This window comes from Parvibaculum sp. (assembly GCF_039680535.1).
GTDB lineage: Bacteria > Pseudomonadota > Alphaproteobacteria > Parvibaculales > Parvibaculaceae > Parvibaculum.
Genome location: NZ_JBDKSS010000025.1, coordinates 1 through 115,343, shown reverse-complemented (window position 1 = coordinate 115,343; position 115,343 = coordinate 1). Strand labels below are relative to the sequence as shown.

99 protein-coding genes and 1 riboswitch (1 of these 100 running past the window's edge) are annotated in these 115,343 nt (G+C 62.4%); of the genes, 23 read left to right on the top strand and 76 right to left on the bottom strand.

Going from position 1 to position 115,343, the window contains the following annotated elements; all coding sequences use genetic code 11:
* Both ABFC66_RS15860 and ABFC66_RS15855 read right to left on the bottom strand, forming a co-directional pair.
* Positions 1 to 35, bottom strand: the start of a protein-coding gene (locus ABFC66_RS15860; RefSeq protein WP_346741942.1) for a cation-translocating P-type ATPase. The gene continues 2,470 nt to the left of window position 1, outside the view; 35 of the gene's 2,505 nt are visible here — the first part of the coding sequence; its start codon is at positions 33 to 35; its stop codon lies beyond the left edge, outside the window.
* A gap of 92 nt (positions 36 to 127) precedes the next feature.
* Positions 128 to 814 (bottom strand): glutathione S-transferase N-terminal domain-containing protein, encoded by a 687-nt coding sequence (locus ABFC66_RS15855; RefSeq protein WP_346741941.1) that lies wholly within the window; start codon positions 812 to 814, stop codon positions 128 to 130.
* Between the two features lie 282 nt (positions 815 to 1,096).
* Between ABFC66_RS15855 and ABFC66_RS15850 the strand changes: the two genes are divergently transcribed.
* Positions 1,097 to 2,128 (top strand): ABC transporter ATP-binding protein, encoded by a 1,032-nt coding sequence (locus ABFC66_RS15850; RefSeq protein ID WP_346742067.1) that lies wholly within the window; start codon positions 1,097 to 1,099, stop codon positions 2,126 to 2,128.
* Between the two features lie 15 nt (positions 2,129 to 2,143).
* Here ABFC66_RS15850 and ABFC66_RS15845 read toward each other — a convergent pair whose 3' ends face one another.
* The 14 genes from ABFC66_RS15845 to ABFC66_RS15780 form a co-directional block, all read right to left on the bottom strand.
* Complete coding sequence (locus ABFC66_RS15845) at positions 2,144 to 2,872, bottom strand: MerR family transcriptional regulator (RefSeq protein ID WP_346741940.1); 729 nt, start codon at positions 2,870 to 2,872, stop codon at positions 2,144 to 2,146.
* Between the two features lie 163 nt (positions 2,873 to 3,035).
* Complete coding sequence (locus ABFC66_RS15840; protein ID WP_346741939.1) at positions 3,036 to 4,208, bottom strand: acetyl-CoA C-acetyltransferase; 1,173 nt, start codon at positions 4,206 to 4,208, stop codon at positions 3,036 to 3,038.
* A gap of 359 nt (positions 4,209 to 4,567) precedes the next feature.
* A complete protein-coding gene (locus tag ABFC66_RS15835) occupies positions 4,568 to 5,620 on the bottom strand; it encodes a sulfate/molybdate ABC transporter ATP-binding protein (RefSeq protein WP_346742066.1) in 1,053 nt (350 codons plus the stop codon).
* Positions 5,621 to 5,681: 61 nt separating this feature from the next.
* Positions 5,682 to 6,545, bottom strand: a complete 864-nt coding sequence (gene cysW, locus ABFC66_RS15830; protein ID WP_346741938.1) for a sulfate ABC transporter permease subunit CysW — start codon at positions 6,543 to 6,545, stop codon at positions 5,682 to 5,684.
* A 9-nt stretch (positions 6,546 to 6,554) separates the two neighbouring features.
* Positions 6,555 to 7,415, bottom strand: a complete 861-nt coding sequence (gene cysT, locus ABFC66_RS15825; protein WP_346741937.1) for a sulfate ABC transporter permease subunit CysT — start codon at positions 7,413 to 7,415, stop codon at positions 6,555 to 6,557.
* Between the two features lie 39 nt (positions 7,416 to 7,454).
* Positions 7,455 to 8,843: a porin gene (locus ABFC66_RS15820; protein WP_346741936.1), complete on the bottom strand. Its 1,389-nt coding sequence runs from the start codon at positions 8,841 to 8,843 to the stop codon at positions 7,455 to 7,457.
* A 114-nt stretch (positions 8,844 to 8,957) separates the two neighbouring features.
* On the bottom strand, positions 8,958 to 9,977 hold the full coding sequence (locus tag ABFC66_RS15815) for a sulfate ABC transporter substrate-binding protein (RefSeq protein ID WP_346741935.1): 1,020 nt from the start codon (positions 9,975 to 9,977) through the stop codon (positions 8,958 to 8,960).
* A 35-nt stretch (positions 9,978 to 10,012) separates the two neighbouring features.
* The gene (locus ABFC66_RS15810) at positions 10,013 to 11,032 is read right to left on the bottom strand and encodes a sulfate ABC transporter substrate-binding protein (protein WP_346741934.1); all 1,020 of its coding nucleotides are present in this window, start codon (positions 11,030 to 11,032) and stop codon (positions 10,013 to 10,015) included.
* A 61-nt stretch (positions 11,033 to 11,093) separates the two neighbouring features.
* Positions 11,094 to 11,531, bottom strand: coding sequence for an Rrf2 family transcriptional regulator (locus ABFC66_RS15805; protein WP_346741933.1), 438 nt, complete (start codon positions 11,529 to 11,531; stop codon positions 11,094 to 11,096).
* A gap of 225 nt (positions 11,532 to 11,756) precedes the next feature.
* Complete coding sequence (locus ABFC66_RS15800; protein ID WP_346741932.1) at positions 11,757 to 13,259, bottom strand: bifunctional 3-(3-hydroxy-phenyl)propionate/3-hydroxycinnamic acid hydroxylase; 1,503 nt, start codon at positions 13,257 to 13,259, stop codon at positions 11,757 to 11,759.
* 23 nt (positions 13,260 to 13,282) lie between these two features.
* Entirely contained in the window at positions 13,283 to 14,155 is an 873-nt protein-coding gene (locus tag ABFC66_RS15795) for a fumarylacetoacetate hydrolase family protein (RefSeq protein WP_346741931.1), read from the bottom strand.
* 34 nt (positions 14,156 to 14,189) lie between these two features.
* Entirely contained in the window at positions 14,190 to 15,110 is a 921-nt protein-coding gene (locus ABFC66_RS15790; protein WP_346741930.1) for a VOC family protein, read from the bottom strand.
* Complete coding sequence (locus ABFC66_RS15785) at positions 15,107 to 15,796, bottom strand: helix-turn-helix domain-containing protein (protein WP_346741928.1); 690 nt, start codon at positions 15,794 to 15,796, stop codon at positions 15,107 to 15,109. Before ABFC66_RS15785 ends, ABFC66_RS15790 begins: the two co-directional genes overlap by 4 nt.
* A gap of 131 nt (positions 15,797 to 15,927) precedes the next feature.
* Positions 15,928 to 16,203 (bottom strand): hypothetical protein, encoded by a 276-nt coding sequence (locus ABFC66_RS15780; protein ID WP_346741927.1) that lies wholly within the window; start codon positions 16,201 to 16,203, stop codon positions 15,928 to 15,930.
* Positions 16,204 to 16,472: 269 nt separating this feature from the next.
* Between ABFC66_RS15780 and ABFC66_RS15775 the strand changes: the two genes are divergently transcribed.
* A complete protein-coding gene (locus tag ABFC66_RS15775) occupies positions 16,473 to 17,264 on the top strand; it encodes a class III extradiol ring-cleavage dioxygenase (protein ID WP_346741926.1) in 792 nt (263 codons plus the stop codon).
* Here ABFC66_RS15775 and ABFC66_RS15770 read toward each other — a convergent pair.
* A complete protein-coding gene (locus tag ABFC66_RS15770; protein WP_346741925.1) occupies positions 17,240 to 17,968 on the bottom strand; it encodes a TetR/AcrR family transcriptional regulator in 729 nt (242 codons plus the stop codon). The two genes, ABFC66_RS15775 and ABFC66_RS15770, sit on opposite strands and share 25 nt — an antisense overlap.
* A gap of 93 nt (positions 17,969 to 18,061) precedes the next feature.
* Here ABFC66_RS15770 and ABFC66_RS15765 point away from each other — a divergent pair, with 93 nt between their 5' ends.
* From ABFC66_RS15765 to ABFC66_RS15755, 3 genes are all read left to right on the top strand, one after another.
* Positions 18,062 to 19,174, top strand: a complete 1,113-nt coding sequence (locus ABFC66_RS15765; RefSeq protein WP_346741924.1) for an efflux RND transporter periplasmic adaptor subunit — start codon at positions 18,062 to 18,064, stop codon at positions 19,172 to 19,174.
* Positions 19,171 to 22,263, top strand: coding sequence for an efflux RND transporter permease subunit (locus tag ABFC66_RS15760; protein ID WP_346741923.1), 3,093 nt, complete (start codon positions 19,171 to 19,173; stop codon positions 22,261 to 22,263). The genes ABFC66_RS15765 and ABFC66_RS15760 overlap by 4 nt, the downstream gene beginning before the upstream one ends.
* Positions 22,264 to 22,422: 159 nt before the next feature.
* Positions 22,423 to 22,806 carry a nuclear transport factor 2 family protein gene (locus ABFC66_RS15755; protein ID WP_346741922.1) on the top strand — a complete coding sequence of 128 codons (384 nt, stop codon included), beginning with the start codon at positions 22,423 to 22,425 and terminating at the stop codon, positions 22,804 to 22,806.
* Positions 22,807 to 22,882: 76 nt separating this feature from the next.
* Here the strand turns inward: ABFC66_RS15755 and ABFC66_RS15750 are convergent, their stop codons facing one another.
* Complete coding sequence (locus tag ABFC66_RS15750) at positions 22,883 to 25,243, bottom strand: efflux RND transporter permease subunit (protein WP_346741921.1); 2,361 nt, start codon at positions 25,241 to 25,243, stop codon at positions 22,883 to 22,885.
* A 753-nt stretch (positions 25,244 to 25,996) separates the two neighbouring features.
* Positions 25,997 to 29,278, bottom strand: a complete 3,282-nt coding sequence (locus ABFC66_RS15745; protein ID WP_346741920.1) for a carboxyl transferase domain-containing protein — start codon at positions 29,276 to 29,278, stop codon at positions 25,997 to 25,999.
* A 99-nt stretch (positions 29,279 to 29,377) separates the two neighbouring features.
* On the opposite strand from ABFC66_RS15745, the gene ABFC66_RS15740 reads away from it, so the two are divergent.
* Together ABFC66_RS15740 and ABFC66_RS15735 are read left to right on the top strand one after the other, a co-directional pair.
* Positions 29,378 to 30,601 (top strand): TIGR03862 family flavoprotein, encoded by a 1,224-nt coding sequence (locus ABFC66_RS15740; protein WP_346741919.1) that lies wholly within the window; start codon positions 29,378 to 29,380, stop codon positions 30,599 to 30,601.
* Between the two features lie 35 nt (positions 30,602 to 30,636).
* Complete coding sequence (locus ABFC66_RS15735) at positions 30,637 to 31,317, top strand: lysoplasmalogenase (protein WP_346741918.1); 681 nt, start codon at positions 30,637 to 30,639, stop codon at positions 31,315 to 31,317.
* 50 nt (positions 31,318 to 31,367) lie between these two features.
* Here ABFC66_RS15735 and ABFC66_RS15730 read toward each other — a convergent pair whose 3' ends face one another.
* The 12 genes from ABFC66_RS15730 to ABFC66_RS15675 form a co-directional block, all read right to left on the bottom strand.
* Complete coding sequence (locus ABFC66_RS15730; RefSeq protein ID WP_346741917.1) at positions 31,368 to 32,471, bottom strand: branched-chain amino acid ABC transporter substrate-binding protein; 1,104 nt, start codon at positions 32,469 to 32,471, stop codon at positions 31,368 to 31,370.
* Between the two features lie 57 nt (positions 32,472 to 32,528).
* On the bottom strand, positions 32,529 to 32,894 hold the full coding sequence (locus ABFC66_RS15725) for a DUF6867 family protein (protein ID WP_346741916.1): 366 nt from the start codon (positions 32,892 to 32,894) through the stop codon (positions 32,529 to 32,531).
* A complete protein-coding gene (locus ABFC66_RS15720; RefSeq protein WP_346742065.1) occupies positions 32,891 to 33,622 on the bottom strand; it encodes an ABC transporter ATP-binding protein in 732 nt (243 codons plus the stop codon). Before ABFC66_RS15720 ends, ABFC66_RS15725 begins: the two co-directional genes overlap by 4 nt.
* On the bottom strand, positions 33,622 to 34,458 hold the full coding sequence (locus ABFC66_RS15715; RefSeq protein ID WP_346742064.1) for an ABC transporter ATP-binding protein: 837 nt from the start codon (positions 34,456 to 34,458) through the stop codon (positions 33,622 to 33,624). The genes ABFC66_RS15720 and ABFC66_RS15715 overlap by 1 nt, the downstream gene beginning before the upstream one ends.
* Positions 34,458 to 35,756, bottom strand: coding sequence for a high-affinity branched-chain amino acid ABC transporter permease LivM (gene livM, locus ABFC66_RS15710; RefSeq protein ID WP_346741915.1), 1,299 nt, complete (start codon positions 35,754 to 35,756; stop codon positions 34,458 to 34,460). The genes ABFC66_RS15715 and livM overlap by 1 nt, the downstream gene beginning before the upstream one ends.
* 4 nt (positions 35,757 to 35,760) lie before the next feature.
* On the bottom strand, positions 35,761 to 36,675 hold the full coding sequence (locus tag ABFC66_RS15705; RefSeq protein WP_346741914.1) for a branched-chain amino acid ABC transporter permease LivH: 915 nt from the start codon (positions 36,673 to 36,675) through the stop codon (positions 35,761 to 35,763).
* A gap of 139 nt (positions 36,676 to 36,814) precedes the next feature.
* Positions 36,815 to 37,711: a CheR family methyltransferase gene (locus tag ABFC66_RS15700; RefSeq protein ID WP_346741913.1), complete on the bottom strand. Its 897-nt coding sequence runs from the start codon at positions 37,709 to 37,711 to the stop codon at positions 36,815 to 36,817.
* Positions 37,708 to 38,775, bottom strand: coding sequence for a chemotaxis response regulator protein-glutamate methylesterase (locus ABFC66_RS15695; RefSeq protein ID WP_346742063.1), 1,068 nt, complete (start codon positions 38,773 to 38,775; stop codon positions 37,708 to 37,710). Before ABFC66_RS15695 ends, ABFC66_RS15700 begins: the two co-directional genes overlap by 4 nt.
* A gap of 143 nt (positions 38,776 to 38,918) precedes the next feature.
* Positions 38,919 to 39,437: a hypothetical protein gene (locus tag ABFC66_RS15690; protein ID WP_346741912.1), complete on the bottom strand. Its 519-nt coding sequence runs from the start codon at positions 39,435 to 39,437 to the stop codon at positions 38,919 to 38,921.
* Positions 39,437 to 39,820 (bottom strand): response regulator, encoded by a 384-nt coding sequence (locus tag ABFC66_RS15685; protein ID WP_346741911.1) that lies wholly within the window; start codon positions 39,818 to 39,820, stop codon positions 39,437 to 39,439. Before ABFC66_RS15685 ends, ABFC66_RS15690 begins: the two co-directional genes overlap by 1 nt.
* A gap of 35 nt (positions 39,821 to 39,855) precedes the next feature.
* The gene (locus ABFC66_RS15680) at positions 39,856 to 40,329 is read right to left on the bottom strand and encodes a chemotaxis protein CheW (protein ID WP_346741910.1); all 474 of its coding nucleotides are present in this window, start codon (positions 40,327 to 40,329) and stop codon (positions 39,856 to 39,858) included.
* Positions 40,326 to 43,310, bottom strand: coding sequence for a hybrid sensor histidine kinase/response regulator (locus ABFC66_RS15675; protein WP_346741909.1), 2,985 nt, complete (start codon positions 43,308 to 43,310; stop codon positions 40,326 to 40,328). Before ABFC66_RS15675 ends, ABFC66_RS15680 begins: the two co-directional genes overlap by 4 nt.
* A 295-nt stretch (positions 43,311 to 43,605) precedes the next feature.
* Between ABFC66_RS15675 and ABFC66_RS15670 the strand changes: the two genes are divergently transcribed.
* A complete protein-coding gene (locus ABFC66_RS15670; protein ID WP_346741908.1) occupies positions 43,606 to 43,947 on the top strand; it encodes a general stress protein in 342 nt (113 codons plus the stop codon).
* A gap of 50 nt (positions 43,948 to 43,997) precedes the next feature.
* Here the strand turns inward: ABFC66_RS15670 and ABFC66_RS15665 are convergent, their stop codons facing one another.
* The 6 genes from ABFC66_RS15665 to ABFC66_RS15640 form a co-directional block, all read right to left on the bottom strand.
* A complete protein-coding gene (locus ABFC66_RS15665) occupies positions 43,998 to 44,480 on the bottom strand; it encodes a carboxymuconolactone decarboxylase family protein (RefSeq protein ID WP_346741907.1) in 483 nt (160 codons plus the stop codon).
* A gap of 151 nt (positions 44,481 to 44,631) precedes the next feature.
* Complete coding sequence (locus ABFC66_RS15660; protein WP_346741906.1) at positions 44,632 to 45,954, bottom strand: carbohydrate porin; 1,323 nt, start codon at positions 45,952 to 45,954, stop codon at positions 44,632 to 44,634.
* Between the two features lie 168 nt (positions 45,955 to 46,122).
* Positions 46,123 to 47,409: a 4-aminobutyrate--2-oxoglutarate transaminase gene (gabT, locus tag ABFC66_RS15655; protein ID WP_346741905.1), complete on the bottom strand. Its 1,287-nt coding sequence runs from the start codon at positions 47,407 to 47,409 to the stop codon at positions 46,123 to 46,125.
* 162 nt (positions 47,410 to 47,571) lie between these two features.
* Positions 47,572 to 48,816 (bottom strand): acyl-CoA dehydrogenase, encoded by a 1,245-nt coding sequence (locus ABFC66_RS15650; RefSeq protein ID WP_346741904.1) that lies wholly within the window; start codon positions 48,814 to 48,816, stop codon positions 47,572 to 47,574.
* A gap of 30 nt (positions 48,817 to 48,846) precedes the next feature.
* The gene (locus ABFC66_RS15645; RefSeq protein ID WP_346741903.1) at positions 48,847 to 49,974 is read right to left on the bottom strand and encodes an acyl-CoA dehydrogenase family protein; all 1,128 of its coding nucleotides are present in this window, start codon (positions 49,972 to 49,974) and stop codon (positions 48,847 to 48,849) included.
* Positions 49,975 to 50,198: 224 nt separating this feature from the next.
* The gene (locus tag ABFC66_RS15640) at positions 50,199 to 50,783 is read right to left on the bottom strand and encodes a polymer-forming cytoskeletal protein (protein ID WP_346741902.1); all 585 of its coding nucleotides are present in this window, start codon (positions 50,781 to 50,783) and stop codon (positions 50,199 to 50,201) included.
* A 292-nt stretch (positions 50,784 to 51,075) separates the two neighbouring features.
* Here ABFC66_RS15640 and ABFC66_RS15635 point away from each other — a divergent pair, with 292 nt between their 5' ends.
* Positions 51,076 to 51,927: a sterol desaturase family protein gene (locus tag ABFC66_RS15635; RefSeq protein ID WP_346741901.1), complete on the top strand. Its 852-nt coding sequence runs from the start codon at positions 51,076 to 51,078 to the stop codon at positions 51,925 to 51,927.
* 21 nt (positions 51,928 to 51,948) lie between these two features.
* Here the strand turns inward: ABFC66_RS15635 and atzF are convergent, their stop codons facing one another.
* The 15 genes from atzF to ABFC66_RS15560 all read right to left on the bottom strand — a co-directional run bounded on the left by atzF (position 51,949) and on the right by ABFC66_RS15560 (position 70,593).
* Entirely contained in the window at positions 51,949 to 53,742 is a 1,794-nt protein-coding gene (gene atzF / locus ABFC66_RS15630; protein WP_346741900.1) for an allophanate hydrolase, read from the bottom strand.
* A complete protein-coding gene (gene uca, locus ABFC66_RS15625) occupies positions 53,739 to 57,350 on the bottom strand; it encodes an urea carboxylase (RefSeq protein ID WP_346741899.1) in 3,612 nt (1,203 codons plus the stop codon). Before uca ends, atzF begins: the two co-directional genes overlap by 4 nt.
* A gap of 17 nt (positions 57,351 to 57,367) precedes the next feature.
* A complete protein-coding gene (locus ABFC66_RS15620) occupies positions 57,368 to 57,994 on the bottom strand; it encodes an urea amidolyase associated protein UAAP2 (protein WP_346741898.1) in 627 nt (208 codons plus the stop codon).
* 11 nt (positions 57,995 to 58,005) lie between these two features.
* On the bottom strand, positions 58,006 to 58,830 hold the full coding sequence (locus ABFC66_RS15615; RefSeq protein WP_346741897.1) for an urea amidolyase associated protein UAAP1: 825 nt from the start codon (positions 58,828 to 58,830) through the stop codon (positions 58,006 to 58,008).
* Between the two features lie 100 nt (positions 58,831 to 58,930).
* On the bottom strand, positions 58,931 to 59,728 hold the full coding sequence (locus ABFC66_RS15610) for an ABC transporter ATP-binding protein (protein WP_346741896.1): 798 nt from the start codon (positions 59,726 to 59,728) through the stop codon (positions 58,931 to 58,933).
* A gap of 10 nt (positions 59,729 to 59,738) precedes the next feature.
* Entirely contained in the window at positions 59,739 to 60,557 is an 819-nt protein-coding gene (locus tag ABFC66_RS15605) for an ABC transporter permease subunit (RefSeq protein ID WP_346742062.1), read from the bottom strand.
* 143 nt (positions 60,558 to 60,700) lie between these two features.
* Positions 60,701 to 60,817, bottom strand: a riboswitch (guanidine-I (ykkC/yxkD leader).
* A 199-nt stretch (positions 60,818 to 61,016) separates the two neighbouring features.
* The gene (locus ABFC66_RS15600; protein ID WP_346741895.1) at positions 61,017 to 62,099 is read right to left on the bottom strand and encodes a putative urea ABC transporter substrate-binding protein; all 1,083 of its coding nucleotides are present in this window, start codon (positions 62,097 to 62,099) and stop codon (positions 61,017 to 61,019) included.
* An 84-nt stretch (positions 62,100 to 62,183) separates the two neighbouring features.
* Positions 62,184 to 63,269 carry a 2-oxoglutarate and iron-dependent oxygenase domain-containing protein gene (locus ABFC66_RS15595; protein ID WP_346741894.1) on the bottom strand — a complete coding sequence of 362 codons (1,086 nt, stop codon included), beginning with the start codon at positions 63,267 to 63,269 and terminating at the stop codon, positions 62,184 to 62,186.
* On the bottom strand, positions 63,266 to 64,111 hold the full coding sequence (locus tag ABFC66_RS15590) for a hypothetical protein (RefSeq protein ID WP_346741893.1): 846 nt from the start codon (positions 64,109 to 64,111) through the stop codon (positions 63,266 to 63,268). The genes ABFC66_RS15595 and ABFC66_RS15590 overlap by 4 nt, the downstream gene beginning before the upstream one ends.
* 112 nt (positions 64,112 to 64,223) lie before the next feature.
* Entirely contained in the window at positions 64,224 to 65,162 is a 939-nt protein-coding gene (locus ABFC66_RS15585) for a LysR family transcriptional regulator (RefSeq protein ID WP_346741892.1), read from the bottom strand.
* 74 nt (positions 65,163 to 65,236) lie between these two features.
* Positions 65,237 to 65,980 carry a peptidase gene (locus ABFC66_RS15580; protein ID WP_346741891.1) on the bottom strand — a complete coding sequence of 248 codons (744 nt, stop codon included), beginning with the start codon at positions 65,978 to 65,980 and terminating at the stop codon, positions 65,237 to 65,239.
* Positions 65,981 to 66,002: 22 nt separating this feature from the next.
* Positions 66,003 to 66,818: a transglutaminase family protein gene (locus ABFC66_RS15575; protein ID WP_346741890.1), complete on the bottom strand. Its 816-nt coding sequence runs from the start codon at positions 66,816 to 66,818 to the stop codon at positions 66,003 to 66,005.
* 8 nt (positions 66,819 to 66,826) lie between these two features.
* Positions 66,827 to 67,768, bottom strand: coding sequence for an alpha-E domain-containing protein (locus ABFC66_RS15570; RefSeq protein WP_346741889.1), 942 nt, complete (start codon positions 67,766 to 67,768; stop codon positions 66,827 to 66,829).
* A 26-nt stretch (positions 67,769 to 67,794) separates the two neighbouring features.
* A complete protein-coding gene (locus ABFC66_RS15565; protein ID WP_346741888.1) occupies positions 67,795 to 69,213 on the bottom strand; it encodes a circularly permuted type 2 ATP-grasp protein in 1,419 nt (472 codons plus the stop codon).
* A 180-nt stretch (positions 69,214 to 69,393) separates the two neighbouring features.
* The gene (locus ABFC66_RS15560; protein WP_346741887.1) at positions 69,394 to 70,593 is read right to left on the bottom strand and encodes an ATP-binding protein; all 1,200 of its coding nucleotides are present in this window, start codon (positions 70,591 to 70,593) and stop codon (positions 69,394 to 69,396) included.
* 259 nt (positions 70,594 to 70,852) lie between these two features.
* Here ABFC66_RS15560 and ABFC66_RS15555 point away from each other — a divergent pair, with 259 nt between their 5' ends.
* The 4 genes from ABFC66_RS15555 to ABFC66_RS15540 are packed head-to-tail and all read left to right on the top strand — an operon-like array spanning position 70,853 to position 76,078.
* Complete coding sequence (locus ABFC66_RS15555) at positions 70,853 to 73,213, top strand: heavy metal translocating P-type ATPase (RefSeq protein WP_346741886.1); 2,361 nt, start codon at positions 70,853 to 70,855, stop codon at positions 73,211 to 73,213.
* Positions 73,210 to 74,853, top strand: coding sequence for a copper resistance system multicopper oxidase (locus ABFC66_RS15550; protein WP_346741885.1), 1,644 nt, complete (start codon positions 73,210 to 73,212; stop codon positions 74,851 to 74,853). The genes ABFC66_RS15555 and ABFC66_RS15550 overlap by 4 nt, the downstream gene beginning before the upstream one ends.
* A complete protein-coding gene (locus tag ABFC66_RS15545; protein WP_346741884.1) occupies positions 74,850 to 75,569 on the top strand; it encodes a copper resistance protein B in 720 nt (239 codons plus the stop codon). The genes ABFC66_RS15550 and ABFC66_RS15545 overlap by 4 nt, the downstream gene beginning before the upstream one ends.
* Before the next feature lie 29 nt (positions 75,570 to 75,598).
* Positions 75,599 to 76,078 carry a cupredoxin family protein gene (locus ABFC66_RS15540; protein WP_346741883.1) on the top strand — a complete coding sequence of 160 codons (480 nt, stop codon included), beginning with the start codon at positions 75,599 to 75,601 and terminating at the stop codon, positions 76,076 to 76,078.
* A gap of 54 nt (positions 76,079 to 76,132) precedes the next feature.
* On the opposite strand, the gene ABFC66_RS15535 is transcribed toward ABFC66_RS15540, so the two are convergent.
* Positions 76,133 to 76,786 carry an NAD(P)-binding domain-containing protein gene (locus ABFC66_RS15535; RefSeq protein ID WP_346741882.1) on the bottom strand — a complete coding sequence of 218 codons (654 nt, stop codon included), beginning with the start codon at positions 76,784 to 76,786 and terminating at the stop codon, positions 76,133 to 76,135.
* 112 nt (positions 76,787 to 76,898) lie between these two features.
* On the opposite strand from ABFC66_RS15535, the gene ABFC66_RS15530 reads away from it, so the two are divergent.
* Positions 76,899 to 77,786 (top strand): LysR family transcriptional regulator, encoded by an 888-nt coding sequence (locus ABFC66_RS15530; protein ID WP_346741881.1) that lies wholly within the window; start codon positions 76,899 to 76,901, stop codon positions 77,784 to 77,786.
* A 9-nt stretch (positions 77,787 to 77,795) separates the two neighbouring features.
* Here the strand turns inward: ABFC66_RS15530 and arcC are convergent, their stop codons facing one another.
* The 4 genes from arcC to ptcA are packed head-to-tail and all read right to left on the bottom strand — an operon-like array spanning position 77,796 to position 82,278.
* A complete protein-coding gene (arcC, locus tag ABFC66_RS15525; RefSeq protein WP_346741880.1) occupies positions 77,796 to 78,698 on the bottom strand; it encodes a carbamate kinase in 903 nt (300 codons plus the stop codon).
* 3 nt (positions 78,699 to 78,701) lie between these two features.
* Entirely contained in the window at positions 78,702 to 79,799 is a 1,098-nt protein-coding gene (gene aguA, locus ABFC66_RS15520) for an agmatine deiminase (protein ID WP_346741879.1), read from the bottom strand.
* Positions 79,800 to 79,816: 17 nt separating this feature from the next.
* Positions 79,817 to 81,220: an APC family permease gene (locus ABFC66_RS15515; protein WP_346741878.1), complete on the bottom strand. Its 1,404-nt coding sequence runs from the start codon at positions 81,218 to 81,220 to the stop codon at positions 79,817 to 79,819.
* Between the two features lie 29 nt (positions 81,221 to 81,249).
* Entirely contained in the window at positions 81,250 to 82,278 is a 1,029-nt protein-coding gene (gene ptcA, locus ABFC66_RS15510) for a putrescine carbamoyltransferase (RefSeq protein ID WP_346741877.1), read from the bottom strand.
* 123 nt (positions 82,279 to 82,401) lie between these two features.
* Here ptcA and aguB point away from each other — a divergent pair, with 123 nt between their 5' ends.
* Positions 82,402 to 83,289 carry an N-carbamoylputrescine amidase gene (gene aguB / locus ABFC66_RS15505; RefSeq protein ID WP_346741876.1) on the top strand — a complete coding sequence of 296 codons (888 nt, stop codon included), beginning with the start codon at positions 82,402 to 82,404 and terminating at the stop codon, positions 83,287 to 83,289.
* A 206-nt stretch (positions 83,290 to 83,495) separates the two neighbouring features.
* Entirely contained in the window at positions 83,496 to 85,520 is a 2,025-nt protein-coding gene (locus ABFC66_RS15500; protein WP_346742061.1) for a YgiQ family radical SAM protein, read from the top strand.
* A 58-nt stretch (positions 85,521 to 85,578) separates the two neighbouring features.
* Here ABFC66_RS15500 and ABFC66_RS15495 read toward each other — a convergent pair whose 3' ends face one another.
* Entirely contained in the window at positions 85,579 to 87,060 is a 1,482-nt protein-coding gene (locus ABFC66_RS15495; RefSeq protein ID WP_346741875.1) for an NAD(P)/FAD-dependent oxidoreductase, read from the bottom strand.
* 123 nt (positions 87,061 to 87,183) lie between these two features.
* Positions 87,184 to 88,002 (bottom strand): crotonase/enoyl-CoA hydratase family protein, encoded by an 819-nt coding sequence (locus tag ABFC66_RS15490; RefSeq protein WP_346741874.1) that lies wholly within the window; start codon positions 88,000 to 88,002, stop codon positions 87,184 to 87,186.
* A gap of 160 nt (positions 88,003 to 88,162) precedes the next feature.
* Here ABFC66_RS15490 and ABFC66_RS15485 point away from each other — a divergent pair, with 160 nt between their 5' ends.
* Positions 88,163 to 89,962, top strand: coding sequence for an amidohydrolase family protein (locus tag ABFC66_RS15485; RefSeq protein ID WP_346741873.1), 1,800 nt, complete (start codon positions 88,163 to 88,165; stop codon positions 89,960 to 89,962).
* 34 nt (positions 89,963 to 89,996) lie between these two features.
* On the opposite strand, the gene ABFC66_RS15480 is transcribed toward ABFC66_RS15485, so the two are convergent.
* From ABFC66_RS15480 to ABFC66_RS15445, 8 genes are all read right to left on the bottom strand, one after another.
* Positions 89,997 to 91,127 (bottom strand): acyl-CoA dehydrogenase family protein, encoded by a 1,131-nt coding sequence (locus ABFC66_RS15480; protein ID WP_346741872.1) that lies wholly within the window; start codon positions 91,125 to 91,127, stop codon positions 89,997 to 89,999.
* Between the two features lie 13 nt (positions 91,128 to 91,140).
* Positions 91,141 to 92,346, bottom strand: coding sequence for an acyl-CoA dehydrogenase family protein (locus tag ABFC66_RS15475; RefSeq protein WP_346741871.1), 1,206 nt, complete (start codon positions 92,344 to 92,346; stop codon positions 91,141 to 91,143).
* A gap of 31 nt (positions 92,347 to 92,377) precedes the next feature.
* The gene (locus tag ABFC66_RS15470; RefSeq protein WP_346742060.1) at positions 92,378 to 93,514 is read right to left on the bottom strand and encodes an acyl-CoA dehydrogenase family protein; all 1,137 of its coding nucleotides are present in this window, start codon (positions 93,512 to 93,514) and stop codon (positions 92,378 to 92,380) included.
* A gap of 68 nt (positions 93,515 to 93,582) precedes the next feature.
* A complete protein-coding gene (locus tag ABFC66_RS15465; protein WP_346741870.1) occupies positions 93,583 to 94,194 on the bottom strand; it encodes a glutathione S-transferase family protein in 612 nt (203 codons plus the stop codon).
* Between the two features lie 166 nt (positions 94,195 to 94,360).
* Positions 94,361 to 95,725, bottom strand: coding sequence for a glutamine synthetase family protein (locus tag ABFC66_RS15460; RefSeq protein WP_346741869.1), 1,365 nt, complete (start codon positions 95,723 to 95,725; stop codon positions 94,361 to 94,363).
* Positions 95,726 to 95,727: 2 nt separating this feature from the next.
* Positions 95,728 to 97,098 carry an aspartate aminotransferase family protein gene (locus ABFC66_RS15455; RefSeq protein ID WP_346741868.1) on the bottom strand — a complete coding sequence of 457 codons (1,371 nt, stop codon included), beginning with the start codon at positions 97,096 to 97,098 and terminating at the stop codon, positions 95,728 to 95,730.
* A 124-nt stretch (positions 97,099 to 97,222) separates the two neighbouring features.
* Entirely contained in the window at positions 97,223 to 97,912 is a 690-nt protein-coding gene (locus tag ABFC66_RS15450) for a VOC family protein (RefSeq protein ID WP_346741867.1), read from the bottom strand.
* Between the two features lie 29 nt (positions 97,913 to 97,941).
* On the bottom strand, positions 97,942 to 98,592 hold the full coding sequence (locus ABFC66_RS15445) for a TetR/AcrR family transcriptional regulator (protein ID WP_346741866.1): 651 nt from the start codon (positions 98,590 to 98,592) through the stop codon (positions 97,942 to 97,944).
* A gap of 93 nt (positions 98,593 to 98,685) precedes the next feature.
* Between ABFC66_RS15445 and ABFC66_RS15440 the strand changes: the two genes are divergently transcribed.
* Positions 98,686 to 99,837: an alpha/beta hydrolase gene (locus tag ABFC66_RS15440; protein ID WP_346741865.1), complete on the top strand. Its 1,152-nt coding sequence runs from the start codon at positions 98,686 to 98,688 to the stop codon at positions 99,835 to 99,837.
* Positions 99,838 to 100,051: 214 nt separating this feature from the next.
* Complete coding sequence (locus ABFC66_RS15435; protein WP_346741864.1) at positions 100,052 to 101,299, top strand: hypothetical protein; 1,248 nt, start codon at positions 100,052 to 100,054, stop codon at positions 101,297 to 101,299.
* Here ABFC66_RS15435 and ABFC66_RS15430 read toward each other — a convergent pair.
* Positions 101,288 to 101,770 carry a helix-turn-helix domain-containing protein gene (locus tag ABFC66_RS15430; protein ID WP_346741863.1) on the bottom strand — a complete coding sequence of 161 codons (483 nt, stop codon included), beginning with the start codon at positions 101,768 to 101,770 and terminating at the stop codon, positions 101,288 to 101,290. The two genes, ABFC66_RS15435 and ABFC66_RS15430, sit on opposite strands and share 12 nt — an antisense overlap.
* 228 nt (positions 101,771 to 101,998) lie before the next feature.
* Here ABFC66_RS15430 and ABFC66_RS15425 point away from each other — a divergent pair, with 228 nt between their 5' ends.
* Complete coding sequence (locus tag ABFC66_RS15425) at positions 101,999 to 102,649, top strand: class I SAM-dependent methyltransferase (protein WP_346741862.1); 651 nt, start codon at positions 101,999 to 102,001, stop codon at positions 102,647 to 102,649.
* On the opposite strand, the gene ABFC66_RS15420 is transcribed toward ABFC66_RS15425, so the two are convergent.
* A complete protein-coding gene (locus tag ABFC66_RS15420) occupies positions 102,646 to 103,800 on the bottom strand; it encodes a hypothetical protein (protein WP_346741861.1) in 1,155 nt (384 codons plus the stop codon). The two genes, ABFC66_RS15425 and ABFC66_RS15420, sit on opposite strands and share 4 nt — an antisense overlap.
* A 174-nt stretch (positions 103,801 to 103,974) precedes the next feature.
* On the opposite strand from ABFC66_RS15420, the gene ABFC66_RS15415 reads away from it, so the two are divergent.
* Entirely contained in the window at positions 103,975 to 104,712 is a 738-nt protein-coding gene (locus ABFC66_RS15415; protein ID WP_346741860.1) for a DUF707 domain-containing protein, read from the top strand.
* Between the two features lie 85 nt (positions 104,713 to 104,797).
* Here ABFC66_RS15415 and galE read toward each other — a convergent pair whose 3' ends face one another.
* The 4 genes from galE to ABFC66_RS15395 form a co-directional block, all read right to left on the bottom strand.
* Complete coding sequence (galE, locus tag ABFC66_RS15410; protein WP_346741859.1) at positions 104,798 to 105,850, bottom strand: UDP-glucose 4-epimerase GalE; 1,053 nt, start codon at positions 105,848 to 105,850, stop codon at positions 104,798 to 104,800.
* Positions 105,847 to 106,950 (bottom strand): FAD-dependent oxidoreductase, encoded by a 1,104-nt coding sequence (locus ABFC66_RS15405; protein ID WP_346741858.1) that lies wholly within the window; start codon positions 106,948 to 106,950, stop codon positions 105,847 to 105,849. The genes galE and ABFC66_RS15405 overlap by 4 nt, the downstream gene beginning before the upstream one ends.
* A gap of 61 nt (positions 106,951 to 107,011) precedes the next feature.
* Entirely contained in the window at positions 107,012 to 108,064 is a 1,053-nt protein-coding gene (locus ABFC66_RS15400; protein ID WP_346741857.1) for a hypothetical protein, read from the bottom strand.
* A gap of 219 nt (positions 108,065 to 108,283) precedes the next feature.
* A complete protein-coding gene (locus ABFC66_RS15395) occupies positions 108,284 to 109,567 on the bottom strand; it encodes a cytochrome P450 (protein ID WP_346741856.1) in 1,284 nt (427 codons plus the stop codon).
* A 151-nt stretch (positions 109,568 to 109,718) separates the two neighbouring features.
* Here ABFC66_RS15395 and ABFC66_RS15390 point away from each other — a divergent pair, with 151 nt between their 5' ends.
* Both ABFC66_RS15390 and ABFC66_RS15385 read left to right on the top strand, forming a co-directional pair.
* The gene (locus tag ABFC66_RS15390) at positions 109,719 to 110,450 is read left to right on the top strand and encodes a MerR family transcriptional regulator (RefSeq protein WP_346741855.1); all 732 of its coding nucleotides are present in this window, start codon (positions 109,719 to 109,721) and stop codon (positions 110,448 to 110,450) included.
* 456 nt (positions 110,451 to 110,906) lie between these two features.
* Complete coding sequence (locus ABFC66_RS15385; RefSeq protein ID WP_346741854.1) at positions 110,907 to 111,524, top strand: transglutaminase-like cysteine peptidase; 618 nt, start codon at positions 110,907 to 110,909, stop codon at positions 111,522 to 111,524.
* Positions 111,525 to 111,557: 33 nt separating this feature from the next.
* Here the strand turns inward: ABFC66_RS15385 and ABFC66_RS15380 are convergent, their stop codons facing one another.
* The 3 genes from ABFC66_RS15380 to ABFC66_RS15370 all read right to left on the bottom strand — a co-directional run.
* Complete coding sequence (locus ABFC66_RS15380) at positions 111,558 to 112,139, bottom strand: invasion associated locus B family protein (protein ID WP_346741853.1); 582 nt, start codon at positions 112,137 to 112,139, stop codon at positions 111,558 to 111,560.
* Between the two features lie 47 nt (positions 112,140 to 112,186).
* Entirely contained in the window at positions 112,187 to 113,941 is a 1,755-nt protein-coding gene (locus tag ABFC66_RS15375; RefSeq protein WP_346741852.1) for a ShlB/FhaC/HecB family hemolysin secretion/activation protein, read from the bottom strand.
* 80 nt (positions 113,942 to 114,021) lie between these two features.
* A partial coding sequence (locus ABFC66_RS15370) for an MBG domain-containing protein (RefSeq protein ID WP_346741851.1) occupies positions 114,022 to 115,343 on the bottom strand: 1,322 nt, incomplete at its 5' end.

The window sequence follows — 115,343 nt, the reverse complement described above, 5'->3', positions numbered from 1 at the left end:
TCCGAAAGCCCCTGAGGCCCCTTCACGTCCTGCATCCGCCTCATCCTCACTTGCCGAATATGGATCGGAAGTCTGCACGTCCGATCCATAGTCCACAATCTTTGTGACCGGCTTTGTGACCGGCGCGCTAGCGCTGCACCATCTTGCGCGCTTCTTCGGCAAATTTCTTTGCGTCCTGCCCGTCATTCTCCTGGAGCACCTTGAGATCGACCGGAATCGTGATGCCCTTCCGGGCCGCCGGCCGTGCGCCGATCGCCTCCACCCATCGGGTCAGATGCGGCAGATCGTCGATCTCGACGCCCGACCACTTGTGCGTCCGCACCCAGGACCAATTGGCGATGTCGGCAATCGAGTAATCGCCCGCGAGAAATTCGTGTTCCTTCAGGCGCCCGTCCAGCACCGTGAAGAGACGCCTGGTCTCGTTCTGGTAGCGATCGATCGCGGCCTGAATCTTTTCAGGGAAGTAGCGGAAAAAGACATTGGCCTGCCCCATCATGGGGCCGATGCCGCCCATCTGGAACATCAGCCACTGAATGACCAGAGACCGGCCCTTGGCATCGGCGGGCATCAGCCTGCCGGTTTTTTCAGCAAGATAGGTCAGGATGGCGCCCGATTCGAACACCGCGAAATTGTCCGCGTCGCGGTCGACGATGGCCGGGATGCGGCCATTGGGGCAGATTTTCAGATACCACTCTTCCTTCTGCTCGTTCCTGGCGAGGTTGATCGGGTGGACTTCATAAGGAAGCTCCAGTTCCTCGAGCGCAATCGAGGCCTTCCAGCCATTCGGCGTCGTGGCGGTATAGAGATCAATCACTGGCATCCTCCCGGTTTGCGATGTCGCAGCATATCTCGTGCAGCGCCCGCCGGGCGACAAGGGCTTTTCTGCGCCCCAGCCTTGCCTTGATCCGAAAACCATTGAAGACTGATCCAGCTCCCGGCACGCAGCTTGCTGGGTCTGCTTCGATACCAACAGCTCGCGGGACGACACAGCATCATGCCCTTAACGGAACAAACCAAGTCCGCACCCATCACTGATGCCGGAATTGGAAAACCGATCATCGAGATCAAGAATGTCTCGAAAATCTTCCCGGGGGGCATGAAGGCGGTCGACGATGTGAACCTGACGGTCGGACGCGGCGAGTTCTTCGCCCTGCTCGGGCCATCGGGTTGCGGCAAGACGACCCTTCTGCGGATGCTCGCAGGCTTCGAGACACCTACCAGCGGGCAGGTTCTGATCGACGGCCACGACATGTCGACCGTCGCGCCGAACAAGCGGCCTGTGAACATGGTCTTCCAGTCCTATGCGGTGTTCCCGCATATGTCGGTCGAGAAGAATGTCGGCTATGGCCTGCGTATGGACGGGCGGCCGAGCTCCGAAATCAGGCAGCGCGTCGAGGAAGCGCTGGAACTCGTCAAGCTCGGCGGCTTCGGAAAGCGCATGCCCAATGAAATGTCGGGCGGTCAGCGCCAGCGCGTCGCGCTGGCCCGCGCGCTCGTCAAGCGTCCTTCGGTGCTGCTGCTCGACGAACCGCTCTCCGCGCTCGATGCCAAACTGCGCGAGGCGATGCAGATGGAGCTGGTGCATCTGCAGGCGACCGTGGGCATCACCTTCGTCATCGTCACGCACGACCAATCGGAAGCGCTATCGATGGCGAACCGCATTGCCGTCATGAATGCGGGCAAGGTGCGCCAGGTCGCGAGCCCCGCCCAGCTTTATGAATATCCCAACAGCCGCTTCGTCGCGGACTTCATCGGAAAGATCAATCTCATCGCCGCCAAGGCCACGCGTTCGGGAGAAAACCGCGTGAAGGTGGCCGTTCCCCATATCGGCGAGGTCGAGCTGACAGGCAATGCCGCAGGCGATGTGGCGCTCGCGATCCGCCCCGAAAAGATCTTCGTCTCCGAGACGAAGCCCGAAGGTCAGGATCTCGTCGTCGTGCGCGGCGAGGTAGGCGAAGTCGCCTATTACGGCAGCTTCAGCAATGTCTTCTTCCATATAGGACATGGGACGACGCTTCTCGCCGATATCGGCAACGTCTCCCGCGACATCGAGGAGTTCACCTTCAAGAAGGGCGAGGAATACTGGCTCTACTGGAAGAAGGGCGACACGCTGGTGCTGGGCGACTGAACGCCCTGCACCGCCTCAATCTTCGCCACTACCAGCGCCCAGCGATCCGCTCGCGCTGACCTGCATCATTTCACGGATAAGTTTCTCTGTACGGAGGATCGGCAACATCTCATTGATGATGCGAATGCCACGGGCAGCAAGTTCCGCCGCTTCCTGCGAACCAATGCGGCTCGCAAGGCTGTGATAGAAGAGCGACACCTCGTATTTGGTGACGATATCCATCATCTGCGCATAGATGCGATAATGCTCCGGCCGATACGAGGCTTCTTCATCAAAGCCGGCGGCGCGTGACTCGGCCAGAAGCTCGACGATGCGGACGTTGCGCCGCGATAGCCAATCGCCATCTTCGCGCCCATCGATCACGATCAGGCCGAAGCTCTCAAACTCGTGAATATCATCCACGCTGATATTTGTCTGCGCGGAAACCTCTTCCAGCTTTTGCGGAGCGTGACTTAGCGATTCGCTGAGAAGCGGGCCGACGCTGTTTTCGAGCCCGATAAAGGCTTCAAGGCCGCGGGGCTGGCCCTCCGCCTGGGCCTCCACGATCGTCTTGATGATGCTGAGCGGCAGAAAGCGATCCTGCTGCAGCCGGCGGATGAGCTTAAGCCGCTCGACATGCACCTGGCCGTATGTCGCAACGTTCCGCTTCGGTCTCTCCGGCTCGGGCAACAGCCCTTCGCGGATATAATAGCGAATGGTCTCACGCCCCACGCCGGTTTCCCGTTCAAGCTCCTTCATCTTCATTCGCAAACTGGCCCCCCCTCCATCGACATCTTGCGAACAGCTTACCAAAAATTATCTCAGATTAATCTTTCTTATAAGTAAGAAAACAAAACGGACAGTGTTCCGACAAACAAAAAGGGCGGAGCAATCAGCTCCGCCCTTCCGTATGCATACAATTTGCCGCTTAGAGACGTTCGACGATCGTCACATTGGCGAGGCCGCCGCCTTCGCACATGGTCTGGAGACCATAGCGCTTGCCGCGCGCATGGAGCGCGTGGATGAGCGTCGCCATGAGCTTTGCGCCCGAACCGCCGAGCGGGTGACCGAGGGCGATCGCGCCGCCATTGACGTTCAGCTTCTCGGGGTCAGCGCCCGTCTGCTGCAGCCATGCGACCGGAACCGACGCGAAGGCTTCATTGACTTCGTAAAGATCGATATCCTCGATCTTCATGCCGGCCTTCTTGAGCGCCTGCAGCGTGCCGGGGATTGGCGCCTCGAGCATGATGATCGGATCGCCGCCAACCACCGTCATGTGGTGGATGCGCGCGAGCGGCTTCACGCCGAGCTGCTTCAGGCCCTTTTCGTTGACGACGAGGACGCCGGACGCGCCGTCGCAGATCTGGCTCGAGGTGGCCGCCGTCAGCGCGCCGCCTTCGACGAGGAGCTTCACGCCCTTGATCGCCTCGAGGCTCGCGTCGTAGCGAATGCCTTCGTCCGTCTTGTGGATTTCCTTGCCGCCTTCAGCGGTGGTGATTTCGAGCGGCACGATCTCGTTGTCGAAAGCGCCCGCCTTCGTCGCGGCAATCGCCTTCTGGTGGCTCTTGAAGCCGAACTCGTCGAGCACGTCCTTCGTCAGGCCATACTTCTTCGCCATCATCTCGGCGCCGGCGAACTGGTTGAACTGGACGCCGGGATACTTGTGCTGAAGCTCGGGGCTCATATAGATGCCGAAGCCGTTCTTCGCCGGGAGCGAGATCGGCAGGCCCATCGGAACGCGCGTCATGCTCTCGACGCCGCCCGCGACGACGATATCCATCGCACCCGACATCACGGCCTGCGCGGCGAAGTGGATCGCCTGCTGCGAGGAGCCGCACTGACGGTCGACCGACGTGCCCGGAACGCTTTCGGGAAGCTTCGACGCCATGACGACGTTGCGCGCGATGTTCATGCCCTGCTCGCCGGCCTGACCGACGCAACCCCAGATCGCGTCCTCGACGAGCGCCGGATCGATGCCCGTGCGGTCGATGAGCGCATTGACGACCTGCGCGCCGAGATCGACGGGGTGCCAATCCTTCAGTTTGCCACCCTTGCGGCCGCCGGCGGTGCGGGCCGCCGCTACGATATAGGCTTCAGCCATAATGAGTCTCCCTATGAGGACCGATCGGCGCCTCAAAATGGCTTTCGATCGGATGTTACGAAATGCGGTTTCGCCTGGCTGCCAGACCGGGCATGCGGGAACGGCTGTTCACCGCGCGGCGTCTGCGCCGCCACTCCTCATTCCCATATCGTGCCGAAAAGCCAATATCCAAGCCATTTTTATGGCGGGCCGACCTTGACGTAGGGGAATTGCGGCTGCGTCAACTCGCCTCCCACTGCTCAAATATGAGCAGACCAAAACGAAGCACCGGCGCTTGTGCGGAACAAATGAGAACACACGAATGAAAACGGGGACCATCGGCCCCCGTCACAGCTCATTTACGAACAAGGAAGTGGATTTCAGTCGCGCCTGAAAATGCGCGCCGCAATCGCGCGGACGCGCACCTGCCGCCCTTCACGCACCTCGCCAACCTCAAACAGCTCGCGAGGAACTTCCGCTTCGATGGGTTCCGCGCGGCCTTTGACATCGAGCTCGATCGTCACCGATGCGCCAAAGGGCCGAACCGCGCGAACGGTCGCAGGCGTACCGCCCGGCTGATCGCTCGAAACGATCTCGAGCTCATGGCCGCGCACATAGGCAACCGCCGGACCGTCTCGGTAGGTCTCGCTGTCCGGTACGGGGAGCAGGCTGCCCAGCACATCCGCTTCCCCGTCCTTGAGAACCGTATCGACGCGCGTAACGTTGCCGAGGAATTCGCAGACGAAGGGCGTTGCCGGATCGTCGTAGATTTCGCTCGGCGTTCCGATCTGATCGATCTGGCCGCGGCTCATGATCACCACGCGGTCGGCGAGTTCCAGCGCCTCTTCCTGATCGTGAGTCACAAAGATCGTCGTGAGGCCGGTTTCATGATGAATCTGGCGAAGCCAGCGGCGCAGATCCTTTCGAACCTTCGCGTCGAGCGCGCCGAAGGGCTCGTCGAGCAGCAGAACTGTGGGCTCGATGGCGAGCGCGCGAGCAAGCGCCACGCGCTGACGCTGGCCGCCCGAAAGCTGGCTCGGAAACCGCTTGTCGAGTCCCTGAAGCTGAACGAGTTCGAGAAGGCGACGCACACGCCGCGCGATCTCACGCTCGCGCGGACGCTCGGCACGTGGCCGCACGCGCAAACCGAAGGCGATATTGTCGAACACGGTCATGTGCCGGAACAGCGCATATTGCTGAAAGACAAATCCGACGCGGCGCTCGCGCAGGCTGAGATTTGTCGCATCAACGCCATGAAAGTAGATGCGGCCCTCATCCGGCGTCGAAAGCCCCGCGATCGCGCGCAGCAGCGTCGTCTTGCCTGAGCCCGAAGGCCCCAGCAGCGCCAGCAGCTCGCCCGGTTGCACGGTCAACGACACGCCGTTGAGCGCAGCGAATGTACCGAAGCTCTTGTGCAGATCCTCGACGTCGATGCGAACGGGCGCCTGGTTCGGGCGCGCATCGTCGCGCGTATCGTGTTGCGTCGTCACAGGATCAGTGCCCGCCCGCTGCGGCAAGCTCACGACCGTAGCGCCATTCGAGAACGGTTTTGAGAAGGAGGGTGACGAGCGCGAGGAGAGCCAGAAGCGAGGCAACCGCAAAGGCTGCAACGAAATTGTACTCATTGTAGAGAATCTCCACATGTAGCGGCATGGTGTTCGTGAGGCCGCGAATATGTCCGGATACAACCGAGACGGCGCCGAATTCGCCCATGGCGCGTGCGTTGCAAAGCAGTACGCCGTAGAGCAGCGCCCATTTCACATTTGGAAGCGTGACGCTCCAGAAGGTGCGAAACCCTCCTGCGCCGAGCGACAGCGCCGCCTCTTCGTCATCATTGCCCTGGGCCTGCATGATCGGAATGAGCTGGCGCGCGACGAAGGGAAAGGTGACGAAGATCGTCGCAAGCACGATGCCCGGTACGGCAAAGATGATCTGAATGTGGTGCGCGGCGAGCCAGGGCCCGAAGAAACCCTGCGCGCCGAAAAGCAGCACATAGACGAGACCGGAAATAACGGGCGAGACCGAGAAGGGAAGGTCGATCAGGGTGATGAGAAAACTCTTTGCCGGGAATTCAAACTTTGCGATGGCCCATGATGCGGCCAGCCCGAAGACGATATTGGCCGGAACCGCGATCGCCGAAACGATGAGCGTCAGTCTTATCGCGGAAAGCGCGTCGGGCTCGAAAAGCGCCGAGGCATAGGCTTCGAGTCCGTGGCGCAGCGCCTCCACGAAAACGACGACGAGCGGCAGGACAAGAAACGCCGCCAGATAGCCGATCGCAAGCGAGATGAGCACCCACTTGGCCAGCGGGCCTTCGCTTATCGGCGATCCGGCTTCTCTCTGTATGTTGTCGGCCATGATCTTTTCTCAGCTCGCGAAGCCGGTGCGCCGCCTGCTCCACGCCTGCAGTAGATTGACGAGCAGCAGAATGGCGAAGGAGAGCAGCAACATGACCGTCGCAACCGCGGTCGCGGCGGAATAGTTGAACTCTTCGAGGCGAATGATGATGAGCAGCGGCGCGATCTCCGACTTGTAGGGAAGATTGCCCGCGATGAAGATGATCGAACCGTATTCGCCCACCGCGCGCGCAAAGGCGAGCGCAAAGCCGGTCAGCAGCGGCGGCAGCAGCGCCGGGAAAATCACGCGCGAAACGGTTTGAAGGCGCGTTGCGCCAAGTGTGGCGGCCGCCTCTTCGAGTTCCGGCTCGAGATCGCTGAGCACGGGCTGCAATGTTCGCACGACGAACGGAAGACCGATGAACACGCAGGCGACGACGACGCCAAGCGGCGTGAAGGCGACCTTGATTCCGATATCCGCGAGAAGCGAACCGATCCATCCGTTTGGCGCATAAAGCGCCGCAAGCGCCAGACCGGAGACGGCTGTCGGCAATGCAAATGGCAAATCGATTGCGGCATCGACGATGCGCCGGCCCGGAAAGCTGTAACGCACCAGCACCCACGCAACGAGAAGGCCTGCAACCGCGTTGACGGCGCCACCGGCAAGCGCCGCTCCGAAGCTGAGCTTCAGAGCGGCGAGTGTCCGTTCGTCAGTGGCAAGCTGCCAGAAGCCCGACCAGCCAAGTCCGGCCGAGCGGATGAATACGCCGGTAAGCGGAATGAGAACGATGAGCCCGAGATAGGCCATCGAGAAGCCGAGCGTCAGCCCGAAGCCCGGCAATACCGAAGGCACCCTTCGTGGCAGCCGCTCTGTCAAAACGCTCAAGCTCATTCCCACTCACTCGCGCAATCATCCCGATTGCCGATAGCATTACCAGATAATGCCGACGCGAGTAATAATCGCGTCGCCGGCATTCTTGACGGCGATCGCCGTCTTTCCGGAATTCGGCGTATCCGCATCGAAATGGACGTAATCCACAAGCAGACGCAGGTAATTGTTCGGGTACCAGTTCAGGCCAAGGCTGTAATTGTTCTCCTTGCCGCCCTTGAACGCACCGTCATTGAGATCAAGCGTGCTGTAGCGGCCCGCAACTTCCCACGCGCCCCAGCCACCCTTGGACAGGGAGAATGGGCTCTTCGGCTTGATGCGCGCGAAAGCACCGTCTTTGTATTCACGGTTTTCGCCTGTGATAACCCAGGACGCGCCAACATAGCCGCCGTCGAAATCGAGGTCCGTGTTGGTATAGCGATCGACGCTGACCTTGCCATATTCCGACTGAAGATAAACCGGACCGTACTGGCCGGCGAGTTCGAGGCCGCCGAACCAGTAGCTCTTCGCGTCGAGCGCACCGGTATCGATGAGGCGTGTGCCGTCGACCGACACTTCCGGACCGCTACGGAACTGGACGCCGGAGTTTGACGAGGTGCCGTGCCGCGCACCCGTATCGCGCCAATAGCCCGAAACGCCAAGGTGCAGCGTCTCGGTGACGCCATTGACGGGCGCCCAGGTCAGACGAGCCGCAGGACCCCAGCCTTCGTCTTGGTAGGTCGGTGTCGCCGTGCCGCTGGTGCCGTTGGTGCCGCCGCCGCCATTGATGGCGTAGTTTTCGCCGAAGACACCGGCCGTCGCCGTCCAGTTGACGTCGGCATATTTCACCGACACGCCCGCCTTGTAGTCGCCGCCCGCCGTGGTGCGGTTGGTAAAGGCCTCGACGTAGAGCGGAATTTCCGTGAAGAGCGTGTCGGAGCTCGAAATCGCCTGCTCCAGTGTGTTCGGCGTCTTGTGCTGGCCGAGCGTGACGGTCGTCTTTTCGTTGAGACCCTTGTACTGGACATAGGCGTCCTTCACGTCGATTTCCTGGTTCGAATTGTCGTCGCGCGAAGCATTGCCGACATCGACCTCGAGACGATAGGCCCAGTCCTTCTGATAGGTGCCCTCGATGCCGAGACGGGCGCGGCGGAGTTGCGTGCCGTCCTTGTAGTCGTTGGCGCCCTTGCGCGTATCGAACGCGGCAGCATCAGCGGCAATCTGGCCGCGGAACTTGAACGAGGTATCGCCCTTCGAATTCTGGAAGACGGGTACCGGCTTGAATTCCGGCTGCTTGCGGATGTCGGCGATTTCCGACCGCAATGCATCGACCGTCGCTTCGAGGTCGTCGACGCGCTGCTGAAGTTCCTGGGCGGACGACGCAGCAAATGCCGGCCCCGTCAGGCTCAATGCCAGAAGGCTGGCGCTTAGGAAAAGAGAAGTTTTTTGCATGAGTACCCCCATTTGCGACCACCGTTTTCCGGCGGTCGCATTGCTGAATGGATTTTTGAAGAAGAGCGGTGCCGTCGGCCCCTTGAGGCCCTTCCTGTCGTTACGGCCTGACTGTTACGGCTTGTAAATCTGGTCGAATACGCCACCGTCACCGAAATAGAGCTTCTGCGCCTTGCGCCAGCCGCCGAACTTCTCGTCGATCGTCACGAGTTCGAGCTTCGGGAAGCGCTTCAGATCCGCCGGATCGGCCGCAGCCGTGTCGCGCGGACGATAGAAATTTGCGGCGATAAGCTTCTGCGCTTCAGGCGTGTAGAGAAACTTGAGGTAGGCCTCCGCCACCTTGCGCGTGCCGTTGTTGTCGGCATTGCCGTCAACGACAGCGACAGGCGGCTCAGTCAGGATCGAGACCGAGGGATAGACAACCTCGAAATCGTTCGGGAACTGCTTGAGGATCAGATAGGACTCGTTTTCCCAGTTGATGAGCACATCGCCAAGGCCGCGCTGCGCGAAGGAGGTCGTCGAACCGCGGGCACCCGTGTCGAGCACAGGAACGTTCTTGTAGAGCGCCGTGACGAACTCACGCACCTTGGCCTGATCGCCGCCGAACTTCTTGTCCGCGAAAGCCCAGGCTGCGAGGAAGTTCCACCGCGCGCCGCCCGAAGTCTTGGGATTGGGCGTGATGACGGCGACACCCGGTTTGACGAGATCGTCCCAATCCTTGATGCCCTTGGGGTTGCCCTTGCGAACGACAAAGTTGATCGTCGAGGTGTAAGGAGAGCTGTTGTCGGCCAGGCGCTTCTGCCAGCCGATGGGCAGCTTGCCGGAAAGCGCCGCGATCTGGTCGATGTCGGCCGCAAGCGCCAGCGTGACCACATCGGCGGAAAGGCCATCGATGACGGCGCGCGCCTGTTTGCCGGAACCGCCATGCGACTGGCGAACGGTGATGGTCTCACCCGTCTTGGCCTTCCAGTCGGCGATAAAGGCCTTGTTCACCGCTTCATAAAGCTCGCGGGTGGGGTCATAGGACACGTTGAGTAACGTCGTGTCGGCACGCACTTCGAAGGCCGACGCGATGAACAGGAACAAGGCGCCGAGCAGTAGCGCTGTCCTTTTGGTCAGTACAGAGATGGTCATTACATTCGCCTTTCCAGGAATGAACTGAGCGCTACTCAGGGTTTGTAGATCTGGTCGAAGATGGCGCCGTCGGCAAAGAACTTCTTCTGAGCCGCGCGCCAGCCGCCGAACTTTTCATCGATCGTTACGAGACTGACCTTCGTGAAGCGGGTGACGTCTTTCGGGTCTGCCGCCGCGGGATTGCGCGGACGATAGAAATTCGCCGCGATGATCTTCTGGGCCGCCGGCGTGAACAGGAACCCGAGATAAGCCTCGGCGACCTTGCGTGTGCCGTTGGCATCGACATTCTGGTCGACAACTGCAACCGGCGGCTCAGCGAGGATGGAGATCGACGGAACCACGATTTCGAACTCGCCGGGGAACTGCTTCAGGATCAGATAGGCTTCATTTTCCCAGCTGATGAACGCATCGCCGATGCCGCGCTGCGCGAATGTCGTTGTCGAACCGCGCGCGCCCGAGTCCAGCACGGCCACGTTCTTGTAAAGCTTGCCGACAAACTCGCGGGACTTGTCCTCGTCGTCACCGAATTTCTGGTCGGCATACGCCCAGGCGGCGAGAAAGTTCCACCGCGCGCCGCCACCCGTCTTGGGATTGGGCGTCACGACCGACACGTCGGGCTTAACGAGATCGCCCCAATCCTTGATCCCCTTGGGATTGCCCTTGCGAACAACGAGAACGATCGTCGAGGTATAGGGCGTGCTGTTATAGGGCAGCCGCTTCTGCCAGCTGATCGGCAGCTTGCCGGTGAGCGCGGCGATCTGATCGATGTCATTGGAAAGCGCCAGCGTGACGACATCCGCATTGAGACCGTCGATGACTGAACGCGCCTGCTTGCCCGAACCGCCATGCGACTGGCGGATGGTGACGGTCTCCCCGGTCTTCGCCTTCCACTCGGCCGCGAAGGCCGCGTTGACCTGCTCATAAAGCTCGCGAGTCGGATCGTAGGACACGTTAAGCAGGGTAATGTCCGCATGGGCAGCGGCGCTCGATCCGGCCAGCAATATCACGCCGCCCAAAGCGGCCCTGGCGCGCGTCACGAAATTTCCGAAAACCATCTGCTCCCAGCCTCTATCTCGATCAAATAACTATAATTAATTGTCAAATTTTTTTGCTCAGCTAGGTGAGCAACTCCGCATGCGCCGAACCACGACAGGCTTGCTCCAGCGTCAGACCGTCGAGAATCTCGGCGGCGGAATCGCGCACCTGGCGCATCGCGCGGCGGATGGCGCAGGACTTCTCGTCTTCGCAATCGACGCAGCGGCGATAGCGGGTGAGGCTCGCGCAAGGAATGGGCGCGAGCGGGCCGTCCATGATCCGAACGATCTGCCCGAAGGTGATCGTGTCCGCAGGCTTCGCCAAGGTGTAGCCGCCGTGCTTGCCGCGATGGCTATGCACCAGCCCCTGCTTGCGCAGTTCGAGCAGGATCAGCTCGAGGAACTTGCGAGGCACGTTCTGCCGCTCGGCGATATCGCCGGCCTGCAGCAGTTCCCCGTTTTCCTGGTTGGCGAGAGCGAGCATGGCTTTGAGAGCGTACTTGGCTTTTTGCGAGAGCATTTTGTCTATCTGTCTTATAGGTAATTAGAGGCGAGCCACGGTGTCAATCGTATTTTTACACCAAAATCCGAGATTCGCGCACTAACTACAGTTATATTTTGTGATTTGATGAAGCTCTTCTGTCCCTATCGATACGCTTGATTATGCCAAAAGCAACGGCATTCCGGAACAGGCGAACGCGCGCCAATCTCCGGAATGTCAGAGTTCGACGATGTTTGGGGACCTTCAGGCAGCCGAAACGCCGGACCTGAGATAGGCGGCCCACGCCGCGACAAGGCCGCCAGCGTCCCCGCGGCCGAAAATATAGCGGTCCGGGCGGACAAGAACGGCATCGGCCTCCGCCAGCATGGACTTGACCCGATTGCCCTCGTCCAGAAGCTCAGGGTCGGAGAGCGCCATGGCAAAGCCGCCCGAGGCGCGAAAGGATTCCGCCGCCGCCTCATCGCCGGCGCGGTAGAAAAGGAGGGGCTGAAGGCCCGCGACGTCGTCGAGCCTTCTGCGGCCTTCGCCGGTCCGGAGCCAGGGCTCCGGAAAGATGGAGCCCGCCAGTTCGTCGCCGGGCATTACGCCGCTCTTCAGGCCGACCGTATCGACCATCGGTGCAATTCGCTCGCTCTCCGGCTTCGAGAGCATGTCGCGGTCGCGCGCAGCCGCCTCATCCTCATTCTGTGTACAGACCACCTTGCCCATGAAGACGGCCATTTCCGTGATGGCGCGCACATGGGGCTCGCGTTCTGCCTGATAGCTGTCGAGCAGCGCCTCTCCCGCGCGGCCCTGAAGAACGGCGGCAAGCTTCCAGGCGAGGTTGGCGGCATCCCGCGCGCCGGAGCAAAGCCCCTGCCCCAGGAAAGGCGGCATCTGGTGCGCCGCGTCGCCCGCAAGCAGGATACGCCCCCTGCGCCACTCTTTCGCAATCACGGCATGGAAGCGATAGACGGCACGCCGGTCTATCTCCACCGAGGCCGGATCGATAAAGGGCCGAAGCAATTCATCGATGAATGAATCGGCGACAACCTCCTCGGGCCTTTCGCCCGGACGCAACATGAACTCCCAGCGATGCCGGCCCGGCGACATGGGAACCGACGTAACGGGCCGGCGCGGATCGCAATGCTGCAATCCGATTGTGGTGAGGCGCTCGCGCCCATCCTTGAGCTTCGCATCGATCACGAGCCACGGCTCATCGAAACCCATATCGTCGAGCGCGATGTCCACGTTGCGCCGCACCGCGCTTTGCCCGCCATCGCATCCAACGAGAAATTTGGCCGCGACGTTGTATGTGCCGTCCGGCCCAACGATTTCGACGGTAACCCCGTCGTCATGCGAGACGCAGGATTTCAAGGCATGGCCGAGGCGGACCGAGACGCCCGGAATCCCGGCGAGCCGCGCGCGCAACGCATGTTCGAGCGTCGGCTGATGAAACATGGAGCTTTGCGGAAAGCCCGTCGCGGTCAGCACTTCGCCAGGCCGAAAGCCGATCAACAGAGATCCGTCGCGCGAGCGGAACTCATAGGCCGAGAGCGGCTGGCTCGCCTGCGACACGGCTTCGGCGCCGCCGGCGAGGTGGAGGAGACGCATGGTTTCGTGGTCGATATGTGCCGCGCGGGGCATTGGGTAGACGCCTGTATCGCGGTCTATCGCAATCGCCGAAATGCCAAGGCGTCCGAGATAGACCGCCAACGCCGCACCGACAGGTCCGAGCCCCGAGACGAGCACATCCGTCTTTTCCATTCCTGTCTCCTCCCCGAAACGCGTCAGACGATGACCGTCTCGCCCTTCTCAGGCACGACGCGGTTCTCGATGTAGCCGAGCTTTTCGATCTCGACCTTCACGCTGTCTCCGGCCTTGAGGAACACGGGCGGCTTCATCGCCATGCCCACGCCACCCGACGTTCCGCTGAAAATCACGTCGCCGGGCTCGAGGGTGAAGGCCTGCGTGAGATGCGCGACCTGGGCAAAGCAGTTGAAGATCAGATATTTCGTGTTGGAGTTCTGGCGCAACTCGCCATTGACCCAGCACTTGATGTCGAGCGCATGCGGATCGCCCACTTCGTCAGGCGTGACGATGTAGGGGCCCATGGGCCCATGCGTATCGAAGCTCTTGCCGATCTGCCACGTATTGGTGCGGAGCTGCCAGTCGCGCACGCTGACGTCGTTGCCGACGAAATAGCCTGCGATCACCTCATGCGCGCGTTCCAGCGGCACATGGCGGCAGCGCTTTCCTATGACGAAGCACATCTCGGCTTCGTAATCGAGCATGGTGGAGACGACCGGCAGATCGATCGCGCCGTAGGGGTCCTGCGCGCAATTATGCTGCTTGTTGAACCAGACCTGATTTTCCGGCAGCGGCATGCCGCTTTCCTCGACATGGTCGCGATAATTGAGACCGATCGCGAGTATCTTGCCGGGCTTCAGCACCGGCGCGCGCAGCACGACCTCGGTGAGCGGAATCGTCGGCGCCGATGCGGGCACCTCGCGCGCTGCCTTCATCGCGGCGTCGCCCGTTTCAAGAAACGCCGTCATCTCCTGCGGCAGGGAAGGCGCGGCAACCGAGAGATCGACGATCCCCCGATCGCGAACGAGGCCGATGCGCGTGCGCCCCTGATACGTGAAGGTTGCAAGTTTCATAGGCTTGGTCCTCTTGCGAAAGTGAATATGGAGATCAGCTACCCATGGTGGGCGGCGCGTCGGGCCCCCACTGCGCGGCCATCAATTCGGCGAGCCCCGCCTTGTTCGGCGGCGTTTCATCGTTGAAGAGGTCGCCATCGGTCCAGTGCTCGACCGTGTGGCCCCAGGGATCGCGCCAGTAATCGAAGATCTGGCTGCCCAGCAGATGCCGCCCGACGCCCCATTCGTGGCGGCGGCCCGCCTTCGCCAGATGATCGTGACCGGCCATCAGATCGTCGAAATTCGCGACCTCGAAAGCGGCGTGATTGAAACCCGGCTGACCAGTGCCGACGAGAAAGAGCGTGTGATGATCGACATGCATCCTGCCGCGATCGCAGCGCAGGAAGGCGCCCAGCGCCAGACCGGGCGCAAGTTCGATTTCATCGGACGTCACCAGACCGAAGCGGCTCTTGTACCAGTCCTCGCTCTCGCGGAAGTCGGTGACGTTGATCACGCAATGTCCGAGCCTCTTCACCTGCGAAGGACCGCCGGCAATGCGCTGCGCCACGCCCACGCGGCGATGCGCTTCACCCTCGTTGAGAAGGGGGTGCCGCAGGATGGAGAGCGGCGCAGGCCGGTCTTCGCCCGCGACAAGCTCGACGAGAAACCCGTCCGGATCGCGCAGCCGGACGACCTTGCCGCCTCCCAGCGCATCGTGATCCTCGACTGCGACACCCTCCGCGTCGGCGAGACGGTGCAGATCGTCCACGCTTTCAGCCTGGAATGCGAGACCGTCGAAACCCGGCTCACCCTTCGCCGTCACATGGACGAAGGGCCGTGTGTCGCTGCCACGCATGTAAAGCAGCTCGCCGTCGAGACCGGCGCGTGCCATTCCGAATTCGCCGAGGAACGTCTCCATCTGGTCGAGGTCGGGCGCACGAAAACGAACATACGCAATGTCGGTTACGCGGATCATAGCCGTTCTCCCCTGTCTGGTAGCGTGAGATGCGAGGCATCGAAGGGCCGCGCGAGAATGCGAGCAATATCGGCCTTGCGCAGGCCCAGACCTTGCAGAAGCACAGTTGCGACTTCATGGGCATAGCCTTCGCCGCGCAGGATTTCCGGGCCTGCGCCCTTGTCGAGCAGGTGGCGCATGCCGGCTGTGCCCAGCGCGACGACGAGATGGAGCGCAACCTCGAGACTGGGAACGTGAATGCGGCCGAGCTCTACACCCTCGCGCAGATCGCCGAGCAGATGCTGATTGCCCGATTTGGCAATATCGACGCCGCCCTCATAGATGCGCGAAAGCAGCCGGGCGCGCACGGGGTCCCGGGCGACGAGATAGAGAAACAGTCTGACACCGCGCGAAACGCGTTCCGCCGGATCGGCAATACCTTCATTGAGTTCCGCGACAGCCTGATTGAACTCGCGCCTGATCGTGGAGGCGACGGCGACGGCTATGTCCGCGCGGTCGGTGAAGTAATTGTAGAAGGTGCCCTTGGCTACGCCTGCGAGGTCGACGATTTCATCGATCGTCGTGGCGTCCACGCCCTGCGCCGCGAAAAGCTGGGTCGCCGCTTCGACAAGCACGGCGCGCATGCGCTCGCGTCGGCGCGAGCCATGTTCCACGGGCTTTTCCTCGGGCGATCGTCTTCCGGCCATATGGGTCCACCTTCAATCTGTGACTAAATAGTCATTAAATGACTGTTTAGTCAAGTTGTGAACCGGACACCGCGAGGCGCTGTCCGCGCCTCGCCAATTCTGGACGTGAAGGGAGCCCAGAGGCGCCGCGCTTATTCGCTGACGGAGCCGCCCTGGCTGTTGCTGCCACCCGTCCACGTGTTCGGGTTGGTCATGTTGTTCCACTTGTCCTTGGCCGCGTTCCACTGATCGGAAAGAGAGCTGCTGCTTCCCGAGGAATCCTCACTCGGGCAAGGAACCCAGTTTCCGCTTGCATCGTATCCATTGCAGGAAACGGTATTCCCGTCGCCGGTCGTGTACTCGTCGGCCAGCGCCACCGTGGGCGCCGCCAGCAACAGCGATAGCGCCGCAACATTCAACAACTTCATGAAACCCCCGCCTGCATTTGGTCCGCATACGCCGTCCGCCTGATGCGGACATGAGACAGCGAAATGCTAGAGCGGCCGCGAATGGCGGCGCTACCGCGCCCGGGATGAATTCTTTGTCATCTTTGCCTCGCCGGCGATTGACGCAGGCGGAGATTGGCGCAGGCGGCGCAACAGTCCGTTGCCCGGGACCTGTCTGGCGCCCGGCCCGCGAAAAGCCCATATTCCGCTCATCGGCCAATCGTTTGACGGCCTGACCCCGGATCGAAACCATGTCACGTACACCAGCGCTCTTCCTTTCCCACGGTTCGCCCATGATCGCCTTCGAGGACGTGCCGGCCCGGCAATTCCTCCTCGACCTCGCGCCAAAGCTGCGTGAGCCGAAGGCCTTTCTGGTCGTCTCGGCCCATTACGAAGAGGATCGGCCGACGCTGACCACGGGCGCGGCCCCCGAAACAATCCATGATTTCTACGGCTTTCCGCAGGCGCTCTACCGGTTGACCTATCCGGCGCCGGGCGCGCCGGCGCTGGCATCGCGCGTCGCCGATCTCCTTGCCGCGCAGGGCTTCGCACCCGCAGGCGATCCGCAGCGCGGCTTCGACCATGGCGCATGGATGCCGCTGATCCTGATGAACCCGCGCGCCGATATTCCGCTGGTGCAGCTGTCGCTCGCGGCGCATCAAGGCCCCGAATGGCACTACAGGCTTGGGCAAGCGCTGCGCCCCTTGCGCGACGAGGGCGTGATGATCATCGGCTCCGGCTCGATCACGCATAACCTGCGCGATATCACGCGGCCGGAACCGGATGCCGCCCCTGCGGAATGGGCGTCCGCCTTCACGGAATGGATTCACGGCAAGGTGGAAGCCCATGCCATCGACGAGCTTCTGAATTACCGCGAACTCGCGCCCAACGCGGTTCGCGCCCACCCGACGGACGAGCATTTCCTGCCCTTCTTCGTCGCGCTCGGCGCAGGCCTGCCCGGCGAAGCTGCGACCCGCGTCCACCACAGTTTTACCTACGGTTCTCTAGGAATGGATGCCTATGCCTTCGGCGACCTTGCCTGAGGAGCCTTCCGGCGCGCGGGGCTGTCATCCGGCAGGATGCCCCTGAAGATCATTTCGATCTGCGCATCGATGAGCCTTTCAGGGGCCCAGAGAAAGCCGACATGGGTGATGAGCAGCGACACCACGCCATGTCCCGCCGCCCATATGGCCTCTGCCGTCAGCTCGGCATCGCCGGGCCTGATGAGGCCGGCCTTCAGCAATGTCCTCACCTGTTCTTCCAGAAACCCGAAGGCGAGCTGGCCGGTGGTCGGTTCGGCTTCGTTGCCCGGCTCCGCGCGCAGGCCGCCTTCGCGCCTGAAACCCGGAATATTGGTCATGAATACGAGCTTGTATTCCTCCGGCCGCGCGAGCCCGGCCTCGATATAGCCTCGCATCATGCCCCGGAGCCGGTCCAGCGGCGGCAAGTCGTCCGACAGCCGCTCCCGCATCCGCTCGATCAACTGCGCGAAATAACCATCCGCAATCGCGTAGAGGATCGCCTCCTTGTCGTCGAAGTGCTGGTAGATCGCCGCCTGCGTGATGCCGACATGGCGGGCGATATTGCGCATCGTGACCTGCGCGAGCCCGCCCTCGCCGAATAGCGCCCTCGCCGCGTCAATGATCTGCAGGCGCCTTTCCGCAGGCGACAGACGACGCCGGATGCGCCGCGACGGGGCATCGCTGGCCGCTTTCCCGGCGGACGCTACGGTTTTGGCACGCTTCATCGGCATAAGCCTACCTAACACTGTTCAGGAGGGGTTGACCAGCCGCTAAAGCCCACTAAATAAACACCGTTCAGTATCAATGAGGGGTTGGCTATGTCGTTTTCACGGATAGCGCTCGGCGCGATCGCCGCGCTGAGTCTGGCTGCGGCGCTCGGTGCCTGCGGCAAGAAGGAAGACAAGGCGGCCACCCAGACCGAGAGCGGCGTTCCCGTTCTGGTCGCCACCGCGCGCACGGCGCCGGAAAGCCAGGACGTCGTCGCCTATGGCCAGCTGCGCTCCGACAAGGAGGCGGCGCTCTCCTTCAAGATCGGCGGCCTCATCAAGACGCTGAAGGTCGATACCGGCGACCGCGTGACCAAGGGCCAGCTTCTCGCGGAGCTCGACCAGCGCGAAATCAACGCAGAGGCATCCCGCGCAGCCTATGCGGCCGAGAAGGCCAGGCGCGACCTCGCCCGCATCGAACCGCTGCTCGCCAAGGGTTTCGTCAGTCAGCAAAAGGTTCAGGATGCGAAGAGCGCCTATGACATGGCGGTCGCCGATCGGCAGCGCGTCGAATTCGACCGCAGCCTCGCCAGCATCACCGCCCCCGCCGATGGCATCGTGCTGACGCGCCACGCCGACATCAACGAGATCGTCGCGCCCGGCGCGCCCGTTCTTACCGTCAGTCAGGGCTCGGCCGGTTACATCCTGAAGGCCGGCCTCAGCGACCGCGACGTCGCGCGCCTCGCCATCGGCGACAGGGCGCAGGTGACGCTCGATGCGTTCCCGCAAAGGCCGGTAGCCGGAACCGTGCGGCGTCTCTCCGCAATGAGCGACGCGCGCACCGGCACATTCGAAGTCGAAATCGCGCTTGAAGGTGTGCCCTCGGGCGCAGAAAGCGGCTTCATGGGCGAGGCCCGCATTGCTCCGGCGTCCAAAGCCGGAAATGGCGATCGCTCAAAGCATCTCGCCATCCCCGCCTCCGCCATCCTCGAAGGCCATGGCTCGACCGCAACCATCTATGTCTATGACCCTGCCAAATCCGCCGTGCGCCTCGCCCGCGTATCTGTCGGCACCATTTCCGGCGATGAGGTCATTGTCACTGACGGCCTCTCGGCGGGTGATCAGGTTGTCAGCGCGGGCGCGCCCTATCTGCGCGATGGCGTGAAGGTGAAGGTCGTGACCGACCTCGCCGCCGAACAGCCGGTGGCGAGGCCGCGCACATGATCCTCGGCAAGATCAGCGGCTTCTTCGTCCGCAACTGGCAATTCACGCTCGTCCTTTTCGGCCTTCTGGCCATGATGGGCGTCAACACCTTCAACAGCATTCCTCGCGCGGAAGACCCGGACTTTCCCATTCCCTATGCGGTCGTGACCGTGGTGATGCCGGGCGCCGATCCGGCCGATATGGAAAAGCTGATCGTGCGGCCCATCGAGGACGCGGTGAACGGGCTCGACGATCTTGAGAATATCGTCAGCCGCGCCGAAGACGGCGTAGCCAGCATCAGCGTGCAGTTCAACTGGTCGACGCCCGATCCCGACAAGCGCTATGACGACGTGGTCCGGGAAATCAACGCGCTACGCAGCAGCCTGCCTTCGGGCATTCAGATTCTTCAGGTCGACAAGTTCCGCTCCTCGCTCACCAACATGGTGCAGGTGGCGCTGGTCAGCGACGCGGCGCCCGCACGCGAACTCGAAGACGTGGCCAAGGATCTGCGCGACGAGATCGATCGCGCGCCCGGCGTGCGCGAAACGAAGATCTGGGGTCTTCCTGCCTCCGAGGTACGTGTCGCCGTCAATTTCGGCCGGCTGGCCAGCCTGAAGATTCCCGTGACGGCGGTCGCGAACGCCATTGGCGCGGAAAGCAGCGATATTCCCGGCGGCCCCATCCATGCCGGCGCGCGGCGCTTCAACATCAAGACGACCGGCGGCTTCAAGAGCCTCGACCAGATTCGAGACACCGTCGTCGGCGCCTATGGCGGACGCATCGTCAAGGTCGGCGACGTCGCCGATGTCTCATGGGCGCAGGAGGAAGCGGGCCATCTCGCTTGGTACAACGGCAAGCGGGCCGTCTTCGTCACGGCGAACCAGAAGGAAAACCAGAACGTCTTCGAGGTGCGCAACGGCATCTACAAGGCGCTCGACCGTTTCGAACCGCGCCTGCCCAAGGACATCGAGCTCAAGCGGGCCTTCGACCAGTCGGTCTCGGTGCATGAGCGGCTGAACCATCTCTATCGCGACTTCGCCATTGCGGTCGGCCTCGTCCTCATCACGCTCTTGCCGCTCGGCATTCGCGCCGCCGTGGTGGTCATGGTCTCGATCCCGCTCTCGCTGGCAATCGGCCTGTCGATGATGGAATTCGGCGGCTACTCGCTGAACCAGTTGTCGATCGCGGGCTTCGTTCTGGCGCTCGGCCTTCTTGTCGACGACTCCATCGTGGTGGTCGAAAACATCGAGCGCCATTTGCGGCAAGGCAAGAAACGCCTTGAGGCTGCCGTCGCTGCGACCTCGCAAATTTCGGTCGCCGTCGTCGGCTGCACGGCAGCGCTGCTCTTTGCCTTCCTGCCGCTTCTTTCCCTTCCCGAGGGTGCCGGCAAGTTCACGCGTTCGTTGCCCGTCGCGGTCACGGTCACGATCATCGCCTCGCTCTTCGTTTCGCTGACGATCATCCCCTTCCTGTCGAGCCGACTTCTCAGCGACAAGGCGCACCCGGAGGGAAACATCTTCCTGCGCGCCGTGATGGGCGGCATCCACCGCTTCTATCGCCCGCTCCTCCATCGGGCGCTCGCCAATCCGAAGACAACCGTGATCGGTGCGTTGGCCGTCTGCCTCGCCAGCCTTTCGCTCGTTCCCGTCATCGGTTTCAGCCTCTTCCCCGCTGCGGACAGCCGCCAGTTCCTCGTTCAGATCGAGACGCCGCAGGGGACAGGACAGGAAGAAACGAAGCGCGCGCTTCTCTTTGCCGAAAATGTTCTGAAGAAACGCCCCGAGATTCTCTGGACCATGTCCAACCTCGGCCACGCCAATCCGCAGATCTATTACAACGTGCGGTCGATGGAGACCCGCGCCAACATGGCGGAGATATTCGCGGAGATCAGGCAGTTCGACGAGGTCAAGACGCCTCGCATGTATGACGAGCTGCGAGCCGAATTCGCACGCTATCCGGGCGCACAGATCATCCTGCGCGTCTTCCAGAACGGGCCGCCCATCGAAGCGCCGGTCGCGGTTCGCATCGTCGGTCCGAACCTCAAGGTGCTCAAGGAAATCGCTGCTCAGGTTTCGCGGATCATTGAAGATACGCCGGGCACGCGCGACATTTTCAATCCGATGCAGCTCGACCGCACGGACCTCAATCTCGGCATCAACACCGAGAAAGCCGCGATGATGAATGTGCCTGCGGGACAGATCGACCGCACGGTGCGGCTTGCCATCGTCGGCGAGACGGCAGGTTGGTATCGCGAGTCGAACGGCGAGCAATACAAGATCACAGTGCGCCTGCCGCTCGGCAAACATCACGCGCTCGATGCTCTGGACAAGGTCTATGTCCCGACCGCCGACGGCAGCTCCGTGCCGCTTGGCCTGCTCACCGCGCCGCATCTCGATTCCAGCCCAAGCCGCATCGACCGTTACAATCGCGAGCGCCTGGTCACCATCACCGCCTATACCCAGACGGGATACAACACCGCCAAGGTCACGGCTGATATTTTCAAACGGCTGAAATCGGTGCCGATCCCACCGGGCTATGACTTCCGCAAGGGCGGCGAGGCGGAAGCGGCGAGCAAGAGCTTCAGCGGACTTCTCACCGCTATCCTGATCGCGATTTGCGGCATTCTTGCCGTGCTCATCCTCGAGTTCCACTCGTTCCGCGCGACGCTGGTCGTGGCAGGCGTCATCCCGCTCGGCATTTTCGGCGGCATCATGTCCCTGCTCGCATCGGGCTACTCGCTCTCCTTTACCGCCGTCATCGGCTTCATCGCCCTCATCGGTATCGAGATCAAGAATTCGATCCTGCTGGTGGACTTCACCAACCAGTTGCGCAAGGCGGGAACGCCGCTTGCAGATGCCATCGAACAGGCCGGCGAAATCCGCTTCCTGCCCGTTCTGCTGACATCGGCTACGGCGGTCGGCGGTCTTCTCCCGCTGGCGCTGCAGGGCTCCGGCCTCTATTCGCCGCTCGCCTGGGTCATCATCGGCGGCCTGCTCTCCTCGACCTTCCTCTCCCGTCTGGTGACGCCCGCCATGTATCTGCTGCTGGCACCCACCAATCTCGGCGACGAGAGCGAAGCGGCGGTGGACGGTGTGACCGAACAAGTCTGAAATTTCGTCCGATGGTCGTGATGAAGAAGGGGCTGCCTTGAGGGCGGCCCCTTTGCTTTGGTGCGCCCCTTTCCCTCGAAGGCTCCTGACATCATGCTGTCAGGACGAGCGCACTAGGCTCGGGGGAACTTCCGGCATCACCGAAGAGGAGAGAGCCCCATGGACATGAATGTGAATATTCAGGACAGCACGAAGGTCATCGCCGAAGATTTCGTCAGCCTCTGCAAAGCGGGCAAAGCGGACGAAGCGGGCGACCGATACTGGGCTGACGATGTGCTGAGCATCGAACCCACCGGCAGCATGCCTCCGGCGCGCGGCAAGGAAGCCCTGCGCAAGAAAGGCGAGTGGTGGGAAGGCGCCCACGAGATCCACCGCATGGATATCGACGGGCCCTATGTGAACGGCAATCAATTCATCGTCCGTTTCACGATCGACGTGACGGAGAAGCAGAGCGGCACGCGCATGAAGATGGACGAGACCGGCCTCTACACGCTGAAGGACGGGAAGATCGCGGAGGAGCGGTTCTTCTATTCTCGCGGCTGATCCACGAGAAGCGTCGGACAAAGAAAAAGGGCGGCTCCCTCGCGGAAGCCGCCCTTCTCTTTGACTTGTCCGGAGATCAGTGCGCGTGACGGATCGCGCGCGCTTCCTCTTCCGTGAGCGGCTTGCGCTTCAGCGGCCAGATGTATTCGAGCGCCGCGACCAGCGCCGGCAGGAGCGTCACCGCACCGATCATGTTGACGATGAACATGAAGGTGAGGAGAAGGCCCATGTCGGCCTGGAACTTCAGAGCGGAGAAGCTCCAGGTCGAGACGCCGATGGCGAGCGTGCCGCCGGTGAACATCGTCGCCGAGCCCACATCGTTCAGCGCCTGGAGATAGGCATGGTACGGCGAGACGCCCATGCGCATGTAGCGCTGAATACGATTGTACTCGTAGATGCCATAGTCGACGCCGATACCGACGGCAATCGCGAGCACCGGCAGCGTCGAGATCTTGAGGCCGATGCCGGCCGCCATCAGGAACCAGTTACCGATGATCGTCGACAGGATCAGCGGAAGCACGCAGCAGAGCGCGCCACGCCATTCGCGGTAGACGAAGATCACGAGGATCATGACCACGGCATAGACGTAGAGGAGCATCGGAAGTTCGGCATGCTCGACCACGGTATTCGTCGCCGAAGTGATGGTGACGTTACCCGTACCGATGCGGAGCTTCAGATCGTCGCGCTGATGCTGGGGATCGTTGATCCAGGCTTCAGCCGCGCCGACGACGCGCTTCACGGTTTCGGCCTTCGTGTCCGCGATATAGATCTGGACACCCAGCGTCTTGCATTCCGTGTCGACGAGCATGGTCGAGCTCGAAACACTCGACGTCGCCTGAGCGAGAGCTGTCGGGTCACGCGGAAGCGCGGCCCATTTCGGATTGCCTTCCTGCCACATGCTGTTGATGGTCTTGCCGACGATCGGGAGGCTCACCACCGTCTGCACGCCTTCGACGTTGCGCATGTCCCAGCTGAAGGTATCGAGGAAGTGCAGCTTGCTGTAATCGACGCAAGCCACGTCTTTGGACTCGACGATCACGTTCATCACGTTCACGCCGAGCTTGAAGTGTTCAGCAATGTATTCGCTATCGAGGTTGTAGCGCGCCTGCGGCCACAGCTCGCCGGCACCCGCATGAACGTCGCCGATCTGGCGGTTCTTGCCCTCATAGAAACCGACAATGCCGAGGATCACGCAGAAGCCGATGAAGATGAAGGCCTGCGTCGGCTTGGCGATGGACGCGAGGAACGGCCAGAATCTGGCACGGCTCGCCATCGCATTGCGCACCTTCTCACCATATTCCTGGCCAGGAGCGACGTAGGAAACGATGAGCGGGAGCATGATGAGGTTCGAGACGATCTTGAACATGACACCGATGGAGGCGGTGACCGCAAGTTCGCGGATCATGCCGATCGGGATGATGTAGAGCGTGGCGAAGCCGGCGAGACAGGTCGCGAGAGCGACCGAGCCCGGACGAAGCAGGAAGGTGAAGGTCGCGCGCGCGGCCGCATTCTTGTCGAGGCCGGCGGCGATTTCAGCGCCCACCATGTTGATCTGCTGCACGCCATGGCTGACGCCGATGGCGAAAACGAGGAAGGGCACGAGCACGGCCAGCGGATCGAGACCGTAGCCCATGAGTTGCAGCGTACCGAATTGCCAGATCAGCGAGCAGAGCGAGCAGCTCACCGTCACGATCGTCAGGATCCACGACCGGCAATACAGCCAGAGCATGAGGCAGGTGAGGATGAAAGCGACCGTGAAGAAGAGAACTACCGAACGGGCGCCGTCGGCGATATCGCCGATGAGCTTCGCGAAGCCGACGATCTTAACGTCCGTATCGGCAGTCACGTATTTGTCGCGGATGTTCTTTTCGAGGAGGTTCGCAACCTTGAAGTAGTCGAGCTTCTGCTGCGTCTCCGGATCGACTTCGAGAAGTTCGGCGGCGATCATGGCCGAGCGGAAGTCGGTGGAAACGAGGCGGCCGACGAGATTGGCGCGCAGCGTGTTCTGCATCACCGTCTTGATGCCCGCATCCGTCGGCTGGAAGTTCGCCGGGATGACGTCGCCGGCCTCGAGGCCCTGCTCGGTCACGGCGATGAAGCGCGTGTTCGGCGTCCACAGGGAGGTCACGCGGTGACGCGCGATACCGGGGATATAGAAGACGTCGTCGGTCGCATTCTTGAGCGTCTTGAGGAATTCGGGCTGGAAGATGTCGCCCTTCTTGTTCTCAAGCACCACGATGATGCGATTGCCGCCGCCAAACCCGTCCGCATACTGGAAATAGGTCTGGATGAAGGAATTGCCGACCGGAAGCATCTTCAGGAAGCCGGCATCCATACGAAGCTGCACGGCGAAGAAAAGCATAGTTATCGTGATGGCAGCCAGGACCGCGAGGATCACGGCACGCAAGCCGAACACGATATTTTCGATACGCTGCAAGGTAACCTCCCCTAGGGACGTGCAGCCTCCACGCGACGGACTGCATCGGGATTCTCAGAATTTCCGGAGCTTTCGCTCTTCTTGGACTTATTGATCGAGCCGAAGGCCTTTTTGGCCGCCCCCTCTATACCCGTCCAGAGCGGGAGGCCACAAGGCTATCCTTCGAATTGAGACAGATGGTTATAAAATGCCATTAGTTGGCGGGGCGCGGGCGGCCTGGCCCGCGCTGCCTGCCGAAGCGGCAGACTCCATCGCCATTGGCTGAAAAAACCGGGAAATGGCGCCCGTTTGCGCGGACACTGTCGGTGCCAGGGCTGCCGGCGCCTCGACTTGCTGCACGAGAACCCGCAGACGGGGGCCGCGGTTCAGAAGTTTGGCCTGGGGCGCGGTCTGAACCGGCGCTTCAAGGACCGCTGAATGGCGGGAGAATGAGTGCTCGGCCCTGGGAGCCTCCGCCGCCACGGGCGTCACGCGCCCAAACGAGACGAGGCAAAGCGCGAACAGGAGCCAGACGAACGGCGCAAGCCAGCCGAAACGCGCAGACGCGCCCGCTACTCCCGCGCTCGGGGTGCTGCTATCGACGCTCTTTTGCGAAAACCCCACTACACGCCTCTCGCGAGTACTCGCCGCGACCAAATTGGAACAATGGCTGATTATGACCAAGCGGCACGACTTTGCCACAATTCATTATACGCAGCGGAACGAAGGGTTTCCCCTGCGGACTATGTGGCAAAGCGGCAACAGCATTCCCTGTCACCAGGTATCGACGAAGGAGCGGCGCTTGCCTTCGGTGGGTGTCAGCCGGGGCAGCGAAGCAAGCCCCCGGATGATCCAGCGGCGCGTTTCCAGCGGGTCGATCACCTCGTCGATTTCGAGGAAGGAGGCCATGTTGATCGCCTTTCCGTGCTCGTAGGAACGGGCAACCATCTTGTCGAAGAACTCCTTCTGCTCGACGGGGTCCTTGATCGCTTCCATTTCCTTGCGATAGCCGAGCCTCACCGCGCCTTCGAGACCCATGCCGCCAAATTCGCCGGTCGGCCATGAGACGATGAAGAAGGGCGCATGGAAGCTGCCGCCCGCCATGGCCTGCGCGCCGAGACCGTAGCCTTTGCGCAGCACGACCGTGAAGACGGGAACGCTGAGACTTCCCGCCGTCACGAACATGCGGCTGACGCGTCGGACCAGCGCGGTCTTTTCCGCCTCAGGCCCGACCATGAAGCCGGGCGTATCGCAAAGCGACAGGATCGGCAGACCGAACGCGTCGCATAGCTGCATGAAGCGCGCGGCCTTGTCCGCGCCGTCGGCGTCGATCGCGCCGGCAAGATGCGTCGGATTGTTGGCGATGAGGCCCATGGGGCGCCCCTCGACACGCACCAGTGCCGTCACCATGCCATGTGCGAAATCGCGGCGAAGCTCCAGCACCGAGCCCGTGTCGCAAAGCGCATCGATCACCGCGCGGATGTCATAGATGCGCAGGCGGTTCTCCGGGATCAGGTGCCGCAGCTTGCGCTGGTCCGTGCAATCCCATTGCGCGACCGGCCCCTGGAAATAGGAGAGATACTTCTTGGCGGCGGCGACCGCCTCCGCCTCGTCCTCGACCAGCACGTCGATGACGCCGTTAGGCGCCTGCACTTCGACAGGCCCGACCTCATCGGGCAGGAAGACCCCGAGGCCGCCGCCTTCGATCATGGCCGGTCCGCCCATGCCGATGGCAGAGTTCTTCGTCGCGATAATGACGTCAGATGTGCCGAGGATCGCCGCATTGCCCGCGAAGCAGCGACCGGAATTGATGCCGACGCGGGGCACGAGGCCGGAGAGCTGCGCATAGGCAAGGAAGCTCGGTGTATCGAGGCCAGCGACACCCATCGAATCCGTGTCGCCGGGCCGGCCGCCGCCGCCTTCGGTGAAGAAGACGACGGGAAGCCGCCACTGTTCGGCGAGCTTGAACATGCGGTCCTTCTTCTTGTGGTTCATCGCACCCTGCGTGCCCGCGAAGACCGTGTAGTCATAGGAGAGGACCATGGTGCGCGCCTTGTCCTCGTCGAACAGCGCGCCGTTGACCGAACCGATGCCGGCGATCATGCCGTCGGCCGGGCTCATCTTGATGAGTTCGTCCATCGATCTGCGGCGACGCTGCGCGGCAAGCGCCAGCGAGCCATACTCGATGAAGCTTCCCTCGTCGCAAAGATCGTCGATATTCTCGCGCGCGGTGCGCTGGTTGGTCTTGCGCCGCCGCGCCACCGCATCTGGACGGCCTTCGTCGAGGCCGATGAAATGCCGCTCGCGGACCGAAGCGAGATCGGGACGGATGTAATCGAGATCGACTGCCGTCTCCTCGCTCGCCGCCACCGCGCCGACATCGCCCGGCTCGATGAAGACGATGGGCTGGCCGTCGAGAAGAACCTCGCCTGCGGCGGCAGCCACGAGGCGCACGATGCCGCTTCCCGCCGCATGGACGAGATGCTCCATCTTCATCGCTTCGAGCACGGCGATCTGCTGGCCTGCGTGAACCCTGTCGCCTTCCTTCACGTCGACGCTGACGACCTTGCCCTGCATCGGTGCACCGACAGGCTCGCTGCCATCCGGGCCCTTGATCGCCGTCGCCGCGGCGACGCCTTGCGTAGCCACTCCCGCGAAATAGCGCTCGCGCGCCACGAGTGGCTTCACCAGCTCCGCCACATGTTCCTCGACGAAGCGCGTGGTCACGTCGTTGGCGGCGAAAGCCGGATGCGCCACGAGCGACCGCAGGAAGGAAATGTTGGTGGCAACCCCTTCGAGACGAAACTCGCTGAGGGCGCGGGCCGCGCGGCGCACCGCATCGCGATAATCGACCGAGGGCGCATGAACAATGAGTTTTGCCAGCAGCGAGTCGAAATTCGGGCTTGTGCGATAGCCCGCATATCCGAATGTATCGACGCGGATGCCGGGGCCGGACGGCGGCTCGAACACGGAGATGACGCCGCCCGCCGGCTTCGCATTGCCGCTCTCGTCCATCGTTTCCATGTTGATGCGGAGCTGGATCGCGTGGCCACGCGGATAAGGAACCTCGCCTTGCGTGAGACCGAGTTCCTTCAGCATCTTGCCCGAGGCAATCTTCAGCTGCGTCTGCACCAGGTCGACGCCGGTCACTTCCTCGGTGACGGTATGCTCGACCTGCAGGCGGGGATTTGCCTCGATGAAGGCGAAGGTCTTCATGTCGGCGGCATCGACGAGGAATTCGAATGTGCCGAGATTGTCATATGCCGCCGCCCGCGCGAGCGTGACAGCCGCCGCGCAAAGCTCACCGCGCAATTCCTCGCTCAAGGAAGGGCTCGGCGCGATCTCGACAATCTTCTGGTTGCGTCGCTGGATCGAACATTCGCGCTCGAAGAGATGCGCGACGCCGCCCACACGGTCGGCCACGATCTGCACCTCGACATGCCGCGCTCTTTCGATGAGCTTCTCGACATAGACATCGCCATTGCCGAAGGCCGCCTTCGCTTCGGACTGGCAGCGCTTGTAAGCTTCCTCGATTTCCGCCTCTGCCCTTACCGGACGCATGCCGCGCCCGCCGCCCCCGGCAACGGCCTTGATCATCATGGGTCCATGCGCCTTGAAGAAGGCGCGCGCGTCGTCGAGGCTCGTCGCCCCCTGGGTGCCCGCGAGAAGCGGCACGCCGGAGGCGAGCGCCAGTGCCTTCGCCTTGATCTTGTCGCCGAAGAGTTCGAGCGCCTCCGGGTTGGGGCCGACGAACACGATCCCCGCCTCGGCGCAGGCCCGCGCGAAGGCCGCATTCTCGGAGAGGAACCCATAGCCCGGATGGATGGCGTCGCACTTCGTCTCCTTTGCCGCCGCGACGATGCCCGTAATGTCGAGATAGGCGGCGGCTCCCTCGCCTTTCAGCGCGACGGCCTCGTCCGCAGCCTTCACATGCAGCGACAGAGCATCGTCGGCGGAATGGACGGCTGTGGTCCTGAGGCCGAGTTCGGCGGCGGCCCGCGCGATACGGATGGCGATTTCGCCCCTATTGGCGATCAGGAGATGGGTGATAGTCATAGGGCTCCCCGGGGATTTCTTATTGGCGAGTTTCTGTTGGGCACAGGTTACCCCAGCAAAGCCCGCATACCAGCCCCCGATGGGCGGATAGGACGAAGATTGACGCAAAGCATTCCAAAGGTCGCGATCGTTGGCGGCGGCCCCGCAGGGCTGATGGCGGCCGAGGCGCTGCTGTCATCGGCGGTCGAAGTCCATCTTTTCGACGCCATGCCTTCGCTCGGGCGCAAATTCCTGATGGCGGGGAAAAGCGGGCTCAACCTCACCCATTCGGAGGCACTTGACCCGTTCCTCACCCGCTTCGGCGATAGCGCGACGCCGCTCGCGCGCGCCATCCGCGCGCTGCCGCCGCAAGCCCTGCGCGACTGGGCGGCATCGCTCGGCGTCGAGACTTTCGTCGGTTCGTCGGGCCGTGTCTTTCCGAAAGACTTCAAGGCGGCGCCGCTGCTGCGCGCATGGCTGAAGCGCCTGCGGGGAGCGGGCCTCGTCACCCATGTGCGCCATCGCTGGCTCGGCTGGACGGAGAGTGGCGCGCTGGTCTTCGAAACACCCACAGGCACAATCGAGATCGAGCCGGCTGCAACCATACTTGCGCTTGGCGGCGCGAGCTGGCCCGCGCTCGGCTCGGATGCCCGCTGGACGGAATGGCTCAAGGCGCACGGTGTCTCCATTGCGCCGTTCCGGCCTGCGAATTGCGGCTTCGACGTCGCATGGAGCGAGCACATGCGCTCGCGTTTTGCCGGTGCGCCGGTGAAATCCGTCGTCCTCTCCTTCGGCAGTGAAACGCATCGCGGCGAGTTCGTGATTTCCGAAAGCGGGATCGAGGGCAGCGCGGTCTATGTGCTGTCGGCCCTGCTGCGAGACGCATTAACCGAACGAGGCGCCGCCACATTGACGCTCGACCTCGCGCCGGACCGCAGCCTCGAACGCCTGACCGCCGATCTTTCACGGCCCCGCAAGGGACAGAGCATGGCGAATTTCCTGCGCAAAGCGGCGGGCATCGAAGGCGTGAAGGCCGCGCTGCTGCGCGAATGCCTCTCCGCCGACGCTTTCTCCGATCCGGCTGCGCTGGCGCGTGGCATCAAGGCGTTGCCGCTGAAGCTCGAAGCCGCACGGCCGATCGCCGAGGCGATCTCAAGCGCGGGCGGCATTCCCTTCACCGAAATCGACGAGCACTTCATGCTGAAGAAGCTTCCCGGCACTTTCTGCGCCGGCGAAATGCTCGACTGGGAAGCCCCGACCGGCGGCTATCTTCTCACGGCCTGTTTCGCCACGGGCCGCATGGCGGGCCTCGGCGCGCAGGCCTGGCTTGAGCAGGCGCACTGATCCGCTATCATCCGTCTACAAATCTGGGGGAAACAATGTTCAATGCGGCACTGACATTCGCCGATGGGCTGGACACGATCAGATGGGGGCTCGCAGCCGTCTCCCTGCTGACGTCTCTTGCCTATCTTGTGGTCGTTGACAAGCCGGCCTCGACGCTGCGCACGACGCTCAAGACTGCCGCCATCGGCGCCTTTGTTCCGTTGCCGCTGCTCGATCTCGGCGGGGATGTCGAAAACCTTTCCCTGGTCGCGCTGGCGGCGGCCTTCCTTCTTTGCAGCTTCGGGGATTATTTTCTGGCGCTTGATGATGAGGAAAAGAATTTCCCGCGCGGGCTCGGCTCCTTTCTCCTCGCCCATGTCTTCTATCTGGTCGTGCTCGTTCCGCACGCCACGACGCCGCAGGGCTTCTATCTGGCAGGTATTGCGCTGCTGGCGGTCCTTTCCGCCGGAACGCTTGCCTGGCTCTGGCCTGTTCTCGGAAAGCTGCGGCTGCCGGTGCTCGCCTATATGGCGGTGATTTCAGCGATGGCCGTTGCCGCGTTTTCGGTGCCGCTGCCCTGGCTCGGCGTCGGCGCGCTGCTCTTTGTTTTCTCGGATGCGGTCATCGCCGTGAGCAAGTTCCGCTATCCCGTTCCCTTCCGGGGCGCGATCGTCTGGATCACATATTATGTGGGACAGGCGCTCATCGCGCTCAGCCTGCTCGCAGCCCTGCGCTGAAATGAAAACGGCGGGTGACATCGCGTCACCCGCCGCAGGATCAGGGCCGATTACCCGGCATAGGCATATTTGCCGTTCTTCCACACATAGAAGACATAGCCGGGCGCATCCATATCGCCCTTGGCGTTGAAGCCGATCTGTCCGAGCACTGTGTCGAACTTGTTCGACTTGAGCGCCGCTTCAACCTTGGCCGCATCGGTCGAACCCGCCTTTTCCACCGCCTGTGCCCAGGCCTGAACGGCGGCATAGGTATAGAGCGTGTAGGCCTCGGGCTCGTACTTGTCGGCGCGGAAGGCCGCGACAAGCTCGGCATTCTTCGGATCGAGGCGCGGATCGGGGCCAAAGGTCATCAGCGTGCCTTCGCCCGCCGGGCCGGTGATCGACCAGAACTCATCGGTCACCAGCGCATCGCCGCCGACGAGAATGGTCTTCAGCCCCTGCTCGCGCATCTGGCGCGTGATGAGGCCGCCTTCGGTCTTGTAGCCGCCGAAATAGAGAACATCGGCCTGAGCCTGCTTCAGCTTCGAAACGAGCGGGGTGTAATCCTTTTCACCCGCCGAGATCGACTCGTGCAGCACCTCGGTTATGCCCTTCGCGTTCATTGCCTTTTTGAACTCGTCGGCAAGGCCCTTGCCATAGGTCGATTTGTCGTCGACCACGGCGATCCGCTTGCCTGCGAAATGCGCCGCAACATAGGCCGCCGCCGTCGGGCCCTGCGCGTCGTCGCGACCGCAGACGCGGAACACGTTCGGCAGTCCGCGATCCGTGTAATCGGGGCTCGTGGAGGCGGGCGATATCTGGACGATGCCGCTCTCGTTATAGACGTCGGATGCCGGGATCGACGTGCCCGAGCAATAATGCCCGGCGACGAAGACCGCGCCCTTCGAGGCCATGTCGTTGGCGACGCTCACCGCCTGCTTCGGATCGCAGGCGTCGTCGCCAATCACCAGATTGAGCTTCTTGCCCAGCACACCGCCCTTGGCATTGATGTCGGCGACGGCGCGCTGCGCGCCATGCACGAACTGCTCGCCGAACACGGCCTCGCTGCCGCTGATCGGACCGGCAACGCCGATCGTGATTCCGGACTCTTCCTTGGAACAGGCAAAAAGCCCAAGCGAGAGGATTGCCGCGAGCGCAACGATATATCGAGTCATGTCTGGTCCCCCGTTGACCGGCATAAGGATAGCGGGCCCCGCCGGAAAGAATAGTGCCTATTGCGCCGAAGGCCGCTCCCGCCAGCCCAGGAGCCCCGCACGCTCATAAGCCCAGGGATATTGCCGGACCATCTGGCGCGCTCGCGTGAGCTGGAAGGCGAGTCCCGCGATGCTGAGCAGCACAGCGAAGTCGGCCAAATAGCCCGTCAGCGAAAGCAGCTCGCCCTGAAAGAGCGCGAAGATGAGGAAGCGATCCGCGATGGCGAGCAGCAGCGAATAGGGGAGCATCTGCCAGTCCGGCCGCCAGTTGAGCGCCAGCGCCCTGCCCATCATCAGGGCGCAGCCGCCGATCAGCACGAGCGTGATGCCGAGCGATACCAACGGCGTCGTGCCGAAGACGAGGACGAAGTTTTCGAGCATCATGGCGTGACCTCGGTCTTGGGCCGCGCGCCTTCGAGATAGGCGGCGCGGACAGCCGGATTGTCGAGAAGCTCCGCACCGGTGCCACTCAATTCGATGCGGCCATTGACCATGATATGCGCCCGATGTGCGAGCTTCAGCGCCTGAAAGGCGTTCTGCTCGACGAGCAGAATGGTCATGCCCTGCTCGCGATTGATCGTGCGGATATTTTCAAACAATTGCTTCGTGACCAGCGGCGCAAGGCCGAGCGAAGGCTCGTCGAGAAGGAGAAGCTTCGGCCTGCTCATCAGGGCCCGGGCAATGGCAAGCATCTGCTGCTCGCCGCCCGACAGGGTGCCGCCGCGCTGCGCAATGCGCTCCTTCAATCGCGGAAAGAGCGCAAGCACATTTTCCAGATCGCCGCTGAAATGCCTCGGATCGGCGATCATCGCGCCCATCTGCAGATTTTCCAGCACGGTCATGCGCGGGAAGATCCGCCGCCCCTCCGGCGAATGGGCGATGCCGAGCGCCGCGATTTCATGCGTCTTGAGCCCGGAAATATCGCACCCGTCAAAGAGGATTTGTCCGGCGCTCGCCCGCGGCTGCCCGCAGATTGTCATCAGCAGCGTGGTCTTGCCCGCGCCATTCGCGCCGATGAGCGCCACGATCTCGCCCTGCGCCACCGATATGTCGATGCCATGCAACGCTTCGATGCGTCCATAGCCCGAATGAAGACCCCTGATTTCCAGCATCATCCGCGCGTCCCCCGAGCCGTGAGGACGGCGACCGCCGCGGCATCGTCTTCGACGCCGAGATAAGCGCGGATGACTTCGGGATCGGCCCGCACTTCGTCGGGTGTGCCTTGCGAAATCTTCCTGCCTTGTTCGAGCACGATGATGCGATCGGAAATCTGCATCACGACGCTCATGTCATGCTCGATGAGAAGAATGCTGATTCCGTGTTCCTGACGGATCGAAAGCAGAAGCTCATTGAGCGCGAGGCTCTCGCGCGGATTGAGGCCGGCCGCCGGTTCGTCGAGGCAGAGAAGCGACGGACCGGCGCACATAGCTCGGGCGATCTCGAGGCGACGCTGTGCGCCATAGGGCAGGCTTCCGGCTGGCAGATCGGCCTGAGCGAGCAGGTCGGTCTTGTCGAGCCAGTAGCGCGCGCGCTCGATCGCCTGTTTCTCGGCGTCGAGATAGCGGCGCAGACGCAGGAACCCCGCCACCGAATAGAGCGAGGCGCGCATCAGCGGCACATGCTGCGCAATCATCAGGTTTTCGATGGCGCTCATGCCGGGGAAGAGCCGGATGTTCTGAAACGTGCGCACGACGCCGGCCCGCGCAATGCGAAACCCATCCATGCGTTCGAGCAGGTAGGACTCCGCATCCCGGCGAAAGGTCATGCGGCCGACATCGGGCTTGTAGAAGCCGGTGATGCAGTTGAAGACGGTGGTCTTGCCGGCGCCGTTGGGGCCGATCAGAGCCGTGATATCGCCCACACCCGCTTCGAAGGAAAGATCGTCGATGGCAACGAGGCCGCCGAAGCGGATCGTCAGATGTTCAACGGCGAGGATCGGAGCGGCCATCATGCGCCTGCCTCCTTCACGGAAAGCGGCTTGACGTCGCCGAGGCGCAGCGTCGGCTCGCGATGCGAGAGAAGCCCCTGCGGGCGCCATAGCATGATGAGCACCATTGCCGCGCCAAAGGCGAGCATGCGGAACTGTTCGAGATCGCGGAACCATTCCGGCAGGCCGACGAGCAGGAACGCTGCCAGCACGATGCCGATCTGGCTTCCCATCCCGCCCAGAACGACGATGGCGAGGATGATCGCCGACTCGATGAAGGTGAAGCTTTCGGGACTGATGAAGCCCTGCCGCGTGGCGAAGAACGAGCCTGCGAATCCGGCGAAGGTCGCACCGATGGCAAAGGCCGAAAGCTTCACCATGGTCGGGTTGAGGCCGAGACTGCGGCAGGCGATCTCGTCCTCGCGCAACGCCTCCCAGGCGCGGCCGATGGGAAGCCGCCTGATGCGCAGCGTGAAGAGATTGGTCGCGAGCGCCAGGGCCAGGATCAGATAGTAGAGAAAGACGATGCGCTGGTTCGGCGAGAATGCGAGGCCGAAGAATTGCGCAAAGGTCGTCGCGCCATCGGGAGATGAGGGAACCATCGGCAGGCCGAAGAATGACGGACGCTGAATGCCCGAAATGCCGTTGGGCCCTCCCGTCACCACACCCCAGTTGACGAGAACCTCGCGCAGGATTTCGCCGAAGCCGAGCGTCACGATGGCGAGATAGTCGCCGCGGAGCCGCAGCACGGGGAAGCCGAGCGCAATGCCGAAGGAAGCGGCAAGAAGTCCCGCAAGCGGAAGGCAGATCCAGAAGGACAGTCCGAAATGCTGCGACAGCAGCGCGTAGGAATAGGCGCCGACCGCATAGAAGGCGACATAGCCGAGGTCGAGAAGACCTGCGAGGCCGACCACGATATTGAGGCCCCAGCCGAGCATCACGTAGATGAGAATAAGCGTCGCCTTGTCGATGAGGTTGCGATCCGAGAAGGGAAGCCAAGGCAGAAGAAGCGCCACCGCAATCAGCGCGATGCCGAAGAAATAGCGCGAGCGCCCCGGCAAGACGATCCGGGGCTTCGCGACGGCGAGGCGCCGGGCCCCATAAAGAATTCTTGCGAGAGAAAAGAGAAACCGCCCGGCAAATACGATGACGGCCGCATAGACGACCCAGATGAGCCGCGCGTCGAGCGACAGGCCCTGCGCGGAGTCGACGAGTCGAAAGCCGAGCAACGGAAAGGCGAGAAGCGCGGCGACAAGGGCCGCCGCGCCCGCATCGCGCAGCAGCGCGACGATGGATGTTTTCGATACGGCGCCTTCCATTGTGTCAGACCTTCTCGATCTCGGGTCGGCCGAGCAGGCCAGTGGGCCGGAAGATCAACACCAGAACCAGAATGGCGAAGGCGGCGACGTTCTTGTATTCGATGCTGAAATAGCCCGACCAGAAGGCTTCGATAAGGCCTATGAGCATCCCGCCGAGCATGGCGCCAGGAAGCGAGCCGATGCCGCCGAGCACCGCCGCCGTGAACGCCTTGATGCCGACGATGAAGCCGATATAGAAGTCGATGACACCATAGTAGAGTGTGACCATCAGTCCCGCGACGGCGGCGAGCGCCGCACCGATGATGAAGGTGATCGAGATCGTGCGATCCACGTCGACGCCGATCAGCGCGGCCATGGTCTTGTCCTGCTCCGCCGCGCGCTGCGCCCGCCCGAGCCCGGTAAACTTGATCATGTAGGTGAAGCCCGCCATCAACGCGGTGGTCAGCAGGATGATACCGATCTGCAGATAGCTGATCGTGACGTGAAAACTTCCGCTCGAGGAAAGCTGAAACGAGCCGTCGATCAGCGGCGGCAGCGGCTTGACCCGCGCGCCCTGCGCAAGCTGGACGAAGTTCTGCAACACGATGGAAACGCCGATGGCCGAAATCAGCGGCGCCAGGCGCTGCGAACCGCGAAGGGGGCGATAGGCGACGCGCTCGACCGTCCAGCCGTAAACGGCCGTGAACGCGACGGCGAAGATCAGAACGAGGAAGCAGGCCAGCGGCACCCAGGTGATCCCGAATGCCCCGAGCAGAAGAAAGCCGACGAGAGAGATAAAGGCACCGATCATGTAGATGTCGCCATGGGCGAAATTGATCATGCCGACGATGCCGTAGACCATCGTATAGCCGATGGCGATCAACCCGTAGGTTGCCCCGAGCGTAATCCCGTTGATCAGCTGTTGAAGAAAATAGGCCATCGACCCCCACTGCTCGCGGCTTGCACCCCCCGGCGCAAACGCTGGAACACTGCCATCCAATGGCGTCCCGGACAAGCGTGGCGAGGCAGGGAAATGCCTCGATTATGGGCTGGCGCGGTCTCTGCTCAATATGAGTGCATCAGCGCCGCGACCCGGCGGCGGCGAAAGCCGGTGCCGGGGCCGGACGGGCCGCAGCGGCAGATGGCGGGACACCGGCCTGCGTATTGACGGCGAAGAGGCCGCGCTCACCCGGCAAAATTCGGAAAGCGTCCGAAATGCCGATCACGGTCTCCGCCCCGCCAAGGCAGAGATAGCCGTTCGCCTTCATCGCCTTCGCCATGCCAGCGAAGACTTTCTTGCGCGTCGCCTCGTCGAAATAGATGAGCACGTTGCGGCAGAAGATGAGGTCGAGACCGTGAAGGCCGATGCTGGCGGGGTCTTGCAGGAGGTTGAAGTTACGGAACTTCACCATGTCCCGGATCTTCTCGCTGATGACCCAGCCGTCGCCTTCCTTCGTGAAATACTTCTTTTGCAGGTCGGCGGGCAGACCGCGCTGCACCTCGAAGGTCGAGTACCAGCCCTTGTGGCAGCGGGCGAGCATCTCTTCCGAAATGTCCGTCGCGGTGATCTCGATCGACCAGCCGGCGAGCCTGGCCGAGGCCTCGGAAAGAAGCATGGCCAGCGAATAGGGCTCCTGCCCGCTCGAACAGGCCGCGCACCAGATGCGTATGCGCCGCGTCGCGCGGTTCTGCTCCATCAGCGTCGGCAGGATCATCGCCGTGAAGCGCTCGAACGGCCAGCGATCGCGGAAAAACAGCGTCTCATTGGTCGTCATCGCTTCGACGATCTGGATCGTCAACGCCTCGTCGGCGCGCTGGCGCAGTTGCGCCACGAGGTCGGTGAGCGAAGCCAGCTTTGCCTTGCGGGCGATGGGAGCAAGGCGGCTTTCCAGCAGATAGGATTTGTCCGGCGTCAGCGCGAGGCCGGAACGCTGGTAGAGAAAGTCACGCAGGAACTCGAAATCAGCGTTGTTCACAAGCCCTCCCCACGGGCGATGCGCCCGATCGTCTTACCGATTTCACCGAGCGGAAGAACCGCATTGCAGATGCCGGCCTGCGCCACGGCGCCCGGCATTCCCCAGACGACGCTCGATGCCTGATCCTGCGCGATGACGCCGCCGCCGGATGCGGCAACGACCTGACAGCCCTTCATGCCGTCATAGCCCATGCCCGTCAGGATGACCGCGAGGAGCTTGCGCCCGTAGATCGCGGACAGGCTGCGAAGCATCGGATCGACCGCCGGGCGGCAGGAGTTTTCCGGCGGCGCATCGCTCAGGCGCAGCACGGTCCCCGCTGCCGTCGCTTCCGCGACCAGATGATGACCGCCCGGGGCGACATAGATGCGGCCCGGCTTCATCAACTCTCCATCCTGCGCTTCGGCCGCCGGACGCTGCGAATAGCGCGTCATGTGTTCGGCAAGAATCGCCGTGAAGGTCGGCGGCATGTGCTGTGTGATGACGATGGGCTGCGTCACGCCGGGTCCGATCGACTTCAGCACTTCGGAGAGCGCCTGAGGCCCGCCTGTCGAGCTGCCGATGGCAATGACGGTCGGCCTTTCGACGATCGCCTTGCGAAGCGCAATCGGTGCCGCCTGTGCCACGCCCGCGACGCGCGGTGCAGGCGCCGAAGCTGGACGCGCGGCGCCGGGCACGCGCCTCGCTCTTGCCGCATGAGCTTTCACCTTCGCGAGAAGCTCCACGCGGAAATCGTCGGCGGTGCTCAGACTGTTCGACGGTTTGGGGACATAGTCGACAGCGCCCAACGCAACGGCGCGAAGGCTGATTTCGGCGCTTCGCCGCGTGAGCGACGAAACCATGATGACCTTGACGCCGGGACGCAGCGCCAACAGCCGGGGCAATGCCTCGATGCCGTCCATTTCCGGCATCTCGATATCGAGAAGGATGACGTCTACCTGAAGCGTCGGCAGAACCTTCAACGCCAGCGCACCGTTCGCCACCGACGACACCACCTTTATGGATGGGTCCTGCTCAAGCGAGCGTGCAATCACCGCGCGCACCACAGAGGAGTCGTCGACGATCATGACACGCCACGGATCGCCTGCGACTGTGGCGGCACCTCGCCGCTCGGACAGAGCGGATCGCGTGCTCAGAATTCTATCCGCCATGTCATGCCCCGTTTCGCAGTGCCGCCTCGATAATACTTCCGGCGCATCCCGTTCATCGATCAGGCGAAGAGCCTGTCGATTTCGTCCTGCTGGATGCCTTCGCCCTCAAGCGCAGGCCCGTTGAGCAGAGCCGCATCGGGATCGGTCGGCACCTCTTCGGCAGCAGTCTGGATCGGCGATGAGGCGCCCGACCAGGCGCGTTCGAGATCCTCGATCTTCTTCTCGACGAGCTGCAGCGTCTTCAACACGCTGGAGATGCGCTGACCCGTGATGTCCTGAAAGGAACAGGCCTCGAAGATCTTCATGCACTGGTCGTTGACGACCTCGGCGGCAAGCTCCGGATTGCTGAAGTCGATGGACATCATGTCTTCCGCGGCGAGCATGATGTCGTTCGTCGCCGACTCTGTCAGCGCGAGGATGGCGCCGATCTCCTCGCTTGCGCGGGGCAGATGTATTTCCCTGAGAGACGGATCATGCAGCTTGCCCATTTCGCGGCGAGCGACAAGGATCGTCCGCACGATGTCGACGCATTCCTGCGTCAACTTCCGGACCCGTGCGGACGCATCATCCGCACTCATCAGAACTCACCCAGAACGGTCTTGAGCTTGGCCTTGAGCACAGCCGCGCTGAAGGGTTTGATGATGTAGTTGTTGACGCCAGCCTGACGCGCAGCGACGACATTCTCGACCTTCGACTCCGCCGTCACCATGATGAAAGGCGTCGTCTTGAGGTGGTCGTCGGCGCGAACGCTCTTGAGCAGTTCGAAGCCGGTCATGGGCTGCATGTTCCAGTCGGAAATGACGAGCCCGTAATTCCGGCCCTTCATCATCGCAAGCGCCTGGCTGCCGTCGCATGCCTCGTCGATATCGCTGAAGCCAAGTTTCGCCAGCAGGTTGCGGACGATGCGAAGCATCGTGCGGTAGTCATCCACGATCAGAATCGGCATCTTCATGTCGACCATGGGTCTGTCTCCTTGTGGTTGTGCGGCAAGGGCGCTCATGCGGCGGCCCTGATGGCGCCCAGAACGGTGCCGATGTTGAGAACGATGAGAAGATTGCCTTCGAGGCGGTAAAGCCCGTCGGCAATCTGGCGCCACTGCGGGTCGAGCGTTGCCGGATTGTGATCCTTCTGGCGCTCGGAGAGACGGAGCACCTCGCCCACCTCATCGACGAGCAGGCTGAAATGCTCATCCTCATGCTCGACGACGACCGCCATCGCCTCCTCGGGACGCTCCGCCGGAGCGAGCCCGAGGCGCTGACGCATATTGACGGCGGTCACGATGCGGCCGCGAAGATTGAGCGAGCCCGCGATTTCCGGCGGCGCTAGCGGCACCCGCGTGATACGCTGAGGTCCCAGTACGTCTCGCACATCGAGAACCGGCACGCCAAAGGTCTGGCCACCGATCGACATGGTCACGAAATCTTCCGTCCGACTCCGGTCGAGCGTTGCGTCCTCGTTCTGCGTCCTCATGCCGCCGTCTCCTCGCGATATTCATCCGAGGCGGTCACGCGCGATAGCGAAGTCAGAAGCGCCCTCGGATCGAGCTTGGTCACATAATCGTTGAAGCCGGACCGCCGGCCGCGTTCGAAATCCTGCGGCGAGGCATGCGAGGAAAGCGCGACCATCGGCACGTCCTTCCAGCGTTCATCCGCGCGCAGCGTCCGGGCGAGGTCGAAGCCCGAAAGGCCCGGCATCTCGATGTCCGAGACGATGATGTCGAACTCATCGCCGTCGCGGCAGATTTCAAGCGCCGCTTCGGCATGCTCCGCAATGGTCACGCGATAGCCTGCCATCTTGAGCATGGGCATGAGCAGATTGCGGAAGAAGCTCGAGTCCTCGACAAGCAGCACGCGGCGTTCGCTTTCTGCGCCATAGGCCTCGCGTGTTTCGAGATCGAACCAGGCGGCATCGCTCTGGCGAAGATAGTGAACCGTGTCGATGACATCGGTCGAGCGGCCGGCGATGATCGAACTGCCGAGAATGCCGGACTGGACATTTCCCACCAGCTGAAGATCAAGCGAGCCCTCGACGATATCGACGACTTCGTCGACGACAAGGCCGCACATCCGCTCACCTTCCGTAAAGACGAGGATCGGATGCTTGCCCTCGCGCGGCGCGGGCGAGCCGTCGATTCCGACGAGTGGCATGAGACCGCCGCGATACTGGATCACCGTCCGCTCGCCGGCACGCTCGGCTGTGGCGAGGTCGGCTTCCTCCAGCCTGGCAATGAGCGAGAGCGGCACGGCCTTGGTCGTGTCGCTGCCGGCGCGGAAAACCAGCATGGACACGGTTTCGTGCCGCTGACGGCTGGTGGCCATTGCCTCTTCGCGCGCCCGAGCCTCGGACTGCGCAGAACCGCTGGTCGCGGCGGCGATGCCGTTGGGATCGAGGATCATGATGACGCGGCCGTCGCCCAGGATCGTCGTGCCAGAAAAGAGAGAAATCTGCCGGAGCATTCGCGAGGTCGGCTTCACGACGATTTCCTCGGTGTCGAAAACACGATCGACGATGATGCCGAAGGCGAAGCTGCCGACCTGCGTCACGACGACATAGATTTCCTGTGCCGTCTTTTCGCCCAGGTCCTCGATCTTCAGAAGCTCGCTGAGGGCAACCAGCGGCAGAAGCCTGTCGCGCAGGCGATAGACCGGGTGGCCGTTGATGAGCTCCACGCCCTGCGGCGATTTCGGACTGATGCGAACGAGCTCGACGACGCTGCTCTGCGGCATGGCGAAGCGTTCGCCGCAGCATTCGACGATGAGCGCGGAGACGATCGCAAGCGTGAGCGGAATCTTGATGACGAAGCGGGAACCCTGCCCTTCCGTCGAGGAGAACTCGATGGCGCCGCCGATCTTTTCGATATTGGTGCGCACGACATCCATGCCGACGCCGCGCCCGGAGACACTCGTCACCTGACTCGCCGTCGAAAAGCCGGGGCGGAAGATGAACTGCTGAATCTGCTGCTCGCTCATCCCCTCAAGCTGCGCTTCCGTCGCGAGGCCGTTCTGGATCGCCTTGGAACGGATGCGGCTCGTCGACAGGCCGCGCCCGTCGTCCGAAACCTCGACGATGATATGACCGCCCTCATGGCGCGCGCTCAGATGGATCGTGCCATGCTCGGCCTTGCCCGCGTCGCGGCGCTCCTCGGGTGTCTCGATGCCATGATCGCCGGAATTGCGGACCATGTGGGTAAGCGGATCGCGGATCGACTCGAGAATTTGCCGGTCGAGTTCGGTATCTGCACCCGACATGACGAGATCGATTTTCTTGCCGAGATCCTGGGCCAGATCGCGCACCAGCCGAGGCAGCTTCGACCAGGCGTTACCGATGGGCTGCATGCGCGTCTGCATGACGCTTTCCTGCAACTCGCTCGTCACCTGATTGAGCCGCTGCAGAGGCGCGGCAAAGGGGCTGTCGCCAACACCGCGCAGAGTCTGCAGAAGCTGGTTGCGCGTGAGCACCAGCTCGCTGACCATGTTCATCAGATTCTCAAGCACGTTGATGTTGACGCGCAAGGTCTGCGACTGCGCGGCGGCGGTTGCCGCCGGCGCATTCTCCGGAGCCGACTCCTCCACCTTTACAGGCTTTACAGGTGCGGGCGCGGACGAGGCCGTGGCTACGACCTGCTCGACAGCGGGCAACTCGGGAACGACCGGCACCGGGGCGGCGGGAGACTGAGAGTCTGCGATATTGAAACGCGAAAGAACGGCCGCGACATCGGCATCCGCGACCTCGAGCGTTGCGAGCGCCTTGCCGAATTCATCGCGGAGCATGTGAAGCTCCTGCTGCGACCAGCCGTTGGCGGCGAGTCCCTCGATGACATGATCGATGTCTGCAGTCGCACCAGCCGAACCGGTGAGCGCATCGGCGAATGCGCCAGCCAGCGCGAACTGAAGATGAAGAAGTTCCGTTTCCGCGTCAGGATGGCTCGAAACCGCGGAGAGCATTTCGGCGCAGGCCTGTTCGCAGGCTGTGTCGAAGACCGATGCGCCTCCGACGCGCTGGTAGAGCCCCTCGATAGAGGGCAACTCTTCCGGGTCCGCAGCGGCTTCCGCCACCGGCGCCACAGCTACCCACTTGCCGGCAGCCATGTCGTGCAAGGACGCGATGACGTCGTCGTCATTTCCTTCAGGTTCCCGGCCTGCGACCCCGAGTTCCGCGATCAGTTCCTTGATCCTGTCGAGCGCGGCGAGCACCAGCGAAACGGTATCGGCGGAAACCGTCAGTTCACCGTCGCGAACCTTGCCCAACACGTCCTCAGCCGCATGCGCGACCGCTTCGAGGCGCGGCAGGCCGAGAAAGCCGCACGTACCCTTGATCGTGTGCATGATCCTGAAAATGCTGCCCAGCAGGGCCGGATCTGCGGGCCGCTGTTCCAGCTCGACGAGCTCACTGTCGAGCAACTCGAGCGCTTCCACCGTTTCAGCGAGGAATTCGTTGAGGAGGTCGTCCATGAATCTTCCGTTGGCTGCGGCCTAGCGGAGGCCGTTTCGTTGCTCGGAAGTATTCGGGGCAATGTTTAATAAAGACGGAAACGAGCAGCCGGTTGCAGCCCGACGATGTCGGTTTGAACGGCTCGGAACTCATTGTCACAACATAGGTTTTAAAAAATCTGCAGCGCGCCGCGCATGCCGCGTCGCAATGCCGCGGCGTACCGCCATGAGACGAGGCCGCAAGCGATGCGCAGCCGAGCGGAACCATTCGCCCTGGTTGGGGTTCATTCGTCAGAGGACCGAGAGGGAGAGCAAGATGACGAACACTCAGCATCGAGGCGGTTCCGGAAATTTCGCGGCCAACAGGGCGCGCGCAGCGGAAGCCGGTCGCAAGGGCGGACAGAAGAGCGGCGGAAACTTCAAGAACAATCCGGCACGCGCGGCGCTTGCCGGCCAGAAGGGCGGACAGGTCAGCGGCGGAAATTTCAAGAACGATCCGGCGCGAGCCTCAAGAGCCGGCCGCGAAGGCGGACAGGTCAGTGGCGGCAACTTCAAGAACGATCCGGCGCGCGCCGCAGGCGCCGGGCGCAAGAAGGCGCAGGAAGTCCGCGGACCGGAACATGCGGCGGACGAGAGGCACGATCAGGAGAAGCAATAGGGCGAGTCGCGCGCCTCGCCCCCGCCCCGCGTGATCGAGCGTCACACGCGTTATGCCGATTTTGCCGCCAGCGACCCGGCCTTGTAGTGGCCCGCTGCGGCATGAAAGGCGATGCTGAGCCGATTCCACCCGTTTATCGCATTGACCGCGAGGGCGAGGTCGACAAGTTCCGCATCGCCAAGGACGCTACGCGCCTCCTCATAGAGAGCGTCCGACACCCCCTCATTGGTGAGCCGCGTCAGCGCCTCTGTCCAGGCGAGCGCAACCCGTTCGCGCGGACTGTAGAGCGCCACTTCACGCCACACGCTGAGGAGATAGAGCTTCCGCTCCTCCATGCCCGCCGCACGCAGCTCCTGCGTATGCATGTCGATGCAGAAGGCGCAGCCATTGATCTGAGAGGCCCTGAGGCTGACAAGTTCGACGAGTTCGTTGCCGAGCCTGCCCTTTACATATTCGCTGACCTGCAACATCGCCCTGTAGGCGCCGGGCGAAGCGGCCGGATAGTTCAGGCGTCCGAATCCAGATGTCGTCATGTGAAACCCTTTCAAGGCGGGCAGCCTGCGCCGCCCTCATGGTGATCAGGGAGAAGACGCAGGAGAGGCCATCGGTGTGACCGACGGCGCAAAGAAAAACCCGCGCCGAAGGGGCGCGGGTTTCAAGACAAGCCGAAAGGAATATCGAAGGCTAGAAGGTGAGGCTCGTGCGAATGCCGACCACCAGCGCATTGTCGATCTTCGCACCCGTGGCGTCTTCGGGATTTGGAACATTGCCGCCCGGATGCACGATGTACTGAATGTCGGGCTGCACGCTCCACCAGGGCGTCACGGCCGCGGTGTAGCTCAATTCGAAAATGGTCTCCTGATCGCGCAGCGGATAGGCCGGATCGGGAGACAGAAGCTGGATGTCGCGATCGGCGTCACGGGCATCATCGCTGATCTTCGCGTAGGCCACGCCCAAGGCCAGCACGTCTTCGTCGCAGCCCGGAATGAGGCCCTTATAGGCAAGCCCGCCATCCGCATAGAAGGAAACCAGATTGCGATTGTCAGGCGCGCTGCCGATACGGGCAAAGACGCTCAGCGCATCGCCGACGCCGTTCTGCCAGACCGTCTGATCCGCAATTGCATAGATGCCGTGATCGTTGGAACGCTCGAAGCCGTAACGCTGATCGGCGAACTTGCCGGTCTGATACCAGGTGCCGAGCTTGTAGACGCCGGGGAGCCCCTCACCTTCACCCTGATTGATCGCGTACTGGACTTCGCCCATCCAGAGCGTTCCGCCGCTCATGCTGAAGGTTGTGCCGTGCCTGTTGCAGAGCTGTGCATCATCGAAGCAGTCCTCGCCCGCGGGATCACCGCTGAAGACGGCGCCGAGAACGGTGAGGTTCTTCGTCGGTGCGACGGCAACGCGAATGCCCGGCGTCGCCAGCGGATAGGCAGGACCGCCATTCGTCTGGTTGGCCGCCGCAATCCCCGCCCAGCCAAAGGTACCGTTGATGAGATTGCCCGCCGTGTCGCTGGTCATGAACTCGTCGTCGGCAGCAAGCTGGCCGGCACGGATCGACACCGCGTCATCGAACAGGCTCTGCTGCACCCAGAGCGTGAAGAGGCGTGTCGCCTGGCGTGCTTCGATATTGCTCGGCGCGCCGATGCTGCCCGTGTAGTCCACGGTCGGCAGGCCATTGGTGTGATGGATCTGATAGGCGCTTGCATGGGCCGTTCCGCCCTGCCAACCGAGGAGCTTGTCGAGGTCGAGGTCGAGCGAAAGTTCGGCGCGGCCCTCATAGCTCCAGCCCCGCTTCATGCCGCCCGAGACGTCGCCCAGCGCTTCGCCCACATAGGCAAGCCCGATTTCGATGCCCTGATCGGCCAGCTCGCTGCGCGCCCCGCCCCAATCGCCGGTTAACGTGTCCTGCTCCCAGAAGTTCGTTTCGTCGGCCATGGCGGGCAGAGCAGCCATCGAGCCCCCAAGCAGCAACGCCGTGGCAAGGGCGCGGCAAAGCATCGTCATCTCTCATCTCCGGTTCGGAATTGGGGCAAGCCCCGTCGGCGGGAGCCGCAAGGTAGGATATTTGCGATTAAGTCGCAAGAGCATCACGTGCGGCGAAACGCCTCCGCCCGCGACCAACCCCGGGAGGGTCGTCGCGGGCGGGGAAAGGGCGAGATAAAGCCGGAGCGGCTAGCCCCGCGCGGCGGCAAGCGCCCGTTCGAGCTTCTCCATGCCCTCGTCCAGAACCGCGTCGGACGCGGTCAGCGGCACCAGAATGCGGATCGCATTGCTGTATACGCCGCAGGAAAGAAGGATCAGCCCCTCCTCGAGCGCGGCGGTGGTGACGCGCTTCGTCGCCTCGGCGTCGGGCTCGTAGGTGCCGCGCGCCTTCACGATGTCGAAGCCGATCATCGCGCCAAAGCCGCGAATGCCGGTGATGGGCACGACGTCGTTACGCGACGCGATCGAGTTGAGTTTCGCCTTGATGCGCACACCCATCGCATTGGCGCGATCGAGGAGCTTTTCCTCCGCGATGACATCGAGAACGGCAAGCGCCGCGGCGCAGGCAACCGGGCTGCCCGCATAGGTGCCGCCAAGGCCGCCGGGCTCCGGCGCATCCATGATCTCGGCGCGGCCGATGACACCCGAAATCGGGAAGCCGCCGCCCAGCGATTTCGCGATGGTGATCATGTCGGGCTCGACGCCCGAATGCTCGATGGCGAAGAGCTTGCCGGTGCGCGCAAAGCCCGTCTGCACCTCGTCGACGACGAGGAGAATGCCGTGTTCATCGCAGATCTTGCGAAGCGCGACGAGAAGCTCCTGCGGCGCTTCGTAGAAGCCGCCTTCGCCCTGCACCGCCTCAATCATGATCGCGGCAACGCGCGAGGGCTCCACATCGGCGCGGAAAAGCGTGTCGAGCGCCTTCAGCGTGTCGGCGACCGTCGTGCCATGGTCCGCCACGGGGAAGGGAACGTGGTAAACCTCCGCCGGCATCGGCCCGAACTTCTTCTTGTAGGGCAGCGTCTTGCCGGTGAGCGCCATGGTCATCATGGTGCGGCCATGGAAGCCGCCCGCAAAGGCGATGACGGCCGAACGCCCCGTCGCGGCGCGCGCGATCTTCACGGCATTTTCGGTCGCCTCGGCGCCGGTCGTGAAAAAGATGGTCTTGGCCGGCGCCTTGAAGGGCGCGAGCGTATTGAGCCTTTCGGCGAGTTCGATATAGGGCTCGTAGGGAACGATCTGGAAGGCCGTGTGCGTGTAATGCGCGAGCTGCCTTTCAACCGCCGCAATCACCCTGGGGTGACGGTGGCCGGTGTTCAGCACCGCGATGCCGCCTGCAAAATCGACAAAGCGTCGACCTTCCTCGTCCCACAGTTCAGCGTTTTCTGCACGCGCAGCATGAATGGGATAGGCGACGGAAACACCACGCGGAACCGCGCGCTCACGGCGCGCGGCAAGCTCTTTGTTCTTGCTCATCGAAGCACATCCTTATGTCCACACCGGCGGGCACGCCGGGCGAAGGCCATGCTAGCGCATTTCCGCCGGCCGCTCACGATGGGAAGAATGGCCTTATGCCGCATAAAAACGGCCCCGGAACACCTGTTCGGGGGCCGTTTCAATATTTTACAGTTTAATGCTTCAGCGCCCGCTTGTCGGGATCTGATTGAAGGGCACCGCCTTGTCCACACGGATATCGGCGGGCAGACCAAGCACGCGTTCCGCGATGATGTTGCGCAGAATCTCGTCCGTGCCGCCTTCGACGCGGGTCGCGGGCGAACGAAGCAACATGGCCTGGAAGCGGGCGTTTGCCGCCGCCTGCTCCGGCGAGAGAAGCGCGCCCGCCTCGGCCTGCAGATCGAGCGCGAACATCGCGATCTCCTGCATGGTCGGTCCGGCCACGAGCTTGCCGATGGAATTTTCCGGCCCGGGCGTCTCGCCCTTTGAAAGCGCCGAGATCGAGCGGAAGGCCGTATATTTGAGACCGCTGGTCCGGACCGCATAGCTCGCAAGCTTCGAGCGCACAGCCGGATTGTCGATGGCCGGACCGTTGTCCGTTTCGAGCGAGCAGCAGAAATCCAGAAGCTCGGGGAAGCCCGTGGGCATGCCCGCGCCAATCGACAGGCGCTCGTTCATCAGCGTCGTCAGCGACACATTCCATCCGTCGCCCACCTTGCCAAGGCGCTGGCTGTCCGGAATGCGGACATCGGTGAAATAGACCTCGTTGAAACCCGACTGTCCGTTCACCTGCTTGATCGGACGGATTTCGATGCCGGGCGACTTCATGTCCAGGAAGAACATGGTGAGGCCCTTGTGCTTGGGCACGGTCGGATCCGTACGTGTGATCAGAATTCCGTAGTCGGAATGCTGCGCGCCGGAGGTCCAGATCTTCTGGCCGTTGACGACCCAATCGTCGCCGTCGCGTTCGGCCTTGGTACGCAGACCCGCGAGGTCGGAACCGCCCGCAGGCTCGGAGAAGAGCTGGCACCAGATATGCTCGCCAGCCGCGAGAGGCGGCAGATACTTGCGCTTATGTTCCTCGCTCGCATAGGCCATCATCGTCGGGCCGCACATGCCATGGCCGATGATGAAGAGCGAGGAGAGCGCGGCATAGACGCCTTCTTCCTGCTGCCAGATGACGCGCTCGATGGGGGTCGCGCCACGGCCGCCATATTCCTTCGGCCAGTGCAGGCAGGCCCAGCCCGCGTCGAACTTCTTCTTCTGCCATTCCTTGGACACCTTGATGATGTCCACGCCTTCGAGCGCCGTGTGGCCAAAGCCAGAAGTCTTCAGGCCAACCTCATACTGCTTCGGCGCGTTGGCGGCGATCCAGCTGCGCACTTCCTGACGGAAGGCCGCTTCCTGCGGTGTATCGTCGAAATTCATGTCTCTATTCCTTCAAATCCGATGGCGCGATCAGGCGGCGTTCTTGGCGCGCAGGCGCGCGATGAGCTTGTCTTCCCATGTGGAAAGAGAGCCGAGCGTGAGCGCGAGGAGGTTCGAGCGCCGGTAATAAAGGTGGCAATCGAACTGCCAGGTGAAGCCCATGCCGCCATGGACCTGGATGTTGTTCTTGGCGCAGTGCTGATAAGCCTGCGTGGCGCTGACGCGCGCTGTCGCCGCCGCTTCCGGCAGTTCCGACGAACCGGTCGAAAGCGCCCAGGCGCCGTAGTAGCAATTGGAACGGGCAAGCGTCGCCGAGACATACATGTCGGCGAGCATGTGCTTCACCGCCTGGAAGGAGCCGATGGGACGGCCGAAGGCCATACGGTCCAGCGCATAATCGCGCGCCATTTCGAGCGCACGGTCCGCGCCGCCCAGCTGCTCGAATGCGGTAAGCACGGCAGCGCGGTCGAGCACGCGCTCGATGATGCTCCAACCGTCACCTTCCGCGCCCAGCAATTCCGCGGCCGCGCCGGAGAAGGTGATTTTCGCCTGACCGCGGGTCGGGTCGATCGTCTCGACCGTTTCGCGCGTCACATTCGCCGATTTGAGATCGACGATGAAGAGCGAGATGGAACGCGCGTCATTGCCCGCGCCGGTCTTCGCCGCGACAATGGCAAAATCGGCAACATCGCCGTCGAGAACAGGAATCTTCGTGCCCGAAAGCTTGCCGCCAGCGACGTTGGCCTGAATGCGCTTCGGCGTTGCCGCGCCAACGCCTTCCGCCTGCGCGAAGCAGCCGATGATCTCACCGCTTGCGAGCTTCGGCAGGTAAGCCTGCTTCTGCTCCTCGCTTCCGGCGGCCAGCAGAAATTCGGCGGCGAGGAAGATCGACGATGCGAAGGGCACCGGCGCCACGGCACGGCCAAGCTCTTCAGCGATCACGCAAAGCTCGAGATAGCTCGCGCCGAGCCCGCCATATTCCTCGGGGATCGCCGTTCCCATGAAGCCCATCTCGGCAAGGCCCTGCCAGAGCGCCTTGTCATAGGGCTCCGGCCCTTCGAGGATCGCGCGCACGGCCTTGGGCGAACTCTTCGCTTCAAGAAAGCGCCGCGCCTGATCCTTCAATTGCTTCTGGTCGTCGGAAAAATCGAATTCCATGTCTCTCCCCATCTGCACCCGTCCGCGCGACGCGGAGGGCCATTCTGATTTTGATGGCGAGAGCCTAGCGCGGCGACGGCCATGATGGCGAGAGAGGTGGCAATGGCGCTGACGTAGCGTCGCCCGGCGCGACACCCCCCGCTCGTGAAAATTTCAAACAAAAAGACCGCTCGCGAGCCGTCGCGAGCGGTCCTTGCCAGCCTTGCTCGTGATGCTCGTGATGCTCAGTGCATGACGAGCGAAACGAGGCCGATCGCACCAAGCGTGAAGAAGACGCCATAGCCGAACGTGACCGAGCGGCGCAGGAACGAACGGCTGACATTCGCCTGAAGCGGCAGCTTCGCAAATGCGCGAAGGTCTCCGCCCGTTTCTCCGGTCTCGTCTTCGTCCTCGACCACTGTGACCTCCGCCTTGATGGTCGCACCGCGATGGCTGATGAGCTTGCCGCACTGGATCTCGCCCGTCACATGGCTCGACGAGCGCAGGATCACCTCGCCACTGACGATGAGCTGGCCTTCAAACCGTCCGGCGATTTCCGCGCGGTCGGCATGGGCGCTGCCCTCCACCGACCCTGCGACGCCGATCGAGAGCAAAGACGTTCGCAGGTCGGCATGGCTCATGGTGCCGTCGACGAACATCGATCCTTGAGTCTCAAACGATCCTTCGAGCGAACTGTTCTCGCCGACGACAATGTCCTCGCTCCCCGCGCGCAGCACACGGACGGTTCCCGTGACCATCTTGCGCCCGCCTTCCTTCGGCGGCGTCGCGGAGGCAATGCTGGAAAAGGGCTCGGCTAGGTCCGTATTCATGGTGTGTTCCTCCTGACGGGATAGGCCGCGTCGTCGAAGCGCAGGAGCGGCCCGAAAGCACATTTCGTAATGGGCAAGGCTGTCTTGCCGCAGCCGGCCCCACAAGCCGATCACTCTCCAAAACGGAGAAAGCCCGCTCCGGCCGCAGAAATCCGGCCGCTCTCTCGTCAAATCGGAGCTTTCGACTGCTTCGCGCGCCAGACCGGAAATCCAATTGAGCTTGTGCATGGGCGCACATACTCCGCTAACATGCCTCCCGCGGCTTTTCGTCGGGGGACGAAGGAGGATTGACGTGCGTCGATTGCTTTCCTGTATCTGGTGGCCATTGCTCTTCTGCGGCTCGGTTGGCCTCGTCTATGCCGGAATGAGCACGGGCCACGACGTCGCCGCGTTCAACCTCACCTACCTCACACTCGCGCTCAGCATTGCGCTTCTCGAACGGCTGATGCCGCATGAAGAAGCCTGGCTTGAGAATGACGGGCAGATGGGGCCGGACCTCGCGCACACGATCCTGAACAAGGGCATTGCCCAGGTCATCATCACCTTCGTCGCCTTCATGGGGATCGCGGAGGCGCTGGCGCCGACCGGAGCGGGCCTATGGCCGGCGACCTGGCCGCTGGCCGTGCAGACGGCGCTCGGCCTCGTCATCGTCGAGTTCGGCCTCTACTGGAAGCACCGCCTCGCGCATGAATGGCCCTGGCTCTGGCGCTTCCATGCCGTGCATCACAGCGTGACGCGGCTATGGTTCTTCAATACCGGCCGCTTCCACCTCGTCGACACGATGACGGGCCTCATGGTCGGCATGCCGGTGCTCCTGCTCCTCGGCGCGCCGCGCGATGTGCTGCTGATGGTGAGCGCCATCACGGCGATCGTCGGCATGCTGACGCATTGCAACATCGAGATGCGCTGCGGGCCGCTGAACTACATCTTCAACACGCCGACGCTCCATCGCTGGCACCACTCCAAGGTGCTCGCGGAGGGGAACAGGAACTACGGCGAAAACCTCGTTCTCTTCGACCTTCTTTTCCGCAGCTATTTCAACGCGCCGGACCGCAGGCCGCCGCGCGACATCGGCATCCAGCACGACATGCCGCTTACTTTCCTCGGCCAGTTGAAGGCGCCTTTCACCAGCCAGCCGCTCTGAACCGCGCGAACGGGGCCAGCATCAGCTGGCCGCCGCGTTGTCGCGTTCGAGAAAGCGCCTCCAGCCGCCGAAGGACGTGATGTCCTCCGCGCCCGCAAGACCGCTCGTCTCGCAAAGGAACCCTTTCACCTTGCGGCCATTGGCAAGATCGACAGTGCCGATGACAAGCGGCTGTGGCACACCGGCGAGGAAGCTTCCGACCTGCGCGCGCGGAAGACGCCAGACTTCGAGCTCGATCGCCGTTCCCGCCGCCGACTTGACGAGGCCGGGACGGAAGGGCGGACCGCCCGCCAAGGCATAGAGCTGATAGGAGGCGGCCGTCCTGGTCCGCTCGACGAACATGCCGCCGCGCGATGTCAGTTCGTGATTGAGCGGCAAACCACTCATATGCGCACCGACAACGGCAAGTTCCAGAAAGGCTTCATCCGCTTCCGCCCTGTTGAGGAAGGGCGCACCGGGCGCCAAGGCCAACGCAGCGCCGAAGCGCGCGCCGATCTCGACGAGCCGCGCTTCCGAGAATGCGGGCGCGGCGAGCGTGATGCCGAAGGGAAGCCCCGTCGCACCGATGCCCGCTGGCACTGCAAGCCCCGCCATATCGAGCAGGTTCATGAAGTTCGTATAGGTGCCGAGGCGCGAATTGAGCTTGATCGGCTCGGCTTCGAGTTCGCTCACCTTGTATGTCGTCGGCGCGGTCGGCACGACGACGATGTCGAGACCGGCAAAGAGCATCAGCACCCTGCGTTGCAGGGCCTGCAACTTGTGCATCGCCTCGAAAGTCTCGACGGCGCTGCGCGTGCGCCCGCCAAGCACGATCTTCGCGACAGTCGGATCGCATTCGGCCTCATGCGCCTCGATGAACGAACCCACCGCCACCGTGCGCTCGGCGACCCAGGGACCCTCATAGAGAAGCAGGGCCGCCTCGCGGAACGGCGCGAAGTCGATCCGCCGCGCGCGGCCGCCAATGCTTTCCAGACGCTGCACGGCCTCGTTGAAAAGGCGCTCCGCCTCTCCGTCGCCAAAGAAGGCGAGATCTTCTGCGCGCGGTACCGCGAAGGTGAAGCTGCCACCGGGTACGAAGGGCTCGTCCGCAAGCCGCGTCCGCGAGTATGGATCTTCCTCGTCATAGATAGCGGCCTGCTTGAAAACCTCCGCCGTGTCTTCGGGCGTCAACGCGAAGATCGAAATGCAGTCGAGCGAACGGCAGGCGGGAAGCACACCGCGCGTCGAGAGAAGACCGCGCGAGGGCTTGAGCCCAGCAATATTGTTGAAGGCAGCAGGCACGCGGCCCGAACCCGCCGTGTCCGTGCCGAGGGAGAAGGAGACGAGCCCCGCTGCGACAGCCACGGCCGAACCGGAGCTCGATCCGCCGGAGATATATTCGGAATTGAAGACCGACCGCGGCGCGCCATGCGGCGAGCGTGTGCCGACGAGACCGGTGGCGAACTGATCGAGATTGGTCTTGCCAATGAGGATCGCGCCCGCATCGAGAAGACGCTGCACGGCATAGGCGCTTTCCTTCGGCTGGAAAGCATAGGCGGGGCAAGCAGCCGTCGTCGGGAGACCGGCGCAGTCGATATTGTCCTTCACTGCGAAGGGTACGCCGAAAAGCGGCAGCTTCGCCCGCGCAGCGACCGGCAGCGCGTCGAGCGAGCGGGCGCGGGCCATGACCTCATCAGCAGACGCACGCGCTATCCAGACCGCCGGATCGGCATAGGCGTCGGCGCGTTTCAGCGCTTCCGCCGCCACATCCTCGGCGCGAAGGCCACGCGCATAGGAAGCCCTGAGCGAGGGGAGAGAAAAACAAAGACCCTTCATGCTATCGCCTCCAGCGGCAACAGCGTCATCAGCGCCTGTCCCGCCTGTACCATTGTTCCCGGTGCGCAATGCACCTCATGCACCCGGCCGCGCATCGGCGACCGCATTTCAATTTCCATCTTCATGGATTCAAGTGTGACCAGAGACTGGTCCTGCGCGACCTCTTCGCCCGGCTCGACACTGATCGCCCAGACATTGCCCGGCACGCTCGCCTCGACGAGACGCGCGCCCGGAGGTAACTCACCGATGGATTGCGTGGGCGACGCATCGGGCTCCGCTGCCTGCATCGAAAGCCCACGATCTTCCCAGCGCTGCCGCTCCTCCTCGAAGGCGCGGCGCTGCATCGTGCGGAAATCCGCGATCTCGTCCGCGTTCCGGTCGAGGAAGGCGAGATAGTCGCTGAGGCGGAAGCTCGATTCCTCCACCTCCACTTCATAGCGGCCATGCGGAAAGGCGGCACGAATGTCGAGCAGTTCTTCCGCCGAGACGGGAAAGAAGCGGATGCGGTCGAAGAAGCGCAGGAGCCAGGGCGAGCCTGCCTCGAAATTCTTCGTCTCGCGCCACGTATTCCACATTTGCAAGGTACGGCCGACAAGCTGGTAGCCGCCCGGCCCTTCCATGCCATAGACGCACATATAGGCGCCGCCGATGCCCACCGCATTTTCCGGCGTCCATGTGCGCGCGGGATTGTACTTGGTGGTGACGAGGCGATGGCGCGGATCGAGCGGGGTTGCCACCGGTGCGCCGAGATAGACGTCGCCAAGGCCGAGCACCATGTAATCCGCCTCGAAGAGAATGCGGCGCACCTCGTCGATACTGTCGAGTCCGTTGATGCGGCGGATGAACTCGATATTGGAGGGGCACCACGGCGCCTCCGGGTTCACCAGCGTCTGGTACTTGCGCACGGCTTCCTGCGCCGCCGCATCGTCCCACGAAAGTGGCAGGCGCACGATGCGGCTCGGCACCTCGATATCCTTCGTCGCCGGCAGATGCCGCTCGACTTCTTCCACAGTCGCAAGCAGCCGCTTCAGCGACAGACGGTCGGGGTCGAAATGGATTTGCAGCGAGCGAATGCCGGGCGTCATCTCGACGATGCCGGGAATGCGCTTCGACGCCAGCGCCATCATCATCGCATGCGCCCGGAAGCGCAGCGCGAAGTCGAGCACCATCGGCCCATATTCGATGAGCAGATAATCGTCGCCCGCACGCCGATAGGTGACGGCGACATCGAGGTCGTCGATACGGCCGAGCACGGCACTGCCGAGGCTCGCGGGTGCCTGAATGCGCGATCCGTGATGCGGACGCTTCAGCGTCGAGAGCCAGCTATCCTCGCTCTTGCGCAGCGCTTCGGCTTCCTCATCGCTCACACGGCGGAAGCGAACCTTGTCGCCCGGCTTCAGCTGCCCGATCTTCCAGAGGTCGGCCTTGGCAATCGTTGCCGGACAGACGAAGCCGCCAAGGCTCGGCCCATCGAGCCCCAGGATGATCGGCATGTCGCCGGTGAAGTCGATCGTGCCGACGGCATAGGCATTGTCATGGATGTTGGACGGATGAAGCCCTGCCTCGCCCCCGTCCTTGCGCGCCCATTTCGGCTTCGGCCCGATGAGGCGGATGCCCGTGCGTGCCGAATTGTAGTGAACCTCATAGGTCGCGCTGAAAAGCGTCTCGATGTCCTCGTCGGCAAAATAGTCCGGCGCACCATGCGGCCCGTAGAGAGCAGCGAGTTCCCATTCGTTGACGAGCGGCGGTCGGTCGAGTTCCGGCAGCGCCTCCCTTTGCGCAGGCGCCTTCGCACCCGAACGGTTCACGCGCAGCACATCGCCCGTCTTGAGCGCGCCAGTTGCGTGGCCGCCGAAGCGGCCGAGCGTGAAGGTTGAACGCGAGCCCAGATATTCCGGCGCATCAAAGCCGTTGCGGATGGCGAGATAGGCACGCTGCCCCGGCCCCTCGATCACCCCGATTTCAAGCGTCTGGCCGCGCTTCACCTCGAAGGCCTGCCAATGCGGCACGGGCTCGCCGCTGATTTTGGCCTGCATATGCGCGCCGGCCAGAACGATGGTCGCGTCGGTGCGGAAATGCAGCGTCGGGCCCGTGAGCGTCATTTCGAGCGCGGGCGTGCCAGGCTCGTTGCCGACGAGGCGATTGGCGAGCTGGAACGAGAGCGAGTCCATAGGACCCGATGGCGGCACGCCGACATTCCAGTAGCCGACGCGACCGGGGTAATCCTGAATGGTCGATTGCGCTCCGGGCGCGACAACGTCGATGGTCGCAGGCCGGAAATCGAAATGGGCGAGCGACGAGGTGCGCATCGCGCCGTCGAGAAAGGTCCACGCGCCCGCGAGCTGGCGCAGATAGTCGAGATTCGTCTCGATGCCATAGACGGCGCTCTGATTGAGTGCGGATGCGAGCTTGGCCACTGCATCCGCGCGGGTCGCACCCTTGACGATGATCTTGGCAAGCATCGGATCGTAAAAGGGCGTGACCTCGGTTCCGGTCGCGATCCAGCCATCGACACGCACACCGGCGGGAAAGCTCACCTGCGTGAGAAGCCCCGCGGAAGGTTGGAAATTTCGCGCCGGATCTTCGGCATAAAGCCGCACTTCGATGGCATGCCCCTGCGGCGCACGCTCATATTGAACGAGATCACCAAGGTCACCCGCCGCCTGCCGCACCATCATCTCGACGAGATCAAGGCCGGTCACTTCCTCCGTGACGGGATGCTCGACCTGGAGCCGCGTGTTCACTTCGAGGAAGTAGAACTTTTCTTCCACCGCGTCATAGATGAACTCGACGGTACCGGCCGATTCATAGGCGACGGTTTCGCCGAGACGCACTGCCGCCTCGTGGAGCGCGCTGCGCACATCATCCGCCAGATTGGGCGCAGGCGTCTCCTCGATCACCTTCTGATTGCGGCGCTGCGCGGAGCAGTCGCGTTCGCCGAGTGCGATGACCTTGCCCTTGCCGTCGCCGAATATCTGCACCTCGATATGCCGCGCCTCGGCGACGAACTTCTCGAGGAACATGCCGCCATCCTTGAAATTCGCAAGGCTGAGCCGCTGCACGGTTTCAAAGAGACGCGGAAGTTCTGCCGCAGTCTTGCATAGCTGCAAGCCGATGCCGCCGCCGCCCGCCGTGCTCTTGAGCATGACCGGATAGCCGATGGCACCCGCGCGGGCGAGCGCATCGTCGAGATCGGTAACGAGCGGCGAACCGGGAAGCAGCGGTACGCCGCTCTTCTCGGCAAGCTCTCGCGCGGTATGCTTCAGCGCGAAAGCGAGCATGTGCTCGGGACGCGGGCCGATGAAGGCGATGCCCCTGTCGGCCAACGCCTGCGCAAAGCCGGGGTTCTCGCTCAGGAAGCCGTAACCCGGATGGACCGCTTCCGCGCCGGTCGCGACGGCGGCGGCGATGATCGCATCGACATCGAGATAGCTCTGCGCGACCACGGCGGGGCCGACGCAGACAGCCTCGTCCGCCAGATCCACATGCGGCGCGAAGCGATCGGCCTCGGAATAGACCGCGACAGAGCTGACGCCCATGCGGCGGAGTGTGCGAATGACGCGGCAGGCGATTTCGCCGCGGTTCGCAACCAGTACCTTCTTGAACATGTCTTCCTCCCGGAACTTCAGCCGTTCCAGATGAGCGTGCGAATGGGCGTGGGATTGAAGTCGTTGCAGGGATTGTTGACCTGCGGGCAGTTCGAGATGACGCAAAGCACGTCCATCTCCGCCCGAAGCTCCACATAGTCCCCCGGCTTCGACACGCCATCGACGATGGCGAGCGTCCCGTCCGGCTCGATCGGCACATTCATGAAGAAGTTGATGTTGCTCACCAGATCGCGCTTGGTGAGGCCATGCTTCGACAGTTCGAGAACGAAATTGTCGCGGCAGCTATGCATGTATTTCGTGTGGTGGCCGAAGCGCACGGTGTTCGCCTCGGCGCTGCAGGCACCCGCCGAGGTGTCATGCGCGCCGCATGTGTCGCCGATCACGGTGAGCATCACATTGCCTTCGTTGGACAGAAGCTTCGTGCCTGCGGTGATGTAAGGCGCACCCTGCGCGCGGATCGTGTCCTGCGCGCTGTAGCGTTCCACCGGATCGGCTGCATTGTAGAAAAGCGTATCTACGGCCTGACAGCCTTCGAGGTCGATAATGCGAAGTACCTGCCCCTTCAGGATCACATGTGACCAGGGCTTGTTCGCCGGTACGATTTCATCATGGATGACGGTATTCGGCTCGCGGTTGGTGCTCATCTGCTCGGCCCTCACTCGAAAATCGCGTCGGTGTTGTCGAAGCCGCGGGTCGCCTCTTCCGAGGACGAGCGGCAGAAATCGTCGGTGGATGGCGGTGGCGATTTCCAGAGGGTGAGATCGACAGGCTCCGGCGCATAGGCACCGGTGCTGAGTGGATGCGGGCAGTTCGAAAGGAAGACGAGAATGTCCATCTCGGCGCGAAGATCGACGTAATCGCCGGCGGCGGGCTTCGCGTCCCGCCAGACGAGCTTGCCGGCGACATCGACCCCTACCGGCGCGAAGAGCGTCAGACAAGGCGGAATGTCGGCCTTGGACAGCCCATGCTTCGCAGCAAGTAAAATGAAGTTGTCGCGCGTGTTGCGGAGCGTGGGGTCATCATACTTTGCGGCATTCGTCGCCGCGGTCGAGCCACCCGCTATCGCGTCATGATGGCCAAACGTATCGTCGGTGATCGAAGCAAGCACACGCCCCATGTCGGAATAGAGGAGCTTTCCGCGATAGAGGCTCGCGCTCCACTGGATCTTCACCGTATCGCCCGCATTGAAGCGCTCGGTCGGATCGGCAGCGCGATAGAGAAGAACGGAAACGCCCTGCGTCGCGGCGGGGGCGACGATGCGAAGCGTTTGCCCGCGCTTCACGATGCCCGACCAGCCCCATCCACCCGGAAGCGTCTCGCGCTTCAGAACCAGATCGGCAGGAATCTCCTTCGCGTTGCCCTTGGCCTCGCTGAAGTCGCGGCGCCGGGCCTTGCCCCGCGTGTAAAGCTCTTCATAGCGGGCACGCTGCGCGGCGTAGCGTTCGTGGTTTCCACCCGAGGTCTGAGATGTATCGGCCATCTCGTTCTCCTGCTTCCGGTGGCGCCTTTGGGGGGGCGCCGAAAACCTGGCCGTCCAGGCAACAAATCAATCCACCGGGTCGTCCCGGCAGAACCGAAGATCATCCGGCGACGGCGACCTTCGGCATTGATCCTTCCGTCTCCGCCGGAGACGTCACCGCGCCGGGAGGCGGCGCGATCTTGCGCATGACGGGCAGATCGAAAGTGATCGTCGCGCCATAGGCTTCGAGCTCCTCAGGCCGCGTCTTGCGGCGGTCGAAGGCAATGACGCGCGTTCCGAGCTTGAAGGCCTCGGACAGATCATGCGTCACCATGAAGATCGTCATGCCCGTCTCGCGCCACAGCGCGAGGAGAATCTCGTGAACCTCCGCGCGAATGCCCGGATCGAGCGCACCAAATGGCTCGTCGAGCAGAAGAAGCTTCGGGCGCTTCACCAGCGCCTGCGCGATGGCCAGACGTTGCTGCATGCCGCCTGACAGCTCTGTGGGATATTTGTTTTCCGCCGCTTCGAGCCCGACCGACTTCAGCATCTCGCGGGACAGGTCACGCGCTTCGCGGCGCTTCCTACCGAAGAGACGCCCGAGAACGGGGCTTTGTCCAAGCTCCAGACCGAGCATGACATTCTGCAATGCCGTCAGATGCGGAAAGACGGAATATTTCTGGAACACGACGCCGCGATCCGGCGAAGGCTCGGCCTGCAGCGGCACGCCATCGACGAGAATGCGGCCCCGACTGGGCTCTTCATCGCCGAGCAGCATGCGCAGGAATGTGGACTTGCCGCAGCCCGAAGGGCCGACAAGCGAGATGAAGGATTGCGGTGCGGTCTCGAAGGAAATCTTCTCGAGTACGGTTTGCCGGCCGTAAGTCTTCCAGACATTCTCGACGGTAACGCGGGTCATGTCTCACTCCTCACATATGGCCGCGATACATCCAGCCGAACGACACGCGCCGAAGGCCGCGCAGCAGGAAATCGAGAAAGAAGGCAAGGAAGGTGATCCACGCGACATAGGGCAGGATCACATCCATCGACAGATAGCGGCGCATCAGGAAGATGCGATAGCCGAGGCCGGATTCGGCAGCGATTGCCTCCGCCGCGATGAGATAGAGCCAGGCGGGCCCAAGTGAGAGACGAACGGAGTCGATCAGACGGGGCAGCATCTGTGGCACGACGATGCGGATGATGATCTGCCATGTCGAGGCGCCGAGAGTTTGCGCCTTGATGATCTGCTCATGCGGAATCTCTTCGACCCGCTGCGCCAGGTCGCGGGCGATGAAGGGCACGATGCCGACGACGATAAGCGCGATCTTTGCTGTTTCGCCGAGGCCAAAGGTGATGAAGAGGATCGGCAGGATCGCGAGCGCCGGAATCATGGAAACGACGTTGGTGAAATTGGAGAGCGTCGCCCGGACATAGGGAATGAGGCCCTGCAACACGCCGATGAGGAAACCTGCTGTCATGGCGATGCCGACGCCGATGCCGAGTCGCTCAAGACTCACCATAGTGTCGACGAGCAGCAGGTAGTCCCCCGAACGCAGATCCGGCACGAACGTCATGCGGTTGACTGCATCGACGATGGTCGACCATCCCGGCAGCAGCTTGTCGTTCGGATTGGCGGCAAGCCGCGCCTGCGAGGCGAGCGCATAGGCGAGGAAGGCAAGAAAGAAGGGCGACGCGGCGAGAAGAAGCCGCGTGAGGATTTCCGGCCGCTGGTTGATGAGACGGCGCATGGTCAACTCACCTTCATCCGGCGAGCAGTCGAAGCGGAGAGTGAGACGATATTCATAGCCAGTCCTCCAGACCATCGGGGCCGTTACAACTCGGAGGATTGGCGCGCACGGCGGCGTGTAATGCCAATCCTCGCATTACGTCCGTCTCCCGGGCTTTTGTCCCGCCGTGTACCCGGCCGCTGTTCACCGACCGGGTTGCGGCTCTCGGACCAGCGCTTCCAACCGTAACTGTGGAAACCGGAACCCTAGCCGCTGCCGATTACAGAGGTTGCAAGGGGCGGGCCAGCCGCCCAAAGGCGGTTTTGCTGGCGCTGCTGCGGCGCATGGGCACCCTCGCGAAAATCACCGCCTAAAATTTGGGCGTATGCCCAATTCGAGAGCGCCCAAAAAACAATGCGGGCAATAAAATGCCCCGCCTCCCAGATACGCAGGGAGACGGGGCCAACGCACTCACTACAATCAAAGCTTTCCTTCGGCCGCGAGCTGCATGTAGGTCGGGTCGATCCTGAGCTTCACATTCGCCTTGTCGCCGACGATCTTGCCGCCGGGCAGTTCGATGCCGACAAAGCCCTTGTCCTTGGCTTTCTGACCGAGAAGGCCATGAGTGAAGCTGAACTCCTGCACGTCATTGGCGATCTCGACCATCGCCGGGCTCTGCAGCAGCGCGACCGCCTTGGCGGGGTCATAGTAGAAGCCCGTCGTCTTCACCTGACCGTCGAAATCGGCAAGGTTGGTGCCCGAGGCCGCCGCCATGAAGGTGCGCGCGTCGATGCCTTCCTTGTCGTTCTTCTGCATGATGCCAAGCACTTCGTACCAGGCGCCCGCCAGCGCCTTGCCGAATTCAGGATGCGCCTTCAGCGTCGCAGTGTTGGCGACGACAATGTCCTGAATCTGCCCCGGGAGCTTCGAGCTGTCGAAGACTTCGGAGACATCGGGCATGTTCCTGATCTGGCTGGTCGCCGGGTTCCAGGCAACCAGCGCTTTCACTTCCGGCGTGCCGAAGGCCGCGACGAAATCGGCATCGGCGATATTCGCCGTCGTGATGTCGCTCTCCTTGAGGCCCGCCTGCTTCATCGCGAGCCAGAGCATGTAGTGCGACACCGAGTACTGCACGAGATAGACCTTCTGGCCCTTGATGTCGGCCAGCGTCTTGTTCTTGCCCTTGATGAAGATGGCATCGTTGCCGTTGGTGTAGTCGCCGAGAATGATCAGCGACGAGTCGACGCCGCCCGCGGAGGGAATGGTGAGCGTATCGATCGTCGTATCGGCCACGGCGTCGAACTGGCCGGCCGTGTACTGGTTGATCGACTCGACATAATCGTTGATCTGAACGAGTCCGATCTTGATGCCGTATTTGTCGGCCCACTTCTTCAGGATGCCCGACTTCTCCGCATAGGCCCAAGGCATGTAGCCCGCATAGATCGACCAGGCGACTTTGAACGTCTTGTCGGCGGCGGCGGCGGGCTGAACGGCGCTGAATGCCATCAACGCCGCGGCCATAAGCGCGAATATCGTCTTTCTCAATCGCGGCAGCCTATTCATGATCTGTCCTTTCAATGGGCGGAGCGTGTCCGCGATCCCGCAGGGTTGAGGCGTTTCCGCTTCTGTCGTTTCTCTATAATCCGTTCAGGCGCGCTCCTTGCGCCCGAAGAAGGTTTCGCCGGTCGTCTCCGATTCCGGAATGGCGATGAGCCCTTCTTTCTCAAGTTTCCTGAGATAGGCAAATGTCCGCATCGTCTGCGCGAGAAGATGATCGCCCGCGACATAGGCCGGATAGGTTCGCGCCGCATCCACGCCCACGAACTGGGGCAATGGCTCCACCACCGTGTCGTAATCGACCGAACAGAAAAGCGGGAACGAATAGCGCTCATAGGCAACGCGTCGCACGCGATGCGCGGTGGCGATGAAGCGGCCATTGGTCATGGCTTCCAGCATGTCGCCGATATTGATGACGAAAGCACCGGGTACGGGCGGCGCGTCGATCCACTTGCCTTCCGCGTTCACGACTTCAAGCCCCGGCGCGGTCACATGCAGGATGGTGAAGCACTCATAATCGGTGTGCGGGCTGATGCCGAAATTGCTGGAGCTGCCGCCGATCGCCGAAGCGTCGAAGCCTTCCGCTTCCGGGTAATGAACAAGGCGAAGCTGCGAGGGCGGTTTGGTCAGGTAGCGTTCGAAGTGGTTCTCATCGAGTCCCAGCGCAAGGGCGAAGCCGCGAAACAGCGTGTGGCCGAGCGACGTTGCCGCCTCGTAATAGGCGTAGATATCGTCCTTGAAGCCTTCGACTTCGGATGGCCACTGGTTCGGCCCCAGAAGACGATAGCCCTTGATGTGATCGGGGTCGTTTTCGGCGAGGTCTATGGAGAGGTCGAAGGCTTCCTTCTTGTCGACGCTCGGCACATCGCCGGAATAGAAGTTCTCCTCGCCCATCGGCACATAGCCCCGATGCGCGCGCGAGTTGCCGATGTAATACTTCCTCTTCACGTCCTCCGGCAGCGCGAAGAAGGCGGCCGCCTTGGCCTGAAGATTCTCGATCAGTTCCGGCGCGATGCCATGACCGGTCACATAAAGAAAGCCGACTTCACTCGCCGCTTTCTCCATCTCACGTGCGACGGCTTTTCTCGCCTCCAGATCGTCGCCAAGCAGGGGCGCGATATCGACAAGCGGGATATGGTCGAAGGCTCTGCCTGTTGCCATCTTCGTCTCCATCATGAAGCGCTCCTGACTTTTCCCTCGATGGGGAACGCGTCGAGCGCGCCCTGCGCGTCGAGAATCTGCCACCTTCGGCTGACGTCGCGCCCTTGAGCATCGACATCGGAAAGAACGATTGCGCCCGAAGCCTTCGAGTCCCAGACGGGATCGATGCGCTCTCCCTCGCGGAACGGCAGGCTGGAACGCTGAACAATCCAGCCGGCACTGCTGACGACACCTTGCGAAATCTCGCAATCGACAAGGTCCTGCGCCTCTTCGAGGCTCGCGGCGCCCGCCACACAATCCTGAAGATGCAGCCCGGCGGCCGCGGCGGCGCTCCGCGCGCGGGCATACATGAAGAGAGCGCCGAGGCGCATGAGATAGGCCCGTGTGCCAGTGGCCGGATCGTCGAGGCGGAGCGCGCAGACGGGATCGAGATCGACGGGCTCACGGTGCCAGTGCTCGATATAGGGAATGTCCTTCCCCTCCTCGACCATCATGTCGGGCTCCATCCAGAGGCGGCCCTGATCGGAATAGATCGCCTGCGGCTGGAAGTCGATTTCACGCCGCCACTCGAAGAAACCATCTGCATAATGCAGTTCGCCCGCGAACCCTTCCTGCGAGGCCAGCCAGCCGAGCTGCTCGAAGTTGAGGCCGCGCAAATTCCTGACGCCGCGATAATCAGGCCTTCCGGCAGGCTGACGCAGATCGAGATAGTAGCTCGGCCCCTGCATCCAGTTGACGAAAGTCGTGCGGTCGCTCCTGCCATCGGGCCAGTCGATCAGCGAGCGGCTCCAGAGACCCGCGAGGGTCGCGACGGTCGGCTCACTCCTTTGTTCGATCCGTACTCCGATATTCGTCATTCGTCTCGTCCGATACCGCACTGCACTGCACTGCACTGCACTGGACAAAGCATGCGTCGGCAGGGCGCCATAGGCGAAGACGGGAAATTCCGATGCCGCCCATAGATGTGGTCTATGGGCGTTCGTGAAGACGACCGAGGATTTCATTGAGGAACAATTCGGTTGGTGTGTCGCGCGCATCCTGCTCGCGGGTGATGAGATAGACGTGATAGCTAGGCAGCAGATCGTCGGGCAGCAGGGGATGGAGATTGTGCCCCCGGTCGATTTCTTCCGCGACGCAGGTGGGCAGAAAGCCGATGCCGACGCCAAGCTCGATCAGTCGCTTCACCTCGTGCAGGTTTTCTGCAAACCCGCCCGCATGCCGGCCAAGCCCGTAGCGGCGGCGGAAGCGTTCGAGTTCCTCCGGCTCGTCCTCGCCGGTCATCACGAATGGCTCATCGCAAAGCGTCGAGGGCTGGCCGATGGTGCGCCCGAAAAGCGGGTGGCTCCGGCTGCAATAGAGCTGCTGCACCTCCTTCATAAGCGGCGCATAGCGAAGCCCCTCGCTCGGCGCGCTGTCGCAGGCGATGCCCACTTCGGCCTCGCCGAGCTTCAGGGCCTTGACCACACCGCGCCAGGCCACGACGTCGAGGCTTATCTCGACGCCCGGGTGAAGCGCGTGAAAGGCGGCGATGGCGGCGTCGAACTCCGGCGAAACGATGCTCGACATGATGGTGATGTTGATGATTCCTTCGACGAGGTTCGCGGCCCGGGCGACCTCATGAGGGGCGGTTCGCACCGCGCCCATCATGGCCTCGCAGAGTGGCACCAGCGCGCGGCCCGCGGGCGTGAGCTCAATGCCATGGCTGGTGCGATGGCAAAGCTCGACGCCGAGATGCTCCTCGAGCCGCTTGAGGCCTGCGCTGATCGTCGGCTGCTGCTTGTTCAGATGGCGCGCCGCCGCGCTGATCCCGCCCGAATTGACGATTTCGAGGAAGAGCCCAAAGAGGTTCCAATCGACGTTGCGAACGAAGTTCCGCTCGTCCTGCGGGATCAGGCTCAGCTTAGGCATGTTTCGTCGCGCCTCGTTTTCCGCGCCCCCTGCGAAGGAATAGAGCAAGTTCCGGACCACGCCGCGCGAGACGTTCAGAACTCCCAGTCCGGGCCGGGAATGGCCTGATAGGCGCGCGTCAGCGCATCCGACCAGGATTGCCGCAGCCCCTTGAAATAAGCGTCATCGTCCTTGATGCGCCGGTTGAGCGCGACCTTCAGCGCGTCGCGACGATAGACCATGAGATCGATGGGAAGACCGACCGACAGGTTCGAGCGGATGGTTGAATCCATGGAAATGAGCGCGAGCTTCAGCGCGTCCCCCACATCCGTCTCGTAGGTCGCGGCCCGATCGATGATGGGCTTGCCGTATTTGTGCTCGCCGATCTGGAAATAGGGCGTGTCCTCGGTCGCCTCGATGTAATTGCCCGCCGCGTAAATCTGAAAGAGCCGGAGGCGGCCATTGCCGACCTGCCCGCCAAGCAGGATCGAGACGTTGAAGGTTTCCGACTGCGCTTCGAGCGAGGGGCCGTCGACCTTGTAAATCTCCCGGACCGCCTGGCCCATCAATTGGGCTGCGCGAACCATGCTCGGAACGGTATGGAGCGTTTCCTGCGGCTCCCCCTCATAGAGCGAGAGCCCCTGCTCGGTCACCAGATTGACGATCGCCTGGCTCAGGGCGAGGTTTCCCGCCGTCATGATGCCGATGACGCGGTCGCCCGGTCGTTCGATGGTGGTAAGCTTGCGGAAAGTCGAGATGTTGTCGACGCCCGCATTGGTGCGCGTATCCGCAAGCATAACGAGACCGCCTCGAAGGCGAAGCGCAACGCAATAAGTCATGAAATCTATTCCGCCCGGATCGTTATTGTTGTGCCGCGCTCTCGCCAACCTTCAGCCGCACTTCGAGCGTCTCCTGCCCACCGCCGCGCCGAAGGCCGCGCACAGGCGCCGCTTCGAGATAATCGAGCCCGGTGGCGACCCGCACATAGGCCGCCGTCGGGCAAATTCTGTTGGCGACATCGAAGCCGACCCAGCCAAGCCCATCGATATAGGCCTCCGCCCAGGCGTGGCTTGCCTCCTGCGCCATATCGGAGTCAATCCAGAGATAGCCGCTGACATAGCGCGCCGGAATGCCAAGCATGCGCGACGCCGAGATGAAGACGTGAGCATGGTCCTGACAGACGCCGGAGCCCTTGGCGAGCGCTTCAGCCGCTGTCGTCTGCGCGTCCGTATTGCCGATGTGATAGTCGAGCGCGTCGCGCACCGTCTCCATCAGCCGGTGAGCGATGTCGAGCGGCGTGCGGTCGGAAGCCGTTCTCGCCTTTTCGGCAAGTGCGACAATCGCCTCGTCCGCATCGGTGAGATCGGTGCGACGCAGATAGAAGCGTGGCGAAAAGGGCTCATGCGCATTGACGACGCCGCTGCGGTCCAGCGTCTCGACTTCAGCCGTCACCCGGATCGGAATTTCCTGATGCGGGCGATCGACATAGAGCATCTGCAATACATTGCCATAGACGTCGCGCGTCTCTGTCACGGTCGCCAGCGCCGGCACCTGAAGACGCCAGCTCAGCACCGTCTGCGTCGCGTTGTCGAGCGGCTTCAACCGCAGAGCCTGAATCGCATAGGAAGCAGGCTCCGCGTATCGATAGACCGTCTCATGGTGAATATGGATTCGCATGCGAAGTTTCACATCAGGTAACTGCGGCTGATCTCTGATCCGAGACGATTATTCTGCTCAACATACCGCGTCAAAAACTCATGGAGTCCCTGGCGGAAAACATCGCTCACCTCTCCGAAGCGAAGCTGCGAGTAGGCCTGCCCCGCCATGCGGTGACAATCATGTCGCTGGCCATATTCCTCGCCCAGCGCGTCGAGGCAGTCCTTGATCTTCGCGGCGCAACTCACCAGCGACCGCGGCATCTGTTCGCGCATGATGAGGAACTCGGCAATGTGCCAGGGACGGATGCCCTCCTTGTAGAGCACATGATAACTGCGATAGCCGGATACGGCGCGAAGGATCGAGGCCCATTGATAATAGTCGATGCCGCCGCCCACCTCGGCATGTTCGGGCAGAAGCAGATGATACTTCACGTCGAGGATGCGGGCCGTGTTGTCGCCGCGCTCGACGAAGGTTCCGAGCTGCATGAAGTGATAGCTGTCGCGCCGGAGCATGGTCGCAACCGTACCGCCGTGAAAGAGGAGGGAGCGGTCTTTCACCCAGTCGAGGAAACGGTGCAACCCGCTTCCGCGAACGCGCGACTCGCTCCACTTCGGCAGGTCGAGCCAGGTTGTGTTGAGCGTCTCCCATTGTTCCGTCGTGAGGGCCGTGCGGATGGCGCGGGCGTTTCGACGCGCTGTCTCGATGCAGCAGCGGATGCTCGAAGGATTGTCCTCGTCGAAGGCGAGATATGAAATCACATGCTCGGGCGTGGCGTCGTTGTATTTACGATAAAAGCCTTCCTCGCAATCGGACACGATGATCGTCGAATGCCATTCGCTCCCTGTGATCTCGGCGCTCGTCGGCATAAGCGACAGCCGGTCCGTGACCTGAAGAATCCGCGCGAGATTTTCCGCCCGCTCCATGTAGCGGGCGATCCAGTAGAGACTGTCGGCAGTACGGCTCAGCATCGCGTTACACCCGATCGGAACATGTCTTAGTCCTTCAGCACCCATGTATCCTTGGTGCCTCCGCCCTGACTTGAATTGACGACGAGCGATCCCTCGCGCAGCGCGACGCGGGTGAGCCCGCCCGGAACGACGCGGATTTCCTTGCCCGCGAGCACGAACGGCCGGAGATCCACGTGCCGCGGCGCAATACCCTGATCGACAAAGGTCGGACAGGTCGAAAGCGCAAGCGTCGGCTGGGCAATATATTTCTCGGGCGCGGCCTTCACCCGTGCGGCAAACGCCTCGCGCTCGGCGCGGGTCGCCTTGGGGCCGACAAGCATTCCGTAGCCGCCCGATCCGTGAACTTCCTTGACCACGAGTTCGTCGATCCGCTCCAGCACATAGAGAAGATCCTCGCGCTCGCCGCAGCGATAGGTCGGCACGTTCTTCAGGATGGGTGTTTCGCCGAGATAGAATTCGACCATCTTCGGCACATAGGTGTAGGTCGATTTGTCGTCCGCTATGCCGGCGCCCACGGCGTTGGCGAGATTGACGTTCCCTGCGCGATAGGCGTTCATCAGACCGGCGACCCCGAGCACCGAGTCGGGCCGGAACGCGAGCGGATCGAGAAAATCGTCGTCGACACGGCGGTAGATGACGTCGACCCGCTTCGGGCCCTGCGTCGTGCGCATATAGACGATGTCGTTCTTCACATAGAGATCGGGCCCTTCGACAAGCTCGACGCCCATCTGGTCGGCGAGGAAGGAATGTTCGTAATAGGCGCTGTTGTAGATGCCTGGCGTCAGCAGCGCGACCGTCGGCTCGCCCTCGCAATTGCGCGGCGCGACGGACGAAAGCGTCTTCAGAAGATCGTCGCAGTAGTGATCGACCGGCGCCACATTGTAGCGCGACAGAAGATCGGGGAAGAGCCGCATGGTGATCTCGCGGTTCTCCAGCATGTAGGAAACGCCGGATGGCGTGCGCACATTGTCTTCGAGAACGTAGAACTCCTCCGGCCCCACGCGCACCATGTCGATGCCGGATATATGCGTGTAGATGCCGGCGGGAACTTCGATCCCGCGCATGACATGCCGATAGGTCTCGTTCAGAAGCACATGGTCGGCGGGCATGATCCCGGCCCGCATGATTTCCTGCGCCCCATAAATGTCGGCAATGAAAGCGTTGAGCGCCTTTACCCGCTGTACGAGGCCCGCCGAAATCTGGCGCCACTCGGCAGCCTCCAGAATGCGCGGAATGATATCGAAGGGAATGATGCGCTCAGGGTCGCCGCCTTCGCCATAGACGGCGAAGGTAATGCCTATCCGGCGGAAAAAGGTCTCCGCCTCCTCGCGACGCAGGGAAAGGACCTCCGGCGGGGTCTCGCGCAGCCAATCGCGCAATGTCGCATAGGCATTGCGGACATCGCGGTCGCTGAGGCCCATTTCATCGAAGGCGGCCTCTGGCATAGCAACTCCCCGGTTACATGGCACCTCTTGCGCCAATCGCATGGGAGTTAAAGAGCAAGAGCGGTGCCAGCGCCGAAGCCGCGAAAAGGGTGGGAGCGGCAAGGTCTCCGCATCAATTCATGGCTATTTAATAGGCATGTCGCCTAACGCGCGCACAATCTCGCTCCAGTTGCCTAATTTTTAGAACTGGTCGTCGGCGATCACGCGCTTTCCAGGCAGCGAAACGGTGACCTTGGTCCCCCGCCCCGGTTCGCTCTCGAGCTTCAGCGCGCCGCCATGCAGCTCGGCCAGAAGCTTCGTCAAGGTGAGGCCAAGACCGGTGCCCTCGTATCGGCGAGCCAGCGAGTTGTCGATCTGCTGGAACGGCTGAAGCGCCTGAACCATCTCGTCGGCCGTCATGCCGATGCCGGTATCCTCCACCGCCATCAGAAAATCGCCCGAGGACGCGAAGCTCATCGAGAGCTTCACGCTGCGCCCCTCAGGGGTGAACTTGATCGCGTTCGACAGGAGATTGAGGAGAATCTGCGTAAGCCGCGTCGGGTCGACAAAAAGTGTCACCGGCACCGCAGGGCTGACGACCTTGAGATCGACGCCCGCATCCTTCGCGCTTTCCGCAACGAGGCGCTCGCATGCGGCGAAGACATTGCCGACATCGACATCCTGCTCATCGAGCTTGAGATGACCGCCTTCGATCTTGGTCAGATCGAGAATATCGTTAATGACGTCGAGCAGATGTTTTCCGCTGCGATAGATGTCGCCTGCATATTCCTGATATTTCGGTTCGCCGATCGGACCCAGAATGCCGTCGCGAAGAATCTGGGCAAAGCCGAGGATCGCATTGAGCGGCGTGCGGAGTTCGTGACTCATATTGGCGAGAAACGCCGATTTGGCGCGGTTTGCGGCTTCCGCCTGCTCCTTCGCCTTCTGCAAGTCGCGTTCGGCGTTCTTGCGGATGGTGATGTCTTCGACCGTGCCTTCGTAGTAGAGAAGCGCGCCCGCGGCGGAGCGGACCTCGCGACAGCATTCGGAAATCCAGATCACCTGACCGTCGCGGCGATAGACCTGCGACTCGAAGCCGGAAACCGTGCCTGTGTCGCGCATCAGGCGGACGAACTCGTCGCGGCGATGAGGATCGACATAAAGCTGGCGGCCGATATCGGTCAGCGCATCGAGCATGCAGGCAGGCGACGCGTAGCCATAGATGCGTGCCAGCGCCGGATTGGCAGCGAGATAATGTCCGTCCGGCGTCGTCTGGAAGATGCCCCAGATCGCGTGCTCGAACATACCGCGATAAACCTCGGGCGACGTCATGTCGGCCGGCACATGGGCGCCGATCCCTTCAACCTGTGAAAGCTGGGCGAGCCTCTTCTGTCTCGTCATCGCGCAAATTCTCACTCAAAAAACACCAATCCCCGGCGGCGTAAGCCCGGGCAAAATGCGGCATGACTCGACATTTACCGCAATTACCTTTCCAAGCCATGAAGCAAGTCATTGTTTTTATTGCGCAATTCGAAAGCAACCTGTCGCGAAAATAGGCATTCTCCAAAAGTTGAGATCAGAGCTGCGCCCGGCTTGACCTTCCAGTGACAGGAAGGTCTAGGGTGGCTGTCCTGACAAGAAGGCTCGAGAGAGGACACCGATGGTTTCGCACACCGAAAGCAAGGCCTGCTGCGGCGGAAACGGACATCAGCACCACCACAGCCACGACGCCGCGGCCGGCATGGCGAAGGATCCCGTTTGCGGCATGACGGTCGATCCGCAGACCGCGAAGCATCGCGCCGAGCACGAAGGCGAGACCTGGTATTTCTGCTCGGCAGGCTGCGAGGCCAAGTTCAGAGCCGATCCCGACAAGTACCTGCACCCGGTGGCGCAAGAGCCCGCGCCGGAAGGAACGATCTATACCTGCCCGATGCATCCGGAGGTGCGTCAGGTCGGCCCGGGCTCCTGCCCGATCTGCGGCATGGCGCTCGAACCTCTGGTCGCCGGCACAGATGCCGGACCGAACCACGAACTCATCGACATGACGCGGCGGTTCTGGATCGGCCTCGCGCTGACGGTTCCGGTCTTCCTGCTCGAAATGGGCGGGCATCTGACCGGCCTCGACATGACGCTCGGCACGACGCTCACGAACTGGATTCAGCTCGCGCTGGCGACACCGGTCGTGCTCTGGGCAGGCTGGCCCTTCTTCCTGCGCGGCTGGCAATCGCTTCTCACGCGCAACCTCAACATGTTCACGCTGATCGCCATGGGAACGGGCGTTGCGTGGACCTACAGCGTGGTCGCGACGGTCGCACCTGGCATTTTCCCAACGACGTTCCGCGACATGAACGGCGCGGTCGCGGTCTACTTCGAAGCCTCTGCCGTCATCACCGTTCTGGTGCTTCTCGGTCAGGTGCTCGAACTCAGGGCGCGTGAACAGACGAGCGGCGCGATCCGCGCCTTGCTCAACCTTGCGCCGAAGACCGCGCGCCGCATTCGCGCCGATGGCGAGGACGAGGAGGTGCAGCTGGACGATGTGCATGTGGGCGATCGCCTGCGCGTGCGGCCCGGCGAAAAGGTGCCGGTCGACGGAAGCGTCGTCGAGGGCCGCGTCTCCATCGATGAATCCATGGTCACGGGCGAAGCCATGCCGGTAACGAAGGAGCCGGGCGCAAAGGTTATCGCCGGCACGCTGAACAAATCCGGCGGCTTCGTGATGATCGCCGAAAAGGTCGGACGCGAAACCATGCTCGCCCGCATCGTGCAGATGGTGGCCGATGCACAACGCTCGCGCGCCCCGATCCAGCGGCTTGCCGATCGTGTGGCCGGCTGGTTCGTGCCGCTGGTGATCGTCATCGCCATCATGGCCTTTGCGGCGTGGTCGGCCTTCGGGCCGGAGCCGCGCTTCACCTTCGGCCTCGTCGCGGCGGTCGCCGTACTCATCATCGCCTGCCCCTGCGCACTCGGCCTGGCGACGCCCATGTCGATCATGGTCGGCGTCGGACGCGGCGCGAGTTTCGGCGTTCTCATCAAGAACGCCGAAGCGCTGGAACGCATGGAGAAGATCGACACGCTGGTCGTCGACAAGACGGGCACACTGACGGAAGGCAAGCCTTCGGTAACGGCCATCGTGACCGCCGAAGGCGCGGACGAAGCCGATCTTCTGCGGCTCGCGGCAAGCGTCGAACGCGCGAGCGAGCACCCGCTGGCGGACGCCATTGTTGCGGCGGCAAAGGCGCGAGGGCTCGCGATCGGCGAGGCCACCGCGTTTGACGCCCCCGCCGGCAAGGGCACCATCGGCACCGTGGAAGGACGGCGCGTCATTGTCGGCAACGCCGGCTATCTCGAAGAGAATGGCATTGCGACGACACCGCTCGCGAAGGCCGCCGAGGATTTGCGGCAGGATGGAGCGACGGCAATCTTCGCGAGTATCGACGGAAGACTCGCAGGCGTCATCGCCATCGCCGATCCGGTAAAGGCAACGACGCCCGCCGCGCTCGCCGCGCTCAGGGCGGAGGGCATCCATATCGTCATGCTGACGGGCGACAATCCGACCACCGCGAATGCCGTGGCGCGCCGTCTTGGCATCGACGAAGTGAGGGCGGAAGTCTTGCCGGACCAGAAGGCTTCTGTCGTCAACGATCTGACGAAGGCCGGGCACACGGTCGCCATGGCGGGCGACGGCGTCAACGACGCGCCCGCGCTCGCGGCGGCGGAAATCGGCATCGCCATGGGTACCGGCACCGACGTGGCGATGGAAAGCGCGGGTATCACACTTCTTAAAGGCGACCTTCTGGGCGTCGTTCGCGCACGGCGTCTCAGCGAGGCGACCATGCGCAACATCCGGCAGAACCTCTTCTTCGCCTTCATCTATAACGCCGCCGGAATTCCAATCGCGGCGGGCCTTCTCTATCCGGTCTTCGGCATTCTGCTTTCGCCGATCATCGCAGCCGCAGCCATGGCGCTTTCCTCGGTCAGCGTCATCGGCAATGCGCTGCGCTTGCGGATCGTCCAGCTATGATGCGCGCGCTATTCAAGGTTCTGGTCCTCGGCGGTTTCACCTTCATCAGCCTCGCCGCCGAGGCCGGCGAATACAGCCTCGTCATCGACCGCAGCAATGTGGACGTCGGCGGACGGAGCGGAGACACGATCACGCTCAACGGGCAGTTTCCCGGACCGCTTCTGCGCTTCAAGGAGGGCGAGGACGTCACCATTCATGTGACGAACAAGATGAAAGAGGAAAGCTCTGTCCATTGGCATGGCTTTCTGATCCCCGGCGAGATGGACGGCGTGCCAGGCATGAACGGCTTTCATGGCATCGCGCCCGGCGAGACTTTCACCTACCGCTTCAAGGTTCGGCAGAGCGGCACCTACTGGTATCACTCGCATTCGGGCGGACAGGAACAGGAGGGGCTCGCGGGCCCGATCGTCATCGAGCCGGCGAAAGCCGGCGGTATCCCGGCCTCCCGCGACTATGTGGTGATGCTGTCCGACTTCACGGACGAGCGCGCCAGCGCGATTTTGAGAAACCTCAAGGCGGATTCGGGTTACTACAACCGCGCAAAAAGAACCGTCGGAGACTTCTTCCGCGACGTCGGCAAGGATGGCGTCGCCGCGACGTTGCGCGACCGGCTGGACTGGGGCGAGATGCGGATGGACCCGACCGATCTCGCCGATGTGACGGGCTATACGTTCCTCGTCAACGGCAAGTCGGCCAACGCGAACTGGACGGGGCTCTTCAAGCCGGGCGAGCGCATCCGCCTGCGCTTCATCAACGCGTCCGCCATGACCTATTTCGACCTGCGCATTCCGGACCTCAAGATGATCGTGGTGGCCGCAGACGGACGGAACGTCATGCCCGTGCCCGTGGACGAGATCAGACTCGCCATCGGCGAGACCTACGACGTCATCGTCACGCCGAAGGAAGACCGGGCCTATACGATCTTCGCGCAATCGCTCGACCGCAGCGGCTATGCGAGAGGAACTCTCGCGCCGCGGGAGGGAATGGAGGCGCCCGTTCCGCCGCTCCGTCCGCGCACGCAACTCAACATGGCCGACATGGGCATGGGGTCGATGGAAAGCATGGATCATGGCTCCATAGCCGGCATGGACATGAGCCATATGGACCATTCATCGATGAGCGCGAAACCGGATGCCAGCGCGCTTCCGGAGAAAGAAGACCTGCACCCGAAGGGCTGGGGCGCAGGCTTTCCGCCGGGAGAGAAGGTGCTGAGCTATGGCGATCTCAAATCGCTGACGCCGCAGAAGGACACGCGCGAACCATCACGCGAGATCGTCGTCCACCTCAACGGCAACATGGAGCGCTACATCTGGACGCTCAATGGTAAGAAGTTCGAAGAGGCAAAGCCGATCGAACTCAAATACGGCGAGCGCGTGAAGCTCACCTTCGTCAACGACACGATGATGGCGCATCCGATGCATCTGCACGGAATGTTCGTGCAGCTTGTCAACGGCCAGCCGGCCGCGCGACTGCCGGACAAGCACATCGTGAGCGTTCCGCCTGGGCAGAGCTATTCGGTCCTCGTCACTGCCGATGAGCCGGGCGAATGGGCGTTTCACTGCCACCTGCTTTATCACATGGCCTCCGGCATGATGAACAAGGTGGTCGTGGCGCGCATGAGCGCGGAGGCGGCGCGATGAACCGGCTCCCGAAATATGCGGCCCTGCTGCTCTTCCTGTCGCTGCCGTTTGCGCCGGCGCTGGCCGCAGAGGAGATGATGCATGGCGAAGAAAGCTCGCCTTTCCATGTGGTGCGCTTCCAGATCGACGGCGCCCATAACCATCAGGGCGGGCTTCTGACCTGGGAGGGTATCGGCTCCATCGGCGGCGATCTGGAAAAGCTCGTCGTCAGGAGCGAAGGCGAGATGCAGAACGGCCATGTCGAACGCTCCGAGGTCTGGGGCCTTTACAGCAGGAATGTTTCCGAGTTCTGGGACGTGCAGGCCGGCGTGAGGCAGGATTTCGATCCTCGCCCGCAGACTTTTCTTGTCGTCGGCGTCGAGGGTCTTGCGCCCTATTTCATCGAAACGGGCGCTCACGCCTTTCTCGCAAAGAACGGTGATCTGAGCGCGAGGCTCGAGCAATCGATCGACCTTCTGATTACCCAGAGCGTCGCCCTCAAGCCGCATCTGAAGCTCGATGTTTCGGCAAACGACGTGCCGGAGCGCGAAATCGGCGCAGGGATTTCCCGCGTCGAGATGGGCGCGCAGCTTCGCTACGAGATCACGCGCAAATTCGCTCCCTATATCGACCTCGTCTATGAGCGAGCGCTTGGCAACACGGCGCGGATGATCCGCAACGATGGCGGCGATCCGGGCGACCTCACGCTCCGCGCGGGCGTGAGCTTCTGGTTCTGATGAACGAAGTCCTCAAACGGGAAACGACCATGAAAACGATAACAGCCACCCTGCTCGCTGCCTGCCTCGCCCTCGCAGCGCCCGCCGCCTTTGCCTCCGCCGTGGATGACGGCCACCACCATGGCGCCACCTACGGCGAACCCGGTGACGCGAAGAAGGCCGACCGCACGGTCACCATCGAGGCGACGGAAATCGCCTACAATGTGAAGGATCTGACGTTCAGGAAAGGCGAGACGGTGCGCTTCGTCTTCGTCAACAAGGGCGAACAGCCGCACGAATTCATGATTGCGGATGCCGCCGAGATGGCAGCCCATCGCCAGATGATGCAGGAGATGGCAGGCATGAGCATGGAGAGCATGGGGCACAAGTCCCCCAACGCCGTCTCAACCGAACCGGGCGAGACGAAGGAACTGGTCTGGACCTTCACGAACGCCGGAGAATTCCAGTTTGCCTGCAACTATCCCGGCCATGCCGAGGTCGGCATGGGAGGCAAGATTATCGTGAAGTAAGGCGCAGGCCGAGAGGTGCCCCGGCTTCCTTCATCAGGCAGCCGGGGCGCGATCTCATTGCCGCCAGCTTCCTTCGGGCACGTTCGGTCCCTCATCGGCCAGCGCAGCCTTGAGCTGATCGACATCGAGGCGGACGCAATAGGCAGGCCGCGCGCGCTCGAAGCGCCAGCCCTCGGACAAGGCGCCTGCATCCACTGCGTCGAAGCCGAAGCGATCATAGATTTCGGCGACGACGCGCTTGGCCTCCAGATCATCGCCCGCAAGCGGCAATGCGCGCCTGTCCGGAGACCCGGCGGGGCGTCCGTCCGTATCGAGATGCTTTTCAAGAATGGCGTTGAACGCCTTCACGACCCTCGCGCCCTTGAGATGCTGCGCCATCAGCTCGCTGGTCGTCGTCTCGCGATTTTCGAGCTCGGGCATCACGCCGTCACGGTCAGGATAGTAATTGTTGGCGTCGAGGATGATCTTGCCGACGAAGGGCGCAACGGGGAGCGACCTGAAACGCCCGAACGGGATGGCGATAGCCACCACATCGCCAAAGGCTGCGGCCTCCTCCAGTGTGCCGATCTTGCAGCCTATCGCGCTCTTGGCGCTGCCAAGCGTCTCCGGCCCGCGCGAATTGCTGATCATCACATCACAACCGCTCTGCACGCCGAGGCGCGCCAGCGCACGGCCGATATAGCCTGCACCTATGATTCCGATCCTCATTTTTCGATTCCCGTATGGCTATGCCCGGTGGGCGAGACCGGCAAATTATTTAAAAACCACAGGTTGATAAATCGGCTATAAATTTCAGGTATCGAAACTGTGGGTTTCCAATATGGATCGTCTTCAGAGCATGGCCGTCTTCATCAAGGCTGCCGATACAGGATCTTTCGCCGCCGCAGGCGCGGCGCTCGGCATGTCGTCGCAAATGGTGGGCAAGCATGTCAGCGCCATAGAGGAACGGCTGGGTGTCAGGCTTCTCAACAGAACCACCCGCCGCCAGAGCCTGACCGAAGCGGGGCGTCTCTACTACGACCATTGCAAGATCGCGCTGGCGGAGTTCGAAGCGGCCGAGGCGGTCGCGCGCGAGCTGACCGCCTCGCCGCGCGGGAGATTGCGCGTCAGCGCGCCGGTGACGTTTGGAACGTTCAGCCTTGCGCCTCTGGTCGCGCAATATCTGCGCCTTTACCCAGAGGTGGAGATCGATCTGACGGTGACGGACCGCCTGGTCGATCTCGTGGACGAAGGCTATGAGGTCGCGATCAGGCTTGGCGAGCTTTCCGATTCATCGCTCGTCGCGCGGGCGCTCGCTCCCTATCGTCTCTTCGCCTGCGCCGCACCCTCCTACCTCGCAGCGCATGGCGCGCCGGAAACGCCCGACGACCTGACAAAGCACGACTGTCTGCCCTTCGCCTATTCCTCGCGCCCCGCCATGAGGGAATGGACTTTCGCCAAGGGCAGCGACGTTCAATCGGTGCAGGTTCGCAGCCGCTTCCAGATCAACGACTCGAGAGCACTGCGCGCGGCCGCTCTCGCAGGAGCCGGCATTCTTCTCGGCGCGGAAGTCATGGTGAAGGACGATCTCGCCTCCGGACGTCTCGTCCGCGTATTGCCGGATTTCGAGGCGCCGCCGCGCCCGATGCATGTTGTGTTCCTGCGCGAGCGGCGGATGACGCCCAAGGTCAGAAGTTTCGTCGATCTGATTATCGCAGAATTCGGCTAGGGCACCGCGTCAGGGATCGATCCGCGTTCCGGCCTTGCCTTCAACGACGGCGCGCGCCTCCGCGAGACTGCCGATGAAGGCGGGACGGCCGGTGGCGCGGGCGAAGCGGCAGGCGGCGTCGATCTTCGGCCCCATGGACCCTTTCGCGAAGGCAGCGGGGTCTATATTCGCTGCGGACAACTCGCGCAGCAGCCGTTGCTCCGGCTTTCCCCAGTTCTCATAGACGCCGTCGACATCGGTGAGAATGACGAGGCGGCCCGCGTCGAGATCATGGGCGAGAAGCGCCGCGCCGAGATCCTTGTCGATCACCGCCTCGACGCCTTCGAGCGATTTGTCGTCATTCTCGATGACGGGAATGCCGCCCCCGCCCGTGCAGATGACGAGAGCGCCCGCTTCCACCAGCGCGCGGATCGCATCCGCCTCGACGATGCGTTGCGGCTGGGGCGAGGCGACGACGCGGCGAAAGGCATCGCCATCTTTCGCCATGGTCCAGCCGCGCGGTTTCGCGAGCCCGCCCGCGCTGATCTCCGAATAGACAGGGCCGATGGGTTTCGTCGGATGCTGAAAGGCCGGATCATTCGCGTCCACGACCGTCTGCGTCAACAGGGCGGCGACGCTGCGCGCCGGCAGGGCGCGACGCATTTCCTGCGCGATCAGATAACCGATCATGCCCTGCGATTCCGCGCCCAGCGCATCGAGCGGATAAGGCGGAACGGCCTTGTAGGCATCGGCTTCGAGCGCGAGAAGGCCGACCTGCGGCCCGTTGCCGTGCACCAGTACGAGCGTGTTCGATCTGGCGACCTCGGCAAGCGACGCCGCGGCGTCGCGCATGTTGATGCGCTGGTTCTCCCAGCTCAGCGTTTCACCGCGCTTGAGAAGCGCATTGCCGCCGATCGCAACCACTATACGCATGTCTTATCGGCCCGATGGCTGCTGCTGGGTGATGCAATGGATGTTGCCACCGCCGAGAAGGATCTCCCGCGCCGCCACGCCCTTCACCTTTCGGTCCGGGAACGCCTTGGCAAGAATCCCGGCGGCATTGGCGTCATATTTCGGATCGAGCAACGGATAGATGATCGCGCCGTTGGCGATGTAGAAATTGACGTAGGACGCGGCGAGCCGGAGCCCCGCCTCGCGTGGCTGCGAGCCCTCGACATGATCGACGCCCTGCGCTTCTTCGGCTGTCTCGAACAGCGGCCCGGGCTGGTGAAGCTTCACGACTTCAAGCGACCGGCCCTTCGCATCCTTCGCCTTCGAAAGACGGTCGAACGCATCCTTGCTGATTTCATATTGGGGGTCGCTCGTGTCGTCGGTCCATGTCAGCAGGACGACGCCCGGCCTCGCAAAACAGGCGATATTGTCGACATGCCCCGACGTCTCGTCATTGTAAACGCCGCGATCGATCCAGATCGTGTGGCGGATGCCGAGATACTGGCCGAGGAGATGCTCGATCTCCTCCTTCTTCAGCGAAGGATTGCGGTTCGGGTTGAGCAGGCATTCCTCCGTCGTGAGCAGCGTACCCTCGCCATCGACATGTATCGAACCGCCTTCGAGAACGAGCGGCGCCTTGTAGCGACCGACGCGCTCCATCTCGATCACCTTTTGCGCGACAAGCTCGTCCTGATCCCAGGGGAAGTAGAGGCCGCCCTCAAGCCCGCCCCAGGCATTGAAAGTCCAGTCGACGCCGCGAACGGCTCCCTTGCCGTCGATCACGAAAGTCGGACCGCAATCGCGGATCCAGCTGTCATTGTTCGACACTTCGACGAGACGAATATGCGGGGGCAGAACGCGCCGCGCATTCTGGAACTGCGCCGGCGACACGCAGACCGTCATCGCCTCGGTCTCGGCGATGGCCGACGCGACGGCGGCAAAAGCCGCCTGCGCCGGCTTGCCGCCGAGCCGCCAGTTATCGGGCCGCTCCGGCCAGATCATCCATGTGCCCGCGTGTGGCGCCCATTCCGCCGGCATGAAGAAGCCATCCGCCGCCGGCGTCGAAGTGAATGTCGTACTCATGCTCGCACCCTCTGCAATCAGGCCGACTTGCGCCCCTGAATGGCGAGAATCACCTCGCCCAGAATGATCGTCAGCACCACGCCGCCGACGATCGGTCCTGCCGTCGTCCAGTCGATGCCTTCGCCCGGCACCCAGACGAAGAAGATAATCGCCTGAGCGACGAAGAAGAAACAGAGCGACGCAAGAGTGACGATCACGGCCCGGTTACCCGGCACACGATAGGGCCGCGGCACATCCACATCGACCCTGCGCAACTTCAGGAAGGCCACGAAGACGAGTAGATAGGGCAGCAGAAAGACGATGGAGCTGAAGGCGAAGAGAGACCAGAAGAGATCTTCGGCCGTTCCCGCCAGAAGGCCATAGAGAACGATGACGACAGTCGAGACGAGTCCCGTCAGCAGGAAGGCGCCGACCGGCGTGTTGTAGGTCGGATGGAGGCTCGCGAAGATGGCCGGAAGCTCGCCGTCGGCGGCGGCGGCCTGAGCCGTGCGGTTTGCGCCCAGCGTCCATGTCACCATGTTGGCGAAGAACGTATAGAGCGCGCCGAGACCGACGATCATCGTCACGGCCTTGGCGAGATCGGATTCGCCGAGAAGTTTCCCGACCGTATCGAGAACGCCTTCGATGAGGCCGATCTGGTCGACAGGCAGCGCGGCGAGAATGCCGAATGTCGCGAGAAGGTAGAACGCGACGATGGCAAGACCGGCCACGACGATCGCGAAAGGCACATCGCGGGCGGGGTTCTTCATTTCCTCGCCCGCGCCGGACATCAGCTCGAAGCCGAGGAAGTTGTAGACGACGACCGGCAGGAAGGCGAGGCCGATGTCCCAGCTCGGCATAAGCGTGGAAAAGTTGATCTCGTTCGCAACGCCGCGCGTGAAGGCAACCCAGATGCCGGCGACGCCCATGAGCAGCATGATGGCGGCTTTCACCACCGCGCCGACATTCGGCACCCATTTGCTGTTGGCGAGGCTTGCGATGCCGACGCCGACCGTGATCCATGTCATCACGATGCCGATGACGATCTTCGTCCAGAGGCCCATTTCAGGCGCGAAGAGCTGCGCCGTCATGCCTGCAAACAGGATGTAGACGGAGGGCATCCAGAGCGCGACGTTGACCCAGTAATACCAGCCCGCGCGGCCGGCCCATCTGTCGCCATAGGCGCGGCGGATCCATTGCTGGATGCCGCCTTCGCCGGGATAGGCGGCGCCGAGTTCCGCAACGATGAGGCCATAAGGCACGAAGAAGAAGAAGAAGGTGATGACCCACCATGTGAGCGACGAAACGCCCACCTTGGCCGAGGCCGCCAGCGTATCGATGACGAGGATCGCGCAGACCGTGAAGAGCGTCATGTCGAGCGCATTCAGAACGCGCTTGAAACTGCCGCGTCCTGCCGTCGCCGGGGTGTTGAGAACCGTCATCTCGATATCTCCTTGTGCCTGTGGCCTTTTCAATTTGCGTCAAATGGGGGAAGAAGTTTTGCTCCGAGAAATGCCTGGATACGGCCCGCATGCCAGTCGCGAAGCGCCTGCTGCGGACGGCGGATATGCGGGTAGACGAATTCGATGAGGATCGCCTTTTCGGTGTGAAGACGGTTCTCCGACTGGTCGTAGATGATGGAACGCGGATGATCGAGAACCTCGTCCGTCGCTTCGACGCCGCGGCTCGCGGGCAGGCAATGCATCATCTTCGCGTGCGCCGGGGCCTTGCTGAAAAGGGCGAGATTGACCTGGAACTTGGGCATGAAGGCGGCCTTGCGGTCGGGAATCTCCGACTCCTGGCCGACCCACCACCAGAGATCCGTGTAGATGAAATCGGCATCCGTGACGGCTGCGACGGGATCGTCGGTAATGGTGAGGGTGCCGCCCGACACAGCGCAATTCGCCCGCGCCACCGCCTGAAGCTCGACGGAAGCCTGATACTGCTTCGGCGCGGCCTGTGTGAAATGCATGCCGAGCTGCGTACAGATCAGCATCAGCGACGAGCAGACATTGGTCGTGTCACCGACGAAGGTCACCTTCAGGTCTTCGAGCTGCTTGTCGGGCAGCTTGTGCTCCAGCATGGTAAAGACATCGCACACCACCTGCGTCGGATGGTTGTAATCCGTCAGACCGTTGATGACAGGAACGGTCGCGTGTTTCGCAAGCTCCAGTACCATCGAATGCTTGAGCATTCGCGCCTCGATGGCGTTGGTCATGCGGCTGATCACCTTGGCGGTGTCCTTGGTCGACTCGCGCACACCGAGATGGATTTCACCGGGCCGGAGATAGAGCGCATGGCCGCCAAGCCGCGTCATCGCCACTTCGAAGGAAATGCGCGTGCGCGTCGACGGCTCCTCGAAGATCATGCCGAGCGAGGCCCCCTCGAGAAGACGCGGCAGCGCGCCCTGCTTGTCCGCCGCCTTGGTCAAACGGACGAGTTCGATGAGGTCGAGCAGTTCCGCCTTGGTGAAGTCCTGCGTGTCGATGAAGTGGCGCATTATGGAATCCTGTTACAGAACGGCGACAAGCGCGCCGGTTGCGAAGAGAGGGAGCGGCGATCTAGAGTCGTCGGACATCGCTTCGAACGAAGCGGACCAACGCTTTTTCCAACGGGTTAAGACATGACGAGCCTGACCGTCGCCGCCACGCAGATGGCATGCGGAAACGACCGCGACGAGAACATCGCGAATGCGGAACGCCTGGTGCTGGCGGCGGTCGAGAAAGGCGCACAGCTGATCCTGCTGCAGGAGCTTTTCGAGACGCCCTATTTCTGCAAGGACACGCATCCGGACCTTCTGCATCTCGCGCTGCCGGTCGGCGAGAATCCCGCCGTTCAGCACATGCGCGTGCTTGCGGCGCGGCACGGCGTCGTCCTGCCCGTCTCGATCTACGAGCGCGCCAACAATGCGCTTTACAACACGCTGGTCATGATCGACGCGGATGGCGGGATTCTCGGCATCTATCGCAAGTCGCATATTCCGGACGGCCCGGGCTACAAGGAGAAATATTACTTCTCGCCCGGCGACACGGGCTTTCACGTCTGGCCGACGCGTTTCGGCCGCGTCGGCGCCGCCGTCTGCTGGGACCAGTGGTTTCCGGAAACCGCGCGCATCCTGGCGCTGAAGGGGGCCGACGTCATCTGCTACCCGACCGCCATCGGCTCCGAGCCCCATGACCCCATGATCCATTCGCGCGACCACTGGCAGCGCACCATGCAGGGCCATGCGGCCGCGAACATGGTGCCCGTGATCGCCTCGAACCGGACGGGGCGTGAAGAGGGGCGCACCTGCGACATCACCTTCTACGGCTCGTCCTTCATCACGGACAATACCGGCAAGAAGGTTGCCGAGGCTGGCGAGACGGGGGAAGCGGTGCTGACTGCCAGTTTCGACATAGAAGCGAACCGCCGTGCGCGGCTCGAATGGGGCGTCTTCCGCGACCGCCGCGTCGATCTCTACCGCGAGCTGCTGACCATGGACGGTGTGCTTCGCCATGCCGCACATCAGTGACGTCCAGCTTCTGTGAAGCTGTCGCATCGTCATTGACGGCATAATCCGGCTCAAGGGCGACATAGCCTGTCCGCGATTGCTTTCGGTTCATCATCCTTTCAACGAGCCGCGCCGGTGACATTGATCGACGTCAACGGCAGCAGACGAAGCGAAACGGCTCAAGCGGGGCATTGACCCGCGAGGCGTTCAACATCATGTTCCGCGGCATGGACGCCGCCAAAAACATCTTTTCCTACCGCAAACATTGGGCCCACCGCTTCGGCGTGGCGCCTTTCCTGCCTATGTCGCGCGAGGAAATGGACCAGCTGGGCTGGGATCAATGCGATGTGATCCTCGTCACCGGCGATGCCTATGTCGATCACCCCAGTTTCGGTATGGCTATTATCGGGCGGCTGCTCGAGTCTCAGGGCTTCCGCGTCGGGATCATTTCGCAGCCGGACTGGCAGAGCGCCGAGCCCTTCAAGGCGCTGGGGAAGCCTGCGCTCTATTTCGGCGTGACCGGCGGCAACATGGATTCCATGGTCAACCGCTACACCTCCGACCGGCGGCTCCGTCATAACGACAGCTACACGCCGGGCGGCGAAGGCGGCAAGCGGCCGGACCGTTCCACCATCGTCTATGCGCAGCGCTGCCGCGAAGCCTACAAGGATGTGCCGATCATGCTCGGCGGCATCGAAAGCTCGCTTCGCCGCATCGCGCATTACGACTACTGGTCGGACAAGGTGCGCCGTTCGATCCTCATCGATGCGAAGGCCGACATCCTGCTTTACGGCAATGCCGAACGCGCGATCGTGGAAGTGACACACCGGATCGCCAAGGGCGCAAAGCCTTCCGAGATCGACGATGTGCGCGGCGTCGCCGTGACGAAGCCCGCCGTGCCGGAAGGGTGGACGGAAGCTCATGCCGACGATATCGATGCTGCCGATGAAGGCGCCCGCGCCAACGCAGCCAATACCTTAGTGCGTCTCCCCTCCTACGAGCAGGTCTCGGCCGATCCCGAAACCTATGCCCGCGCCTCGCGCGTTCTCCACCGCGAGAGCAATCCCGGCAATGCACGGCCGCTGGTGCAGCGACATGGCAATCAGGAGGTCTGGCTGACGCCGCCGCCCATTCCGCTGACGACCGAGGAAATGGACGGGGTCTACGATCTGCCCTATGCGCGCGCGCCGCATCCAGCTTACGAGGGCCAGAAGATCCCCGCCTGGGACATGATCAAAACCTCTGTCACGATCATGCGCGGTTGCTTCGGCGGCTGCTCCTTCTGCTCGATCACAGAGCATGAAGGCCGCATCATCCAGAGCCGTTCGGAGGGCTCGATCCTGAAAGAGATCGAGACCGTGCGTGACAAGGTGGAAGGTTTCACCGGCATCATCTCGGACATCGGCGGACCGACCGCCAACATGTATCGCATGGCCTGCAAGGACAAGCGCACGGAGTCGCTCTGCCGCAAGCCGTCCTGCGTCTATCCGGGCATTTGCCCCAATCTCAATACCAGCCACGAGTCGCTGATCCAGCTCTATCGCAAGGCGCGCGAGCTGCCGGGCATCAAGAAGATCATGGTCGCCTCGGGCGTGCGCTACGACCTCGCGGTCGAAAGCCCGACCTACATCAAGGAACTCGTCACGCATCATGTCGGCGGTTACCTGAAGATCGCGCCGGAGCACACGGAGAAGGGCCCGCTCTCCAAGATGATGAAGCCGGGTATCGGCGCTTACGACCGCTTCAAGAAGATGTTCGACGAGGCGGCGAAGAAAGCGGGCAAGGAATATTTCCTCATCCCCTACTTCATCGCCGCGCATCCCGGCACGACGGACGAGGACATGATGAACCTCGCCCTCTGGCTGAAGCGCAACAAATACCGCGCCGATCAGGTACAGACCTTCCTGCCCTCGCCCATGGCGCTTTCAACCGCCATGTATTACTCCGGCAAGAACCCGCTGAAGGCCGTCCGCCGCGGCGCGTCGGAAGAGGTCGAGACGATCAAGGGACTGAAGCAGCGCCGGTTGCACAAGGCATTCCTTCGCTATCACGACGCTGAAAACTGGCCGCTCCTGCGCGACGCGCTGAAGCGCATGGGCCGCGCCGACCTCATCGGCCCCGGCAAGCATCAGCTCATCCCCGCATGGCAGCCCGCCGGCACCGGCCTCAGTGGCGGCGAGGGAAAGCGCCTCGGCAAGAAGCACAAGGAACAAAAGTTCACGACCAAGGGCGTGTTCCCGAAATCGAGATAGCGCCGCGCTCCGGGAGAACGGTCGGCGAGCGCCGCAAGGACGCTCGCCTTGTTCAGTTCTACTGTGCGGCCACCGTCGCGCGCTGCGCGAGCGTGTAATCCTCGAGCGCGACATTGGCCGTCGCCTTGGCGTAGTCGCGTGTATGCGAGCCCCAGTTCTGGGTGATGCGGCCGTCCGCCGTCTTGTACCAGGAGTGGCAGCCCGGATCGGCCCAGGTGGTCTTGGCAAGATTCGCCTGAAGCTCGCGGTTGAAGCGATCCTGTGCGGTTTGCGTCACATCCATGGAAGCGGCCCCGCGCGCTTCCAGCGCCTGCAGCGCCTTCACCGTGTATTCGACCTGACGCTCGATCATGAAGGTGATCGTGTTATGGCCGAGATTGGTGTTGGGCCCATAGAGCATGAACATGTTCGGGAAGCCCGCGGTCGTGATGCCGAGATAGGCTTCCGGCGCCTCATGCCAGACATCGTTGAGGCGCTTGCCGCCGCGGCCGATCACATCCATCGACCAATGCCAGCCCGTCGTCTCGAAGCCCGTCGCATAGACGATGACGTCGAGATCATGCATCGCGCCGTCGGTGGTCTTCACACCTTCGGGCGTGATGCCCTCGATACGTTCGGTGACGAGCGAGACATTGGGGCGCATCAGGGCCGGGTAGAAATCATCGGTGATGAGGATGCGCTTGCAGCCGATCGGATAATCCGGCGTCAGCTTCTTGCGGAGTTCGGGATCCGGCACCTGCTCTTCGAGCTGGTTGAGCGCAATGCGCGTATAGGCATCGCGGCCCTCCTTCGTCCAGCTGAAGGCCTGCCAGAAAAGATGATCGGCATTGGCGTAAATGACATCGCGGCCCATCTGCGCGATTTCGGGCGCGGTCATCATCAGCGCCTTTTCTTCCTCGGTAATCGGCCGGTCGAGACGCGGGATCACCCAGTTCGGCGTGCGCTGGAAGACGGTGAGATGGCTCGCGATCTTCGCCACTTCGGGGATGAGCTGAACGGCGCTCGCCGCCGACCCGATGACGCCGACACGCTTGCCCTTGAGGTCGACCGAATGGTCCCAGCGCGCCGAATGGAAGGCCGGACCCTTGAAGCTGTCGCGTCCCTTGATTTCCGGAATGGTCGGCCGATTGAGCTGACCGAGCGCGGGCACGATGGCGTCCGCCTCGATCGTCTCGCCCGATTTCGTCGTGAGGCGCCAGACGGATTTCGCCTCGTCCCATACGGCGGAGGTCGTCTCGGCGCCGAGTTTCAGGTTGGGGCGAAGGTTGAAGCTGTCGGCGAGAAATTCGGAATAGGCCTGCACCTCACCCGCGCGCGGGAAAAGATGGCTCCAGCCGAGGCTCGGCGCGAAGGAGAACTGGTACATCGCCACCGGCGTGTCGCAGGCGCAACCGGGATAGGAATTATCCCGCCACGTGCCGCCGACCTTCGTGGCCTTTTCGAGAATCGTGACGTTGTCGAAGCCGGCTTCCTTGAGCTTGATGGCCGCGCAAAGCCCGCCAAGGCCCGCCCCGATAACCGCTACCGATGTCTTTCCCATGTTCTCCTCCCAGAGACATTGCGAAGATTATTGATCTTTATTTTGTCCGCTTCGCCAGCGTTTCCTTGAAGCCTAGGGCATCCCGTCCTCCCGTTCCACCGACGGGATGCCCTAGGATCTGCTTCAGTCGATGTAGTTTGCAGCCCGCTTTTCAAGGTTCGACATGACGGACTCGATCTGGTTCTTGCTGCCGATGAGCTTGTCCTGCTCGACCGACTCCATCAACAGGCCGGCCGCCGGATCAACCACCACGGCAGCATTGAGCAGGCGCTTGGAGGCGCGGATGGCGTCGGGGCTCTTGCTCGCGATTTCGCGCGCGGTCGCCAGCGCGTCTTCGCGCGGCGTCGCCGTCACGCGGGTCGCAAAGCCGATGCGGCCCGCTTCTTCACCGGTAAAGACGCGGCCCGTATAGGTCAGCTCACGGACGATATCCTCGCGCACCAGATGACGCATGATCTGCGTCCCGGCCATATCGGGGACGAGGCCCCACTTGATCTCCATGATCGAGAGTTTCGTGTCCGGCGCGACATAGCGCATGTCAGCGCCGAGCATGACCTGGAAGCCACCGCCATAGGCGACGCCATGAACAGCGGCGATGACGGGCACCGGCAATTGCCGCCAGACCCAGACCGCTTGTTGTGCGCGATTGACGATGCCATGGGTGCGCTTTTCGAGACGGCCAAGCATGCCCGCCTCTTCCTTCTTTGCGCCATCCTTCGGCGCGGCCATCTTGCCGAAATTGCCCATGTCGAGACCGGCGCAGAAGGCGCGGCCCTCGCCCGAGAGCACGACGGCGCGGACGCCCTTTTCGGTGGCGAGCCGCTCGCCGGTCGCGATCAGCGCTTCGAACATCGCATCGTCGAGCGCGTTCATCTTGTCAACGCGCACGAGGCGTACATCCGCCACGCCGTTCTCAATCGAAAGAGAAATCCGCTCGCTCATATCGTTCCTCCGCAAGGCACCAGTTTCTTTGCGCGAAGCCTAGCGCATTCCCGCGGCCTCATCGAAGCAGATTCAGAACGCCGCGGTTTGACAGGCGGCGCCCTTGCGTCAACTCTGTGCTGAAACGCCGAAGCGGCTGGAGAAACAGGAAGGACAAGGCATGATCGAGACAGGGCACGCGCCATCCTGCGGGTGCGAAGGCAAGCCGCATGTACACGATGGCGAGAGCTTCGGCTGTCCCTGCTGCGCGCCGATCCTTCAGGATATGGGGCTTCTGTCTTTTCCGGCTTTCGACCGGGCCGCAAGGAATGACGACTGGGCGCGGCTGGGCCCGGCTCCCGAAGCCCATGCCGGCACGACCATCATGGCCAATGCCAATGTCGTGACCGCGGACGGGAATTTCAGCATTGCCGAGGCGCTCGCGTTCCGTAACGGAAAGATCGTCGCGGTGGGGACGCTCGACGAGGTGAAAGCGAGCGCGGGCGACGAGGCCGAGATCGTAGATTGCGCCGGGCGAACGATCCTTCCGGGCTTCATAGAACCGCATATGCACTTTTTCCCCATCGCCATTCTGGGGCGCTTCGCCGATGTGGGAGCGATGCAATGCGAAGATGCCGAGGATGTCATCGCGCGGATCGGCGAGTTGGCAGGGCAGGCAAAGCCCGGCGAGTGGATCGTTGCCCGGCAGTTCGACCCTTCGCTGCAGCCCGGCGCGGACCGCATCAACGCGCGGGCGCTCGACCGTCTGGCGCCCGACAATCCGGTCTTCATCTTCAATGCCTCGCTTCATATCGGCTATTGCAATTCGGCGGCGCTGAAGATCGCCGGCATCACCGCCGCGACGCCCAATCCCGCCGGCGCCGCATATGGGCGCGAGCCGGACGGCACACCGAATGGCGTGCTGCAGGGACAGGCGACGATGTTCGCCGTGCTCGGTCACAACCTTGCCGCCATGGCCGTGACCGATGTGCCCGCCGCCTGCAAGCGCGTGTGCGAAAAGGCGAACCGCGTCGGCATCACCACCTTCTGCGATCAGGCGAGCGGCGGCTTCCAGGGACCGGGCGAGATCGAAGCCTTCCGAAAGTTCGCGGTCTCCGGACATATGACGGCGCGTCTTCGCTATTCATTGATCCAGGCCGGCGCAAGCCGCTGGGACGAGTTGGGCTTTGCCTTCGGCGACGGCGACCAGATGGCGCGTGCGGCCGGATGGAAGATTGTCTCCGACGGTTCCAATCAGGGCCGAACGGGACTTCAACGCGAGCCCTATCTTGGACGCGATGATTTCGGCATCGCCTATGTCGAGAAGGAGGCGCTGAAGGAGATCGTGATCAAGCGCGCGCTTCAGGGCTGGCCGGTTGTCGTTCACGCAAATGGCGACAGGGCCATCGACCATGCGCTCGATGCCTTCGAGGCGGCCTATGCGGCTGGCGCGCCGCGCGAGCGCCGCTTCCGCATCGAACATTGCTCGATCCTTCACGACGAGCAGATCGAGCGCATCGCAAAGCTCGGCATCAGCCCGAGCTTCCTGATCGGTCACGTCCACTATTGGGGCAAGGCCTTTCGCGACGAGATATTCGGACCGGCAAAGACGAACCTCCTCGGCCGCGCCGCGTCATGCGGGAAGAAGGGCATTCGCTGGACCATGCATTCGGACGAGCCGGTGAGCGAGATGGACCCGCTGCGCCTCATCGACAATGCGGTCAACCGCAGCCTCTGGAAAGAACCGGGCGGCGTGCTCAATCCGGCCGAGCGCGTGAGCGTCGAGGACGCCATCGTCGCGCTGACGCGGGATGCCGCGTGGCAATGCCATTCCGATCATGAGATCGGCACGCTGGAGCCGGGCAAGTTCGCGGATTTCGTTGTTCTGGACAAGGACCCGCGCGCGGTGCCGCCGGAGACGATCCGCAGCATTCGCGTGCTTGAAACATGGGTCAGCGGAAAACGCGTCTATTCCGCCTGAAACGAATGGGGGCACCGAAGCGCCCCCAACTTTTTCAGAATATCAGATCGGCCAGCTTGCGGCGGTGATAGGCCGCGTCGCCATGCTGCACCTCACACCAGACACCGCGACGGCGGAAAAGCTGTGCGTCGCAGTCATAGGTGAAACCGAAGCCGCCATGGAACTGGATGGCGCGATCTGACGCAAAGGCGATGGCGTCGCTCGACAGAGCCTTCGCCATGCGCACGGCAATCTCGCCTTGCTCGCCCTGACCGAAAACGCCTGCCGCATAATAGAGATGCGAACGGGCCGCTTCGAGTGCGAGAAGCGCGTCGACCGTCGGATGCTTCAGCGCCTGATAGGAGCCGATATAGCGGTCGAACTGCTTGCGCGTCTTCAGATACTCGACGATGACGTCGATGACGCCGCTCGTGCCGCCGCAGGCTTCCGCCGCAAGCAGCAGGCAGGCCGCCGCGTCGACATGGCTCAGCGCCGCCGTCGTTGACGCCTGATCGAGCAGATTGGCCTTGGGCACCGAAACGCCGTCGAGTTTCAGGCGATAGGAGCGGCGCGTCTCGTCGATGACCGTTTCACGCGTGAGCGTCGCCTTGCCGAGCGCCGCCTTGTCGAGAAGAACGAGCGCGGGCTTGCCGCCAAGCGACACCGAAACAATGGCGAGATCGGCGGAGGCCGCATCGGTCACGAAAGTCTTGGTGCCCGAAAGCGCAAGCGTGTCGCCTGCCTCCGTTGCCTTCGCTTCGAGATGCGCGAGGTTCCAATCGCCATGCGGTTCGACAATTGCGAGAGCGCCGATAGCGCCTTCGCAAATCTTCGGCAGCCATTCCTGCTTCTGCGCGGAGGTGCCTGCCTTCAGCAACGCCTGTGCGACAAGCGTCGTGGAGACGAAAGGCGTGCCCGCGAGATTGCGGCCGAGCGGCTCGGCGATGGTCACGACTTCGGCGAGGCCGAGGCCGCTACCACCGAATTCTTCCGGCACGGCAATGCCGAGCCAGCCGAGCGAAGCCATTTCGCTCCAGACCGCGCGGTCGAAATCTTCAGCCGCCGCGATGCGCGCCCGCGTCTTGTCCATGGGGAACTTGTCACGGGCGAAGCTCGTCGCGATGTCGAGAAGCTGCTCCTGCTCCTCGCTGAAGGTGATCGTCAGTTTCTTGTTTGTGTCCAGCATGATCTATCGCTCCTCAGCTCTTCGGCAGGCCGAGAACGCGCTCGCCAATAATGTTGTGCTGAATTTCGCTCGTTCCGCCGCCGATGGTGGCGGAGAAGGAGTTGAAGTACGACCGCTGCCACTGGCCGCGCTCATAGGCAAGATCGTCGCCGACGTAATAGGCTGCGTTCGCGCCTTGCAGCGAGAGCGCGAACTGGTTCATGCGGCGCTGATATTCGCTGCCCACGAGCTTCGACGACATGGGGATCGAGAAAGGACGATCTGCATTGAGCGCCTTGATCCTGGAACGTGCCGAATTGAGCATCATGGACCGTTCTTCCATGATGAACTGCACGAGGCGGTCACGGATCGTCGGATCTTCGATCGCGGGCCTGCCGCCGCGCTGCGCGGTCTGCGCGAGCGCGACAACTTCCGCCACTTCCCGGCTCATCATCGCATGGCCGCCAGCCTGGCCACCGACCGCCCCGCGCTCGAAAGCAAGCGTCGCCATGGCGACCTGCCAGCCTTCGCCTTCCTTGCCAATGAGGCAGGATTCGGAAATCCGCGCATCGGTGAAGAAGGTCTGGTTGAAGCCATATTCGCCGGTGAGCTTGCGGATCGGCACAACTTCAATGCCGGGAATGCGCATCGGGATGAGGAAGAAGCTCAATCCCTCGTATTTGTTATTCGTGTTCTGCTTCGTGCGGGCGAGCAGGATCATATATTTCGCGTGCCTGCCAAGGCTCGTCCAGATCTTGCTGCCGTTGAGCACGAACTCGTTGCCGTCGCGCGTCGCCTTGAGCTGCGCATTGCCGAGATCGGAGCCGTGATCCGGCTCCGAGAAGCCCTGGCACCAGATGTCCTCAGCGCTGAGAATGCCCGGAATATAGGACTTCTTCTGCTCTTCCGATCCCATGTTGAGGATCAGCGGACCGGCCCAGTTGAGGCCGATCGTGTTCGTCATGAAGGGCACCTTCTGGCGGATCATCTCGCGCGTCACGATGTCCTGAAGGGCCTGCGGCTTGCCGTGGCCGCCATATTCCTTCGGCCAGGCCATGCCGAGATAGCCGGCCTCATAGACCTTCCGCTGCCAGTCGCGCAGGAAATAGAACTGCTCGTCCGTGCCCACTTCCATGAAGGACAGCGGCAGCAGGAAGCCCGGATCGGCGGGCTTGTTTTCCTCGAACCAGGCCCGGACTTCCTTGCGGAATTCGTCGAGCTCCTGTGTGGTCAGGCTCATTCTTTCACCCTCTTCCAACAATCTTCGTGAATCAAATACCCAGCTGACGCGCGGCGAGATCGCGCATGATCTCCTCCGAGCCGCCGCCGATCGCGTTCACGCGCACTTCGCGGTAGATGCGTTCCACACGGCAGCCGCGCATATAACCCGCGCCGCCCATGATCTGCATCGCCTCACGAGCGCAGAACTCCATCGTCAATGTCGCCTGCACCTTGAGAAGCGAGAGATCGGCCACCGGCGTCTCTCCCGCCTTCACGCGCACGACGCATTGTTCGAGATAGGCCTGCGTCGCCGCGATCTGCCGCGCCATCTCGGCAAATTTGTGCCGGATGACCTGATGATCGGCGAGACGCTTGCCGAAAGTCTCGCGTTCGCGCGCCCAGGCCAGCGCGTCCTCGAAGCAGACGCGCGCATAGGCCACAGCGCTTGCCGCGAGGCCGATGCGCTCATTGTTGAAGTTGAGCATGATGCCGATGAAGCCATTATTTTCTTCACCGATGAGGTTTTCCTTCGGCACGCGCACATCGTCGAAATAAAGCGCTGCGGTGTCGGACGACCACCAGCCCTGCTTCTTCAGGGGCGTGCGCGTGAAGCCCTTCATGTCGCGCTCGAGCAGGAGAAGCGAAATGCCCCGCGCGCCCGGCCCGCCGGTGCGAACCGCAACCGTGTAGTAATCCGCGCGCATGCCGCCGGTGATGAATATCTTCGAGCCATTGACGACGTAATCGTCGCCGTCGCGCACGGCGCGGGTCTTGAGATTGGCGACGTCGGAACCGCCCGATGGTTCGGTGATGCCAAGCGCGTGAATCTTTTCGCCAGCCAGTACCTGCGGCGCGATGCGCGCCTTCATAGCCGCCGAACCGATGGCGAGAACCGGCGGCAGGCCGATGCCATGCACCATCAGGCTTGCATTGACGCCGCCCGCGCCGAGACGCGCGAGTTCTTCGGCGGTGACGATCGAATACATCGGATCGTCGACCGGCGTGCCGCCATATTCCTCAGGGTAGCCGAGACCGAGAAGGCCGACTTCCGCTGCCTTCTTGTAGAGTTCTCGCGGAAACTCGCCCGCCTCTTCCCAGTCGTCGACATGGGGCATCATCTCCGCCTCGACGAACTTGCGCAGCGTCGCGCGCCAGGCGCGGTGATCGTCCGTATAGAGCGGGCCCATGTAACGATTGTCGAAATCGACGGGGCTCTGGCCATTCGAGAATTTGGAAGACATGCGATCGTCCCTTCTCAGAGGCTGATGGCGCGCTGGAAGGCGGGCCGCTCGCTCAACCGCTTGTAATAGGCTTCGGTGTTCGGCTTGAAGCCGCCGCGGAAACCCAGCGTGTCGGCGAGATAGAGCGCATAGCCAACGGCGATATCGGCGATGGTAAACTTGCCGGCGCAGAGATACTCGCTCTCGCCCGTCGCCTTCTCCACGCTCTTGAGGCGCGAGAAGAACCACTGCGTGTAATCGTCGACAGCCTGCTTGAGGCGACGCTCCTCCGGCTCCAGCACCGTGTAACGCAGAACGATGGTCTGCGGAAAGGTCAGCGTCGCGTCGCTGCGGTGGAGCCAGTTGAGGTAAAGGCCATAATCCTTGTCCTTCGGGGTCAGGCCGATATCGGAAGGACCGTGGCAATCGACGAGGTACTGGCAGATGCCCGCCGACTCCGTCATCGTCAGGTCGCCATCAACCATGGTCGGCACTGTGCCAAGCGGATTGATATCGAGATAGCCTTCCCGATAGAAGCGCGGCGGGAACTTCATGGACTCGAGTTCATAGGGAATGCCCATTTCCTCGAGCGTCCAAAGCGGCCGCACCGAGCGCGCGCCTTTGCAGTGATAAAGCTTGATCGTCATGGTCCTGTCGCCTCGAACGTCCCTGTCCTCGCCACGTCTTTCGCGCGGCTCACAAGGTTGTCGAAGAGGAAGCCGCGCCCGTCAAGGCGAGATGCGAATTTCGTCAACGATCGCCCGGGTGACGTAGCGTCAAGCGGACGTGGAAGGCGGCTGAAGCGAACTGCCGTCAAGCGTTGCGCAAATACCAGGCGAAGTCGAGATCGGTCACCGAGGCGAAGAAGCGGTCGCACTCCGCCTCCTTGATGGTGAGGAAGATATTGGTGAAGGGCTCGCCGAGCCGCTCGCGCAGGAATTCCGACTTGCGTGCGATCTCGAGCGCCCGCCACCAGTTCATCGGCAGGGACGCCTCCTTCTGGCCGTAGCCGTCGCCCACGACGGGCTCGCTCGGCTCGATCCTCTTTTCCAGACCTTCCGCAATGCCTGCAAGCACGGTCGCCAGCGCCACATAGGGATTGGCGTCCGCCCCGCAGACGCGATGTTCCAGATGGCGCGACCGCGCCGGTCCCGATGTCACACGCAGCGGCACCGAACGATTGTCGATGGCCCAGGCAGGCGCGAGCGGCGCGTATGAATTCTTGCGGAAGCGGCGGAATGAATTCGCATTCGGCGCGAAGATCGCCATGCTCTCGGCCATGGTCGCCTCGAGACCGCCGATGGCGTGACGCAGATGCGGCGTCAGTACATTCCCCTCGCCCGCGAAGAGATTGTCGCTCATCTCATCCGCAAGCGAGACGTGCACATGCATGCCGCTGCCGGAAAGCTCGGCATAAGGCTTCGCCATGAACGTCGCGACATAGCCATGGCGATCCGCGACGCCCTTCACGAGGCGCTTGTAGAGGATGGCATCGTCGGCGGCGCGCATTGCATCCGCCTGGTGCGCCAAAACGATTTCGAGCTGGCCCGGCGCATATTCGGAGATCAGCGTTCGCGCGGGCAGGCCCATCTTCTTCGCGCCTGCAAAGACGTCATTGAGGAAGGGTGAGAAATCTTCGAGGTCCTGCATCAGATAGGCCTGGAGATGCGACGGCGCGAATCCGTTCGGCGCGGCGGCGGGTTTCGGCTTGCCGGAATGCACGGCCTCCCGGTCGATCAGATAGAATTCGAGTTCGATGGCGACGACGGGTTTCAGCCCCTTCGCCTCGAAGCCCTCGACCACGCGCGCCAGCGCATGGCGCGGATCGGCGGGCGTCGCCGAGCCATCGCGCTCATAGGACTCGAGAATGAGTTGCGCGGTCGGCACATCATGCCACGGCGCTTGGGTGATCGTGCCGGCAACGGGGAAGCAGGGCCGGTCGGAATCGCCCTCCTCCCAGACAAGCCCTGTTTCGAGCACGTCCGCCCCCAGAATATCGAGCGACTGAATGGAGCAGGGAAGCGGGCGGCCGTCACGATAGGCGGGGGCGAGTTCTTCCGGCCGCAGCACCTTTCCGCGCGCGACACCCGATGGATCGGTCAGGAAGGCCTGAATCTGAACGATTTCCGGATGAGCGGTGAGAAACTCGACCGCTTCCTCTTCATCTGCACGCGCCATGGTCAAATCTCTGCCTCGCCGCAGAGCACGGCGAGCGCTTCGCCGAAACGGGCAACGAGCCCGTCGACATCCGCTTCCGTCGTGCTCGGCGCAACGAGGGTCATGTTATGGAACGGCGTTACCAGCACGTTCCGGTTCAGGAGGAAAAGATGGATCGCGCGTTCGACGGTGTGGTCGATCGCGGCGGCAGCCTCAGCGCCATTTTCGAGCAGACGCGGGGAAAAGACGAGTTCCGCGCGGGCACCGATCTGCGTGACGGTCCACTCGAGCCCCGCCTTCGCGACCTCGGCGCGAAGGCCTTCCGCCAGCCGCTTCGCAAGCCGTGTCATATGTTCGTAGGCCGCAGGCGTCATCACCTCTTCGAGGCAGGCGCGCATGGCGGCAAGCGCCAGCATGTTGCCGGATAGCGTGGTGCCGATGCCGGAATAGCCGGGCGTTTTCGTATCGAGAACGCGGCGCATTTCGGCTTCGACATTTGCAGTGAAGCCGAAGACGGCGGTGGGAAGCCCCCCCGCGACAGGCTTGCCGAGCACGAAGAAGTCGGGATGAAGATCATGCGCGCGAGTGTAGCCGCCGGGGCCGGTCGAGATCGTATGCGTCTCGTCGAGGCAGACCAGCGTGCCGTGTTTGCGCGCCGCCGCGAGCAGCCCCTCGATGAAGCCGGGCTTCGGCAGCACCATGGCGGTGTTGGTGAGCGCCGGTTCAGTCAGAACTAGCGCAATGTCGCCGTCGGCAAGCAGCTTTTCGACGGCATCGAGATCGTTGAAGGGCGCGGCAACACTCGTTTGCGCGATGTCATGCACCTGACCGAGCAGGCTTGGCTTCATTTTCGTCCTGCCGCCTTCGAGCTTCACGAAGGCATCTTCCACCTGACCGTGATAGCAGCCGTCGAAGACGAGAACCTTCTGCCGGCCCGTGATCGCGCGCGCCCAGCGCACCACCGCGCGGTTCGCATCGCTCGCCGTTGCCGTCACCTGCCAGAAGGGCAGACCGAAATGAGCGGCGAGAAGCGAGCCGACCTTTGCCGTGAGATCGGAGGGGAGCATGGCGGTGAGCCCATGCTGCGCCTGTTCGGCAATGGCCCTGGCAACCGGCGCGGGTGAATGGCCGAACATGGCGCCAGTGTCGCCGAGGCAGAAATCGGCATAGGCGTGGCCGTCCGCATCCGTGACAGTCGAGCCTTTGGCCTCGCGCACAAAGAGGGGAAAGGGCGTTTCCCAGTCGAGCATCCAATGCAGGGGGACGCCGCCGGGGAAATGCCGGCCCGCTTCTTCCGCCATGCGGCGCGAAACGGGATTCCGCTCCGCAAACCGCGCGCGTTCAGCGGCGATGAGCGCTTCCGCTCGTTGCCTGATTTCAGGCGATATGGACATCTGGAAAGAAACCCCGGCGACCGACTAAAGAGCCAACTTCACTGGCCCAAGCCTGCCATACCACTCCGGGACTAGAAAGAGCCAGCCTCGCGCCCCCTCCCCTGAGCGCGAGGCCGGCGGCGCGTCACACCGTCTCAGCGACGGGCGGCGCCGTATAGGAAGCCGACTGGGTAATGACCTCGTCGGGAACCTGCAGCATCTGGAGATAGACCTCTTTCGGATAGGCCATATGCGGCTTTTCCGGGTCATAGGGCGGCTGGGGCACGGGGCTAGGGCCGGTATAGGGAGCGGGCGCCTTGAAGCGTGCCGCCTCCTCCGCTGAAATGCCGGCCTTCTTGAGGACAGCCGTATCGATCCACTTCGCCGGATCGACCGCCACGTCGGATGTCGCGACTTCGAGCGTCATGTGATCGGGACCGGCGAAATAGATCGAGCGGCACATGCCGTGATCGATCGGGCCGATGACATTGACGCCGTGGGCCCGAATGCGGTCACGAATGGCGATGAGATCGCCGTCGGAATCGACGCGGAAGGCGAGATGCTGCAGCGTGCCGGCCGCGCTCGGAAGTGCGCCGCTGCCCGCATGGGTCTTGCCGATCTCGATCGGGATCTTGTCCACGTCGGGAAGCTGCACGATCGAGAAATAGCTGTGATCGTTCATGCGCAGGAACGCATGCAAGCCGCCCGGCACGCCATGCATGTCGAAAAGCGCGACGAGGGGGCAGCCCAGAACTTCCGAAAAGAAGGCGATGTGTTTCTTGATATCCGAGGCCATGAAGGCCAGATGGTGAATACCCGTCGTTAGCTGAGTCATCTTTTCTCCTCCCATGATTTACTCGACCTCTACGCGTCCTGATCGTCGCTGACGAACCCGCTGAGCAGGGCGTCGAGAACCAGGCTTTCATGCGCGGCGCGCCCTTCCGCCGTGTCGGGATCGAAGCCGAAGGTGTCGCGCATGAGCGGCGCGAGATTGATGACGCCTGCCGCGCCCGCCTGCAGCGTGATGACGATCATTTCCGGCGGAAAGGGCTTCAGCACGCCGGCCTCGATGGCGGCGCGGGCAAGGGCGGAAAGCCGCCTGTTGCGGTGGCCCAGCACATGCTCGTCGAGCCAGGCGAGGCGTTCGCCGCCCGCCATGCCTTCCAGCGCGACCACGCGGCCAAGTGCCGGATGCTTCCAGCTGATGCGCAGGAAGAAGCGCATGGCGATGCGCAATTGCGCCAGCGGCGAAGCGTCCTGCGCCGCATCGAGCATGCGCTCTTCTTCCGCAATCACCTCGCCAAGGCCGAGCATGGCGCTGCGCCAGAGCTGATCCTTGTCCTGAAAATGATAATGCAAAGTGGCCTGCGAAAGCCCCGCCGCCTCGGCAATGCCCGCCATGGTGACGCGCTCGAAGCCGAGCCGCGAGAACTGGTCGAGCGCGACTTCGCGAATCCGGGCGGCCGTGCGCTCACCCTTCCCCGCCGAAACAGTCGCCGAACCCGACGCGGCCATATCTGACTCCAAAATCAGTTTTGTTGATTTTATAATCAAAAAAGATAATTTCAGCAACGACAACGATTACCGCGCCCTGGGGAGGAGATCGCAATGAAGGTGGTACGCGAGCCATATGGCTTTGTGCATGCGGATACGAGCCGGCTGAAGGAGGTCTATGGCGGCCCCACCGGCCAGGTCTTCGTGGAATGCATGAGGATCAGGCCCGAGACGGGCGAGTCGAAGACCGCAATCCTGTTCAGCCATCCGGTCGGCGGCGGCTCGTTCCTGCCGCTCGTAACCGCGCTCGCGGCGGCGGGCCGCCACGTCATCTATTGCAACCCGCGTTATCGGGGCAACGACACGGCGCTCATCATGGAGAAATGCGCCCTCGATCTCGGCGCATGCATCGCCGACCTCAAGAAGCGTTTCGGCTATGAAAAAGTGGTGCTGGGCGGATGGTCCGGCGGCGGTTCGCTGTCGCTCTTCTATCAGGATCAGGCGGAGCATCCGACCATTACCGAGACGCCGGCGGGCGACGCCGTGGACATCAAGGGCGCCGGCCTTCAGCCCGCAGACGCCGTGTTGCTGCTCGCCGCTCATATCAGCCGCTCGTGCACGATGACCGAATGGCTCGACCCTTCGATCCTCGACGAGGACAAGCCCTTCGAGCGAGATCGCGAGCTCAATATCTACGATCCGCAGAACCCGAACCAGCCGCCCTATTCGGACGCCTTCGTGCGGCGCTTCCGCGAGGCGCAGATCGCCCGCAACCGCCGCATTACGGCGCGGGTGAAGGCCACGCTTGCGGACCTCAAGGCCAAGGGCGACCCCGATGCGGAGCGGCCCTTCTGCGTCTACGGCACCATGTGCGACGTGCGCTGGACCGACCCGACGCAGGACCCTTCGGATCGCCGTCCCGGCATCTGCTATCTCGGAGAACCGAAGATCGCCAATGACGGCCCTGTGGGCCTCGGCCGCTTCACCACGCTGCGCTCATGGCTCTCGCAGTGGAGCTACGACGAAAGCCGGGCGAACGGCATCGTCAATGCGGGTCACATCTCCGTCCCCGTGCTCGTCATCAACAACACGGCGGACCTCGCCTGCACGCCGAGCCATGCGCAACGCCTCTATGACGCTGTCGCTTCGAAGGACAAGTCGATCGTCCAGATCGAGGGTGCGGACCACTACTACATCGAGAAGCCCGAACTGCTTCCGAAGGCGGTCGCCGCCGTCGGAAGCTGGCTCGACGCCCGAGGCTTCTGAGCGAGACGCGACGCATTTCGGATATGAAGGAACGCACTCCGGTGAACGCGCCGGAGTGCGTTCGCGCGCACATTCATCCGCTTACGCATTATTTTGATTTCAGCGAAAATTCAGTCAAATAAATTGACAATCGAAAACGGGCGCCAATATTATTTTGTCAATTAAATTGACAAAATAAGCTGCAACACATGCAGCGCCTTCCGGGAGCCGCAGGATGAACGACAAGCCGAACGCACTGCCCCTCGCCGACCGACGCATACCCGCCGGCGGCGATTGGCTGGACAAGAGCGAGGTGGCGGAACTCACCCCCGCCATCCTGGCCGAGCGCATGCGCGCCATCGCGCCGCTCGCCGAACGCAACGCCTTCGAGGCGGAGAGATTGCGCCGCCCTGTCGATGAAGTCTGGAACGAGATCCGCAGGGCGGGATATTTCTACCAGTTCGTGCCGCGTCGCTTTGGCGGCATGGAGATCGATACGGACGGATTTCTCGACGCAACGCTGCCGATTGCCGAAGTCTGCGCCTCGACGGCATGGGCCGCATCCTTCTGCGCGGAACATAACTGGATGTTCGCCCATTTCCAGGAGCAGGCGCTGACGGAAATCTGGGGCGAGTTTCCCTATATCGTCGCGCCTTATGTCGGCATTCCGCCGGGCCACGCCGAACGCGTCGAAGGCGGCTATCGCATCAGCGGCCATTGGAAATGGGGAACCGGCGTCATGCATGCCGACTGGATCATGGTCGGCGCGCAAACCGCAGAGCAGGACAATCCCGAACGGATCATGACGCTCTTCCCTGCCAGCGAGGCACAGGTTCTCGATACATGGCATGCCGACGGCATGTGCGGCACGGGCAGCAATGATATCGTCGCCCAGGACGTCTTCGTCCCCAAGCACCGCACGATTTCGCTCATCCCGATGATCTCGGGCAAGGGGCCGGGATCGGCGCTTTTCGACAATCCGCTCTATAGCTGCCCCATGTATCCCTTCCTGGGGTTCACCGCTTCCATGTCCGCGCTCGGCGTCGCGCGCGGCGCGGTGAAGCAGGCGCGCAAGCGGCTGACCGAGCATGTCAAGGTCGGCAACCTCACCACTCAGGTGGAAAAGCCCGCTGCGCAGATGCGCCTGGCCCGCGCGGCGCTCCTCACTGAAATCGCCGAACAGACGATCCGGCAGGCAGGCCGCGACACTGTCGCGGCAAGCGCGATCGCGGAGCCGGAACAGACCACCGCGCGCATTCATCTGCGCGGCCGGATTGCCGAAGCGGTGAAGATGTGCCGCGAGGCCGTCTGGATTCTCGCAGAGTCTTCGGGGTCGAGCATTCACATGCTCAGCCACCCGCTGCAGCGTGCGCTCCGAGACATCAACTCGATTTCGAGCCACATCGTTTTCGACGTCGACACGGCTTACGAGCTTTATGGCCGGTCGCTGGTCGGATTGCCGCCGAACTCGCTACTGACGTGATTTTGCGCCACGGCCGGGCCTCTGCCCGGCCGGCGCCTTCGCCATGGCCTTGCCGGACTCCGCATCGAGAGGGGGCATTCCCCAATCGGACTCGAAGGCCGCGCATAGCGCATTGAAGCGAGTCTTTCCGATGCGCGCGGCGAGTGCCTCCTCCAGCGACGTCATCACCGCGATGGCGTCGCGCCGGATTTCCACCGAACGCGGACTGAAGACAACCCTTTGCGCGCGCCCGTCATTCGGGTCGGGCTCGATTTCGACGAGCCCTCTCGCCGCCAGCTCGCCGAGTGCCAGGCTCATCGCCTGCCGCGACACGCCGAGATTCTTCGCCAGCTCCGAAGGCCGGTGCACCCCCGCCGCGATGTTCGCCAAAATCATGGACTGGCTGCGCGAGACGGACTGGTGCCCTCTCGCCCGCAGCCCTGCCTGCAGCGCTTCATCGAACCAATAGACCGCCGACAGGAGGTCGATCATGAGATAGGGGCTTCTCATCGAAGCACCGGAATTGCGTCCGGGTTCGAGCGGGGCGAAAGAAGATGTCCGATCTCTTTCATAGCGGATGGGTCAAAGCTCTCTGATTGAATCATTTGGTGCATGCTTGTGCCGATGACGACGCCTGCAGGGCCACGCTTTCACACGGCACCCAGATAGGCAACCGCGCACAGATCATATCGCGTCCGCACCAGAAGCAAGGAACTGCACATGTCCGCAACCGACGCTCAAACATCGTCCAGAGAGTATGTCTTCACAACGCGCTGGTTCGAACTTAACGCGAAAAATCTTTGGGATAGGCTGATCCCGCAGGTCAATCCCCGGAAAATTCTCGAAATCGGCTCATTCGAGGGCGCCAGCGCCTGCTACATGATCGACAAGCTCGGGCCGAACCATGCTCTCGAGCTTCACTGCGTCGACAACTGGGAAGGCGGCATCGAGCACCAGAACCGGGCGCTCGACATGAGCGCGACCGAACAGCGCTTCCACGACAACATCAGCCGTGCGATTGCCGCATCGCCGAACCCCGTCGACCTGGTGATCCACAAGGCATATTCCGACCAGGCGCTCGCCAAACTTCTCACGGAGGGAAAGGCCGGCTATTTCGACTTCATCTATGTCGACGGCTCCCACCAGGCGCCGGATGTTCTCTACGACGCCGTTGTGGGCTTCAAGCTGCTGCGCATCGGCGGAACCATGGCTTTCGACGACTATCTCTGGTCCGACCAGCAAGCGAAATCCAAGGACCCCATCAGAATGCCGAAGCCCGCGATTGACGCCTTCGTCAACCTGAACCTCCGCAAGCTTCAGCAGCTCAACGCGCCTTCGATCCAGCTCTATATCCAGAAGATCGCCGATTAGCCCAGCGAGGCCTCGCCCGTCTGCAAGGCGATCAGGGCGGTCGCTGCCTCCTGTATCTTCTCCGCCTCCCATCTGAAGACCTCGACCTGACTGGCGCGGTTTGCTTCGGTCAGGGCCCGATTGGCCATGGCGATCGCAGCTCTCCCCTTCCCTTGCGCCTTTGCAAGTTCAGCCCGAATCAACGCATTCCGCGCGCGCTCCAGACACAGCTGACGCGAAAAAACGCGCATCAACGCCTTTAGCTCATCGGCGAAGATGCACTCCCGCTCAATCTCGTCGAGATTGGAAGGCAGCTCGTAGCGGCTCCAGTCAGGCTCGAGATCCTCGAGCCGAATGGTTTCATGACGACGCGCAAGCTCCGCATTCGACTCCGTGAATTTCGCCTGAAATGCCCTCGCCACATCGATGCCAACCGAAAGCGGCGCGCTGCGCGGAAGGTGTTGAAGCAGGGTTTCACTGAAGAATAGCGGGATCTGAAGCACATTCGACAGCGCGATGATGTTCACCCCCACCGACAGATTCTGGTTCTCGACCGGCCCGAAGCTCTGCCGATCAAGCGAAAGATGTTCGATGACATAGTCCAGGAAAGGCAAGTCGCGCTTATAGGCGAAGCACCTCAGGTTTTCTCCGCCAAAGCCGCTCTCCCATCTCTCGATGGCCGCGTTGTAATCAAAGACCGCCCGATTGTGTTTCTGCCCGTGGAACCAGCTCCTGTCGATCCGAACGCCCAGCTTCGATGCTGTCGACGCGAAAGAAACCGCGGTGTCGATCTGCGGCCGAAGATAAAGAACCACCTCGACCGACTCGAAATACGCCCTCAGAAATTCCGCCAGATCGCCGACCATCTGCGCCGACGCCAGCCTGAAGTACAAGTCTTCGAACGAAATTATGCAGACAGTGCACCCTGCCCGGCGCATCTGATCATATTCGCCCCTGAAAGCCGCGAGCGCATTCTCGCGAAAATGATCAGGAGACAGAACAATATCAATCGCGAATGGGTGGTTGTGCCCTCCCGGTCGCGCATCGGTCGCGGGAAAAGCTGTCGGATACCAGACACCTCGCTCAACCAGGGACTTGCGATTCCCGGCGAGCCACGCCTGCGCCGTCGTGGTGCCGGTCTTCACGGTTCCAATATGAAGGATGAGCTTCATCTCGTTAACCACCCAGCCGCCAGAATCCGACTTGCGCCGCGACTTGAGCGCATATCAGCATAAAAACGATCGAGCCGCCTCGCCGCAAGTCCGCGCACACGGTCTGCGGACTGGCGCTTTTCCAAAATGAACATACCATGCGCAATCGGCAAATCAGACAGAACGACCGGAATCATGATCCAACGCGAAAATCTTGTGGTGGTACGCGCAGGCGACAAATCGCTGCACCCGCAATGGCTGACCAACGGCCCACGTAGCTGGGATCTTGCCGTGAGCTATTACGGCGACTATCCGGAGCGCTACAAGGACCAGTACGATCTCCTGCATCTCTACAAGGGGCCGAAATGGGAGGGCCTCGCCGACTTCCTCAACGCGCATCGCGATCTTGTGCGGGCCTATCGCTATGTCTGGTTCCCCGACGACGACCTTCTTGCCAGCGCGGAGAATATCGACCGCTTTTTCTCGATATGCGCCGAGGCCGACTTCACCATCGCCCAGCCCGCGCTCACCCGCTACAGCTATTACACTTGGCCGATCACGCGGCGGCAACGGGGTGTCACCTATCGCCGTACCAACTTCGTGGAAATCATGGCGCCCTGCTTCAAGGTGGAGACGCTGCCGCTCTTCGAGCCGACATTCACGCTCAGTTCGTCATGCTGGGGCGTGGAATGGCTCTGGTGGGACATTGCCGCGAAGGCGGGTATCGCGCAGTTCGGGATCGTGGATTGCGCGCCGGTCCATCACACACGAAAGGTGGGATCGGCGGGGAGCGGCGGCGCGACCGGCTCTCCCCGGCAGGAAGAGCAAAAGCTCATGGAGGACTATGAGCTGCGCCAGATCGAGCCGCGCGTGCTCGAAATCTATCCTCCCGCATGGCGGCGACTCCTGACGCGCCGCTCACGCCAGGACTGAAAACGAACCAAAAAAATTTAGATCGTCGCCGCCAAATTCAAGGAGCCGATCGACTGGCTGCATCAACGCCTGGATGTTCGAACGACTATGGCTCCACCTCATGGGCGTTCCATTCATTCGCCTGCCCGACCGGACCGCGTGACATCCAGTTCCATGCCGTCCGCACAATGGACGGCAGATCGGTGAATTGCGGTCTCCAGCCCAGCACCTCTTCGGCAAGGCGTGCATCGCCCACCAGAACCGCCGGATCGCCCGCGCGCCGCGGCGCCATACGATACCTGATCGGGATACCGGTCACGGCTTCGCAGGCCCTGATGACATCCAGCACGCTGAATCCGTTGCCATTGGCGAGATTGTAGAATTCCGCCGGGCGATCCTGCCCCACCTCCCCGTTCAGCAGGCGCTCAGCTGCAAGGAGATGCGCGCGGACGAGGTCGCTCACATGGATATAGTCGCGCGCACAGCTTCCATCCGGAGTGGCAAAGTCGCCGCCGAAGACTTCGAGCTTCGTCCCGGCGGGATCGCCACCATTGCGAACGCGCATCGCCTCGGCCAGTACGAGCGGTATGAGATGCGTCTCCGGGTCGTGACGCTCGCCAGCGCGGCCCTGCACGTCGCATCCGGCCGCATTGAAATAGCGCAGGCTGATGCTGCTGACGCCATAGGCCCGCCCATAATCGAGCAGCACCTGCTCCACCATGAGTTTGCTGCGCCCATAGGGATTTATCGGGTTCTGCGGGTGGCTTTCCGCAATCGGCAGTTGGCCCGGCTCGCCATAGGTCGCGCAGGTCGACGAGAAGACGAATTTGTCCACGCCGCTGCGGCGCATGGCAGCAAGCAGGTTGAGGCTGCCCAGCACATTGTTCTCGTAATAGATCTCGGGCTTTGCGACCGACTCGCCAACATAGGCGAAAGCAGCAAAATGCATGACGAGATCGAAGGAGCGGCTCGCCAGACAAAGGTCGATTTCCCGCGGCGCGCGCAGATCGCCGACGACAAGCTCGGCGCCGCGCACAGCGTCGGCATGGCCTTGCGACAGATTGTCGAACACCACCACTTCGTGCCCTGCGTCCTGCAGCGCGAGCACCATATGCGAGCCGATATAGCCGGCGCCGCCGACGACAAGAATCTTCTTCACGAGATATCCTCCCTTGCCGTTTTTTCGATGAGACGCCGAGCCAGGAGGCGCGCCCGCGCGATCGCCTGATCCATGTCGTAATAGCGATATTCGCCGAGACGCCCGCAGATCAGCACATCGGTGAGCGCCGCCGCGCGGGCGCGATAACGCGCATAGAGATCGCTGTTTGCCTGATCCGGAAAAGGATACTCGTAATCCGCCGGATTGTCCGGCGTGAACGGTATCTCGCGTGTCAACACGGTGCCTCGAATATTACCCGCCACATCCGGCTCCATCATATGCTTCCATTCGAGCGTACGAATGTGAGCACCCTCCGAAGGGTCGGGATTGTTGACCTGTCCGCAGGGCTGAATCGCTTCGGACTCCGGGAAATACTCATGGACGCGGCGCTGCCCGCGATAGGCGAGACGCCCCATGTCGAAATCAAAGAACTCGTCGATCGAGCCTGTGTAGACGAGACCGATCCGCGGCTTGAAGGCGTCGCGCTGCTGCAGATAGTCCGTCTTCAGATGCACCGGAATACCCTCAAGCATGGCCTCGACCATGCGCGTATAGCCTTCCACCGGAATGCCTTGATGGACATGGCGCATGAGGCGCGGCTCATCGTCTTCCCGCACGTCGAAGCGCTTGACCAGTCCGGCCGAAAGTGCGGTCGCCGGCACGCCCCACTGCTTCTCCGTGTACCCCTTCACGAACTTCTCGTAGACCAGCTGCGGCATGAGGCTGAGCGCCGCCTCTTCGAAGTTGGCCGGTGTGCCGATAAATTCGGGCCGCCAATCCTTGCCGACCGTCCGATTGATGTAGCTCCCCGCAATCGGCCAGTTCTCATGGCGTCCGTCGACCAGCGACTTGATGGCAGGTTCATATTTGTAGAAGGTGGCGAAGCGATTGACGAATTTCCAGAGGTCGTCGTCATTGGTGCGGAAGTAGTGCGGCCCGTAGGTATGGATGCTGATGCCGCTCGGATGCACATGATCGTGGACATTTCCGGCGACATGCGCACGGCGGTCGAGCACCACGACGCTGCGCCCCGCATCGCGGAGCGCTCGGGCAATCACCGCTCCGGTCAATCCCGCACCTACGACGACGTAATCGCTCATCCTCTGCACATCCCGATCCGGGTCTTGAGATACCTCATGTTCGGACCCTAGAACACGATGCTCATGCATCGCCAGCACGAATTAGCGGCCAGTTTCTGAACTTTCGCACCAGACGTCGCTTGTAATCTGCAGACGCCATCCACTCGATCCGGAACCTTAGATAGGGAAAACGAAGTGAGGCGATGAGCCTCGATAATATCGAGCTACCGGCTGCGCCTTCCTGATCTCTCTCCGCCGCCTTGGATGCCAACTCTTCGGCCTTCACAAAGGCCTGCTCGACGGCACCGCGAAATTCGTCCCTGACCCATGCGGCGTTTGCAACCTGTTCCAGATAGCACGCCAGCAGGTCGGTTCGGTCGAGATAGTCCCGCTGTGTATAGAAAGCGAAATGACAGACGATGGCGCGGCCATCGACCTTGTTCACCGCCCCCATGCGGCATGGCTTGACGACCGAGAGGAACTCCTCTTCTTCGCGATCGACCTGCCCGGCAAATGTCGAAAACATGTCGCCGCGCCAGGATATGCAGTTAATCGAGAAGCGAACCTGCGCGAGCATCCGCGGCTCGAATTGCATCGTCGACAGTTGATTACGGCCGATCAGTTCGAGCGCATGACGATGGAGGCTTTCCGCAAAAGGACCGCTTTTCCAGCCGAATTCATCGAATGCGTGCGCATGGACGTACTGACTGTCGTCATAAAGCCCCAGAACCTGGAACATGTTGGTAAATACGGCATTGTTGACGACGGCTGCCGACACCAGAAACGACTCCGTATCGCGAATCCGCGTTTCCGCGAGGGCTCTGATGCTGCCCGGTTCTATCCAGACGATGTCATCGTCAAACCTGATATAAATCGTGCCCTGATCGACGCAGCCAGCGAAGAATTCGCAGATGGTGAAGGCTCCGTCGACAATTCCCCTGGGCTGGGGAACGAGTTTTACCTTTGGAATCTGAGCCAGCTCATTCAGAAAGAGAAGATCGAGCTGATCTTCCGTGTTCATCCATATCTGATATTCGTCAACAACATCCTCGGAAAGGATTTGCGGAACGAGCAGGCGCATATATCGGCGGCGGCCGGCGGGCGTCACGCAAACGATACGAAATCCGTTCAGCAAAAGCCTCTCCTCGCCCCATAGTCATTGTCGGTTCGGCTTTATCTTTTAATGCTCAGTCCTCGCACTAACAAGTCCGCCCTGCCTCCTTGCGAGGCCCCCCTCTCCAATGTGCCCCCGATGGGAAAACGAAAGGCCGGTCACTGCTGCGTGGTGCAGTAACCGGCCTTCTGGATTATCGAAAGCGTCCGGCGCCTTCCGGCTGCGCCCGGGCGGCCTTTCTCAATGCATCTTGAACCTGATGGGAACGGACTTCGGACCGCTGACGAATTCCGACTGTGCCATCTGACCTTCACCTGCCATCTCGACCGACTCAAGACGCGGCAGCAGCGTCTCCCAGAACAGACGCATCTCGAGCCGCGCCAGATGCTGGCCGAGGCAGATATGCCCGCCATAGCCAAAGCCTACATGCTGATTTGGCGTGCGGTCGGGCCTGAAAGTGAAGGGGTCCTCGAACTTCTCCTCGTCACGATTGGCGGAGAGGTAGGAGAGATAGATCAGATCGCCTTCTTTGATCTGGCGACCGCGCAGCTCATAGTCGACCGTTGCCGAGCGGATGAAGTGCTGCACGGGGGTCGCCCATCGGATGCTTTCCTCAATGAAGCCGGGAATGAGTTGCGGATCGGCCTTGAGACGGGCAAGCAGCTCCGGCTGCTCGGCGAGAAGCCACATGCCGGTTGCCGTGGTGGCCGAGGTCGTGTCGTGGCCCGCGGTGGAGGCAATGATCAGGTAGGAGATCATTGCCCGCTCCTCCATCGGATTGCCGAACACCTTGCCGTTCGCGATCAGCGAGGCGATGTCGTCGCGCGGATGGGCACGCCGGTTCTCGATGATCGGATCGTAATATTCCTTGAAGCTGTTGTAGACGATGTTCCACGTCTCGGTGATTTCGATCGGATTGCTCGGATCGGCGCCCGGCCGCTTGAGGTCCGGATCGGCCCAGGTAAAGAGCCATTGCGTGAGCTGCAGCATCTTCTCATGGTCCTGCGCCGGAACGCCGATGAGGTCGAGCACGACCTTGAGCGGGTAGCGGAACGCAATGTCGGTCGCGAAATCGCAAGACCCGCCATGCTCGGCCATTCTGTCGACATACTTCTCGGCCGTCGCTCTGACGCTGTCTGTCAGTCCCTTGATGTTGTTGGGCATGAAGGTTGCCGCGAGCACATCGCGATAGGCGCGGTGCTCCGGCGGGTCGAGCTGCACGAGCGAGCGGAAGATATTGTGCTGGCCGCCTGTGTACTGCATCACAAGCTGCTCGCCTGCCTGCGAGATCAGCGTCTTCGAACGATCTCCGCCATGAAAGATTTCGTCCTGCCGGGTGATTTCGCGCAAATCGGACCACCTGGTCACGATCCAGTGCGGGTCAAAGCCCGGAACCTCGGCGATCGCGAGCGGATAATCGCGACGCAGACGGGTGAAAAGGGCATGGATCTCCGACCGGTTTGCAAAGGACGCCGGATTGAAGGCCGGCGCGATCAGCTCGGTTGGAATAATGGATGCGGTCATTCCTGTTTCCTCCCACGCGCTTGCCGGCCAATCCGGCCGCGCTATTATTGCGTTATATTATTACGCATTTTTGCGTATAGAGTCGATGCGTTTTCGGTTGCGGCCTTTTGACCGCAGAATGGCCTCAGACGAATCAGCTGGACGAAATCCCATGAAGATGCGCGACCTTGAGCGGCGTACGGGTGTGAACCGCGAGACGATCCGCGTCTATCTCCGCGAAAAGCTGCTGCCCGAGCCCCAGCGTCCCAAGCCGAATGTTGCGGAATATGACGAGGCGCATGTGCGCGGCATCCTCGCGATCCGCGAGCTGCAACACGAGCGGAACCTTTCGATCCCACAGATCAAGCGGGCGATGGCCGGCAACCTCGATGCGATGCCTGCCGATCCGAGCGCTTTTCCCCATCTCGATACGCTGCTGGCCGCCCGTCTCGGCGTCGACGATGCTCTGATTCCGCTATCGGGCTTGTTGAGCCGTAATCCGAATGCGACACCAGACGCAAAGGCTCTTGCCGCAATCGGCGCCATCCGGCTGCGGCGGCGCAACGGTGCAGTCCATCTGAGTCCCACCGATGCGCAGATCGTGGGCCTCTGGGGCGACATGCGCGCCGCGGGCTTCACCGAGGAACAGGGTTTCACGCCCGCGATCACGCGCTTTTACGTCGAAGCGGCGGAGGCTCTCGCGAAGGAGGAGGTCACCCGCTTCCTCGACACGCTGGGCAACCGGCTCGACGCGCGGCACACGGCAAAACTCGCTCAAAGCGCCATCGATATCATGCTGCCCTTCTTCGGCCTGCTCCGCATGAAGGCCGTGCTTGAGGCATTTGCGCAAAGGAGCCAGGCACAAGCCCCCGCGAAGAAGGCCGAAAGCCAGGGCGCATCGTAAAATCCATGCGCGTCGCGCATAGACCGCGTTACGAACACCGTCTCCCTGGCGTCATTGATCAACGGCGAACGAACATTCACGCCCGCAGCGCGACGATAAACTCTGTACAGGGAGTAAAATGTCAGCGCCCGGCATCCGCGCGGTAATTGACGTGGACAAGGCTCCGGCGAAGCAATAACCCGTCGATACGCGCTAGCGTTGCGGGAGGTTGCACGCTCACTCACACGCTCGCTGGCGTTGCATGAAATCCTGAGCTAGGGTTTTTTCAGACCACAGGGTAGGGGCCGGTCACATCACGCCTGGATCGAAAGATCGGGCGGCGGGTGCGTGATGGCTTCTGTTCGAGTCCGGCGACTCACAATCTGGATTGGTTTGCTCCTGCCGATGGCGGGTTGCGCGGACACATCCGACGCCCCGGCCATTACTCCCGCGCCTCCTGTTCGCCACGAAGCCTATATGCCAACCGGTCAGGCGGTGCCGCCTCCGCAGGGCTTCAAGATGCTATGTCTTCGTGATCCCTCCGAATGCAGCGGCGGCACAAATGCGCCGCGCCGCCTGACACTCACAAGGCAGCGCAGCCAGGAGCTTGAGGCCGTCAACGCCTATGTAAATGGATTTCCCGAAACCACCGACGAAGCGAACTATAACCAGATCGAGTACTGGACGGCGGCAGATAGGGTCCGCGGTGGCGATTGCGAGGACCTGGCGCTCGAAAAGCGGAAGCTGCTGGTCGAGCGCGGATGGCCCGAAGAGGATCTCCTGCTCGCGACGGTAACGACGGCGCCCGGTGAATCGCATGTCGTTCTGATCGCCGTCACCGATCAGGGCGAGCTCGTTCTCGACAACAAGAACTGGGCAGTCATTCCGTGGGGCTACGCTCCCTTTACATGGGAGAAGCGGCAGTCGCGGGAGCGGCCTGCCGTCTGGGTCGAACTCAACCCCAACCGCTTCACCGGCGAAGCGCTGAAACTGCCCCCGCTCGATCAGCGTGGGTCTGCGGTGGCGACTGCCGCGAAACCGTTGCCGCCGGGCGAGGCCGCTACCAGCGGCCTCGGCACGTCGATCACCCCTTGATCCTCAAGACACGGCGTCGGGATGGCTCGCGGTTCACTTCCGCAACGCTTCCACAGCCTTGTCCAGACCATCCAGCGGAATATCGAAATTCAGCACCTTGTCGGCCGTGGTGGAGATGCTGACCTTGGACTTGCCCGCCGCCAGAGCTTCCTTCATCAACGCTTCATCCACCGGAAAGATCGCATCGCAACCAAGAGGCATGCAGGACGCATATTGCACATGTCGAACCGGCGCCGTCCCGAAGCCGATATCGATGCCGCGATCAAGCTGCACTCCGCTCAGCGTATGGATCGTGGCAAGAAGCTTTCCGTCCTGATCGTATGAAAGGATCCACGCCAGCAGGGTCTGCTTGCTCTTGGTTTCCTGAACTTCCAGGACGGCAATGCACGCCTGCTCGCCAGAACCCTTCTCGACCTCCCGGCACTTGATGTCCCATGCGCCGAAGCTCGCCGTCTTGACCCATGGCGCGGCTTCGGGCTGCACGACGGAGGTGGCGGAGGCTTGAGGCGCGTCCCCTCCCCGATTGCCGATCAAGTAACCGATCGCGCCGGCGATGAGCACACCGGCAAGAGCGATCAGAGCGAGATGTGCGGGCTTGAGTTTATCCAGCGACACTATGGGTAACCTTTTCAAACGTAAACGAGACCAGGCCCGGTATAGAATTAATAGCTGACCGTAAGCTTAACTTCCGCCCGCCAATCGCCGCTCTTCGTGTCCATCGCATCATGCATGGCATAGGCGCCATCGACGGAAGCGCTGAAGTTCCTGCCGATGCTGTAGGCAAGGCCCGCACCGGCCGACATGGGGGTCAGGCTGCTGCCGTCGAAGCGATCCTTGGCGTAGCCGGCATCGAAGAAGACGTAAGGCAGCGCGTTGTCCTGAAGCGTGGTGAAACGCCCGAGCGCGTTGAAGGTCGGCAGACGCACCTCGTTTCGCGTCAGCACGCCTGTATCGAAGCTGCCGTCGTCGGAGTTGTAGCCGCGGATCTGGGCAATGCCGATCTGCTGCGACTCCGGCAAGGCCGCCGTGGTGAGCTGACCGGCAATTTCGGTGTGGAAGCTGACGCCCGGAACGATCGGAAGATCGTGAACCAAGGTCGCCTCGACAAAATCATAGCGTGCGCTAGTCACGCGGCTTCCGGAGGCGCCTACAGAGTAGTTCTTGAAATGGGTAGAGTCGTTATGGTTGCCGACACCGCCGGGGCTCGAATGGACCGAGACGTCGAGCTGGCTCGCGCCCGCCAATGTCGTGAAGCCGCCGGACCAGCCCGCGAAGACCTGATACACATCAACTAGCGCCGCAATATCCACATCAAAAAGGTTCAGTATTGCGTCCGAATTTTGGTGTACAGCCTCAACACCACCGTAAATATCGCCGCCTAGATTGGTGAAGTTGGACAGCGCACTGCGATAGGCGATCGAACCTTCGATGGTACGCTGACGGAAGGTAATAAACTCGCGATCCTTCGATGTTTCGACCTCACTAAACAGTGCCTCGATCTGCTGACGCGGTGCAGTCGGAACGACAAGGCGCGCGGCCTGGCTCGCATAGCTCGGATGACGCGCGTTGTTGAAGAGGCTGCCTTCGTCGTACCAGAAGTCACGGCTGCCAGTGAACTGATAGGAGAAAAAGCTGTCGGGGATCAGAACATCGCCGACGGTGCCACCGACAAAATAGCGACTCTCCGTTGAGGACGGCGCGCCCGAATTGGCATAGCCCGCATAGACGCGCCACGGCTTGCCCTCGGTCACGCGCAGATTGAGGTCCGTCTCGCCCGCCTTTGAACCCGGCGTGAAAATGGCTTCCGCCTTGTGGAAATTGCTCCGGTTGATCCAGTCGAGATCCTGAAGAAGCGGCTCGGTCTCGACGCGCTCGCCCGGCTTCACGCGGACGCGATCCGTGTAGAACTCCGCGGACGCACGGCTGTTGCCCGATGCGGTAACCCGGCCCACCGTGAAGTCCACGATACGGAACTGCAGGACGCCCTCGCTGATTTCCTGCGGCGGCGTCAGCACGGCCACAAAAGGAAGACCCTTGGCGCGATAGATATTGGCGACGGTCGCCTCGATCTCCGCGATGAGACGGCGGGTGACCGGCTGTCCGACATAGGCGGCAAGCTTCGCCTGCGACGCTTCGTCCTGAAGATCCGCGACACGGCTCGCGTCGATCCCCTTGAGGCCCTTTGCGGTGACGACGTCGTCCTTCTTGCCGAGCAGGACGATGGCGCCGACCTTCGGCCCGAGAGGCACGGTGTCGAGTTCCTGCGGCAAGGCATTCGGCGGAACCAGATCCGCCGGCCCCTGAGGCAGCGGCGCGGGCGGCAGGTTGCGCTCGATCGCATCCGCGCTCGCTTCCACGCTGATGAGCAGCGTCAAAAGCCCCGCCATGCCCGCTGTGATCTTGTTTGCCTTACGCATCCTTAGCCCCTGCCGCATCAACCATAAAAAGATAAAAGACGGCGAAGCGGGTTTCCCCGCTTCGCTGCCTTGCTTGTTTCTCAGAACGACGCCGGGATGAACCGGATGCCGTCATTCGGCTGCCAGTTGTTCGGGTAAGGCCTACGAACGCAAACCTTGTCGATCTTCTCATCCTCGCGGCAGCCGTTCGCCACGATGCTGCCCGTGACATCACCGCCGTTGCCGCCGCCATTGCCGCCGCCCCCGGTCGTGACCGTGCTCCCCGACTGCGGAGCGTTGCCGCCCTCGGTCGTGGTGCCCGGCGTCTGGGTCAACGGATTGACGGTGAACACGCCATCGTTGAAGGTCAGCACATAGTTGGACGAAAGCGCCAACGTGCCCTGGGTGATCGCATAGTCGCCCGGCAGTTCACCCGCGTCGCGAGCGAGAATGCCGGAGAACGTATCGCCGTTCACCAGATTGCCGCTGGCGATCGAATAGGTCAGAGCCGGATCGAACGAACCGAGCAGCTTGCTGACATTATCCGCCGTCACCGTGATCGCCCGCTGGCCGACCGTCAGATTGTCGCCGACATAGCTGAGCGCGTAGTTGCCCGAGGCGTCAGCCAGTGTGCCCTGCGTGATGCCGTAGCTGCCGACATCCGAGTACTGCAGTGCCGTCGTCGCCAGGCCGCCCGTCAGCGTGTCGCCGTTGACCAGGTTGCCCGACGTCACCTGCCAGGTCAGAGCCGGGTTGACGTCGCCATAGGTCTTCGACTTGGCATCCGCCGTCACCGTGATCGCCCGCTGGCCGACCGTCAGGCTGCCTTTGGCATAGGTGATGGCGTAGTTGCCCGAGGCGTCAGCCAGCGTGCCCTTCGTGATGTCGTAGCTGCCGACATTCGAGAACTGCAGTGCCGCCGTCGTCAGGTCGCCCGTCAGCGTGTCGCCATTGACCAGGTTGCCCGACGTCACCTGCCAGGTCAGAGCCGGGTTGACGTCGCCATAGGTCTTCGACTTGTCGTCCGCCGTCACCGTGATCGCCCGCTGGCCGACCGAGAAGGTGCCATCAACATAGTTGACGGTGTAGTTCGACAGGCCCGTGCCGGCCGCATTGCTGGCCACGATCGCATAGGGGCTACCCGCCACACCCGCCGTCGCCGCCGCGCCCGACGAGGTCAGCGTCGCGCTGGTCACCGCGTCGGAGTTCTTGAGACCGGAAACCGTGTACTCGGTGCCGTCGAAGGTGAACGCGTCGCCATAGGTCTTCGACTGGTTCTCCGCCGTCACCGTCAGCGCCGCCTTGCCGACCGAGAAGGTGCCGTCAACATAGTTGATGGTGTAGTTCGACAGGCCCGTGCCGGCCGCGTTGCTGGCCGAGATGGCATAGCTGCCCGCGTTGGCCGAGGCCGCCGCGCCCGACG

Coding starts and splice junctions, on each gene's coding strand:
- ABFC66_RS15850 (WP_346742067.1), top strand. CDS start 1,097: ATGAAGGCGGTCGACGATGTGAACCTGACGGTCGGACGCGGCGAGTTC.
- ABFC66_RS15845 (WP_346741940.1), bottom strand. CDS start 2,872: ATGAAGATGAAGGAGCTTGAACGGGAAACCGGCGTGGGGCGTGAGACC.
- ABFC66_RS15840 (WP_346741939.1), bottom strand. CDS start 4,208: ATGGCTGAAGCCTATATCGTAGCGGCGGCCCGCACCGCCGGCGGCCGC.
- cysW (WP_346741938.1), bottom strand. CDS start 6,545: ATGGCCGACAACATACAGAGAGAAGCCGGATCGCCGATAAGCGAAGGC.
- cysT (WP_346741937.1), bottom strand. CDS start 7,415: ATGAGCTTGAGCGTTTTGACAGAGCGGCTGCCACGAAGGGTGCCTTCG.
- ABFC66_RS15820 (WP_346741936.1), bottom strand. CDS start 8,843: ATGCAAAAAACTTCTCTTTTCCTAAGCGCCAGCCTTCTGGCATTGAGC.
- ABFC66_RS15815 (WP_346741935.1), bottom strand. CDS start 9,977: ATGACCATCTCTGTACTGACCAAAAGGACAGCGCTACTGCTCGGCGCC.
- ABFC66_RS15810 (WP_346741934.1), bottom strand. CDS start 11,032: ATGGTTTTCGGAAATTTCGTGACGCGCGCCAGGGCCGCTTTGGGCGGC.
- ABFC66_RS15805 (WP_346741933.1), bottom strand. CDS start 11,531: ATGCTCTCGCAAAAAGCCAAGTACGCTCTCAAAGCCATGCTCGCTCTC.
- ABFC66_RS15800 (WP_346741932.1), bottom strand. CDS start 13,259: ATGGAAAAGACGGATGTGCTCGTCTCGGGGCTCGGACCTGTCGGTGCG.
- ABFC66_RS15795 (WP_346741931.1), bottom strand. CDS start 14,155: ATGAAACTTGCAACCTTCACGTATCAGGGGCGCACGCGCATCGGCCTC.
- ABFC66_RS15790 (WP_346741930.1), bottom strand. CDS start 15,110: ATGATCCGCGTAACCGACATTGCGTATGTTCGTTTTCGTGCGCCCGAC.
- ABFC66_RS15785 (WP_346741928.1), bottom strand. CDS start 15,796: ATGGCCGGAAGACGATCGCCCGAGGAAAAGCCCGTGGAACATGGCTCG.
- ABFC66_RS15780 (WP_346741927.1), bottom strand. CDS start 16,203: ATGAAGTTGTTGAATGTTGCGGCGCTATCGCTGTTGCTGGCGGCGCCC.
- ABFC66_RS15775 (WP_346741926.1), top strand. CDS start 16,473: ATGTCACGTACACCAGCGCTCTTCCTTTCCCACGGTTCGCCCATGATC.
- ABFC66_RS15770 (WP_346741925.1), bottom strand. CDS start 17,968: ATGAAGCGTGCCAAAACCGTAGCGTCCGCCGGGAAAGCGGCCAGCGAT.
- ABFC66_RS15765 (WP_346741924.1), top strand. CDS start 18,062: ATGTCGTTTTCACGGATAGCGCTCGGCGCGATCGCCGCGCTGAGTCTG.
- ABFC66_RS15760 (WP_346741923.1), top strand. CDS start 19,171: ATGATCCTCGGCAAGATCAGCGGCTTCTTCGTCCGCAACTGGCAATTC.
- ABFC66_RS15755 (WP_346741922.1), top strand. CDS start 22,423: ATGGACATGAATGTGAATATTCAGGACAGCACGAAGGTCATCGCCGAA.
- ABFC66_RS15745 (WP_346741920.1), bottom strand. CDS start 29,278: ATGACTATCACCCATCTCCTGATCGCCAATAGGGGCGAAATCGCCATC.
- ABFC66_RS15735 (WP_346741918.1), top strand. CDS start 30,637: ATGTTCAATGCGGCACTGACATTCGCCGATGGGCTGGACACGATCAGA.
- ABFC66_RS15730 (WP_346741917.1), bottom strand. CDS start 32,471: ATGACTCGATATATCGTTGCGCTCGCGGCAATCCTCTCGCTTGGGCTT.
- ABFC66_RS15725 (WP_346741916.1), bottom strand. CDS start 32,894: ATGATGCTCGAAAACTTCGTCCTCGTCTTCGGCACGACGCCGTTGGTA.
- ABFC66_RS15720 (WP_346742065.1), bottom strand. CDS start 33,622: ATGCTGGAAATCAGGGGTCTTCATTCGGGCTATGGACGCATCGAAGCG.
- ABFC66_RS15715 (WP_346742064.1), bottom strand. CDS start 34,458: ATGGCCGCTCCGATCCTCGCCGTTGAACATCTGACGATCCGCTTCGGC.
- livM (WP_346741915.1), bottom strand. CDS start 35,756: ATGGAAGGCGCCGTATCGAAAACATCCATCGTCGCGCTGCTGCGCGAT.
- ABFC66_RS15705 (WP_346741914.1), bottom strand. CDS start 36,675: ATGGCCTATTTTCTTCAACAGCTGATCAACGGGATTACGCTCGGGGCA.
- ABFC66_RS15695 (WP_346742063.1), bottom strand. CDS start 38,775: ATGATCGTCGACGACTCCTCTGTGGTGCGCGCGGTGATTGCACGCTCG.
- ABFC66_RS15690 (WP_346741912.1), bottom strand. CDS start 39,437: ATGAGTGCGGATGATGCGTCCGCACGGGTCCGGAAGTTGACGCAGGAA.
- ABFC66_RS15685 (WP_346741911.1), bottom strand. CDS start 39,820: ATGGTCGACATGAAGATGCCGATTCTGATCGTGGATGACTACCGCACG.
- ABFC66_RS15680 (WP_346741910.1), bottom strand. CDS start 40,329: ATGAGGACGCAGAACGAGGACGCAACGCTCGACCGGAGTCGGACGGAA.
- ABFC66_RS15675 (WP_346741909.1), bottom strand. CDS start 43,310: ATGGACGACCTCCTCAACGAATTCCTCGCTGAAACGGTGGAAGCGCTC.
- ABFC66_RS15670 (WP_346741908.1), top strand. CDS start 43,606: ATGACGAACACTCAGCATCGAGGCGGTTCCGGAAATTTCGCGGCCAAC.
- ABFC66_RS15665 (WP_346741907.1), bottom strand. CDS start 44,480: ATGACGACATCTGGATTCGGACGCCTGAACTATCCGGCCGCTTCGCCC.
- ABFC66_RS15660 (WP_346741906.1), bottom strand. CDS start 45,954: ATGACGATGCTTTGCCGCGCCCTTGCCACGGCGTTGCTGCTTGGGGGC.
- gabT (WP_346741905.1), bottom strand. CDS start 47,409: ATGAGCAAGAACAAAGAGCTTGCCGCGCGCCGTGAGCGCGCGGTTCCG.
- ABFC66_RS15650 (WP_346741904.1), bottom strand. CDS start 48,816: ATGAATTTCGACGATACACCGCAGGAAGCGGCCTTCCGTCAGGAAGTG.
- ABFC66_RS15645 (WP_346741903.1), bottom strand. CDS start 49,974: ATGGAATTCGATTTTTCCGACGACCAGAAGCAATTGAAGGATCAGGCG.
- ABFC66_RS15640 (WP_346741902.1), bottom strand. CDS start 50,783: ATGAATACGGACCTAGCCGAGCCCTTTTCCAGCATTGCCTCCGCGACG.
- atzF (WP_346741900.1), bottom strand. CDS start 53,742: ATGAAGGGTCTTTGTTTTTCTCTCCCCTCGCTCAGGGCTTCCTATGCG.
- uca (WP_346741899.1), bottom strand. CDS start 57,350: ATGTTCAAGAAGGTACTGGTTGCGAACCGCGGCGAAATCGCCTGCCGC.
- ABFC66_RS15620 (WP_346741898.1), bottom strand. CDS start 57,994: ATGAGCACCAACCGCGAGCCGAATACCGTCATCCATGATGAAATCGTA.
- ABFC66_RS15615 (WP_346741897.1), bottom strand. CDS start 58,830: ATGGCCGATACATCTCAGACCTCGGGTGGAAACCACGAACGCTACGCC.
- ABFC66_RS15610 (WP_346741896.1), bottom strand. CDS start 59,728: ATGACCCGCGTTACCGTCGAGAATGTCTGGAAGACTTACGGCCGGCAA.
- ABFC66_RS15605 (WP_346742062.1), bottom strand. CDS start 60,557: ATGCGCCGTCTCATCAACCAGCGGCCGGAAATCCTCACGCGGCTTCTT.
- ABFC66_RS15600 (WP_346741895.1), bottom strand. CDS start 62,099: ATGAATAGGCTGCCGCGATTGAGAAAGACGATATTCGCGCTTATGGCC.
- ABFC66_RS15595 (WP_346741894.1), bottom strand. CDS start 63,269: ATGATGGAGACGAAGATGGCAACAGGCAGAGCCTTCGACCATATCCCG.
- ABFC66_RS15590 (WP_346741893.1), bottom strand. CDS start 64,111: ATGACGAATATCGGAGTACGGATCGAACAAAGGAGTGAGCCGACCGTC.
- ABFC66_RS15585 (WP_346741892.1), bottom strand. CDS start 65,162: ATGCCTAAGCTGAGCCTGATCCCGCAGGACGAGCGGAACTTCGTTCGC.
- ABFC66_RS15580 (WP_346741891.1), bottom strand. CDS start 65,980: ATGACTTATTGCGTTGCGCTTCGCCTTCGAGGCGGTCTCGTTATGCTT.
- ABFC66_RS15575 (WP_346741890.1), bottom strand. CDS start 66,818: ATGCGAATCCATATTCACCATGAGACGGTCTATCGATACGCGGAGCCT.
- ABFC66_RS15570 (WP_346741889.1), bottom strand. CDS start 67,768: ATGCTGAGCCGTACTGCCGACAGTCTCTACTGGATCGCCCGCTACATG.
- ABFC66_RS15565 (WP_346741888.1), bottom strand. CDS start 69,213: ATGCCAGAGGCCGCCTTCGATGAAATGGGCCTCAGCGACCGCGATGTC.
- ABFC66_RS15560 (WP_346741887.1), bottom strand. CDS start 70,593: ATGACGAGACAGAAGAGGCTCGCCCAGCTTTCACAGGTTGAAGGGATC.
- ABFC66_RS15555 (WP_346741886.1), top strand. CDS start 70,853: ATGGTTTCGCACACCGAAAGCAAGGCCTGCTGCGGCGGAAACGGACAT.
- ABFC66_RS15550 (WP_346741885.1), top strand. CDS start 73,210: ATGATGCGCGCGCTATTCAAGGTTCTGGTCCTCGGCGGTTTCACCTTC.
- ABFC66_RS15545 (WP_346741884.1), top strand. CDS start 74,850: ATGAACCGGCTCCCGAAATATGCGGCCCTGCTGCTCTTCCTGTCGCTG.
- ABFC66_RS15540 (WP_346741883.1), top strand. CDS start 75,599: ATGAAAACGATAACAGCCACCCTGCTCGCTGCCTGCCTCGCCCTCGCA.
- ABFC66_RS15535 (WP_346741882.1), bottom strand. CDS start 76,786: ATGAGGATCGGAATCATAGGTGCAGGCTATATCGGCCGTGCGCTGGCG.
- ABFC66_RS15530 (WP_346741881.1), top strand. CDS start 76,899: ATGGATCGTCTTCAGAGCATGGCCGTCTTCATCAAGGCTGCCGATACA.
- arcC (WP_346741880.1), bottom strand. CDS start 78,698: ATGCGTATAGTGGTTGCGATCGGCGGCAATGCGCTTCTCAAGCGCGGT.
- aguA (WP_346741879.1), bottom strand. CDS start 79,799: ATGAGTACGACATTCACTTCGACGCCGGCGGCGGATGGCTTCTTCATG.
- ABFC66_RS15515 (WP_346741878.1), bottom strand. CDS start 81,220: ATGACGGTTCTCAACACCCCGGCGACGGCAGGACGCGGCAGTTTCAAG.
- ptcA (WP_346741877.1), bottom strand. CDS start 82,278: ATGCGCCACTTCATCGACACGCAGGACTTCACCAAGGCGGAACTGCTC.
- aguB (WP_346741876.1), top strand. CDS start 82,402: ATGACGAGCCTGACCGTCGCCGCCACGCAGATGGCATGCGGAAACGAC.
- ABFC66_RS15500 (WP_346742061.1), top strand. CDS start 83,496: ATGGACGCCGCCAAAAACATCTTTTCCTACCGCAAACATTGGGCCCAC.
- ABFC66_RS15495 (WP_346741875.1), bottom strand. CDS start 87,060: ATGGGAAAGACATCGGTAGCGGTTATCGGGGCGGGCCTTGGCGGGCTT.
- ABFC66_RS15490 (WP_346741874.1), bottom strand. CDS start 88,002: ATGAGCGAGCGGATTTCTCTTTCGATTGAGAACGGCGTGGCGGATGTA.
- ABFC66_RS15485 (WP_346741873.1), top strand. CDS start 88,163: ATGATCGAGACAGGGCACGCGCCATCCTGCGGGTGCGAAGGCAAGCCG.
- ABFC66_RS15480 (WP_346741872.1), bottom strand. CDS start 91,127: ATGCTGGACACAAACAAGAAACTGACGATCACCTTCAGCGAGGAGCAG.
- ABFC66_RS15475 (WP_346741871.1), bottom strand. CDS start 92,346: ATGAGCCTGACCACACAGGAGCTCGACGAATTCCGCAAGGAAGTCCGG.
- ABFC66_RS15470 (WP_346742060.1), bottom strand. CDS start 93,514: ATGGGCCCGCTCTATACGGACGATCACCGCGCCTGGCGCGCGACGCTG.
- ABFC66_RS15465 (WP_346741870.1), bottom strand. CDS start 94,194: ATGACGATCAAGCTTTATCACTGCAAAGGCGCGCGCTCGGTGCGGCCG.
- ABFC66_RS15460 (WP_346741869.1), bottom strand. CDS start 95,725: ATGGCGCGTGCAGATGAAGAGGAAGCGGTCGAGTTTCTCACCGCTCAT.
- ABFC66_RS15455 (WP_346741868.1), bottom strand. CDS start 97,098: ATGTCCATATCGCCTGAAATCAGGCAACGAGCGGAAGCGCTCATCGCC.
- ABFC66_RS15450 (WP_346741867.1), bottom strand. CDS start 97,912: ATGACTCAGCTAACGACGGGTATTCACCATCTGGCCTTCATGGCCTCG.
- ABFC66_RS15445 (WP_346741866.1), bottom strand. CDS start 98,592: ATGGCCGCGTCGGGTTCGGCGACTGTTTCGGCGGGGAAGGGTGAGCGC.
- ABFC66_RS15440 (WP_346741865.1), top strand. CDS start 98,686: ATGAAGGTGGTACGCGAGCCATATGGCTTTGTGCATGCGGATACGAGC.
- ABFC66_RS15435 (WP_346741864.1), top strand. CDS start 100,052: ATGAACGACAAGCCGAACGCACTGCCCCTCGCCGACCGACGCATACCC.
- ABFC66_RS15430 (WP_346741863.1), bottom strand. CDS start 101,770: ATGATCGACCTCCTGTCGGCGGTCTATTGGTTCGATGAAGCGCTGCAG.
- ABFC66_RS15425 (WP_346741862.1), top strand. CDS start 101,999: ATGTCCGCAACCGACGCTCAAACATCGTCCAGAGAGTATGTCTTCACA.
- ABFC66_RS15420 (WP_346741861.1), bottom strand. CDS start 103,800: ATGAAGCTCATCCTTCATATTGGAACCGTGAAGACCGGCACCACGACG.
- ABFC66_RS15415 (WP_346741860.1), top strand. CDS start 103,975: ATGATCCAACGCGAAAATCTTGTGGTGGTACGCGCAGGCGACAAATCG.
- ABFC66_RS15405 (WP_346741858.1), bottom strand. CDS start 106,950: ATGAGCGATTACGTCGTCGTAGGTGCGGGATTGACCGGAGCGGTGATT.
- ABFC66_RS15395 (WP_346741856.1), bottom strand. CDS start 109,567: ATGACCGCATCCATTATTCCAACCGAGCTGATCGCGCCGGCCTTCAAT.
- ABFC66_RS15390 (WP_346741855.1), top strand. CDS start 109,719: ATGAAGATGCGCGACCTTGAGCGGCGTACGGGTGTGAACCGCGAGACG.
- ABFC66_RS15385 (WP_346741854.1), top strand. CDS start 110,907: ATGCCAACCGGTCAGGCGGTGCCGCCTCCGCAGGGCTTCAAGATGCTA.
- ABFC66_RS15375 (WP_346741852.1), bottom strand. CDS start 113,941: ATGCGTAAGGCAAACAAGATCACAGCGGGCATGGCGGGGCTTTTGACG.